The sequence below is a fragment of the Acetivibrio straminisolvens JCM 21531 genome, assembly GCF_000521465.1.
Lineage (GTDB): Bacteria > Bacillota > Clostridia > Acetivibrionales > Acetivibrionaceae > Hungateiclostridium > Hungateiclostridium straminisolvens.
The window spans coordinates 1-103310 of the sequence record NZ_BAVR01000006.1 but is presented as its reverse complement, the minus strand read 5'-3'; the positions used below and the strand labels follow the sequence as shown (position 1 = coordinate 103310).

The 103310-nt window shown below is 39.3% G+C and carries 72 protein-coding genes, 4 tRNA genes, 1 other RNA gene, 19 pseudogenes and 1 other annotated feature; of the genes and pseudogenes, 15 read left to right on the top strand and 81 right to left on the bottom strand.

From position 1 onward, the window contains the following. The 4 genes and pseudogenes from ssrA to JCM21531_RS02875 form a co-directional block, all read right to left on the bottom strand. Positions 1-365, bottom strand: a transfer-messenger RNA (tmRNA) gene (gene ssrA, locus JCM21531_RS17570); the annotation flags it as partial. A gap of 33 nt (positions 366-398) precedes the next feature. Continuing rightward, positions 399-863, bottom strand: a complete 465-nt coding sequence (gene smpB, locus JCM21531_RS02885) for an SsrA-binding protein SmpB (protein ID WP_038287214.1) — start codon at positions 861-863, stop codon at positions 399-401. 172 nt (positions 864-1035) lie between these two features. Beyond that, a pseudogene (locus tag JCM21531_RS02880) lies at positions 1036-1883 on the bottom strand (PHP domain-containing protein). A 36-nt stretch (positions 1884-1919) separates the two neighbouring features. Beyond that, a complete protein-coding gene (locus JCM21531_RS02875; RefSeq protein WP_038287229.1) occupies positions 1920-2390 on the bottom strand; it encodes a ribonuclease FAU-1 family protein in 471 nt (156 codons plus the stop codon). Positions 2391-2742: 352 nt separating this feature from the next. Between JCM21531_RS02875 and JCM21531_RS02870 the strand changes: the two genes are divergently transcribed. Both JCM21531_RS02870 and JCM21531_RS23480 read left to right on the top strand, forming a co-directional pair. Further along, positions 2743-3063: a hypothetical protein gene (locus JCM21531_RS02870; protein ID WP_038287212.1), complete on the top strand. Its 321-nt coding sequence runs from the start codon at positions 2743-2745 to the stop codon at positions 3061-3063. A gap of 220 nt (positions 3064-3283) precedes the next feature. After that, a pseudogene (locus tag JCM21531_RS23480) lies at positions 3284-3969 on the top strand (lytic transglycosylase domain-containing protein). 683 nt (positions 3970-4652) lie between these two features. Here JCM21531_RS23480 and tsaD read toward each other — a convergent pair. The 40 genes and pseudogenes from tsaD to JCM21531_RS02665 form a co-directional block, all read right to left on the bottom strand. Beyond that, the gene (gene tsaD / locus JCM21531_RS02855) at positions 4653-5672 is read right to left on the bottom strand and encodes a tRNA (adenosine(37)-N6)-threonylcarbamoyltransferase complex transferase subunit TsaD (protein ID WP_038287208.1); all 1020 of its coding nucleotides are present in this window, start codon (positions 5670-5672) and stop codon (positions 4653-4655) included. Between the two features lie 125 nt (positions 5673-5797). Beyond that, a pseudogene (lonB, locus tag JCM21531_RS02850) lies at positions 5798-7473 on the bottom strand (ATP-dependent protease LonB). A gap of 242 nt (positions 7474-7715) precedes the next feature. Further along, positions 7716-9011, bottom strand: coding sequence for an ATP-dependent Clp protease ATP-binding subunit ClpX (gene clpX / locus JCM21531_RS02845; RefSeq protein WP_038287206.1), 1296 nt, complete (start codon positions 9009-9011; stop codon positions 7716-7718). Positions 9012-9024: 13 nt separating this feature from the next. After that, positions 9025-9609, bottom strand: coding sequence for an ATP-dependent Clp endopeptidase proteolytic subunit ClpP (gene clpP, locus JCM21531_RS02840; RefSeq protein ID WP_038287204.1), 585 nt, complete (start codon positions 9607-9609; stop codon positions 9025-9027). Between the two features lie 70 nt (positions 9610-9679). Next, positions 9680-10965 (bottom strand): annotated as a pseudogene (gene tig, locus JCM21531_RS02835) (trigger factor). A gap of 180 nt (positions 10966-11145) precedes the next feature. Beyond that, positions 11146-11861: pseudogene (locus tag JCM21531_RS02830) on the bottom strand (metallophosphoesterase). A 12-nt stretch (positions 11862-11873) separates the two neighbouring features. After that, a pseudogene (gene uvrC, locus JCM21531_RS02825) lies at positions 11874-13743 on the bottom strand (excinuclease ABC subunit UvrC). 5 nt (positions 13744-13748) lie between these two features. After that, positions 13749-15502 (bottom strand): annotated as a pseudogene (gene ptsP, locus JCM21531_RS02820) (phosphoenolpyruvate--protein phosphotransferase). Positions 15503-15504: 2 nt separating this feature from the next. Continuing rightward, on the bottom strand, positions 15505-15768 hold the full coding sequence (locus JCM21531_RS02815) for an HPr family phosphocarrier protein (RefSeq protein WP_038287202.1): 264 nt from the start codon (positions 15766-15768) through the stop codon (positions 15505-15507). Between the two features lie 165 nt (positions 15769-15933). Continuing rightward, positions 15934-16773, bottom strand: coding sequence for a VanW family protein (locus tag JCM21531_RS02810; RefSeq protein WP_038287200.1), 840 nt, complete (start codon positions 16771-16773; stop codon positions 15934-15936). A gap of 155 nt (positions 16774-16928) precedes the next feature. Continuing rightward, positions 16929-17300, bottom strand: coding sequence for a hypothetical protein (locus tag JCM21531_RS02805; protein WP_038287198.1), 372 nt, complete (start codon positions 17298-17300; stop codon positions 16929-16931). Between the two features lie 131 nt (positions 17301-17431). Continuing rightward, positions 17432-18013 (bottom strand): zf-HC2 domain-containing protein, encoded by a 582-nt coding sequence (locus JCM21531_RS02800; RefSeq protein ID WP_038287197.1) that lies wholly within the window; start codon positions 18011-18013, stop codon positions 17432-17434. After that, positions 18010-18564 (bottom strand): RNA polymerase sigma factor, encoded by a 555-nt coding sequence (locus JCM21531_RS02795; RefSeq protein WP_038287227.1) that lies wholly within the window; start codon positions 18562-18564, stop codon positions 18010-18012. The genes JCM21531_RS02800 and JCM21531_RS02795 overlap by 4 nt, the downstream gene beginning before the upstream one ends. Positions 18565-18932: 368 nt before the next feature. After that, on the bottom strand, positions 18933-20135 hold the full coding sequence (gene tuf, locus JCM21531_RS02790; RefSeq protein ID WP_038287196.1) for an elongation factor Tu: 1203 nt from the start codon (positions 20133-20135) through the stop codon (positions 18933-18935). A 150-nt stretch (positions 20136-20285) separates the two neighbouring features. After that, a pseudogene (gene fusA, locus JCM21531_RS02785) lies at positions 20286-22369 on the bottom strand (elongation factor G). A 71-nt stretch (positions 22370-22440) separates the two neighbouring features. Then, complete coding sequence (rpsG, locus tag JCM21531_RS02780; protein WP_038287194.1) at positions 22441-22911, bottom strand: 30S ribosomal protein S7; 471 nt, start codon at positions 22909-22911, stop codon at positions 22441-22443. Positions 22912-23110: 199 nt separating this feature from the next. Next, positions 23111-23539: a 30S ribosomal protein S12 gene (gene rpsL, locus JCM21531_RS02775; RefSeq protein WP_038287192.1), complete on the bottom strand. Its 429-nt coding sequence runs from the start codon at positions 23537-23539 to the stop codon at positions 23111-23113. 89 nt (positions 23540-23628) lie between these two features. Beyond that, complete coding sequence (locus JCM21531_RS02770) at positions 23629-23868, bottom strand: ribosomal L7Ae/L30e/S12e/Gadd45 family protein (protein ID WP_038287190.1); 240 nt, start codon at positions 23866-23868, stop codon at positions 23629-23631. A gap of 141 nt (positions 23869-24009) precedes the next feature. Further along, positions 24010-27501 (bottom strand): annotated as a pseudogene (gene rpoC, locus JCM21531_RS02765) (DNA-directed RNA polymerase subunit beta'). 125 nt (positions 27502-27626) lie between these two features. After that, a pseudogene (gene rpoB, locus JCM21531_RS02760) lies at positions 27627-31270 on the bottom strand (DNA-directed RNA polymerase subunit beta); the annotation flags it as partial. A gap of 497 nt (positions 31271-31767) precedes the next feature. Then, the gene (rplL, locus tag JCM21531_RS02755; protein WP_038287188.1) at positions 31768-32157 is read right to left on the bottom strand and encodes a 50S ribosomal protein L7/L12; all 390 of its coding nucleotides are present in this window, start codon (positions 32155-32157) and stop codon (positions 31768-31770) included. A 55-nt stretch (positions 32158-32212) separates the two neighbouring features. Beyond that, positions 32213-32745, bottom strand: a pseudogene (gene rplJ / locus JCM21531_RS02750) (50S ribosomal protein L10). 72 nt (positions 32746-32817) lie between these two features. Next, positions 32818-32978 (bottom strand) — a sequence feature (ribosomal protein L10 leader region). Between the two features lie 48 nt (positions 32979-33026). Continuing rightward, on the bottom strand, positions 33027-33722 hold the full coding sequence (gene rplA, locus JCM21531_RS02745; protein WP_038287187.1) for a 50S ribosomal protein L1: 696 nt from the start codon (positions 33720-33722) through the stop codon (positions 33027-33029). Positions 33723-33807: 85 nt separating this feature from the next. Continuing rightward, entirely contained in the window at positions 33808-34233 is a 426-nt protein-coding gene (gene rplK, locus JCM21531_RS02740) for a 50S ribosomal protein L11 (RefSeq protein WP_038287184.1), read from the bottom strand. A gap of 117 nt (positions 34234-34350) precedes the next feature. Then, positions 34351-34884 (bottom strand): transcription termination/antitermination protein NusG, encoded by a 534-nt coding sequence (gene nusG / locus JCM21531_RS02735; RefSeq protein ID WP_038287182.1) that lies wholly within the window; start codon positions 34882-34884, stop codon positions 34351-34353. 56 nt (positions 34885-34940) lie between these two features. After that, a complete protein-coding gene (secE, locus tag JCM21531_RS02730; RefSeq protein WP_038287180.1) occupies positions 34941-35159 on the bottom strand; it encodes a preprotein translocase subunit SecE in 219 nt (72 codons plus the stop codon). A gap of 73 nt (positions 35160-35232) precedes the next feature. Continuing rightward, positions 35233-35382 (bottom strand): 50S ribosomal protein L33, encoded by a 150-nt coding sequence (gene rpmG, locus JCM21531_RS02725; protein WP_038287178.1) that lies wholly within the window; start codon positions 35380-35382, stop codon positions 35233-35235. 245 nt (positions 35383-35627) lie between these two features. After that, positions 35628-37294, bottom strand: a pseudogene (gene ilvB / locus JCM21531_RS02720) (biosynthetic-type acetolactate synthase large subunit). A 57-nt stretch (positions 37295-37351) separates the two neighbouring features. Then, a pseudogene (ilvD, locus tag JCM21531_RS02715) lies at positions 37352-39015 on the bottom strand (dihydroxy-acid dehydratase). A 245-nt stretch (positions 39016-39260) separates the two neighbouring features. Then, complete coding sequence (locus JCM21531_RS02710; protein ID WP_038287224.1) at positions 39261-39980, bottom strand: CvpA family protein; 720 nt, start codon at positions 39978-39980, stop codon at positions 39261-39263. Between the two features lie 17 nt (positions 39981-39997). Continuing rightward, positions 39998-41179: a DUF5711 family protein gene (locus JCM21531_RS02705; protein ID WP_038287222.1), complete on the bottom strand. Its 1182-nt coding sequence runs from the start codon at positions 41177-41179 to the stop codon at positions 39998-40000. A 78-nt stretch (positions 41180-41257) separates the two neighbouring features. Then, complete coding sequence (locus JCM21531_RS02700) at positions 41258-42367, bottom strand: YkvI family membrane protein (RefSeq protein WP_038287177.1); 1110 nt, start codon at positions 42365-42367, stop codon at positions 41258-41260. Positions 42368-42445: 78 nt separating this feature from the next. Then, positions 42446-43246 carry a DUF4340 domain-containing protein gene (locus JCM21531_RS20250; protein ID WP_243467123.1) on the bottom strand — a complete coding sequence of 267 codons (801 nt, stop codon included), beginning with the start codon at positions 43244-43246 and terminating at the stop codon, positions 42446-42448. After that, positions 43233-43859, bottom strand: a complete 627-nt coding sequence (locus JCM21531_RS20245; RefSeq protein ID WP_243467122.1) for a DUF4340 domain-containing protein — start codon at positions 43857-43859, stop codon at positions 43233-43235. Before JCM21531_RS20245 ends, JCM21531_RS20250 begins: the two co-directional genes overlap by 14 nt. Positions 43860-43977: 118 nt before the next feature. After that, complete coding sequence (locus JCM21531_RS02690; RefSeq protein WP_243467121.1) at positions 43978-45258, bottom strand: GldG family protein; 1281 nt, start codon at positions 45256-45258, stop codon at positions 43978-43980. A 6-nt stretch (positions 45259-45264) separates the two neighbouring features. After that, positions 45265-45987: an ABC transporter permease subunit gene (locus JCM21531_RS02685; RefSeq protein ID WP_038287175.1), complete on the bottom strand. Its 723-nt coding sequence runs from the start codon at positions 45985-45987 to the stop codon at positions 45265-45267. A gap of 1 nt (position 45988) precedes the next feature. Then, positions 45989-47052, bottom strand: a pseudogene (locus JCM21531_RS02680) (ABC transporter ATP-binding protein). 366 nt (positions 47053-47418) lie between these two features. Continuing rightward, positions 47419-48353 (bottom strand): annotated as a pseudogene (locus tag JCM21531_RS02675) (transketolase family protein). 2 nt (positions 48354-48355) lie between these two features. Further along, the gene (locus tag JCM21531_RS02670; RefSeq protein WP_038287174.1) at positions 48356-49201 is read right to left on the bottom strand and encodes a transketolase; all 846 of its coding nucleotides are present in this window, start codon (positions 49199-49201) and stop codon (positions 48356-48358) included. Positions 49202-49300: 99 nt separating this feature from the next. After that, positions 49301-50205, bottom strand: a pseudogene (locus JCM21531_RS02665) (YitT family protein). 278 nt (positions 50206-50483) lie between these two features. Here JCM21531_RS02665 and csaB point away from each other — a divergent pair. Both csaB and JCM21531_RS02655 read left to right on the top strand, forming a co-directional pair. Next, entirely contained in the window at positions 50484-52721 is a 2238-nt protein-coding gene (gene csaB / locus JCM21531_RS02660) for a polysaccharide pyruvyl transferase CsaB (RefSeq protein WP_038287173.1), read from the top strand. A gap of 34 nt (positions 52722-52755) precedes the next feature. Further along, the gene (locus JCM21531_RS02655; RefSeq protein WP_038287171.1) at positions 52756-53496 is read left to right on the top strand and encodes a WecB/TagA/CpsF family glycosyltransferase; all 741 of its coding nucleotides are present in this window, start codon (positions 52756-52758) and stop codon (positions 53494-53496) included. A 99-nt stretch (positions 53497-53595) separates the two neighbouring features. Here the strand turns inward: JCM21531_RS02655 and JCM21531_RS20240 are convergent, their stop codons facing one another. The 16 genes and pseudogenes from JCM21531_RS20240 to JCM21531_RS02600 form a co-directional block, all read right to left on the bottom strand. Then, on the bottom strand, positions 53596-53781 hold the full coding sequence (locus JCM21531_RS20240; RefSeq protein ID WP_243467120.1) for a hypothetical protein: 186 nt from the start codon (positions 53779-53781) through the stop codon (positions 53596-53598). After that, positions 53772-54092, bottom strand: a complete 321-nt coding sequence (locus tag JCM21531_RS20235; protein WP_243467119.1) for a hypothetical protein — start codon at positions 54090-54092, stop codon at positions 53772-53774. Before JCM21531_RS20235 ends, JCM21531_RS20240 begins: the two co-directional genes overlap by 10 nt. Positions 54093-54113: 21 nt before the next feature. Continuing rightward, complete coding sequence (locus JCM21531_RS02645; RefSeq protein ID WP_038287169.1) at positions 54114-54464, bottom strand: type II toxin-antitoxin system PemK/MazF family toxin; 351 nt, start codon at positions 54462-54464, stop codon at positions 54114-54116. Then, positions 54454-54741, bottom strand: a complete 288-nt coding sequence (locus JCM21531_RS02640; RefSeq protein WP_038287167.1) for a CopG family ribbon-helix-helix protein — start codon at positions 54739-54741, stop codon at positions 54454-54456. The genes JCM21531_RS02645 and JCM21531_RS02640 overlap by 11 nt, the downstream gene beginning before the upstream one ends. Before the next feature lie 503 nt (positions 54742-55244). Continuing rightward, positions 55245-56413 (bottom strand): annotated as a pseudogene (gene alr, locus JCM21531_RS02635) (alanine racemase). Between the two features lie 57 nt (positions 56414-56470). Next, positions 56471-56812 (bottom strand): ADP-dependent NAD(P)H-hydrate dehydratase, encoded by a 342-nt coding sequence (locus tag JCM21531_RS23475; RefSeq protein WP_279378965.1) that lies wholly within the window; start codon positions 56810-56812, stop codon positions 56471-56473. Positions 56813-56823: 11 nt separating this feature from the next. Next, the gene (locus JCM21531_RS23470; protein ID WP_279378967.1) at positions 56824-56940 is read right to left on the bottom strand and encodes an NAD(P)H-hydrate dehydratase; all 117 of its coding nucleotides are present in this window, start codon (positions 56938-56940) and stop codon (positions 56824-56826) included. After that, on the bottom strand, positions 56934-58016 hold the full coding sequence (locus JCM21531_RS02630; protein WP_279378964.1) for an NAD(P)H-hydrate epimerase: 1083 nt from the start codon (positions 58014-58016) through the stop codon (positions 56934-56936). Before JCM21531_RS02630 ends, JCM21531_RS23470 begins: the two co-directional genes overlap by 7 nt. Before the next feature lie 2 nt (positions 58017-58018). Next, positions 58019-58729 carry a hypothetical protein gene (locus tag JCM21531_RS02625; protein WP_243467118.1) on the bottom strand — a complete coding sequence of 237 codons (711 nt, stop codon included), beginning with the start codon at positions 58727-58729 and terminating at the stop codon, positions 58019-58021. Positions 58730-58784: 55 nt separating this feature from the next. Then, positions 58785-60017 (bottom strand): O-antigen ligase family protein, encoded by a 1233-nt coding sequence (locus JCM21531_RS02620; RefSeq protein ID WP_243467117.1) that lies wholly within the window; start codon positions 60015-60017, stop codon positions 58785-58787. A gap of 64 nt (positions 60018-60081) precedes the next feature. Then, entirely contained in the window at positions 60082-60342 is a 261-nt protein-coding gene (locus JCM21531_RS20230; protein ID WP_243467116.1) for a hypothetical protein, read from the bottom strand. A 44-nt stretch (positions 60343-60386) separates the two neighbouring features. After that, positions 60387-60884: a DUF4330 domain-containing protein gene (locus JCM21531_RS02615; RefSeq protein ID WP_038287165.1), complete on the bottom strand. Its 498-nt coding sequence runs from the start codon at positions 60882-60884 to the stop codon at positions 60387-60389. A 37-nt stretch (positions 60885-60921) separates the two neighbouring features. Continuing rightward, on the bottom strand, positions 60922-61968 hold the full coding sequence (locus tag JCM21531_RS02610) for a glycosyltransferase (RefSeq protein WP_243467115.1): 1047 nt from the start codon (positions 61966-61968) through the stop codon (positions 60922-60924). A 125-nt stretch (positions 61969-62093) separates the two neighbouring features. After that, positions 62094-62237: pseudogene (locus tag JCM21531_RS24750) on the bottom strand (DapH/DapD/GlmU-related protein); the annotation flags it as partial. Between the two features lie 173 nt (positions 62238-62410). Then, positions 62411-62602, bottom strand: coding sequence for a hypothetical protein (locus JCM21531_RS20220; RefSeq protein WP_243467113.1), 192 nt, complete (start codon positions 62600-62602; stop codon positions 62411-62413). A gap of 13 nt (positions 62603-62615) precedes the next feature. Next, the gene (locus JCM21531_RS02600) at positions 62616-63521 is read right to left on the bottom strand and encodes a decaprenyl-phosphate phosphoribosyltransferase (protein ID WP_038287163.1); all 906 of its coding nucleotides are present in this window, start codon (positions 63519-63521) and stop codon (positions 62616-62618) included. Positions 63522-63771: 250 nt separating this feature from the next. Here JCM21531_RS02600 and JCM21531_RS23465 point away from each other — a divergent pair, with 250 nt between their 5' ends. Both JCM21531_RS23465 and JCM21531_RS23460 read left to right on the top strand, forming a co-directional pair. Beyond that, positions 63772-64554, top strand: coding sequence for an aminotransferase-like domain-containing protein (locus tag JCM21531_RS23465; RefSeq protein ID WP_279378963.1), 783 nt, complete (start codon positions 63772-63774; stop codon positions 64552-64554). Continuing rightward, positions 64545-65267 (top strand): aminotransferase-like domain-containing protein, encoded by a 723-nt coding sequence (locus tag JCM21531_RS23460; protein ID WP_369347558.1) that lies wholly within the window; start codon positions 64545-64547, stop codon positions 65265-65267. Before JCM21531_RS23465 ends, JCM21531_RS23460 begins: the two co-directional genes overlap by 10 nt. Before the next feature lie 98 nt (positions 65268-65365). Here JCM21531_RS23460 and JCM21531_RS19260 read toward each other — a convergent pair whose 3' ends face one another. After that, complete coding sequence (locus JCM21531_RS19260) at positions 65366-65536, bottom strand: hypothetical protein (protein WP_173400167.1); 171 nt, start codon at positions 65534-65536, stop codon at positions 65366-65368. 672 nt (positions 65537-66208) lie between these two features. On the opposite strand from JCM21531_RS19260, the gene JCM21531_RS20215 reads away from it, so the two are divergent. Further along, positions 66209-66400 (top strand): hypothetical protein, encoded by a 192-nt coding sequence (locus JCM21531_RS20215; RefSeq protein ID WP_038287162.1) that lies wholly within the window; start codon positions 66209-66211, stop codon positions 66398-66400. Further along, a complete protein-coding gene (locus tag JCM21531_RS02585) occupies positions 66400-67659 on the top strand; it encodes a methyl-accepting chemotaxis protein (protein WP_243467112.1) in 1260 nt (419 codons plus the stop codon). Before JCM21531_RS20215 ends, JCM21531_RS02585 begins: the two co-directional genes overlap by 1 nt. 15 nt (positions 67660-67674) lie before the next feature. Here the strand turns inward: JCM21531_RS02585 and spoVB are convergent, their stop codons facing one another. The 12 genes and pseudogenes from spoVB to JCM21531_RS02525 all read right to left on the bottom strand — a co-directional run bounded on the left by spoVB (position 67675) and on the right by JCM21531_RS02525 (position 77448). Further along, positions 67675-69228 (bottom strand): stage V sporulation protein B, encoded by a 1554-nt coding sequence (gene spoVB, locus JCM21531_RS02580; protein ID WP_038287158.1) that lies wholly within the window; start codon positions 69226-69228, stop codon positions 67675-67677. Positions 69229-69315: 87 nt separating this feature from the next. Further along, positions 69316-69819: an acyl-CoA thioesterase gene (locus JCM21531_RS02575; RefSeq protein ID WP_038287156.1), complete on the bottom strand. Its 504-nt coding sequence runs from the start codon at positions 69817-69819 to the stop codon at positions 69316-69318. A 111-nt stretch (positions 69820-69930) separates the two neighbouring features. Beyond that, positions 69931-71034: a pilus assembly protein PilM gene (gene pilM, locus JCM21531_RS02570; RefSeq protein WP_038287154.1), complete on the bottom strand. Its 1104-nt coding sequence runs from the start codon at positions 71032-71034 to the stop codon at positions 69931-69933. 140 nt (positions 71035-71174) lie between these two features. Further along, a complete protein-coding gene (dusB, locus tag JCM21531_RS02565) occupies positions 71175-72140 on the bottom strand; it encodes a tRNA dihydrouridine synthase DusB (protein ID WP_038287152.1) in 966 nt (321 codons plus the stop codon). Between the two features lie 260 nt (positions 72141-72400). After that, on the bottom strand, positions 72401-72835 hold the full coding sequence (locus JCM21531_RS02560; RefSeq protein ID WP_038287150.1) for a PilZ domain-containing protein: 435 nt from the start codon (positions 72833-72835) through the stop codon (positions 72401-72403). Positions 72836-73068: 233 nt separating this feature from the next. Next, positions 73069-73143 (bottom strand) — tRNA-Arg (locus JCM21531_RS02555). 104 nt (positions 73144-73247) lie between these two features. After that, entirely contained in the window at positions 73248-73865 is a 618-nt protein-coding gene (locus JCM21531_RS02550) for a hypothetical protein (RefSeq protein ID WP_038287148.1), read from the bottom strand. Positions 73866-74033: 168 nt separating this feature from the next. After that, complete coding sequence (locus tag JCM21531_RS02545) at positions 74034-74375, bottom strand: hypothetical protein (RefSeq protein ID WP_038287146.1); 342 nt, start codon at positions 74373-74375, stop codon at positions 74034-74036. Between the two features lie 87 nt (positions 74376-74462). Then, positions 74463-76810 (bottom strand): annotated as a pseudogene (gene spoIIE, locus JCM21531_RS02540) (stage II sporulation protein E). A 378-nt stretch (positions 76811-77188) separates the two neighbouring features. After that, a tRNA-Val gene (locus tag JCM21531_RS02535) sits at positions 77189-77264 on the bottom strand. Positions 77265-77270: 6 nt separating this feature from the next. Beyond that, positions 77271-77345, bottom strand: a tRNA-Glu gene (locus JCM21531_RS02530). A 26-nt stretch (positions 77346-77371) separates the two neighbouring features. Beyond that, positions 77372-77448: transfer RNA gene (locus JCM21531_RS02525), tRNA-Met, on the bottom strand. Positions 77449-77776: 328 nt separating this feature from the next. Here JCM21531_RS02525 and JCM21531_RS02520 point away from each other — a divergent pair. The 6 genes from JCM21531_RS02520 (at position 77777) to JCM21531_RS02500 (ending at position 86150) form a co-directional block, all read left to right on the top strand. After that, positions 77777-80014: a tetratricopeptide repeat protein gene (locus tag JCM21531_RS02520; RefSeq protein ID WP_038287144.1), complete on the top strand. Its 2238-nt coding sequence runs from the start codon at positions 77777-77779 to the stop codon at positions 80012-80014. A gap of 343 nt (positions 80015-80357) precedes the next feature. Beyond that, positions 80358-81260 carry a tetratricopeptide repeat protein gene (locus JCM21531_RS02515; RefSeq protein ID WP_243467111.1) on the top strand — a complete coding sequence of 301 codons (903 nt, stop codon included), beginning with the start codon at positions 80358-80360 and terminating at the stop codon, positions 81258-81260. Positions 81261-81282: 22 nt separating this feature from the next. Then, positions 81283-81471: a hypothetical protein gene (locus JCM21531_RS20210; protein ID WP_243467110.1), complete on the top strand. Its 189-nt coding sequence runs from the start codon at positions 81283-81285 to the stop codon at positions 81469-81471. A 98-nt stretch (positions 81472-81569) separates the two neighbouring features. Continuing rightward, complete coding sequence (locus JCM21531_RS20205; protein ID WP_369347557.1) at positions 81570-81812, top strand: hypothetical protein; 243 nt, start codon at positions 81570-81572, stop codon at positions 81810-81812. Between the two features lie 332 nt (positions 81813-82144). Further along, positions 82145-84271, top strand: a complete 2127-nt coding sequence (locus tag JCM21531_RS02505) for an ABC transporter ATP-binding protein (RefSeq protein ID WP_038287143.1) — start codon at positions 82145-82147, stop codon at positions 84269-84271. Positions 84272-84332: 61 nt separating this feature from the next. Next, positions 84333-86150: an ABC transporter ATP-binding protein gene (locus JCM21531_RS02500; protein ID WP_038287142.1), complete on the top strand. Its 1818-nt coding sequence runs from the start codon at positions 84333-84335 to the stop codon at positions 86148-86150. 23 nt (positions 86151-86173) lie between these two features. Here JCM21531_RS02500 and JCM21531_RS02495 read toward each other — a convergent pair whose 3' ends face one another. The 4 genes from JCM21531_RS02495 to JCM21531_RS02485 form a co-directional block, all read right to left on the bottom strand. Then, complete coding sequence (locus JCM21531_RS02495) at positions 86174-86893, bottom strand: ATP-binding protein (protein WP_038287140.1); 720 nt, start codon at positions 86891-86893, stop codon at positions 86174-86176. 164 nt (positions 86894-87057) lie between these two features. After that, positions 87058-87822 (bottom strand): TraB/GumN family protein, encoded by a 765-nt coding sequence (locus JCM21531_RS20200; protein ID WP_243467125.1) that lies wholly within the window; start codon positions 87820-87822, stop codon positions 87058-87060. Positions 87823-88118: 296 nt separating this feature from the next. Then, positions 88119-88487 (bottom strand): hypothetical protein, encoded by a 369-nt coding sequence (locus tag JCM21531_RS20195; RefSeq protein WP_243467109.1) that lies wholly within the window; start codon positions 88485-88487, stop codon positions 88119-88121. A gap of 221 nt (positions 88488-88708) precedes the next feature. After that, a complete protein-coding gene (locus JCM21531_RS02485) occupies positions 88709-89209 on the bottom strand; it encodes a signal peptidase II (protein WP_038287138.1) in 501 nt (166 codons plus the stop codon). A 263-nt stretch (positions 89210-89472) separates the two neighbouring features. Here JCM21531_RS02485 and JCM21531_RS02480 point away from each other — a divergent pair, with 263 nt between their 5' ends. Next, on the top strand, positions 89473-89925 hold the full coding sequence (locus JCM21531_RS02480) for a hypothetical protein (RefSeq protein WP_038287136.1): 453 nt from the start codon (positions 89473-89475) through the stop codon (positions 89923-89925). A 281-nt stretch (positions 89926-90206) separates the two neighbouring features. Here JCM21531_RS02480 and JCM21531_RS17565 read toward each other — a convergent pair whose 3' ends face one another. From JCM21531_RS17565 to JCM21531_RS02460, 4 genes are read right to left on the bottom strand one after another with little or no spacing between them, the layout of a single operon-like run. Further along, entirely contained in the window at positions 90207-94991 is a 4785-nt protein-coding gene (locus tag JCM21531_RS17565; RefSeq protein ID WP_054846971.1) for an S-layer homology domain-containing protein, read from the bottom strand. A 32-nt stretch (positions 94992-95023) separates the two neighbouring features. Then, complete coding sequence (locus JCM21531_RS17560) at positions 95024-98326, bottom strand: fibronectin type III domain-containing protein (RefSeq protein WP_054846970.1); 3303 nt, start codon at positions 98324-98326, stop codon at positions 95024-95026. Continuing rightward, on the bottom strand, positions 98323-99699 hold the full coding sequence (locus JCM21531_RS02465; protein ID WP_038287134.1) for a fibronectin type III domain-containing protein: 1377 nt from the start codon (positions 99697-99699) through the stop codon (positions 98323-98325). The genes JCM21531_RS17560 and JCM21531_RS02465 overlap by 4 nt, the downstream gene beginning before the upstream one ends. After that, positions 99696-103136 carry an RCC1 domain-containing protein gene (locus JCM21531_RS02460; RefSeq protein ID WP_054846969.1) on the bottom strand — a complete coding sequence of 1147 codons (3441 nt, stop codon included), beginning with the start codon at positions 103134-103136 and terminating at the stop codon, positions 99696-99698. Before JCM21531_RS02460 ends, JCM21531_RS02465 begins: the two co-directional genes overlap by 4 nt. Between the last annotated feature and the right edge of the window lie 174 nt (positions 103137-103310).

Genomic DNA, 103310 nt, shown 5'->3' with positions numbered 1-103310 from the left:
GAACCCCTGTCCGAAACCATATCCACAAGAGCTTCTCCGGGTGCAGCCCTTATTTTAAAATTCCCTCAACCAACGCCCAAGGGCAGGCTTTGGATATCGGTATCCTTTAAAAACCGTCACAGCTCAAGGCTACCACTGTGATAGTTCTAGAGTTTATCCTTCCCACTCAAAAGGCCTGACTTAATGACGCCAGCTACCCAAGGCGCAGGAACCTTGGACTGACGGGCCGCCTATATTAGGCAGCAGCTAAAGCGTAATTATCTTCGTTAGCGTTTATTTTATTTTCTCGTTTTTTAAAGAGGCCAACGAGAATCCTCTACCCGCTACTCAAGTTTCAACAATCCCGTCGAAACCAATACGCCCCCATGTTAAATTTTCAATTATAACCTTAAACTTCACTATCTAAAGCTTTCTTTAATCCTTTTGTCAATTTCTCTCTGGGCATCTCTCTTGGCAATGTCTTCTCTCTTGTCGTAGAGCTTCTTACCTTTTCCTATACCCAGCTCAATCTTCACTTTACCATTCTTAAAGTAAACTTCCAGCGGCACTAAAGTCATTCCCTTCTGCTGAATATAACCTATAAGCTTATTTATTTCAGCTCTGTGCAAAAGAAGCTTCCTGTCCCTTAGAGGGTCCTTATTGAATATGTTGCCCTGCTCATAGGGACTAATATGCATACCGTATATAAACACTTCACCGTTTTTGACATTGGCATAACTGTCCTTGAGGCTAACTTTGCCTGCCCTGATTGACTTAACTTCAGTACCTGACAAAACTATCCCCGCCTCAATAGTCTGTTCAATAAAATAGTCATGCCTCGCTTTTCTATTTTGTGCTACAACTCTCTTTTCTTCCTTTGCCATTATACTACCGCCTGTCACTTTAATGTTACCAATTGACCGGATAAAAATAACCCTTCGCAGTGAAAGGGCATTTATAAAAATATATTCATCATTCGTAAATATTATACCACTTTTAATTTATCTGTCAACACCCTTGAATTGGAATTCAATCCGAACATTATCTTCCAAAATACTATACACCGTCACTGATACTTTTTAACCTCTCAAGAACCTCATAGGGCACTTTCAGATTCCCCCTGCCCTTTCCCATGCTGATATCGGGCTTAAAGCTGCCATGAAAATCGCTTCCTCCTGTAGGCACAATATTATGCTTTATTGCAAGCCTCAAAAGGTTTCCGGTATCGTCGGCAGTATTATCCACATAGTACGCTCAATTCCTTTCAGGCCGACGGCAACCAACCTTGCAATAAGTTCATCGAGCTTTTCAAGGCTAAGCCCCAGGTAAATAGGGTGGGCCAAGACAGGAATTCCTCCCGCATCCCTTATTGCCTTTATACCCTCTTCCGGGGTCAGTGTGTCTCTTTTTACATAAGCAGGCTTACCATTGGCAAGGTACTTCTCAAAAGCTTCAGCAACGCTTTTTACATAACCCTTCTTCACCATTACATTCGCTATATGGGGCCTTGCCACTACCCTTCCCTTCGCCTCGGTTACAACCTCATCAATGGTAATATCAAATCCCATGCGGTTAAGCTTTTCAACTATTTTAGGATTTCTTTTTTCCCTGTTTTCCCTCAATCCCTTAAGCAAAGGTTCTATATTCAGATAGCTTTGACCGAAAAAGTAGCCCAGCATGTGCATTTCAGTGTCAAAATCCAGACTTATCTCCACACCGGGAACAACTTCAAATCCTATTCTTTCCCCTTCTTCAAGGGCCTCCTTTATACCGTCCACAGTATCATGATCCGTAAGAGCCACTGCTGACAAACCACTTTCCTTTGCATGCCTTACAAGCTCTGACGGAAGCATGCTGCCGTCGGATGCAACAGAGTGGGTGTGCATGTCAACAAATCTATCCATCATTAAATGCTCCTTACATAGTTTAATGTATTGCAATCAATAATCCTTCAAGCAAATCTCCGGCGGAAATTTGCCGCTATAGGCCATCTTAAGTATTTTATCCAATATGCCCAGCGACATGCAGGCTTCCTCCAGACTTATTATATTATTCTTCAATGCTTCGGCAAGTTCATCGGCATCAAGAACTTCTACCCTGCCGTCGGGCATTATTTTCACATCAAGAAGCAAATCCACCAATGTATACTTATCCTGCTTCTCATCATATAAAACTTTTATTATGTCGCAATACCAATATTTAAACTCGCCGGATGGTCCAAGAAATTTACTGACCTTGTAGCCTTCCTTCAGGAATGTAAACGAAATACCTCCGGAAATATCCGCCCTTTGTCTTATCGGTTTCCACTTCGTTACCAAAAGTTCTTCACTTCTGAAAACCAGCTCATCTCCAGTTATATCAATAACTTCAGCGGGTATGTACCTTTGTCTTAACACAATCGGTTTCTTCATAACTGTCTCCTTTATAATATGATTGCGATTTATTTTGATAATTACTGTATTAAAGGGTTTTACATTATTATACCTTAATGAATCCTTTTTTGAAATAAAAATGATGAATATTATTTCCCACATCCTTCCACAAGCTGTATTGTAGTGTTATAATATTGTGTACCGAGATAACTTATAATATTAACCGAAAGTAACATTAGTGATAGTATTTCACTAATTCTTATATAAAAGTTAAAAAGGTAATATGTCGTTTAATATCTCCAAAGTCTAAATTGCCAAAGCTATTGGATTTAGGGCAGGCTTTACGAAAATGACAGTGAATTCCAGTAATATTGTTTGGGAGGAGTAAACTTTGAACAAAGTAAAAAGAACTTGCAGCAATTGTCTTAAAGGAACCGCAATAAACATAAATAACGATATATTATGCATTGAAAAAGGTATAGTGTCATCGGATTATGTTTGTTCCAAACATAGATTTATGCCCGCATTCAGCTCAATAAAGAGAAAAATACATACTTGCATGGACTGTGAGCACTTTATTATCTTTGATACCTCCAACTTAGAAGATAAAGCTGTCGGTATATGCCAACTGTTTACCGTACGCAAATATGACGGCAGAACAAAAAAGGTCTGCTCCAAATTTGCAAAAAGAGTAAAATCGGCAGTTTGCTAGAATTGTTATTTTTCATGTTCTTTTTTGCTGCTTTTTCTCTAGGCAGAGATATAACTTATAGTTGTTTCTGTTTTAAATTCCCTCCCCTTTTATTTGCATTTGGTGTTATGCTCAAAGTCATTGATGCCGATATTATTTTTAAAGTTTTATGCTTTATCGTAAATTGCAAAGAATATTATAGTTTGCTTCAAAATATACAAAGCAGAACGGGTGATAAAACTTGAGAGTCAGTGATATATTTGAGCAAAAATTAAATGAAATTCAGAGCAGAGTTCCGCTTAAACTCACCAAGTCTTCCAAAGACTTTAATGAGGTGCTAAACACGCTCATAGACAGCAGCAATGCTGTTAATGCAAATACGGGTACCTTCAGCTTGGAAACTTACGGTGCGTCAAATTCAACTTCAACAGTAAAAGCAGTGGATAAAGAGGGCAATGACAGAAGTCTCGACGTTCAAAGAGCCAAGCTTTCCCGGGCACGAAGCACCGCATATATTCCAGAGGATAAAAATGCACGCATGGAATTGATAAACCAGTGCATTGAAAATGCCTCTGCAAAATACGGTGTCAACAAAAACCTAATAAGGGCGATAATCAAACAGGAATCCAATTTTGACCCTTATGCCCTCTCCCATTCGGTGCCCAAGGTCTGATGCAGCTGATGCCCGGAACCGCAGATGCCCTAAAAGTCAGTGACCCTTGGGATATTGCCCAGAACATTGACGGAGGAACAAGGTACATTAAGGACCAGCTTGCAAGATTTGACGGCGATATGGTTCTTGCCCTTGCGGCATACAATGCAGGTCCGTACAATGTTATCAAGTACGGCGGTATTCCACCTTTTGAAGAAACACAAAATTACGTCAAAAAAGTTATGCAGTACTACACTTTGTATTCGGGCGGATAAGAGGTATCTGCCCGAATACTTTTTTAGAGCTTTTTAAAAATTGATTCACATCTTTATTTTACTCATATCAATAAAAATTCAGCAAAGTTTACATAAATTAATATCCCTTAATTTAGACAACTGTATTTATAATTCAGTAATATACCTTATATAATTCCAGAAAACAAAAAATCAAAATATATTTTTCTATTGTCAAAGTTTCTATTTTATATTCCAATCATTTTTCATTTTTTATCCCCATGTATTAATACTAATCCACAATATCCACAGGGTTATCCACACCTATGACCTTTTGGGACAACTGGGTTTAAGTAATATTTCCACAATATTCACACGACATATTTCAACAACCTTCGTCAAGTTTCTGTCTTTTTTAAATAGGACTTTTAACCCAAAATGTGATATTATTCTCCAAAAAAATTTATGTAAACATTTACTTTTGCAATTGGCTTTAAATCAAAACATTTGTCTGAAAGCCTTGAATTTACTACATTCTAATATTCTCCATTTTTTCTTTGGAGATTTGATTGGAATTGTCAGCAAAAATTAGAGAAAAAAATAGTACTATATTACTATTTTTATTCTAATACCTTCTCCCACATTCATCCCATTTTATGCCAAAATTTGCTCTTTGAAAAAAATAAATCTACTGTGGATTAAGTAAAAAGTTATCCACAGCTTTTTTACCTTTCACCTAACTTTAATCCGGGTACAGCATTTAAGTATACATCGGATGTATGACCTTTTAAAAATTCATAATATGCTGCACAAGCTATCATTGCAGCATTATCGGTACAAAGTACCGGCTTTGGATAAAAGACATCCAATCCGAGCTTCTTAGCCTTTTCCGCAAGTTCGCTGCGCAAAAGGGAATTTGCAGCCACTCCGCCGGCTAATGCCACTTTTTTCACACCTTTTATCTTTGAAGCTGAAACAAGGTTATCTGTAAGAACATCCACAACCGCTGCCTGAAAGCTGGCACATACGTCTTCCACGCTGTACTTTTCGCCTTTTTGCTCCATGGTATTAATATAATTGAGTACCGCAGTTTTAAGCCCGCTAAAGCTAAAATCCAGACTGCCGCCTCCAAAATGCACCCTCGGAAAATCAATTGCCTTGCTGTTTCCAAGCTTAGCAGTTTTATCAATTACAGGTCCTCCGGGATATCCCAAACCGACAGCCCTTGCGACTTTGTCAAACGCCTCTCCTGCGGCATCATCTCTGGTTTTCCCCATTATCTCAAATCTGTCATAATCCTGTACATATACAATATGACTGTGTCCTCCCGAGGCAACCAGACAAACAAAAGGGGGCTCCAGATTGCTGTGTTCTATATAATTGGCAGCTATATGTCCTTCAATATGATGTACTCCAATTAGAGGCTTGTCCAAAGCAAATGCCAAAGCTTTAGCTGCCGAAAGTCCGACCAAAAGCGCTCCCACCAAGCCGGGTCCATATGTCACCCCTATGGCATCCACCTGCCCTATTTTAATTCCGGCTTCTTCAAGACTTTGGTGTATAACCGGCATTATGAGCTCTACATGCTTTCTTGAAGCAATTTCGGGTACAACTCCTCCATATTTTTGGTGAAGACTAACCTGGGATGATATCACATTTGAAAGCACCTGCCGTCCATTTTTCACAACCGATGCGGAAGTCTCATCGCAGCTCGTCTCTATTCCCAGTATAAAAATGTCCTTCATTCAAACACCCGCTTTATAAATTTTAACAATAATGTTTAGAAGTAATATTGAGTTCAGATTTTGAACAAATATATTACCACTAACTATATTATTATTAAAATTTAATTTTGTAAATGCCCTCCTTTTTATGCACCCGACGCACTCAATACATTGACAGCTTTGCTCTCAATCTGAATATTATCCGCTTCTTCCTGACCTTTGCCAAATACCAGTTCTATAACGTCAAATATATCTTCAACCGGTATCACTTCAATATTCATATCATTAAATATATCCTGCCAATTCTCCTTTGCAATAAGTACTTTTTTATTCCGGCATTTTTTGCTGCTTCTATCTTTGCCACAACACCTCCAACAGGCTTTACTTTTCCCCTTATCGAAATCTCACCGGTCATTGCTATTTCACTATTTATAGGCAGGTTTTTGACGGCAGAATAAACCGCTGTAGCTATGGCAATACCTGCCGATGGTCCGTCTATGGGTATGCCTCCCGGAAAATTCAAGTGAATGTCATAATCCTCGTAGTTAATGCCAAGAACTCTTTTTAAAACTGTCATGACATTGTCAACCGAAGACCTTGCTGAGCTTGTTCTTTTTAGCTTGTGGCCTCGTCCGTCCATCTCTTCTTCTTCAACTATTCCGGATATTTTAATTGTGCCCTTTCCGCTGACTGCTTTCATGGCACTAACCTCTATCTCAATTATTGTGCCGGTGGAGTTGCCGAATACCGCAAGGCCGTTTATGCAGCCAACATGTTCGCCTTTTGTCACCTTTTTGTCAATCCGCGGACTGTAATGTCCGAATTCTATCACCCATTCAACATCTTTTCTTTCTATGCGCCTCCTGCCGTCTACAATTGCCACACCTCCTGCAATCTGCACTATGTTTACGGCGTCCCTTCCATTTTGAGCGTATTTGGCTACCAGCTCGGCGCATCCTTCCGCAATGGTAAAGCCGCCCTTTTGTGCTGCATTTTTGGCAATCTCCGCTATCTCTGCAGGAGTTAACGGTCTAAAATATATCTCAACGCAACGGGATCTTATTGCTGCGGGAATTTCATCTGCAGTTCTGGTTGTGGCGCCTACGAGCCTGAAATCCGCAGGTAGCCCTTTTTGAAATATCTCATGTATGTGGGGTGGAATATTTTTGTCCTCGGAACTGTAATATGCGCTTTCCAGAAATACAGTGCGGTCCTCCAGAACCTTTAATAGCTTGTTCATCTGTATCGGATGGAGCTCACCAATTTCGTCCAAAAAGAGTATTCCTCCATGGGCTTTAGTTACAGCACCAGGCTTGGGCTGGGGAATCCCCGCCACTCCATATGCTCCTGCTCCCTGATATATCGGGTCGTGAACCGAACCAATCAATGGGTCGGCTATACCCCTTTCATCAAACCGTATTGTGGTCGCATCAACTTCTACGAATTTTGCCTCTTTTTTAAAGGGAGATATTTCACTTTTCTTTGCCTCTTCAAGTATTACCCTTGCTGCCGCTGTCTTACCTACACCCGGCGGACCATAAATAATCACATGCTGAGGGTTTGGGCCGCATAGAGCTGCCCTTAGTGCCTTAATTCCCTGACTTTGCCCTACAATTTCTTTTAATGAAGAAGGTCTTGTTTTTTCCGATAAAGGTTCCGAAAGCTTGATTTCTTTTAGCTTTCTTAGCTTTTCCAGCTCCTTCTTTGACTCTTTATCAATGGCACTTCTATTAGTCTGCTGTGATTTTAAGAGATTTAAAAAATATAGCCCTATTATAACCGAGAAAAAAAACTGTATAATGAATAGAGTAGTTGTAAGCATTTTTTGTCCTCCCCGAATTATTCTAAATTTGTGAATATAGGCAAAGCAAATATTCCATCTGTGCTGCATTTATATTATTTACCTTGTTAGATATTTTATCCTGATATTTGCATAAAGTAATTTTTATCCATAATATAAACTTCGGGAATAAAAGAGGCCAAATTAAAAAAAGAGCCATTTAGGATAATTTCTATCCCTTTTGGCTCTTTCGGATTTGTCAGTATTTATAATTTATTAGATTCCTAGGAGGCTGACTCTTTCTTTACACAAGACTTTTTATTCAAGGGCTTTTTTACTGATTTCTTGTTCTCATTTATTATTATAGTCGGTGGTACCAATTTCTCAACAGTATCCCGTGTAACTATACATTTTTCCACATTCTCCTGTGATGGTACATCATACATCACATCCAACATAATCTCTTCGATTATTGCCCTCAATCCTCTGGCACCGGTATTTCTCTCAATTGCCTTGTCAGCTATCGCCTCAATAGCTTCTTTTTCAAACTCCAAAATCACGTCATCCATCTCAAAAAGCTTTTGATATTGCTTTACAAGAGCATTTTTCGGTTCCGTCAATATATTTACCAGAGCATCTCTGTCAAGAGAATGCAGAGTAACTATAACAGGCAACCTTCCCACAAACTCAGGAATAAGTCCGAATTTCAGCAAGTCCTGTGGAAGGATATTTTTTAGTGTTTCTCCCAGATTTACCTTTTTGGGACTTTCTATTTTGGCACCAAAGCCCATCGACTTCTTGCCTATCCTGTTTTCAATAATTTTTTCTATTCCGTCAAAGGCACCGCCGCATATAAAGAGAATATTAGTCGTATCAATCTGTATAAATTCCTGATGAGGATGCTTTCTACCTCCTTGGGGAGGCACCGAAGCAATTGTTCCTTCAAGAATCTTCAAAAGTGCTTGCTGTACACCCTCTCCGCTAACATCTCTCGTTATGGAAGGATTCTCTGATTTTCTGGCAATTTTGTCGATTTCGTCAATATATATTATACCTTTTTCCGCCCTCTCAATATCATAGTCAGCTGCCTGAATAAGCTTTAAGAGGATGTTTTCAACGTCTTCCCCCACATATCCTGCTTCAGTAAGAGATGTGGCATCTGCTATCGCAAAAGGCACATTCAATATTCTCGCCAGGGTCTGTGCCAAAAGCGTCTTACCCGAACCTGTCGGTCCCAGCATAACTATATTACTTTTTTGCAGCTCAACATCCGAGCCTTTAACATCCGAATTAATCCTTTTATAATGATTATAAACTGCTACAGACAGTGACTTTTTAGCAGAATCCTGACCAATTACATACTGGTCCAGTATTGCCTTAATTTCACTGGGCTTCGGTATATCGTTGAGTTCCGTATCGGCTTTTGTATCTTCGTATTCTTCCTCAATTATCTCCGAGCAAAGCTCAATACACTCATCGCATATATATACTCCAGGTCCAGCTACCAGTCTTTTTACCTGCTCTTGTGTCTTGCCACAGAAGGAGCATTTCAATTGCTTCTTTTCATCATACCTGGACATCCTACCACCTCATTTATTTTCTTCTTTCCATTACTTCATCTACTATTCCATAGGCTTTGGCTTCTTCTGCAGACATAAAGTAATCCCTTTCCGTATCCCTTTCAACCTTTTCAAATGGCTGACCTGTTCTTTCACTTAAAATTCTATTCAATTTATTCTTTATCTTGATTATTTGTTCTGCGTGAATTTTTATATCAGTCGCCTGACCTCTTGCACCGCCTAAAGGTTGGTGTATCATGATTTCACTGTTTGGTAATGCAAATCTTTTTCCTTTTGCTCCGGCTGCAAGAAGAAATGCTCCCATACTTGCCGCCATGCCTATACAGATGGTAGAAACATCCGGTTTTACATACTGCATAGTATCATATATGGCAAATCCTGATGTTACAGAACCTCCAGGGCTATTTATATACAACTGTATATCCTTATCGGGATCTTCCGCTTCCAAAAACAACATCTGAGCAACAACAAGACTTGCAGTTACATCGTTTATTTCATCGCTTAAAACAATAATCCTGTCTTTTAACAGCCTTGAGTAAATATCATATGAACGTTCACCACGGTTTGTCTGCTCTACTACTATCGGTACCAAACTCATAATATCGCCTCCCTGTCTAATTTGAAGTCTTATATATGTTTTCCCACATTAGCAGCAAAATAAACTATCTTTATAATATTTTTGCATTTTGAACCAAAAAGTCAACTGCCTTTTTGAATAATATTGTTGCCTTTATATATTCTATATCGTCATCTCTCAAATGTTTCTTAAAATCTTCTTGTTCCATGTTATAACTCTTGGCAATTTTTTCAGCCTCTTCATTAAACTCTTCATCGGACACCTGAATATCCTCAACCTTGCTTACCTTCTCCAATACAAGCTGTCTCTTTATATCGTCGTGTGCCCTGTCTTTAAGCTGGCTTCTGAAAGTTTCGTAATCAGTACCCATAATCATGAGATACTTCTCAAGGTCCAGTCCTTGATAGCTAAGTCTCATGTTATAGTCACGAACAATACTGTCTATTTGTCTTTCAATCATTACCTGAGGAATATCCACTTGGGCATTTTCCACTACTTTTGCAACAACTTTATCCTCAAGCTCATGCTTAGCCTTATGCTCGGCAGCTTCAGTAAGCTTTTTCCTTATACTTTCCTTATACTCTTCCAAAGTATCAAATTCACTGACATCTTTTGCAAACTCATCATCAATTACAGGCAGTTCCTTAACCTTCACATCGTTAACGATTACTTTGAACAATGCCGGTTTGCCTGCCAATTCTTTCTTACCGTAGTCTTCAGGGAAAGTAACATTAACTTCTATATCGTCTCCGGGTCTTCCTCCTATTAGCTGATCCTCAAATCCGTCAATAAATGTTCCCGAACCGATTTCCAAAGTATATCCGCTGGCTTTTCCTCCTTCAAAAGCTCGCCATCTATAAAACCTTCAAAGTCAATGTCAGCTATATCGCCTTTTTGTATACCTCTGTCCTCAACAGACATAATTCTGGCATTCTTTTCTGCAACTGCCTTGAGTTCTTTTTCCACATCTTCATCGGTGATATTAACCTCGACTTTATCAACTTCAATACCCTTGTATTCTCCCAATTCCACTTCGGGCTTGACAGTCACGCTGGCAGTAAACACCAGATTTTCTCCCTCGCCCATTTTCTTAATACTTATACTTGGTCTGTCAACAGGATAAATATCATTTTCTTCGATTGCTTTATCATATGCATCAGCACATACAATATTTATAGCATCTTCATAAAAAACTTCTTTGCCGTAATATCTCTCGATGATATTTCTAGGAGCTTTTCCCTTCCTGAATCCCGGAACAGCAAACTTTTTGCAATTCTTCTCATAAGATTTCTGTACCGCCTCTTCGAATTTCGCCGCTTCTACTTCAATCTCAAGTTCAACAATGTTTTTATCTTTCTTTTCTACCTTAACAACCATTTAAAACATATCCTCCTATTAAGTTTTTATTCTATATTTTTGTATATTAGATTTTTGTTTTGTCTAAAATCGCATTATCAATTTCTAACCCTCAAAATGTACTTGTTTTATCTGTCTAATGCTTAGTAAGACAGCCATTACATTATAACATAATATGTTTTGAAAATCCAATATATAGACTTAAAAATTTTGCAAACTAAGCAAAAGAGGCTCAAAATTTAAATAATCTGCCGAAACCAGCTTAAATTCAATGCCTTGTACAATCCCGGTGACAGCACCTTTAAAACTGTTGCCATGCAAATGACCGTATATACACATTTTTGTATTATATTTCCTCATTATTTCCACGAAATCCGAGGGTTCCCCCGCCGGATTAAAGGGTGGATAATGCATAGCTACAATGATGCTTTTATCTTCGGAAAAAACCGATGCACTCTTTAAGGAAAGCTCCAGGCGATTTAGCTCCCTGTCATATATTTTCCTGTCCTCTGCTCCAAATTCGTCATCTCCGGGGCACTTCCAGCCTCTTGTACCACATATTATGTATTCATCAACTTTAAGGCTGTTATTATGCATAAAACTTATGGTTTTAAAATCGTTCTCCACAAGAAATTTCTGAAGCTTGCTCATGGTTGTCCACCAGTAATCGTGATTGCCCTTTGAAATTATTTTCCTTCCGGGAAGGGATTCAATAAACTTAAAATCCTCCAAGGCCTGTTCAAGATAAGTGGCCCAAGAAATATCTCCGGGCACAATTACAAAGTCATCATTTCCCACTGTCTTCTGCCAGTTATCCTTTATTTTTTGCATATAATTAGTCCATCTGTCTCCAAAAATGTCCATAGGCTTGTCAATGCCGTAGGCAGATGCAGGTCGGAAATTGCAAATACCGCCATTTACCTTTACTCCTATTGTCTAAAATAGTCATATATTTTTTGTGCCAATTCCTTGCTGATTCCTTTAACTTTCGCAATCTCGTCCGGTTCAGCCTCTTTAATGGCTCTAACCGAGCCAAAATGCTTAATCAATGCCTTTTTACGTTTTAGTCCGACTCCTTCTATACTATCCAGCACGGAGCCGCTGTATCTTTTAGCTCTGAGCTTTTTATTGTACTCCAGAGCAAATCTGTGGGCTTCATCCTGAATGGCTGTCACAAACCTCAGCAAAATAATGTCCTTTGAAAGGTCAAATTCATTTTTTCCCGATACCAACCCTCTTGTTCTATGGTTATCGTCCTTTACCATTCCATATACGGGAATGTTAAAATCAAATTCCCCCAGTACACTGCGCACCGCATTCACATGTCCTATACCTCCGTCCACAAGCAAAACATCCGGAAGCGTACCAAAACCTGTGCCTCCTTCGCCAATCTCCTTTTTGTCATCGGCATCGTTTCCTATCATCTCTCTTTGGGCTCGTTTAAATCTTCTGAAAATAACCTCCTGCATGCTCTGATAATCATTCTGTATATTGGTTGACTTTATCTTAAACCTTCTGTAATCACTCTTCTTGGGAGCCCCATTTTCAAAAACCACCATCGAACCCACAATTTCCGTGCTTCCGGTGTTGGATATGTCATATGCTTCTATTCTTTGCGGCAGCCGCTCAAGATTTAAAAGTTCTTTAAGCTTTTTCATACCTTCGTTGGCTAGAGCAGTCTCTTTTTTGATTCTCTCCTTGAACTGATTAAGCTCAATCAGCGCATTTTTGGACACCATCTCCACAAGCTTTAGCTTTTCTCCCTTCTCGGGACCTTTATGTGGGTCTTTGCGGTTCTTTTGCTGCTTAGCCATTTTTCAATAATATCTATTTCATCAATATCCTCTTGGAGAATTACTTGACTTGGCACATAGGCAGCGCTGCTGTAGAACTGCTTGACAAAAGCAGTCATCAACTCGCTGTCACTCACATCAGAGGTACCTTCCAAAATGAAATGCTCCCGTCCAATCAGCTTGCCTCCCCTGATGAAAAACACCTGTATGCACGAGTCGGTCTCACTCTTTGCAAAAGCTATGACATCCTGGTCTTCCATTGCTGTGGATATAATCTTTTGCTTCTCTGCTATATGCCTCAGGCTGTTGATTTTATCTCTTATTTTTGCAGCCTTTTCAAACTCAAGTTTGTCCGCTGCTTCTTTCATATCCTTCTCAAGTCTTTTAATTATATCTTCTTGCCTTCCTCCAAGGAAACTGCAGATATCCTGCATCAGGCTCTGTACTCATCCTTGCTTACATTTCCCTGACAGGGTCCTAAGCACTGGTATATATGATAGTTAAGACATGGCCGCCCTTTTCCGATATCTCTTGGAAGCACCTTGCTGCAAGTTTTTATCGGAAACAGCTTTTTCACAAGATCTATAGTTTCCCGAACGGCAAATACACTGGTATACGGTCCGAAATATTTCGCTCCGTCCTTTTCAATCCGGCGTGTCATTAAAATACGGGGGAAGTCTTCATTCATGGTAACTTTTATATACGGATAGCTCTTGTCATCCTTCAATAATATGTTGAACTTCGGCCGATGCTTTTTGATAAGGTTGCATTCAAGTATCAAGGCCTCAAGCTCCGTATCCGTCACTATATATTCAAATTCCTTGATATGAGAAACCATTGCCCTGACTTTTGGAGTCTGGTTTGACAAGGATTGAAAATACTGTCTCACCCTGTTTTTTAAAACGACTGCTTTTCCGATATAAATTATATCTCCATTTATATCTTTCATAATATAAACGCCCGGTTTGTTCGGCAGTTTCTTCAATTCCTCTTGAATGTCAAACACTTTTTTCACATCCTGCTTTTTATCCATTCTGAAAGCATGTCTTTTACCTCTTGAAGGTTTTTACACTCCATTGCGCTTTTTGCTACTTCTTTGGCTTCATCAAGTTTTATTCTTCCGATGAAGCGGCATATGTCTTCAATATAGGCAGGAGCCATGCTCAAATACTTTACCCCTATTCCCAACAGTACTGCAACCGCCATAGGGTCTGTTGCCATTTCTCCGCAAACGCACGCAGGCTTGTCCTTATGAATGGCCCTGCTCATGCAGTATTGTAAAGTTTGCAAAAAAACAGGCTCAAGGTATGATCTCATTTCCAAAGTTGAGCACTTTCTGTTCTCTTCGCATATTTGATGCAGCATATCATTTGTGCCTATACTTATAAAATCAACCTCATCCAAAATTTCATCTATTATTTTGACAGACTCTGCGGTCTCTATCATGGTTCCTATTCTGATGCTTTTTAGAGACTCTCCCTCTTTTTCTGTCAGCTCTTTTTTATATCTTTTATTATGCTCTTTACTTCTATTATCTGCTCTATCGAATCCACCATGGGAAAGGAAATGCTTACATCGCCGAATTCCGCCGCCCGCATTATTGCCCGAATCTGCGAAACAAGCTCTTTCTTATGCTCTAAGGACCTTTTAATTCCTCTTGAGCTTCGGCTCAGGGACTGGTCATTAATCCCCAATGCTCCCGGGACTTTATCTCCTCCTATATCCGCCGTCCTTATAACTACAGGTTTTCCGGCTATATCCTTGGCTATTTTAGAGTAAATCAAATACTGTCTTTTCTCATCCGGTATTCTTTTGTAGTTAATAAAAAGGGACTCGGTTCTGACAAGGCCAATTCCGTCAATCCCAAGAGCTTTGGCAGCAAGAAATTCCTTAACGCTGCTGATGTTTGCAAATATCCCCATCCTGTGTCCGTCAGCAGTTTGAACAGGCTTTCTTTCATAGGACACACGGCCGTTTTTGACATTCTTTTTATCTTCAGCCTTTTTTGATGAACCAAGCTTTAAGTCTTGTATTTCACCATCCGTAGGGTTTACAACCAATATGCCTTTGTTGCCGTCAATTATGGCCGGGTTGCCGTCAAACCTTTCAATCTCATCGATGCAAATACCGTTTATTGCAGCTATTCCCGTGCTTCTGAGAATTATGGATGCATGGGTAAAATAACCGGCACCCTCCTCTGCAGCCACCCCTTTTACTTCCTTTTTTGCAAGGGATGCGGCAATTATTGGTGTAAGCTCCTTAACCGCCACAATCTGTTCACTGTCTATTTCTCTGATTTTCATAATATTATCGTCGGATATGCCTCCGGAAACGTTTTTAATTAGTCTCTTGGCAACATCATTCAGGTCAAAAACCCGCTGTTTTATATACTCATTATTGCTAGCGGATATTTCATCTATATACTTCTTTATACAAGTAGATATTGCCTTTTCGGCGCTATATCTTTCATTCTTTATTAAATTTTTAATCTCTTCAAAGAATGTTCGGTCATCAAGTATTTCTTTATAAAATTCAAAAATCCGGTTTTCCTCTTCACTCAGTATTCCTTTAAAACCGTCATTTAAATCATAAATTTCTATAAAGGTTCTGCATATCGCTACCTCAAGGTTTGTAATCTGATCCTCCACTTCGGATTCGTCTATTAAATCCTCATTTATTTGAACTTCAGATTCCTTTATTATAAATACTTTACCCACTCCCGTTCCGCTTGAAACAGGTTCACCTTCAAAGCTTTTTCTTTCCATATTCAAACACTTTCCTCAAGACCCGATATCAGGTAATTCTCCAACTCATTCAAGGCCTCAGCTTCATCCTCACCTTCGGCAATAAGCATAATTTTGCTTCCTTTTCCTATACCTAACGATAAAAGTCCTAAAAGACTTTTTGCATTTGCCTTTCTTTCGCCTTTTTCGATCCACACATTCGATTTATAATTTGATGCTTTCTGAATAAACATTGCTGCCGGCTTTGATTCCAATCCCGAAATATTAATTATAATTTCTTTTTTAATTTTTTACAGCCTCCCAAAAATATCGCGTTCTATGCATTTATTATATTTATATCATTATTTTCGGAATAGTTCCATAGTTTTTGGCGAATTTCAGAGCTTCTTTGCCCACAACTATTTTATCATAATTACTCGGCAAAGCAATATTATATTAGGACCCCCTTTACATTATTTCCTGATTTCATACAATCTCACCGTTACCTTTTCGTCGGATATTTCCGTTTTGATGACTACCGGATTTTGTCGATTATTTCTAAACTTAAAGTCAGAGGAACCGTAGGATACCATTGCATCTTTTCCTTGTCGCACATAGGGTACTTTTTTGGAGTGGGAATGTCTTTCGGTTATTTCCAGCCCGGCTTTTTCCACAGCATTATAAAGCGTAGAAGAAAGCTGGCAAATTCCCCCTCCTATTCCATATCCCTTAGTGGGCCCGCTCTCTGTTCTTTTTATTATCGGTGCCTTCTTATAGCCTTTTTCCGCTGTTCTTCTTCCTAAGGTTCCGTTAAATGAAAACTCCTCTCCGGGCAATACCTTCTCATTATCAAGATAGTCCGATGCAGTATCGATATTATCCACCCTGTTTTCGCTGTCATCTATTAAAGGTGTTGAGTAACTTCCTATTTCCACTATTCTCTTTTCCACATCTTCCCGGGTTATTTTTGGCATTACCTCTTCAACTACGGGTTCTACTCTCTCCCCTTCCTTCGCATTTAGAACAGCCTTCAGGGTACTGTCTATGTTGACCTTCTTGCCCAATACTTCCGGTATAATCTCCAAATTCTCTTCATTTAACGATGCATCCTTTGGTTCCACATCAATATTTTTCGAAATCTCTTTAACAATCTGCTCAACCTCGGCTTTGCTTTTGCCTCCAACATTTATATCTTTAATATATACATTGTTCTCCACTTTTCTCTCATTTGACTTGCAGCCGACATTCGAAATGAGAAGAAAAGCCGTCATTAAAATTGCAAATATCTTTTCCAGCCTGATTTTATTTCCCATATCAAATGCCTTCCTTCCGTACGGATTTTGCCATGATAAATTTTATGTTATACATGCTTTATGCTAACAATTCTATGAGAGTACTTAAGCTTAAAAACCCATTAAGCACTCTCATAAATAAAAAATTTAAGCAAATCAAATCTATCATAGTTTAGTTAATATACGCCCAACATATTAGCAGTCATAATTAAAAGAATAGCATTGAATATTAAATTAACCAGGGCAAGCACAATATTTGCTATTATCACCACGTTCCCGCTTCCTTGTTTCTGCCTGTTTAGACTTACTCCAAAAATTATACCTGCAATAGCAGCGAAGGGTGTTGTAAATAACGCCATAATTGCACTTATCCATCCTAAAACTATATATAGCCGGTTTACTCTTTCAAGTGCTATTGCACCTTTATCTACATCATTTATTTCTTCATTATTGATAAAGAATTGTTTACTATCTATTTCTTCACTCTTATTGCGGTCATCTCTCTCTTCTACTATCATTTCACTTTTTTTGTTTAAATCGTCGGTCATCGAAACCACCTCCGCGTGTTTATTATTAGTGTAATGAAAACATATAATTCAAGTATTATTTTCATAAATAAAAAAAACAAAGCCTTTATAGAAAAGCTTCGTTTGCTTGTTAATTTATTTATTTACTTTTTCTATTTTTTTCTTGTTTGAAGTGACAATTCGCTCTTTTGAGTTGCCTTGACAGGCTTAATTTCATACATTTTTGATATTAAAGCGATAACATTTAGACCAATTAAAAGATAATAAAAATCTGAAAATGCCGTCTTTCCGTTTTTAATAACGTAAGCAGCATAAACGATCATCAAATGTATTCGAGTAAGAAAACCATAAACAGCATAAGACAACGGTTCCGACATACCCATACCAAGCAGCAATCCAAGAACGCTCTCTCTGTAGAGAACTGCAAACATTAATACCGTAGCCGTAAAACCGGAAAACAGCACAGAGTATGACAGTAGAGCTCTCTTTTTATCCTGTTTTTTATGATAAATCTTAAGCATATTTATCTTTTTCATAACCATATTTTCAAAATCACGAGGTGGCTCAACAACGCTTTCTTCTTCAAGCACAGTCACAATGCTTTTTAATTGGTTAAATTCCATGCTGCATGCGTTGCACTGTTCCAAGTGTTTATCCAATTCAATCTGTTCAGCTTCTGTTATTACTTTGTCCATATACTTCATAATATACTCTTTATAAAGCTCACAATTCATAAAATTCCTTCCTTTCTTTCGGAAGATAATACTTCTTTCAACATAAGCCTGGCTCGATAGAGTCTGTTTTTAATGATCGACATTGGTTCGTTTAAAACCTGTGAAATCTCCTCATATGAAAGACCGTTTTTGTGAAACAGTATTAACGGTATACGATATTTATCCGGAAGTTTTGACAATTCATAATTGATTCTTTCTCTTTTTTCCTTTTTCAGATAGTCTTCTTCAGGAGTGCCCAAGTTACTGGAAACACCAATTGCCTCATCTATGGGAATGGCTTCTATTTTCTTTTTTCTTAAGATATCGAGGCAATAGTTTGTGGCAATTTTGACCGACCAAGTCGAAAACTTATATTCAGGATTATATTTGTCCAATGACTTGTATATCCTGATAAAAACCTCCTGAGCTATGTCATTAATTTCTTCCCGGTTATTTATCATATTATATATTATATTATATATCAATCTTTTATATCTTGCTATCAATTCGGCGAAAGCGTCACTTTCACCGCCAAGGCATCTCTTTACCAGGTCAGCATCCGGTGTTTCCAAGTATTTTTCACCTCCCAATACGCGGCCGGAATTGTCAGCACTTTTATGCTGCAGCACATAGTTTTATTTACATGCTGCCGTTTTCCTTTGTCAAAATTAAAGCTTATCAGAATTTTTCAGAAATATTATATACTTATATTACTATTATACGTTATTCTGCTGCTCTTGTCTGATTAATAATACATTATGCAATTTTTTCTTCTCTTATCGCTAGACTAATCTGCTATGCCAATAATGCAGTTAACCTTTTACTTTAGCTTTATCAGGTGTTTTCCGGCGTTGGGAGATAAATCCTTTTTGATACCGAGCACATTAAAAATAAGCCAGAGTATTATACTCTGGCTTATTTGATGTATCTAATTCAAGAATTATTCAATTATCTTAGATACGTTTCCTGCTCCTACAGTTCTACCACCTTCACGGATAGCGAACTTCAAACCTTCTTCCATAGCTATAGGAGTTATCAATTTGATTTTCATAGTTATATGGTCACCAGGCATAACCATTTCTGTTCCCTGAGGAAGCTCAACTACACCTGTAACGTCAGTAGTTCTGAAATAGAACTGAGGTCTGTAGTTGTTGAAGAATGGAGTATGTCTTCCACCTTCTTCTTTAGTCAAAACGTAAACCTGTGCTTCAAAATAAGTATGAGGTTTGATTGAACCCGGTTTTGCAAGAACTTGACCTCTTTCTACTTCATTTCTCTGAACACCTCTCAAAAGTGCTCCTATGTTGTCACCTGCAACAGCCTGGTCAAGAAGCTTTCTAAACATTTCTATACCAGTGATAACTGTTTTCTTTGGAGCGTCGGACAAACCAACGATTTCAACTTCGTCACCCATCTTAAGAGTTCCTCTTTCAACTCTACCTGTAGCAACAGTACCACGACCAGTGATTGTGAATACGTCCTCAACTGGCATGATAAATGGCTTGTCAGTTGCTCTTTCAGGTGTTGGGATGTATTTGTCAACTTCTGCCATAAGCTTCATAATTGGCTCATATTCCGGAGCATCAGTAGTAGTAGCTGATGATTCAAGAGCAGCAAGTGCTGAACCTCTTACTATCGGAATTTCATCTCCAGGGAATTCATATGTGCTCAAGAGCTCTCTAACTTCCATTTCAACCAACTCGATAAGTTCCTCGTCATCAACCATATCACACTTGTTCAAGAAAACAACTATGTATGGCACACCAACCTGACGAGCCAACAGAATGTGTTCTCTTGTCTGAGGCATTGGGCCATCTGCTGCTGATACAACGAGAATAGCACCGTCCATCTGAGCAGCACCAGTGATCATGTTCTTAACATAGTCGGCATGACCAGGGCAGTCAACGTGAGCATAGTGTCTGTTATCAGTTTCATACTCAACGTGAGCAGTTGAAATTGTGATACCTCTTTCTCTTTCTTCCGGAGCCTTGTCAATCTGGTCATATGCAGAATAATTTGCCCTTCCGAGATAGCTTAATACTTTTGTTATAGCTGCAGTTAATGAAGTCTTACCATGGTCAACGTGACCTATAGTTCCAATATTAACGTGGGGTTTAGTTCTTTCAAATTTAGCTTTTGCCATTATTAATTCTCCTCCTTTTTCAGTTTACCAACTGATTTATTATAATATATAATTTTAATTTAATTTTTTCTTCAGGAAATATACAGAAATCCTGTATATTTCCTAAATATCATAATTGTTTTTAATTATTCGGATTAGCATTAAAGCTGATTAGTCATTACTTTTAGCTCTGCCGTTTACTATCTGCTCCTGAATATTCTTCGGTACTTCTTCGAAGTGGCTTATCTCCATTGCGAATACGCCTCTACCTTGCGTTCTTGAACGCAAAGCTGTAGCATATCCAAACATTTCAGCCAAAGGAACATTGGCGTGTATAACCTGTGTTCCCATTCTTGCTTCCATTCCCTCAATTCTTCCTCTTCTTGAGTTCAGGTCACCCATAACGTCACCCATGTATTCTTCAGGAACAGTAACAACTACTTTCATAATAGGCTCGAGAAGTACGGGATCAGCCTTCTTCATACCATCTTTGAAGGCCATAGAACCGGCAACTTTAAACGCCATTTCCGATGAGTCAACTTCATGGTATGAACCATCGTACAAGGTTACTTTAACGTCAACAACAGGATATCCTGCCAGAACTCCGTTATTCATAGCACTCTGAATACCTGCATCAATCGGTGCAATATATTCTTTTGGAATAACACCACCGACGATCTTGTTGACAAATTCATAACCTGTTCCGCGTTCTTTAGGTTCTATTTCTATCCAGCAGTGACCGTACTGTCCTTTACCTCCGGATTGTCTTATATACTTACCTTCTGATTTAACAGATTTTCTAATTGTTTCCTTATAAGCAACCTGTGGATTACCAACATTCGCTTCAACCTTGAACTCTCTTAAGAGACGGTCAACAATTATATCAAGATGAAGCTCTCCCATACCTGCTATTATTGTCTGTCCGGTTTCCTGGTCAGTGTAGGTTTTGAATGTTGGGTCCTCTTCTGCTAATTTTTGAAGCGCTATAGCCATCTTTTCCTGTCCGGCTTTTGTCTTAGGCTCAATAGCAACGTGGATAACCGGTTCAGGGAAGTTCATGGATTCAAGAATAACAGGATTTGCCTCATCACAGAGAGTATCTCCTGTTGTAGTATCTTTTAATCCAACTGCTGCAGCTATATCGCCGGAATAAACCATTTCGATTTCTTCTCTATGGTTGGCATGCATTTGCAGTATACGGCCTATTCTCTCTCTCTTGCCTTTAGTTGCATTGAGAACATAGGAGCCGGAACTGAGCTTTCCCGAATAAACTCTAAAAAAGCAAAGCTTTCCTACATAAGGGTCGGTCATAATCTTAAATGCCAACGCTGCGAATGGTTCATCATCACTGGCATGTCTTTCGATTTCTGTCTCTCCATCAACGGACACACCTTTTATAGCTTCAATGTCCAAAGGAGAAGGCATATAATCCACAACTGCATCAAGAAGACGCTGAACTCCTTTATTCTTGTATGAAGAACCACAGAGAACAGGTATCATTTTTACAGCAATAGTAGCCTTTCTGATAACTACCTTTATTTCCTCTTCTGTGATTTCTTCACCTTCAAGATACTTCATCATGAGCTCTTCGTCTTGTTCTGCCACATTCTCCAAAAGATTTTGACGGTACTCTTCTGCCAGCTCTTTCATATCGTCAGGGATATCTTTTTCCTGAATGTCCTTACCCAAATCATCCATATAGAAGTAGGCTTTCATTTTTACAAGGTCAATGATTCCCTTAAACTGATCTTCTTTACCTATCGGAAGCTGAATGGGAACCGGATTTGCCTGAAGTCTGTCCCTCATCATTTTTATACAGTTAAAAAAGTCCGCTCCCATTATATCCATCTTGTTGACATATGCCATACGAGGTACTTTATATTTATCAGCCTGTCTCCATACAGTCTCAGACTGCGGCTCAACTCCTCCTTTGGCACAGAAAACCGTAACTGCACCGTCAAGAACGCGAAGAGATCTTTCAACTTCAACTGTAAAATCAACGTGCCCTGGCGTATCAATTATGTTTATCCTCGTACCCTTCCATTGGGCAGTAGTCGCAGCTGAAGTTATGGTTATACCTCTTTCCTGTTCCTGCTCCATCCAGTCCATAGTTGCCGAACCTTCATGAGTTTCTCCTATTTTATGAACCTACCGGTATAAAACAGGATACGTTCAGTTGTTGTGGTTTTACCCGCATCTATGTGAGCCATTATTCCTATATTTCTTGTATTCTCTAAACTAAATTGCCTGGGCATTTTAACCTTCCTTTCAAAAATCGACACATCTAACAAGCATTATTATTCTGTAGCTTCTTAGTATGCTAAATTTACCATCTGTAATGTGCAAAAGCCTTGTTTGCCTCTGCCATTTTATGGGTGTCTTCTTTCTTCTTATATGCTCCACCTAAGCTATTTGTTGCATCGAGTATTTCTGCTGCAAGTCTCTCTCTCATTGTCCTTTCGCCTCTTTGTCTTGCGTAGGTAACCAACCACCTGAGACCAAGAGCCTGTCTTCTCTCGGGTCTAACTTCAACAGGAACCTGATATGTTGCTCCACCAACTCTTCTGGCTTTTACTTCCAGCACAGGCATAATATTATTTAAAGCCTGTTCAAATACTTCCAACGGATCTTTACCTGTCTTTTCTTTAATGATGTCAAAAGCACCATAGCAGATTTTTTGCGCAACACTCTTTTTTCCGTCAAGCATAATATTATTGATAAGTTTTGTAACTACCTTGTCATTATACAACGGATCAGGTAATACATCTCTCTTTGGTACATGTCCTTTTCTTGGCACTTTTCTTCCCTCCTTTTCATGATATACACAATATCATCGGTACTCGCCGGCCGTAAAGAATAATTCCCTCAGGCCGTCGTCAGTGCGCCGTACTTGCTAATATATTTATTGATATTTATATATATAAACAACGTACTTGGCACTATTATTTTGTTACATTGCAATTTTTTCATACATCGTACATGCACGTTGCACGAATTTACTTTCCTGCTGCACCAGCCTTCGGCCTCTTAGCACCATATTTCGAACGGCCTTGCATTCTCTTAGCAACACCAGCAGTATCAAGAGTTCCACGAATGATATGATACCTAACTCCAGGGAGGTCCTTAACCCTTCCACCCCTTATCAACACAACACTGTGTTCCTGAAGGTTGTGACCAATACCGGGGATGTAAGCTGTCACTTCAATACCATTAGTTAAACGTACCCTTGCAACTTTTCTCAGAGCTGAGTTCGGCTTCTTTGGTGTTGTTGTCTTAACAACTGTGCATACTCCTCTCTTCTGAGGACTGCTTATATTTGTTTGCAACTTTTTCAAAGAGTTAAATCCCTTTTGAAGTGCTGGAGCCGTTGACTTTTTCTGCACGTCTTTTCTGCCTTTTCTAACTAACTGGTTAAACGTTGGCATCTTTCCACCTCCTTTCAGTCTTCGAGTAAATCTATTCCTAAACAAATGTTATAGAATAAGCGAAGTCAAAACACTTATAAATAATAAAATTAAAGCAAACATGCAACTGCCGCGCCCACATCTATATTACAGGCCTTTCCCAGTTGCTTCATCGTGTCGACATATACTATCGGTATATTGTTTTCAATGCAGAGCTCTTTAATTCTCCCAACAACACGCTCATCTGCATCTTTTGCGATAAACACCTGTTTTGCCTTCAATGCTTCAACAGCCTTCATAGATTGCTTCAATCCCACAGTTTTATTACCATTTTTGAGAACTTCAAGCACTGTTTTCCCTCCCTGTCAGCACAGGTTGTAGTTCAATTCCAATACTAACAGATAGCACAAATTTACACACTGAATCATTTTATCACTAACAAACAGCATTTGTCAAGATTTTTGATTCAGTGTGTTTTTATGCCAATTTCCTTATTCTGTTACTGTACTGATACTAATATCTTTATATCTACTCATTCCCGTTCCGGCCGGTATCAGCTTTCCAATAATTACATTTTCCTTAAGTCCTACAAGCGGGTCAATCTTTCCTTTTATCGCTGCCTCAGTCAGAACTCTTGTTGTCTCCTGGAAGGATGCCGCTGACAGGAACGATTCGGTAGCCAATGCCGCCTTGGTAATACCAAGAAGGGTTCTCTTTGCAACTGCAGGTCTCTTTCCTTCAGCTGACGCTTTGGCATTTTCCTCTTCAAAGTCAAACACGTCTACAAGGCCTCCAGGGAGAAGCGATGTGTCTCCGGGGTCTTCAACTTTTACTTTTCTAAGCATCTGTCTTACAATAACTTCAATATGCTTGTCGTTTATATCAACACCTTGAAGCCTGTAAACCCTCTGAACTTCATGAACCAGATACGCCTGTACTCCAGCCACACCTTTAATCTTCAATATATCATGAGGATTTACCGAACCTTCTGTAAGCTCGTCACCGGCCTCAACAATGTCGCCTTCGGAAACTTTTATTCTTGAACCGTATGGAATCAGGTAGTTTCTAGTCTCACCATCTTCCGAAGTTACTATCACTTCTCTCTTTTTCTTGGTTTCAGCAAACTTAACCGTACCTCTTATTTCCGAAATTATTGCAAGTCCCTTCGGTTTTCTTGCTTCAAACAACTCCTCTACACGGGGAAGACCTTGGGTTATATCATCACCGGCAACTCCACCGGTATGGAACGTTCTCATGGTGAGCTGCGTTCCCGGTTCTCCTATGGATTGGGCAGCTATTATACCTACCGCCTCACCGACATTGCACTCTTCTCCGGTTGCAAGGTTTGCTCCATAACATTTTGCGCAAACTCCATATTCAGAGTGGCAAGTTAATACCGACCTTATTTTTACTTTCTTAATTCCTGCCTTAACGATATTCTCTGCATCCTGGTCAGTTATCATTCTTCCGGCTTCAACAATTACTTCTCCTGTTTCCGGATGCACTATGTTTCCTACAGGATATCTTCCGACAATCCTTTCAGACAGTTCTTCAATTACTTCATTTCCGTCTTTTATATCCGATACTTCTATTCCTTTTCTTGTTCCGCAATCGGTTTCTCTTACAATAACGTCCTGACTTACGTCAACAAGACGCCTTGTCAGATAACCCGAGTCGCAGTTCTCAGCGCCGTATCTGCAAGACCCTTTCTGGCACCGTGGGTGGATATAAAGAACTCCATAACGTTGAGGCCTTCACGGAAGTTAGCCTTTATCGGAACCTCAATGGTTTTACCGGATGTGTCCGCCATAAGTCCTCTCATACCGGCCAACTGTTTTATCTGATTGATGTTACCTCTCGCTCCGGACTGGGACATCATATATACCGGATTAAATCTGTCAAGGTTGCTTATAAGAGCCTGGGTAATATTTTCCGATGCTTCTGTCCATGCAGCTATAACGGAATTATATCTTTCTTCATCGGATATAAGTCCTCTCTTATACTGCTTTGTTATTTTCTCAATCTTTTCCTCAGTTTCTTTTATATATCTAGCTTTTACTTCCGGTATAACCATATCCGATACGCTTATGGTTATAGCTCCCTTTGTGGAAAATCTAAAGCCCAATGCCTTTATTCTGTCGAGCAATATTGCCGTCTCTGTGGTTCCATGTACCTTTATGCTTTTATCGATTATTTTTCTAAGCTCGTTTTTTCCAACCAAGAAATCAACTTCAAGGTCAAAAATATTGTCGGGGTTGCTTCTGTCAACAAATCCCAAATCTTGAGGAATAGCTTCATTAAATATAAGCCTTCCTAAAGTAGTCTCTATTATTTTTGACTTTTCAATACCATCTATAACCTTCTTCATTCTTACTTTTATCTTTGAATGAAGCTCTATTTCTCCATTGTCATAAGCCATCACGCTTCGTCCATCGAGATGAATACCCTGCCTTCACCCTTTGCACCTTCTTTTAGAATTGTCATATAGTAACTGCCCAAAACCATGTCCTGGGTAGGAACCGCAACCGGCTTACCATCCTGGGGTTTTAGCAGGTTGTTGGCTGAGAGCATTAAAAATCTTGCTTCTGCCTGTGCTTCCGCGGAAAGAGGAACGTGAACGGCCATCTGGTCTCCGTCAAAGTCTGCGTTGTACGCCGTACATACCAACGGATGAAGCTTTAGGCTCTACCTTCAACAAGCACAGGTTCAAATGCCTGAATTCCCAATCTGTGCAGTGTCGGCGCACGGTTCAAAAGTACCGGGTGCTCCTTGATAACTTCCTCTAAAACATCCCATACTTCATTTCTTACTCTCTCAACCATTCTTTTTGCACTTTTTATATTATGAGCAAGACCGTCATTAACCAGCTTCTTCATAACAAAAGGCTTAAACAGCTCTAGTGCCATCTCTTTCGGAAGTCCGCATTGGTATATTTTAAGTTCCGGTCCGACAACGATAACCGAACGTCCGGAGTAGTCAACACGTTTTCCCAACAGGTTCTGACGGAATCTTCCTGTTTACCTTTCAGCATATCGGAAAGGGATTTTAACGGCCTGTTTCCGGGGCCTGTTACCGGCCTACCTCTTCTTCCGTTGTCTATCAATGCGTCCACTGCCTCTTGGAGCATTCTCTTTTCATTACGCACAATTATGTCCGGAGCTCCAAGATCCAAGAGTCTTTTCAATCTGTTGTTTCTGTTTATAACCCTTCTGTACAAGTCATTTAAATCCGATGTGGCAAACCTACCGCCATCAAGCTGAACCATAGGTCTTAATTCAGGCGGTATAACAGGAATTACATCCAATATCATCCATTCAGGCTTGTTTTGCGACTGTCTAAAGGCTTCAACCACTTCAAGCCTCTTAATTGCCCTTATTCTTTTCTGTCCTGCCGATTCTTTGAGCTCCGCTCTGAGCTCAGCAGAAAGCTCATCAAGGTTAATCTCTTGAAGAAGCTCCCTAACAGCTTCTGCCCCCATTCCTGCACGGAACTTCGGTCCAAACTTTTCCAAACTGTCCCTATATTCTTTTTCCGACAATATTTGCTTTTTGGAAAGAGGAGTCTGGCCCGGGTCAATAACAACATAAGATGCAAAATACAATATCTTTTCCAGCGCTCTTGGAGACATGTCCAAAAGCAATCCCATTCTGCTAGGTATTCCTTTAAAGTACCATATGTGAGATACCGGAGCTGCCAGCTCAATATGACCCATTCTCTCTCTTCTTACCTTGGACCTGGTAACTTCAACTCCACACCGGTCACACACTATACCTTTATATCTGATTCTCTTGTATTTTCCGCAATGACATTCCCAGTCTTTTTGCGGTCCGAATATTCTCTCACAAAACAGACCGTCTCTTTCGGGCTTTAACGTCCTGTAGTTAATCGTCTCAGGTTTTTTACTTCACCCCTTGACCATTCCCTAATCTTCTCCGGAGAAGCTAAACCAATTTCAATGAATCGAAATTATTAAGTTCAAACACGGCCTTCTCACCTTCCTTTATAAATCATCATCAAAGCTATCGTCAAAATCGTCATCAAACAGATTGTCATCGAGTTCAGCGTCAATTGTATCATCAGGATTAATTTCCTCATCATTCAAATCCGTCAAGTCAAAATCTTCGGATTCAAGGTCTTCATCCGTTATTTCGTCACTAATATCTCCAAACTCATTGAAACTAACCTCATCTTCTCTCTGCCTTCAATGTTGACATTCAGTTCTTCAAGGTCATCTTCAACCGATTCTTTAATAGCGATTTCTTCCTGTTCTTCCGAGTAAACCTTTACATCAAGGCACAAGCTTTGAAGCTCTTTGATAAGAACCTTAAAGGATTCGGGGATGCCCGGTTCGGGAACGTTTTCGCCTTTTACTATTGCCTCATATGTCTTAACCCTACCCACTACATCGTCAGACTTGACCGTCAATATTTCCTGAAGTGTATAGGCAGCACCGTAAGCTTCAAGGGCCCAAACTTCCATCTCTCCAAACCTCTGTCCTCCAAATTGAGCCTTACCTCCAAGAGGCTGCTGCGTTACCAGAGAGTAAGGACCGGTTGAACGTGCGTGTATCTTGTCATCTACAAGGTGAGCCAATTTCAGCATATACATATAACCTACAGTTACTCTGTTTTCAAATGGCTCTCCCGTTCTTCCGTCATATAGTATTGTCTTTCCGTCTTCAGACAGACCTGCTTTTCTCAGCGTCTCCACTATATCTTCCTCGGTAGCGCCGTCAAAAACAGGTGTGGCAATCTTCCAGCCAAGGGCTTTTGCCGCATAGCCAAGATGCACTTCAAGCACCTGACCGATATTCATACGGGATGGAACACCCAGCGGATTTAAAACTATTTGCAAAGGCGTACCGTCAGGAAGGAAAGGCATATCCTCTTCCGGAAGAATTCTCGAAATAACACCTTTGTTTCCGTGTCTTCCCGCCATTTTATCTCCCACGGATATTTTTCTCTTCTGCGCAATATATACCCTTACGAGCTTGTTTACTCCGGGAGACAACTCGTCACCGTTTTCTCTTGTAAATATTTTAACGTCAACAACGATACCCGATTCACCATGGGGTACGCGAAGGGACGTATCCCTAACTTCTCTTGCCTTTTCACCAAAGATTGCACGAAGAAGCCTTTCTTCTGCTGTAAGCTCTGTTTCTCCCTTTGGTGTAACCTTACCCACCAGAATATCTCCGGATCTAACCTCAGCACCAATTCTGATAATACCTTCGCTGTTCAAGTCTTTGAGAGCATCTTCGCTGACATTGGGTATTTCTCTGGTTATATCCTCAGGGCCTAGCTTTGTATCTCTGGCCTCAGCTTCATATTCCTCTATATGAATGGATGTAAACACATCATCTTTAACAAGTCTTTCACTTATTAGGATAGCATCTTCGTAGTTGTATCCTTCCCAGGTCATAAATCCTACCAGGATATTCCTACCCAATGCAATTTCACCGTTGTGGGTGGAAGGACCGTCAGCTATTACATCTCCCGCTTCAACCTCTTCGCCTTTTCTAACTATCGGCCTCTGATTGATACATGTACCCTGGTTGGAGCGCATGTATTTAAGGAGTTTGTAATTATCCCTTTTACCTTCTTTTGTTCGTATAACAATTTCGTTGGCACTTACCTTTTCAACAACTCCGGAATTTTTAGCCAACACCACAACTCCGGAATCCTTTGCAGCTTTGTACTCTATTCCCGTTCCTATGATTGGGGAATCGGTTCTTATAAGAGGCACTGCCTGACGCTGCATGTTTGCTCCCATCAATGCACGGTTGGCGTCGTCATTTTCAAGGAATGGTATCATCGAAGTTGCAACTGAAACTATCTGCTTTGGAGATACGTCCATAAAGTCAATTTTGGACGGCTCAACCTCAATAAATTCTTCCTTGTATCTACATACAACTTTACTGGAAATAAATCTTCCTTCTTCATCCAAAGGCTCATTTGCCTGCGCAATAATATATTCGTCTTCCTCATCCGCAGTCAGGTACACTATATCATTGGTTACTTTGCCGGCATCCTCTTTGCTTACCTTTCTATACGGAGCCTCTATAAATCCGTATTCATTTACCCTTGCATAAGTACTGAGAGAACCGATAAGTCCTATGTTCGGTCCTTCCGGTGTCTCTATAGGACACATACGGCCATAGTGGGAGTGGTGAACGTCACGAACCTCGAAGCCCGCTCTTTCTCTGCTCAAACCTCCGGGACCCAATGCACTAAGCCTTCTTTTATGTGTCAGTTCAGCCAACGGATTTGTTTGGTCCATAAACTGAGACAGTTGGCTGCTTCCAAAGAACTCTTTTATTGCCGCCGCAACCGGTCTTATATTAATAAGCGCCTGCGGTGTAACAACATCCAAGTCCTGGATAGTCATCCTTTCTCTTACTACCCTTTCCATTCTGGAAAGACCTATTCTAAACTGATTCTGCAGAAGCTCTCCTACAGAACGCAGTCTTCTGTTGCCCAAGTGGTCAATATCATCCGTATTTCCGATTCCATAGCTTAATCCTATAATATAACTGATAGACGATATTATATCCTCTACTGTAATATGCTTCGGAATTAGTTCGTCAATCTTTTCCTTTAATGCCTTTTTCAGTGCATCAGCGCTCTTTCCCTGATATTCTTCAAGGATCTGCATTAAAACATCTCTTTTGACTTTTTCGTTAATACCGATTTCTTTTGGGTCAAAGTCCACATATCCTTTGATATCGACCATATCATTGCCTATAACTTTGACATTTTTACCTTCTATATTAAGAAATACTGTATTAACGCCTGCATTTTGTATTGATTCGGCCTTTTCTCTGGTGATAATTTCTCCTTCTGCTGCAATTATTTCGCCGGTATTCGGATCAACAACATTCTCACCTGCGATAAAGCCGCTTATTCTAGAGGCAATGGAAAGCTTCTTGTTAAACTTAAATCTTCCCGGCTTTGCCAGATCATATCTTTTGGGATCGAAGAACAAGCTGTGAAGAAGTGCCCTTGCGCTTTCAACTGTCGGAGGTTCCCCCGGTCTCAGCCTTTTATATATCTCAAGAAGTCCTTCATCTTCTGTCTTTGCATTATCCTTCTGTATTGTCGCAAGTATTCTTTCATCCTCACCAAAAAGCTCTGTAATTTCAATATCCGTTCCGTATCCCAAAGCCCTTATCAGTACTGTCAGAGGAAGCTTTCTGGTCCTGTCTATACGCACCGATAATACATCGTTTGAATCGGTTTCATATTCAAGCCATGCTCCTCTGTTTGGAATAACTGTATTTGAAAACAGCTGTTTTCCTGTTTTGTCGAACTTCATTGCATAGTAAATCCCGGGTGACCTTACCAACTGACTAACTATAACCCTCTCAGCGCCATTAATAATAAAGGTTCCCGTTTCAGTCATTAGAGGAAAATCACCCATAAAAATTTCCTGTTCCTTGACTTCGCCCGTTTCCTTGTTAATAAGGCGCACCTTTACCTTTAACGGTGCAGAATAAGTTGCGTCCCTTTCTTTGCATTCATCGACACTGTATTTTGGGGGTTCATCTAACGAATAGTCAACAAATTCCAGAATCAGGTTTCCAGTATAATCAGTTATGGGATTAACGTCTCTGAAAACCTCCTTAAAGCCTTCTTTAAGAAATTGCTCGTACGAATTCTTCTGAATTTCGATAAGGTTTGGCATGTCGATAACTTCGTCAATTTTAGAGTAACTCATTCTAACGTTTCTTCCCAATTTCACGGGATGTACCATTAAATATCACCTCATATTTCAGACTTTTGTCTTAATGCACAAATAAATAAAAAAATTCGATTCTTTATGTATAATGTTTCGTTGCCAATCAGCTAACCTCTATTACCTGTAAGCCTTTAATTATTTAATAATAAAACTCCAGTATATTTTTCTGTTATATACATATACTAAAAATACTAAATTCCACAGACATTAAAATATTATTAACAAATATTGTCTAACTTATTCCAATATGCTATAATTAAATAGTAAGAAAGTTTATGTTTAATCAGAAAATATTGGAATAACCCATTGAAATTATAACGCAGTTTATAATTCTAACATAGGTGAATCAACTTGTCAACTATTTCATGAACTTTATTTCATAACCATATTTCCATTTATTTTTTTATACTTTTTTTTGAAAAACAATTCATATTTTCATAACATATAGCAAAAAGGCTCCTTCCAAAAAGGAACCTTTTTGCTATATGTCAACCGATGTCGCGTAAAGCACATTATTTAATTTCTATAGTTGCTCCAACTTCCTTAAACTTAGCTTCAATCTGAGCTGCTTCATCTTTAGATACATTTTCTTTTAATGTCTTTGGAGCTCCTTCAACCAAGTCTTTTGCTTCTTTCAATCCAAGACCGGTTACTTCTCTAACAACTTTTATAACTTTGATCTTGTCTGCTCCTGCTGATTTCAAAACTACTTCAAACTCAGTCTTTTCTTCAGCTGCCGGTGCTGCTGCGCCTGGAGCTGCTGCACCTACTGCTGCAACTGCTACTGGAGCTGCTGCCGATACTCCAAACTCTTCTTCAAGAGCTTTTACCAATTCAGATAATTCCAATACTGATAATGATTTAACATCCTCAATTAATTTTGTAACTTTTTCACTAGCCATTTTTATATACCTCCATAAATATTATTATTTTTTAATTTAAAACTCTAAGCGGCAATTAAGCACTTGCCTTCTTTTCTGCAATTGCATTGAGAGCAATGACCAATCCTCTGATATTGCCGTTCAATACATTTACAAGACCTGCTATCGGAGACTTCAAGCTGCCGAGAGCCTTTGCAAGGAGCTCTTCCTTTGGAGGAAGTGCTGCAATAGCTTCGAGAGCCTTTACATCACAGACTTTACCTTCAACTACACCTACTTTAAGCTCCAAGTTTTCAAACTTTTTAGCATACTCAACCAAAACCTTTGCCGGAGCTACAACATCACTATCACTAAATGCCATGGATGTCGGACCGTTAAAGTAAGGATCCAACTCATCCAAGCCATTCTCTTTTGCTGCAAGTTTTGTCAAAGTATTTTTTACTACCTTATACTCTACTCCAGCTTTTCTAAGCTCATTTCTAAGCTCGGTATCCTGCTCAACAGTAAGACCTCTATAATCGCAAAAACTATAGATTTAGCCGATTTAATGTTTTCAGTAAGTTGCTGTACTACTTCTTTTTTATGCTGAAGAATTTTCTCACTTGGCACTACTAATCCACCTCCTTTTATAGCTGAGTGCTCTATATAATGCTTCACTCTTAATGACCTATAAGTTCAACCACCCAAATAACAAAACCCCTTAATGCACATAGACATAAAGGGGTAATTGGCTTTAATCAACCGTTCATTTATACTTACCTCGGCAGGGTGGTTTATAAATACTTTTACACTTTCCTCAAAAGAAAGCAACCTGCTGTCTATGGCATATCTATATTAATATTTGTCAATGGATATATTACAACATTATTTTAAATTTGTAAAGGCTTTTTTTACTCATTTACTTTTAAAGGATTTACTTTAATGCCAGGTCCCATAGTAGAAGTAACAACCACACTCTTAAGATACTGGCCTTTTGCTGCTGCAGGCTTTGCCTTAATTATTGCAGCCATTAACGTGCGGAAGTTGTCAACAAGCTTCTCAGTTCCAAAAGAAGCTTTGCCTATAGGGCAGTGTATAATGTTGGTCTTATCCAACCTGTACTCGATTTTACCTGCCTTGATATCGGCAATTGCCTTAGCTACATCCATTGTTACAGTACCGGCTTTAGGGTTTGGCATCAATCCTTTCGGACCAAGCACTTTACCAAGTCTACCCACAACGCCCATCATATCCGGCGTAGCAACTACAACATCAAAGTCAATCCAGTTTTCATTCTGAATCTTTGTAACCAATTCTTCAGCTCCAACATGATCAGCACCGGCTTGTTCAGCTTCTTTTGCTTTTTCTCCCTTAGCAAAAACAAGTACTCTTACTTTCTTACCGGTACCGTGAGGCAAAACAACAGCTCCTCTTACCTGCTGATCGGCATGTCTTGAGTCAACACCCAGTCTAACATGAGCCTCAACAGTTTCATCGAACTTTGCCTTAGCTGTCTTTTGCACAAGTTCCATTGCCTCTATTGGATCATACAACTTTAATCTATCAACAATTTTTGCACTTTCCTGATACTTCTTACCTCTTTTCATCTGCTTCACTCTCCTTACGTGGTAATTATTCTCGGAAACTTTGTTTCCTCCCACCTTACTTTAGAACAACACGAAAACTTTGCTTTTAGTCTTCAACAACAACGCCCATGCTTCTTGCAGTACCTGCAATCATGCTTATGGCAGCATCCAAACTTGCCGCATTAAGGTCGGGCATTTTCATTTCAGCTATTTTTCTTACTTCCTCTTTGGAAATTTTAGCAACCTTATCCCTATTCGGTTTACCGGATCCTTTTTCTATTTTGCACGCTCTTTTAATAAGCACTGCAGCTGGCGGAGTCTTTGTAATAAAAGAGAAGGATCTGTCAGCATATACGGTAATAACTACAGGTATTATAAGACCTGCATCCTTTGCTGTCTTCTCATTGAATTCCTTACAAAAACCCATTATGTTTACGCCATGTTGTCCTAAAGCTGGTCCAACCGGTGGAGCCGGAGTTGCTTTCCCCGCAGGAATTTGAAGTTTTACATAGCCAACGACTTTCTTAGCCATATTTTCCACCTCCCAATTCTATTCATAATAAATCACTCTTTATATTCCAATAAAGGGATTTATTATCAACTCTTGCAATATTTATAGTAAAAATTATAGTGTCCTCTTTTAAAAATGCTACATCTTTTGAATCTGGAAAAGCTCAAGCTCAACGGGAGTTTCCCTTCCGAACATTGAAACGGAAACACGTACTTTTCTCTTTTCCATGTTTATCTCTTCGACTATTCCAATAAAGTTTTCCAAAGGACCCGAAACTACCTTTACGCTATCTCCGACTTCATAGTCCAGTACGGGAGCAAATTCTTCAACTCCCATGGCCCTTATTTCCTCATCGGATAAAGGTACAGCTTTAGAGCCCGGTCCGACAAACCCCGTTACCCCTCTTGTGTTCCTAACTACATACCAAGACTCGTCATTCATAATCATCTTGACGAGGACATACCCGGGAAACACCTTTTTGAGGGAGGCTTTCTTCTTGCCGTCTTTGATTTCAATCTGTTCCTCCATAGGCACAACTATATCGAGAATATAATCTTGCATATTCCTGTTCTCAACAATTTTTTCAAGGTTTGCCTTAACTTTGTTTTCATATCCGGAATAAGTATGAACTACATACCATTTTGCTCCCTCGGATACTTCATTATTCGGCATAAAGCTCCAAGTCCTCCTTTATAACTTTATTAGTGCACGCTGCTTTATGCATAAGCTTAATAAATAAGTTGGTACAACTTACCAAAGCCTAAGTCAAGCAACCAAATTATCACACCAACAATAAAACACATAACCAAAACTGTAATAGTATTGTTGATAAGCTGTGACTTTGTAGGCCAAATAACCCTTTTCAGTTCGTTTTTAATGTCCTTGAAATACTTTACAAATTTCCCTTTTGTTTTTTCAACCTTAGAGACTTTCACTTCCTCAGCCATACGAACACATCTCCATTTTTAAATATTTTTTGTTCTGTCACTGCAATAGATGTCGTATAAATCCACGACTATATTATTTTGTCTCTTTATGAACAGTATGCTTATGGCAGAACCTACAATATTTTCTCATTTCAAGTCTGTCGGGATTGTTCTTTTTGTTTTTCATTGAATTATAGTTTCTCTGCTTGCATTCTCCACAAGCCAATGTAATTTTTACTCTCACCTTTCACACCTCCAAGGCCTGTCTTAAAAAATATAATAGTTCAGATATATTTAAAATATAATTTTAGCATCTTATTTTTCCATAAAAAAAAAGACGTACAGCGAAACAATCAATAATTTAACATATATTTTACCTAAAGTCAAGGTTTTTTATATGTTTATCCACATTTTTTTTGACGAAACCGCTTTCTATTTAAAATGAACTATTTTTTTATGTAAAAAATCCCAGCTTACGCTCTACGTCTATTATTCCTCAATAAGCTCGCTGATTGGGGCACCCGGCGGAACAATGGGGAATACCTTTTCGTCCCTGTCAATCTCAAAATTAATCACCACTGGAGTATCCTTGGACGCCAGCGCTCTCTTTAGAGCTTCATCAACTTCCTCCTTGGCCGTAACGTTTATACCGATTGCACCGTAAGCCTCTGCCAGAGCTTTAAAATCCGTACATCTGTCCAATGTAGTTGAGGAGTATCTTCCTCCGTAAAACAATTGCTGCCACTGTCTCACCATTCCCAAAACATGGTTGTTGAATATCGCTATTATTACCGGAAGCTTATACTCAACAGCTGTAGCCAACTCGTTGCAGTTCATCCTGAAACTTCCGTCGCCGGCGACATTTATTACCTTTTTGCCGGGCTTTCCAATCTGTGCACCAATACAAGCTCCAAGACCGTATCCCATAGTTCCCAAACCGCCTGAAGACAAGAACTGTCTTGGGGATGTATACTTATAAAACTGGGCAGCCCACATCTGATGCTGACCAACCTCGGTAGTTATTATTGCCTCTCCTTTGGTGAGCTCATATATTCTTTCAATAATGTACTGCGGATGCAGCTTGTTGTCCTGCGGATATTTGAGGGGATAGAGCTCTTTCCACTCATTAATTTTCTTAACCCAGTCAGTGCACTCTTTCTTTTCCACCTTTTGATTTAATAGCTTCAATATCTTTTTAATATCCCTTCAAGGGCATATTGTACATTGATATTCTTACCAATTTCAGCAGGGTCTATATCTATATGCATTATATTTGCATTAGGCGCAAATCTCCGAACATCACTTATAACCCTGTCACTAAACCTTGCACCAATGGCAATAAAAAGATCCGATTCCGAAACTGCCATATTTGTAGTTCTTGTACCGTGCATTCCAATCATTCCCATGAAGAGCTCATGGTTCCCCGGAAATGCTCCCATACCCATTAGAGTTGTAGTAACAGGTATTTGGGCATTGGTTGCAAGTTCAAAAAGCTCTTTACTCGCACCGGCAATCGACACGCCTCCGCCTGCCAAAATAACCGGCCTTTCGGCTTTATTTATTGCCTCTGCAGCTCTATCAATATCTTTCTCCTCCGCAGCTACAGGAACCGAAGGCAATTTCTTCGGTGACTTTGGCTCATATTCGGCATATGCCGCAGTCACATCCTTGCATATGTCAATCAAAACGGGACCGGGTCTTCCTTCCTTTGCTATGAAGAATGCTCTACGAACCACATCAGCCAATTTGTCAACATCTTTGACTATAAAATTGTGCTTGGTTATGGGCATAGTTATCCCGGTTATATCGACTTCCTGGAAGGAATCCTTACCCAAAAGCGACGTTGCCACCTGCCCGGTGATTGCAACCATCGGGACAGAGTCCATGTAAGCAGTTGCAATTCCCGTAACCAGATTTGTAGCCCCAGGGCCGGATGTGGCAATACATACTCCGACCTTTCCTGTGGCCCTTGCATAACCGTCCGCCGCATGAGCCGCTCCCTGCTCATGGGAAGTCAGTATATGGCGTATTTCATTCTGAGCCCTGTACAGTTCATCATATATATTCAATACAGCTCCGCCCGGAAATCCAAATATCGTATCAACACCCTGTTCCTTAAGACACTCAATCAATATTTGTGAGCCGGTCAATCTCATTGCTATTACCTCCATATTCTTGCAAAAATATCAGCAAATCAAACAATCTCAATCAACTTATTTGTTTTCCAAAACTGCACCCTTGTTCGCAGAAGAAACAAGTTTTGCATATCTTCCAAGATAACCCTTAGTTATTCTTGGTGCCGGAGCCTTCCACTCCTTCATCCTTTCTTGGATTTCGTCTTCAGATATTTCTACGTCAAGCTTTCCGCTAGGTATATCTATACTGATAATGTCACCGTCTCTGACAATTGCTATCGGTCCGCCCGCCATAGCCTCCGGAGATACGTGACCTATTGAAGCCCCCCTTGTAGCACCGGAGAAGCGTCCGTCAGTAATCAACGCCACATCCTTGTCAAGCCCCATTCCTGCGATTGCAGAAGTCGGGGACAGCATTTCCCTCATGCCGGGACCGCCTTTAGGACCTTCATAGCGTATTATTACTACATCGCCTTTGTTTATTTTGCCATTGTAAATTGCATCTATAGCAGCATCTTCCGAGTCAAACACCTTGCCGGTCCTTTATGAACCAACATTTCGGGAGCAACAGCCGAGCGCTTGACAACTGCTCCGTCCGGAGCAAGATTACCCTTAAGAACCGCTATGCCGCCTGTGGGGCTGTAGGGATTGTCAATGCTCCTTATAACATCGCTGTCTTTAATTACTGCATTTTCAATATTTTCTCCCACAGTCTTGCCGGTAACGGTCATCAAATCCAGATGTAAAAGATTCTTTTTGGAAAGCTCTTTCATTACAGCTTGTACTCCTCCTGCCGCGTACAAATCCTGAACATGATGGTGTCCGGCTGGAGCCAGCTTACAAAGGTTGGGCACTTTGCTGCTTATTTCGTTTATAATTTCAAGGTTTATTTCAATTCCCACTTCATTGGCAATAGCAGGAAGATGAAGTACCGAGTTTGTGGAGCAGCCTAAAGCCATGTCCACAGCCAAAGCATTCTCAAAAGCCTTTGGCGTAAGAATATCCGAAGGCTTTATATCTTTTTCAACCAATTCCATTATCTTCATTCCGCCCTTCTTTGCAAGGCGTATCCTCTCGGCATAAACCGCAGGAATTGTTCCGTTGCCCGGAAGTCCCATTCCCAAAACTTCTGTGAGGCAGTTCATGGAGTTGGCGGTAAACATACCCGAACAAGAACCGCAGCCGGGACATGCTTTTTCTTCATACTCACACACTTCCTCTTTTGTCATTTTGCCTGCTTTGTAGGACCCAACAGCCTCAAATACGCTGTTTAAATCCAGATTTTTGCCGTTGTGCTTCAGAGACAGCATAGGACCTCCGCTTATCACAATAGAAGGAACATTTATCCTTGCAGCCGCCATCAGCATTCCGGGAACTATCTTGTCACAGTTAGGTATAAAAACCATACCGTCAAAGCTATGTGCCAGTCCCATCGCTTCGCAGGAGTCTGCTATAAGCTCTCTTGTAGCAAGAGAATACTTCATACCCGTATGCCCCATTGCTATTCCGTCACATACTCCAATTGCGCCAAACTCGATAGGAGTACCTCCTGCCATTCTGATTCCTGCCTTTACAGCTTCAGCAATCGTATCCAAATGTATATGTCCGGGAACTATCTCGTTTTTAGAATTAACAACTCCTATAAGCGGTCTCTCTATTTCTTCATCAGTGTAACCCATTGCTTTGAATAAAGCTCTGTGGGGTGCTCTCTCTATACCCTTTTTTACTACATCACTCTTCATGATACATTCCTCTCTTTCCAAATATATGTTAATCTCAATATTGAATTCAATAATTAAATCTTGCTATTCACTATGATTTCCAATTTATTATAATAATAGCCGGGTTTGCCCGGCTATTGATTTGTTTATTATTTATTTTACTACTACAAAGCTTTGATTGTCCAGTGTTTTAAAAAAAAAGCATTATTCGTTAAATATTTCGAAGTCCTTAATAACATTCATTAATTGTACCGTTGCAGTCAAATTCACACTATGGTATCTTTCGGGAACATCCACTCCACAATAAAATTATTCTGATACATCACTTTCGCAACAGCTGAATTTTCAACGGCATCAAACAAGCCCTGAAATTTCGGTGATGCACTGAACATCATTAGTATCGCAAAAATAATATAAATTGTCAACAATCCTTCCAATGCGCCTAAAATAAAACCTCCTATTTTGTCTACCTGCTTTATGATCGGAAGAGAAGTAACACCTTTTATCACGCCCTCGAGTACAAACAATCCTATTCTTATCGCAACAAACATGGCTATCAAACTTATAATATCAATTATCATATGGGCAAGGACGTTGCTGAGCGAATCCATAATAGTTGAAACATCAATCAGCTCTGTCAGATTGGGCAAAGTCTTAACAATGCTGTTTTGTACCATGCTCTTTATAAATCCGGGAAGACTGAGTCCGTCAATAACCGACTGGGCTGTAGCCTTTGCCCCGGCATTAATCGAAGGACTCATGGCCTCATGCCGAAGCATGAGATTAGTGAAAATTCCGGACTTTATACTGTCGAATACTTTTGAATTCGATAAAACGTTTGCAAATATCGGATAAAGCTTTACCGACAAAACCGCGGATATGAAAAAAGAAGCCAACTTAAATACCGAATAAACAATGCCCTTTTTTAGCCCAATCAATGCCAATCCCAAAATAATCCCGATGACCACCAAATCAATCCAGTTCATATTTTCCCCCTCGTCCATCAATTCATTTTTAATACAATTACGCCTTCCTTTGTAATTGCCAAAGCCTCATTGCTGCCGAGAAACTTTACCTCATTTATCAAATAATCAGAAGTGTAGCTTCCCCTGAGCCGTCCTGCCACATCTATAAAATAAACACATTTTGATGTGTTTACAGCTATAAAATCATCATTTGCGGCTATGTTCACAATATCCTGACCAATTTTATAATCTGCTACCTCTCTGCCTTTAGCGTCAACTATGAGCACATGACCGGCTGTCCCTATCATACCTTTATCGCTGTATGCAAACACGGCATATTTACCTTTCATGATATCCAGACTAAATACTTTACCGCTTATCTCTTTTTTCCATTTTTCTTCAAGATTTCGTCCAAACAAGTAAATCGCCGAATCCGATGCTGCCACAATAGTGTCGTCATTCAAATAGCGGATTGAAGGGAAAATAACATCCTCAAAGGTCTTGCCGGAAACGATCCCCCCTGAAATTGTATACAAATGAAGTCCCGTATTTATGCTTATACCCGAAGTATCGACACAATTTATAAGAACTTCCTTGCCGGATGGGGACACCTCCGATGAAATAGCATAAGTTTCTCCCAGTACCTTGGTGAAAAGAAACACTCCCTGCTTGTTGAATACCGATACGGCAGATTTATCCCTGTCCCCCTTGTGAAGAACCGTAACATAACCCGCACTATTTATATTGGCGTTTATTATATTATAATCCAGCCTTTTTTCCCACTTTCTCTCCTTGCCGCTCAAAACATAAATGTCTTTTGATTCCAAGCCCGAAGCCAAAAGATATTCTCCCGAAGTCTTAACAGAGGGAGTGTTCAAAGAAACAGGATATATCCACTGTTCTTCGCCGTTTCTATCAAGGTATTCAATACCGTTTTTCGTACACCTTACAATGTAGCTCTTATGGACCTCAAACTCAGAGTTCAGGCTGTCCTCATGTCTTAACAAGGTGCCGGTTACTTCGTATACATCTTTATCTCCAATGAAAAATCCATTTGCTATTACATCCCTTACACTGATGCTTTTAATATCTATACCCTTGCTGTTAAGATAAGCAACAGCAGCAGTACATACAACTACGATTATAAGAATGAAAAATAGAAGAATGCTCATTCTGCTTGAAGGCTGCCGCGTCTTTGATATGTTTTCAGGGCTGTTCACCTTGTCCTCACCCCATACTTTTCTTTTGTATAAAACAGTATAAAAATATTGTATCATATATATTGTTTTTACTTCAATCTATTGATTTCTATTTTTATACCTCCTCTTGCAGGAAATAGGAGCAAAACTTACCGCAAGCTTTGAAAAAAGCATGTTTAAGCCTTGGAAGAGTATCATAAACAGCATAAACATTCCCATGTACCCAAATATTGGATATATGGACGATATTAGTTCGGAAAAACCCACATTTGAAATGGGTACAACGAAACCGCATATTACCGGAATCAATATTTTTCTGCTGATTTTCACTTTATTTGCTATTCTCTCAATAAAACCGTATCCCGAAGTAATAGCTGAAATAAACATTGCAAGAAGCAGCAGTACTTTATAAAGTTCACCCAGAACCGAATTATACCCGCCGATTATAGTTAAGACCGGAATCTCGTCGGAAACAATGTCGGGATAAAACAGATAAAGGAGAATATTTAAAACTATTGCTATAATGCTTAGCATCAGCCCGCCAACAATTCCTCCTGCCGCAGCAATTCTCCTGCTTTTTAAGTAAGGTAAAAGGCTGCACATCACCACAACCCCGCTTATACTGTTGTAGCTTACATAAAGCAGCGAGGAGAAAAGCCAGTTATCGGTTATTAAATCGAATCCTGACGCCGGATTGAACACCCATCTATTCATGTTTGCTATAACATAGAAACCAGCTCCAAGAATCCCCAATACCAAAACGGGAGTCACGAAGGAACTTAGTGCCACTATTCCCTTTATATCCGTAAGGAAAGCAATCATGCATAAAATGGCAGCTATCATTGTGCCATAGTGATAAGGTATATTTATTGCATCGGATATTATATTTCCTGCTCCTGCAACCATTATACACAATACCGCCCCCATAAACAGCGTTACCATAATTTCCATTATCCAGCCAATAACCCAGCCGACAGTCGGAAAAAGGAACTCCTCATAATTTCTTATTCTCTCACTATAGACTTTTACCAATACAATATATCCTATTAATGCGAACAGAATACCTGCCAAAACAATACCGTAAAATCCTCCCTCGTAATAATACGAAAAAAACTGCATAATTTCCTGTCCCGAGGCAAATCCCGCGCCAATTACCGTTGCCATGTATATGCTGGCAACCTTTAATATATTTTTTAGCTCTCCAGACAAAAAAACAACTCCTTACAATAGAATCAATTCTCTAGAATAATTCTATGTAGGAGTTGTTTGACAAATTACCGATTAATTTTATTGTCCGCCATTAAGAAAAGTCATAAACTTTTCATATGTTTTTCTTGGTCCGTCTTCAGCATCGAAGGCATCTTTTCTAACAACAATTCCCGTATACTTACCATTCTTCATTGCATAATAGGTCTTTTCGTCTCGAGGAACAAATTCCACCGTTACTTTGCCAGGTTCAGTATCGAGGTTGAAAATTATACTGATTTCGGCATCTCCCGCAGGCGACGCTTCAGGCTCAATCGCACTGGCCATTATGCCTATAACTGAAGCATAAAAGTCCCTGAATTTGGATATGCCTTCTTCTCCCTTTCTATCCTCTACATCGATGCCGTCAATATAATGCTTGTACTTCTTGTCGACTTCATCATCCTTTTCCTCAGTTTCATCGGTTTTCGTTTCGTCCTTAACTTCCTCGATCTTAATTTTTATTGTTTTTCCGTCTATATTGAAGTCTATATCCTTTACAGTATAAATATATGGTGCATAAATAATACCATCCATAATTTCCAGGGCGGGAGTATCCAGAAAACCGAGAGCACCGGGATTTATTACAAATACCTCATTGGTTCCTTCAAACATTCCGTAGGACTCCGAATTATTTTCTTTCACATCGCCGATAAGCAAAGTCACTCTCTGGCTTCCGGCAGCCGCTTCAACAACATAGGACGGACTGTCAAGACCGTATTTTGCAAGGTCTTTTGCATCTTTTTCAATATACTCCACGACTTCTGCTCTTACGAGGCATCCAAAGCGGTATTCACCCTGACCATGTTGATGCCTGCTTCTATAGGCTCTACCATTTGCCATCCTTGTTGTTCGACTTTACGATCTTAAAGGAACGCTTTCCGTCTTTTGTCACAGCCAACTCAGTTACATCTTGTGTTGTAACATCCAAGACGAACCTATTTCTGATGCTGACCTCATTTGCTTTGAGTATATTGCCCAAGTAATAAGCAATCGTATATACTGTGTTTTTATCCTTTTTCTTTGCATAGTATCCGCTTTTTGTAGGTGTTTCATCGCCAACTTCTATTTCTGCAGTTGTTCCGTCCGAGAATTTGATTGTCACTGACGCCGGATTGTCAAGCCCATACTGTGCAAGGTCTTTGGGATTACTCTCCACCTCTTTGGTTGCATAAAGGTCGCAGACATTTGAAATAATGCTTTGAATCTGAACTTGGTTTATTTCAAAATCTCCTCCGGAAACCAGCTCCCATTCGTCATCCTTCTTTTTTAAGACAAAAGTATCTTCGCCGTTTACTACCGTAAGCTCCTCTGCCTTCTCTGTGTCCAGCTTATATATTTCAATCCGCTGGTAGTCGTCCTCCACCTTAGAAGCCTTGTTCCTAGCAATGAAGAATGCACCTATTAGGGCCAAAAATACAACTACAAGAATAAATATATTCCTGTATAATTTCATAGATGCCTCCTCCTTAACCATATAATAATTCCTAATGATGTAATTATAATCGGAAATGCCAAAACAGCCACAGCAACTATTAAAGCTGCATTAAATCCGCTGAGGTTTATTGTATCGGTTACTGAATCTTCGCCACAATAAATACATCATTTGACTTGTCCTGCATCCAATCGGACGCAAGACCGATAAGGTACAGATTGTTTGACGAATACGGGTAATATTCCTGAAATACTTCGTCTGTTAGGAAAGAACCGCTTCCAATTACAACAATTTTTGAAGTCACTGCACTGACATACTCTGCTACAAGAGCAACATCAACAGGTCCTCGGGTTTCCTCTGTTTCTCCGCCTCCAAAAGGCTCTCCTACCGCATAACTGCTGGTAGTCAGAAGAGGAGTGATTGTCAGAGGATCTTTATCGTTAATAAGTCTTTTAATACTTCTGGAATCGGTCATTATTACGGAAAATTGACCCGCGTTCTGCTCACTGGTAATGTCAGTCTCACCGAGTTCGGGTATAAGATGGTAAGGTCTGTTTGCCACATGGTACATTTCGCTGTTTTCCCTTACTCTGTCATAGTTTAGCGCCATGCAGTATTCATTTAATACTTTGTCAAAGTTATCCAATCTTTCATCGGCATTCAACGGATCAAACAAGAATATTGCATTTCCGCCGCCTTTCAGGTAATCAATTACTTTATCTCTTTCATCGGCAGATAGATCCTGCGTAGGTGGCGCAAAAAACAAAATTGTAGTATCTTCCGGAACCTTCTCCTGTCTGGTCAAATCCAATTTCTTAACGTCATATCCATTGTTTTCAAGTGCTTTTGCGAGGTAGTTGTATTGTGCCTCAAGCTTTATCCTGCTGTGGGCATCAATAAAGTATACCGTAGGTGTAGTCTCACTGGTAACATATTTGATTGCACCGGTTACTGCCTGCTCTCCCATAAACATCACAGGTCCGTAATAGTCCTGCTGGAAAATATCGGCTAAGGTAACTTTCTTTACCTTATCTCCGCTTCTTACAATAATTTCATTCTGCTGAGGATTCAATGTACCGGACTTGTTCAGATCTTTTACTATATGAGGATTTTTATCCGGGTCAACAAATTTTACATTCACCTTGTCAAACTTGCTGTATTTGTCCAAAAACTCTACAATAATAAATCCTGCGTCATATTTCTTTATTTCTTCCCTGTCAGACAACATCACTACGTCAACTTCCTGTTTTAAACCCTCAAGTATTACTTTTGTCTGTTCTCCAATAGAATACATTTTGTTTTGAGATACGTCCCATCTTATATCAAGAGTTGCTGCAAAAACATTTAACACTATAGTTATCCCAATAACAAGAGCGGCCGTAACAATAAAAACCAAGTTATATTTTAAATTCTTTTTCATTATTTATCACCCCTGACTCCATCGCCTTTTTTCTATAACTATAATCACCAGTATAAGGAACATTCCTGTTAAACTTACAAAGAACACAATATCCTTCAAACTGATTACACTCTGAACAAACTGCTTGTAATGCTCATACAACGACAACTGATTTATTATTTCCAGTAAAATCCCGGAAACGAAACTTTTCAGTTGGTCAATAAGCAGTATGAAGAACAATGTTACGGTTCCCAAGACTGCAGCTATTATCTGGCTCTCAGTTATGGAGGAAGTAAAGAGTCCGAAAGCGACAAAGGAAGCCCCCAAAAGTATAAAGCCAAGATAGCTGGATAATGCATTGGAAATAATCAATTCGCCGTTTATGGATATTATGATAGGGAAAATTGCCGTAAGCGCCGTCATGGTTAAAAATACCGTAAATGCTGCAAGAAACTTTCCTATTACAATTTGCGGAACGCTCACCGGCGATGTCATCAATAAAACTTCCGTACCGTTTTTTCTTTCTTCCGCAAATACTCTCATCGTTAATATGGGAATCAACATAACAAGCCAGAAGCTTGCGAAGAAAAGATGTCCTCCGAAAACAATCTGAGCGATCCCATGTCCAACCTTAGGCATCGTTTGAGATAAAAAGTATATACCGAAAACCAATACGAATATTCCCGAAAGAACATATGCCAGCGGGGAATAAAAGTATGTTTTAAGTTCTTTTTTATAAATCGACAACATCTTATTCAACCTCCTTATCGTCGGTCTGAGCTTGCTCTTCGGCCCCGTCATTCTCTTTGGCCTCTTCATCCTCTTTTGGCACTTCTTGTGAAGTGTCCTCTTGGGAATTGTCAGACTCCGCATTTACAGCAATATCCCTTGTTGTAAGTTCGCGGAATATTTCCTCAAGACCCAGTTCCTCTTCTTTAGTCTCGAGAATAGGATAACCCAGCTTTGCCATTGCAAAGAATACAGGTTTTCTTACATCTACGTCTTTGTCCGCATCAACTATATACTCATATACATCATCTTCTATTTTTTCATTCACTTCAACATTCTTAACGCCGTCAACAGCTTGCAACGCTCCAACAACAGAAGACTTTTCCCCTGAAATTTTAAATATAAACCTTGAATTCTTGGAAATAGCCTTTGATAGATTTTCCGGCGTGTCTACCGCCACAATCTTGCCTTTGTTTATTATGACAATGCGCTCGCATACTGCGCTTACTTCCTGCATTATATGAGTACTGAGAATTATGGTGTGCTCCTTTCCCAAATCCTTTATAACGCTTCTTACCTCAAGTATCTGGTTCGGGTCAAGGCCGACCGTAGGCTCGTCCAAAATAAGGACCTCTGGATTGCCTATCAGAGCCTGGGCAAATCCCACTCTTTGTTTGTAACCTTTGGAAAGATTTCTTATAAGCCTTTTTCTGACATCGGTAATTCTCAACATTTCCATAATGTCGGATATCTGTTGATTTCTCTTACTCTTCTCCACCTTTTTAAGTTCACTGACAAAGTTTAAGTACTCATCGACAGTCATATCGGTATAAAGCGGCGGATTCTCCGGCAAATAACCGATACGCTTTTTGACTTCATTCGGCTCCTCAGATATGTCGTATCCGGCTACTTTTACAGTCCCCTCGGTTGAAGCAGATAGCCGGTTATCATATTCATAGTTGTAGACTTACCCGCTCCGTTCGGCCCAAGGAAACCAAGAATTTCTCCTTTTTCAACCGTAAAATTCAGGTTGTCAACAGCTAATATTTGACCATATCTTTTGGTCAAATTCTGTATTTCAATCATCTGGTTTCTTCCCTCCTATTTATATTTGTCCTGAAAATAGCAGCACACTATTCTATTATCATAAATTAATTTTAATAAATTGTGAACAATTTGTAACTATTAGTTATGCGACATGTAAATCTAAAGGAAATCCTCGTGACTGCTAATTCAAGGCCGATTCATTTTAATTTACACAAAATTCACTATGCAAAAATTAATTGTACCGACGTCCGTATTATATAGCTTTTTATCATCCTTTTCAAGTAATATTTAAATTTTATACATTATTATCCACTAAATCAATTTTTTAAGATAAAAATACCCGGGTATAATAAATTACACCCGAGCAGTATGTCTTAATCAACAGGTATTGTTGCTTTTTGCCTGCTATTTATTTTTCAAAACATCTTTTACCTTTTCCACTATATTATCAGGCGTTAATCCATACTTTTTGAGAAGTTCATCCGGTTTTCCGGACTTCCCGAATCTGTCCATAACTCCAACCATCCTCATCGGAACAGGGCAGGTTTCCACCAAAACCTCAGCCACAGCACTACCCAGCCGCCGATAATATTGTGTTCTTCACAAGTGACAATTGCACCGGTTTCAGTTGCAGCCTTGATAATGATATCCCTGTCAATAGGCTTTATTGTATGAATGTTGATAAGTCTGGCATTAATTCCCTCACGTTTTAAAATGTCCGCTGCCTCAATAGCCTTCGATACCATAAGTCCCGTCGCAATTATTGCAACATCATTGCCTTCCCTTAACGTAACTCCCTTGCCCAACTCAAATTTGTAGCTCTCATCAAAAATAACCGGTACTGCAAGCCTGGTAAGCCTTAAATAGAAAGGTCCCGGCGTCTTGTAGGCCGCTATTGTAGCATGCCTAGCTTCAACGGCATCGGCAGGACTGACAACCGTCATGTTGGGTATAACCCTCATGAGCGCTATATCCTCAATAGTCTGGTGGGATGCTCCGTCTTCTCCTACAGTAAGTCCGGAGTGAGATGCTCCGATTTTTACATTCAGCTGCGGATAGCATATGGAATTTCGAACCTGTTCAAAAGCTCTTCCCGATGCAAACATTGCAAAGGTACTTGCAAACACTACTTTCCCGCAGGAAGCAATTCCTGCCGCAGCTGCCATCATATTCGCCTCTGCAATACCCATATTGAAGAACCTTTCGGGATATTTCTTTTTGAAAATATCGGTTTTTGTTGATTTTGACAGGTCAGCATCCATAACGACAATTCTCGGATCGGAACCAATTTCCGCCAAAGTTTTTCCATAAGCTTCTCTTGTTGCAATCTTTTCCTGCATAATTATTCCCCCTCCAATCCTGCAAGTATCGCATCCAGCTCTGCTATTGCCTGGTCTCGTTGTTCTTTGTTTGGAGGTGAGCCGTGCCAGTCTGCTTTATTTTCCATAAAGGAAACACCTTTACCCTTTATAGTCTCGGCAATTATCATAGTTGGCTTGTCTTTAGACTTTTTAGCCTCACAGACAGCATTGGATATCTGCATAAAGTCATGTCCGTCAATTGTAATGACATTCCACCCAAATGCACGAATCTTGTCTATAACCGGCTCAGGAGACATTACCTCCGTAATATTGCCATCTATTTGCAAATGATTGTAATCCAGAAAAGCTATAAGATTATTGAGCTTGTAGTGGGAAGCCGCCATAAGCGCCTCCCAAACTTGACCTTCCTGTATTTCACCATCTCCGAGCATAGCATAAACATAATAGTCTTTTTTATCGAGTTTTCCTGCAATCGCCATTCCCACTGCTGCCGATATCCCCTGCCCCAAAGAACCGGTAGACATATCCACTCCCGGAACATATCTCATGCTGGGGTGTCCTTCAAGAAAACTGTCTATATGTCTGAATTTCGAAAGCTCTTCTACAGGAAAAAAACCTTTTTCCGCAAGAGCTGCGTATAGTGCAGGAGAGCAGTGACCTTTAGACAAAACAAACCTGTCCCTGTCTTCCCATGCCGGATTTTTAGGATCTACACGCATTTCGTTAAAATATAGGACTGTCATTATATCTGCACTTGAAAGCGATCCTCCGGGATGCCCCGATTTGGCATTATAAACCGCTTCAATAATATGTCTTCTGATTATAGTAGAATACTTTCTAAGCTCGTTTAATCTCTTCTCGTCCATCAGAACAACTCCTACAAATTTTTTTATATTAGTATACTACAGCAAAAGGTTTTAGTCTATAGTTTTATACAATAATTGGGTATATTTTTTGAGGCGAGCTCACTCATAGGTTTTAAACCCTTCTCCCAAAACCTCTCTTATATCTGTCAGTACAATGAAGGCCTTTTTGTCAATTTCTCGAACAATTTTTTTTACCATGGGAATTTGTCTTCTTTGCACCACGCAAAAAAGAACTTCTTTGTCGCTCCCCGTAAACATACCTTTACCTTTAAGCGCCGTCACCCCCCTGTCCAAATCCTTCATTATGCTTGAAGCTATCTTTTCAGGAAAATCCGAAATGATTAAGAGAGCCTTGGCAAAATTTACTCCTTCCAAAATAGCATCAATGATTTTGGAACTAATGTAAAGTGTAACTATGGAGTACAAACCAAGCTGAACGCTTTTAAATACAAAAGCGGCAAATACTATTATGCCGGTATCAATAAACAGTAATGTCTCTCCCATTGTAAATGCCGGTACAATATGATTTACTATTCTTGCCGCAAGGTCAGTTCCCCCGGTTGTCGCTCCTGATCTAAACACAAGACCCAATCCTATTCCCAGTAATAGCCCTCCAAATATAGAATACAGCAAAATATCCGGTGAATACAGATAATCCTCGGCGCTTGTAAGATAGTTGGCGACAAAATAATCCGTCAGCGGCTGCGTTGTATCTATCAACAATGATAGAAGAATGGTCCCGTACAGCGTTTTAATAATAAACCTTTTTCCGATAAGTTTAATCCCCATCAAAACAGAGGTATATTCAGAACCAGCATTGCAATACCTACGGGTATTTTTGCATCTGTAAGGTAATATATTATAGTGGCTACTCCGCTTATACCTCCGGGTGCAATTTTGTATGGCACCATAAAAACGTTGATTGAAATTGCCGTAATAAGCGAGCCTATAGTTATTAATAAATAATCTTTCAATTCTGTTAGGAGCTTTTTTATATCTTTCATTTTCTACCTCAACTCACAAAGATTCAAAAAATGTCTTTTTATCATTTCTTATGCTTGCTACTTTTATCATACCCACAAAAATCAAGTTCAACCCATTTTTTAGCCCAAAGTAATTTTTGTTGCCGCCTCCAATGTTTAAAAGTATGAGCAAGTATGCAAAATTATATTGGGATACACACTTTTATTTTCCGTAAATTATATGCTATAATGTGTTGGACATATTAACAGGGTAAAAGAATATCTTTTAAATTCATAATAAGACTTTAAGGAGAGTATTCATGAAAGTTCTTCATTTAATAGGCGGAGGAGATGTGGGTGGAGCTAAAAGCCATGTTCTCTCCCTGGTCAGAGAACTTAGCAAAAATATAAATGTCAAACTTATCAGTTTCAGGACAGGTGCTTTTGCGGACGACGCCCGCGCAATGGGTATAAATGTGGAGATAGTAAAGACAGGCACCATTTTTTCCGATGTACGCAAGGTTCTAAGCATCGTAAGGGAGGAAGGATATGAACTTATCCATTCCCACGGTGCAAAAGCCAATATGGTCGCGGTTTTCGTAAAAAAGCTTACCGGACTTCCCGTAGTTACAACTGTCCACAGCGACTACAGACTTGACTATTTGCAGAATATTCTGAAAATGTTTTCCTTTGGACTTATAAATACGCTGTCATTGAGATTCCTTGACTTTTATATAGCTGTATCCAAAAACTTTAAAACAATGCTTATAGAGAGAAAGTTCAGTCCCCAAAATATTTTTACCGTTTATAACGGCATCAATTTCAACCAGGAAATTAATCCTTTGCCAAAAGAGGAATTTCTAAAAAAATATAATCTAAAATTTGACAAAAACGATGTTATCATCGGAATATTGGCGCGGCTCGACCCTGTAAAGGGCTTGGATATATTCCTAAAGGCAGCAAGCGTTGTAATTAAAAACAACCCGTCTGCAAGGTTTTTGATAGCGGGCGACGGACCCGAGAGGAAATCTCTCGAAAAAAAGGCTGCTTCTTACGGCCTTCAAAACAATGTCTTCTTTTTAGGTTTCGTAAACAAGCCTTATGATTTTCTAAACTGCATAGATATTAACACCCTTACTTCACTAAGCGAAAGTTTTCCCTACGCAATCCTTGAAGGTTCGCTGTCAAAAAAAGCCACCATTAGCAGCAACGTTGGCGGTATTTCAGACCTTATCGAAAGCGGGATAAACGGTTTTCTATTTGAACCGGGGGATTACAAGACCTTGGCAGGTCACATATTGACCCTCATAAATGATCCCTCTCTAAGAAGAAAAATGGGGGAAAAGATTCATGAAAAGGCGAGCACCTATTTTTCTTTGGACAATATGTGCAAAACGCAGCTTGAAATATATGAAACAATACTTCTTAGAAATTTTCGAAACAGCAGATCCAAATACCGTTATGATGCCATTATCTCCGGCTATTACGGCTTTAAAAATATCGGAGATGACGCCATGCTTATGGCAATAATTGACAACCTCCGCATGTACCGAAAGGATTTAAGGATTCTGGTCCTTTCCAGAAACCCCTTAGAAACAGGACTTGTATACAATGTTGACTCAATAAACAGGTTCAACCTCCTTAAAATCCTTCAAATCATGAGAAATTCAAAACTCTTTATAAACGGCGGAGGAAGCCTGATTCAGGACAATACCAGTACCCGTTCTTTGGTGTATTACCTTGGAATGATATGGCTTGCTAAAAAGATGGGTATGAAGGTAATGATTTACGCCAACGGAATAGGACCTTTGAATAAAGACAAAAACCGAAAGCTTACAAAGAAAATCGTAAACCAGGTGGATGTCATTACTTTAAGAGAAGAGCTGTCCTTTGAGGAATTGAATAACCTTAAGATCATTAGACCCAATATTAAAATAACTGCCGACCCTGCATTCACCATAATGCCCGAAAAAGATGAGCGCATAAATCAGCTTCTCTTAGATGAGGGAATTGATCCGAAAGAGCAGTTTGTCGGCATCTCCGTCAGAAAATGGGGCGAACACGAAAAATATGAAGCTGTAATTGCCGAGCTTGCTGACTATATAGTCGAAAAATACGGCGTAAAACCCCTTTTTATTGCAATGCATTACCCGGGTGACCTTGCAATAATTCAAAACATAATGTCGAAAATGAAAAACAAGAGCTTTGTAATAACCCGTAAACCCACTGTTTCAGAGATGCTTGGAATAATCGGGAAAACTCAAATGCTCATTGGAATGCGTCTTCATGCTCTGATTTTTGCCGCAAGCCTTGGAATTCCTGTGGTGGGAATGGTATATGAGCCAAAGGTTGAGGGCTTTATGCAGTACGTCAAACAGGTATCGGCAGGCCATGTAAACTCCCTTGAACTCTCGCATTTGAAAAGAATAGTGGATGAAACCTGGGAAAACAGGGAGTCCATCAAAAAAGAATTGGAGAAAACCACTGCTCTTCTCAAAAGCAAGGCTCTTGAGAATGCCAAAATTGCAATTGAGATGCTTGATGAAAAACCTCTATAAAAGAAAAATATTTTAAAGCAAGAAGGAGATTTTTATGCGTAACACAGTCAATATACTCGGCATACCCGTTGATAACGTATCCATGGCCGAGGCTTTAAATATTGTAAAGGGTTTTTTGAACGAGGACAGGGTTCACACAGTTTACACCCCAAACTCGGAAATAATGATGGCAGCCCAAAGAGACCCGGAACTAAAGGAAATACTTTGTCAAGCCGACCTTTTGGTGCCTGACGGTGCCGGAGTTGTACTGGCATCCAAAATTAACGGCTGTCCTTTAAAAGAACGGGTTGCAGGTTTTGACCTGACAAATATGCTGTTTTCGGATGATACGTCAAAAAATATCAACTACTTTTTCTTCGGAGGTAAACCGGGAGTAGCAGAGGAAGCATACAAAAACCTTTTAGACCGAAGAATAAACATTAATGTTGTTGGGATACGAAACGGATATTTCACAAAAGATGAAGAGGATGAAATAATCCGCCAAATAAACAACTCCAATACCGATGTTTTATTGGTTGCTCTGGGTGCCCCCAAACAAGAGAAATGGATTCATGAAAACAAGAAAAAGCTCAAAGTCAAGCTATGTATCGGTGTAGGCGGTACCTTAGATGTGCTTTCCGGCAGGGCAAAGCGTGCTCCGGTTTTCTTTCAAAAGCACGGCTTAGAATGGCTTTACAGGCTCTACAAAGAGCCATGGCGTTTTGTAAGGATGATGGATTTGCCCCGTTTTATACTCCGAGTCATTGCCAACAGAATAAAGCCTAAAAGGGCATAATTCTGTTTTGTCCAAATTATGCAATAAAGCGGTGTAATTAAAAAATCGGTACAAAAAATAAAGGAAGCTAATGCCCCTTTATTTTATCCACGGTAAAAACTATTCTATTGTGTACGGCCCTTTTACAAGAACCCATGCCTTCTCACTGGTAACTCTCAGGCCCCTTCCGTCATCCCTCGATACCAACAACAGATGATTTAAAGGTACCTCATCATCGGTATTTATATCCGCACCTGTACCTGAGGTGATATCCGAAAGACCTCCGCCTTCCCCTCCTATTGCCAAGCTTTCCCGCCCCTTAATATCAATTCGGCGCTGGCACCCGCAATAAGTACTTGGTCCTTGTTCAATTCCAATGCTTCAAATTTGCCGTACTTTTCAATCTCTTCAAGTCTTTTCTCCGCTTCTTCCAGCTTCTTTGCCATCTCTTCAAACTTTGAATCCACATAGCTTTGAGAAACCAAAGGCTCCTCTTCGGAACCGGGCTCCGCCGTAACCGAAGCATGGACCACCTGAGCAATATGTATGACTACTACGCTTAATATAGCTATCAAAATAACTTTTCTGGAATTTTTATCAAAAATTAATTCTTTCATCTTTTGTAACCCCCTCAATCTCTACATATCTATCAATCCAAAACTTATCGTCAGTGCCTCGTTAACCTTTTCCATCAGTTCGTCATCCAAATGTCCTATTTTCTCTCTCAGCCTTTTTTTGTCAATGGTTCGTATCTGCTCTAAAAGCACCACCGAATCCTTTGGAAGTCCATACTCCTTTGCACTCAGTTCGATGTGTGTCGGCAGCTTTGCTTTGTTTATTTGTGATGTAATTGCTGATGCTATAACAGTAGGACTATATTTATTTCCAATATCGTTCTGAACAATAAGTACAGGTCTTATTCCTCCCTGTTCCGAACCGATAACCGGACTCAAATCTGCATAAAATATATCTCCGCGTTTAATTACCACTCTCTTCCAACTCCCTGAGGCCTTCCTCATATTTTTGCTGCTGATCATTATCTGCTTCAAAGCAGATCTCTGCAAGTTTGACATTAATTTCAGCCATCTGCTGATAACCTTTTTTCAATTTATCCCTCATTTCAATTCTTCTTTTCTCACGTATATAAAGCTTCATTGCCTCCCGGACAAATTCACTTCTGTTAATTTTCTCCATTGCAACAATGGAATCAACCTCTTTAAGTAAATTGTCGGGAAGACTAATTAATATTTTCTTTAATTGTGCCAAAAGTAAAACCCCCACTTCTTTTTTTTGGGTTAAGACATAAAGAAAAATTCAAATGATGCACTTTTATGCCGCAAACAAAGAAATATATCATGTACTGTATACATTTTCTTTGTCAAAGGTTATTTACGGTAATCGCGAAGGCAGTAATTCTATAATTATATATATTAATTATAATATCTAACATATGCACGGGTCAAATTAAAATTTAATTACTTACCTTCAAACACCTATGTAATTCTTTCTAAAATATTTTAGTCTTAACAAAAGTGAATACCCCCACACATATTCAAAGCACCACAGGAATACTGTTTCTAAAGTTTAGTTTTTTGTTATTTGCTCCAACTTATACATAAAACTTTGATATTTGTTATCTATTAAAAAACAAAAGTGTATGTTTGTTAACCGAATCCGTATATTTTATTATATTATCAACTACATTATTATGACAATATTCCAAACACATTTTATTTATATTTTTTCTACATTTTTAAATTATATAACCACTATATTAAATAATTTAATACATTGTATATCTTTCCTTCTTTTAGGTAAACTCTGGGGATTCTCTTTCCTATTATACTTACAAGTTCATAATTAATTGTTCCGACACTTTTAGCCAAGTCTTCGACTTTTATCTCTTTATCTTTCTGCTTCCCTATAAGCACAGCCTCATCTCCGACATTTACATCTCCTTCAATATCCGTAATGTCCACCATGCACTGATCCATACAAATTTTCCCTACAATAGGAGCCAACTGACCGTTTAGAAGCACCTTTCCCTTGTTGGTAAGAAGCCTCGTATATCCGTCGGCATATCCTATAGGTATGGTTGCTATCCTGCTGCTCCGGCTTGTTCTAAATATTCTTCCGTAGCTAATGCAGGTGTCCTTTTCCACGTCCTTTACAAGTATGACATTGGCTTTCATAGCATAGCAGGCCTTAAGTCAATTTTTGATTTATCCACTTCATCCGAAGGATACAATCCATACAATGCTATCCCCGGCCTTACCATGTTTAGGTGCATTTCGGGAAACTCAATCAGTCCGGCACTGTTGCATACGTGCTTGACCGGAATGTACACTCCTATCCTGTTAAGTTCGCTAACTATACTCATAAATCTTTCAAACTGCATATAGGTGTAAGATTTATCGGTTTCATCCGCCGATGCAAAGTGGGTGAACAAACCTTCAATAATGATACCCGGCAGCTTGCTTATTTGCACCACATTCTTAACTGCGCTGTAGCCCGGCATAAATCCAACCCTGGTCATACCGGTATCAATCTTTATATGAATCTTAACATTTCTATTGTGCTTCACAGCCGCATCCGACAGAGCTTCTGCCAGATCGTGACTGAAAACCGTCTGGGTAACATCGTTTAAAATAATCTCTTCTGCCCGTATGGGATCGGTATAGCTGAGTATCAGTATCGGAACATCGATACCGTGTTGACGAAGCTGTATGGCTTCGTCCAGCATAGATACTGCAAAACGGGTAACACCATTTTCCAAAAGCGTCCTGGCAACCTCCATTACACCATGCCCGTATGCATCAGCTTTAACCACTCCCATTATCTCAACCTTTTTGTCAACAATTCGTCTGATTTCTTTTACATTATGGGCAATATTATCCAGATTAACCTCAGCCCATGCCCTGTTGAATTTATAGTCCATTTCCATTCCCTCTTTGATGTCTATATATGCTTTTATATATATAAATATGAATTATTTTTATATAAGTGATTTTATTGCATAGGGAATTTCTCCTGCCAAATCCCCTGCAACAAGACCATGCTCCCCTTTTACACTTGCAACACGGTCACCGCAAATTCCATGCAAATATACGCCGGCTACTGCTGCATCAACCGGCTCCAGTCCTTGCCCGATAAAACTTGCAATCATCCCGGTAAGAACATCTCCCGTTCCTCCGGTTGCCATTCCCGAATTGCCCGTAGGGTTTATAAATAATCTTCCGTCGGGAGTTGCCACAATGGTTTTAGCTCCCTTCAGTACGGTTATGACGCCCCACTTTTGGGAAAATACCTTTGCTGTCTTTACCCTATTTCCTTGCACCTCGCCGATACTTATGCCATAAGCCTTGCCATTTCACCGGGATGGGGAGTGAAAACCATTGGTGCCTTACTTCTATTTAACACCGACAAATCCTTGGATATCAAATTTAATCCGTCGGCATCTACCACCAAGGCACATTGCAGTTTTCAACAACGCTTAGTACCACATCCCTTACACCTTCTTTGGATGACAAACCGGGACCTATAGCAACCGCGTCCATCTTTTCCATATGTCCCAGAAGCTCGGGCACACACGCTCTAGTAAGAAAGCCTTTGTTTTCATCTTCCAAAGGAATCGTTACAGCTTCTGTCAATTTACATTCATATATAAAGGACAGCGTCTTAGGAACACCAAGGTACAAAAGTCCCGTCCCGGAGCGCAAAGACGCAGTTCCGGCAAGGCATCCGGCTCCCGTCATTCCCGTGGAGCCTGTTATAACAAGTACTCTTCCATAATCGCCTTTATTGCTGTTTCCGGTCCTTTTGGGTATTAATTTTGAAACCGTTTCTCCGTCTATGACATAACTCTTTATATCAAAATTTTGAGCTGCACTGTCAGGAATACTTATATCCGCCACTACCAATTCTCCCGCAAATTCACATCCGGGATGCAGGTAGTGTCCGAATTTCGGGAAGCCAAAGGTAACAGTCTTGTACGCCTTTATGCATTCCCCTTCTATTGCTCCAGTTTCGCCGTCTACTCCCGACGGTATGTCAACGGCAATAACAGGTACGTTTTTTTGATTTATAAGTCTTATAATATCTGCCTTAAAGCCTTTGATACCGCCTTTAAGACCGGTACCGAAAATGCCGTCCACCACAAGTTCTGCCTTTTCAAGTCTTGCCTCTACATCATTCAACTTGCCGCTTTCTAAGACCTCCACCGTTTCTATCCCCATACTTTCCAGTATGTCAAGATTTATCCGGGCATCACCGGCAATATCCTTCTTTTCTGCCAGCAAAAAAACAACAGTATTTGCCCCTTTATTGCAAAGATGCCTTGCAACTGCAAAGGCATCCCCACCATTATTCCCTTTCCCGGCAAATAATACTATATTCTTATTTATTACACTTCCATAATCCTTTAGGATTTCATCAGTCATTCTAATGGCCGCATTCTCCATTAGCACAATCCCCGGAATCCCAATGCTTTCTATAGTATATGAGTCAATTTTTCTCATTTGCACAGGCGTAACAACCTTCATGTCTATACCTCCGTCGCATTGAGTTTTTCGGCATCTCTTTTATTACCGTAAGTTTTGTTAAAATACTCATTATCCAGTTTTTGCAACTCTTCTCCTCCAAGAAGGTCATGAAAATACGTGTAGATTTCGTTGTCATACTCCGTAAGACCTTCTTTCTCGTCAATATAGCTTGCCAACTGCTTTCTGGTTTTTTCAATTAGTTCTTCCAATTCCTTTACCCTAAGTTGATTTTCCCGCATCTTAAAGTACACCGAATTTATCGTGCACTTTAAAAGTTCCATGTTTGCTTCCCGAATTCTTTCGGGCATATTATGAATTTCAGCCTCTATACTTTCAATTCTTACGTTTATCTGATTTATTTCCTTCTCGCATTTTTCCATTTCTTCTTTCGATTGCTGATCGTTTTTGTCAAATACTTCAGGAGTAAGCTTTATTATCTTGTCCAGATAGCTTTTTTTTCGGGACAGAATCTCCTTTTTCTCAAAAACAAGGCGGGATTCTTCCTTCAACAACTCTTTAAGTTTTTCCTCTTTCTCAATAATTTCTTTTGCTTTTTCCGTGTTCTTGAAAATGGTATGCCATCTTTCATCCAGTATAAGTATAGGTATATTGTATTTCCTTAGTGCCGACCAGTCAAATTCTCCCTTTTTGCTTTGCCTGCGCTTAAAAAAATCAAACATACAATCACAACCAACCTCTCCTAAGCCTTTCATACCATTATTAAAAAATTTGTCCATATAACTGTATCGGCATAATTGCATGTTTTTATTAATCCATTTCCGAAAGCTTTCTGCTCTTTAATTCGGCCAAGTACGTTGCAGAGGCTAATATACCCAAAAGCACCCAAAACATAACCATGACTCTAGGATAATACCAACTATATTCCACCAGGGAAGTCACCAAAATTCCGCATAAAGCTGCCGTTCCTGCCGCAAGTATGGTTTTAAGACACTGGCTTGAATTATATATACCGATAACAGAATTCTTTATTGTTCTGTAAATATACCACACAAAAGTAATAATTCCGACAAGCCCTATTTCAATCCAGATTTGCAAGTACAGAATATGGGTATGAGGCGGAACTGCTTTGGTATACAGTTTGTAATTCTGAATCAGTTGCCTGAATATGTCCGAACCCAAACCAACTCCCGATACCATATACTCTTTTAACATTGGTTCCACAGTCTGGAGAATCTTGATTCTGGTCTGGGCTGAAGTATCCTGCGAAGCCCTGAAAATGGTAAGAATTCGTTTGTAAACATATTGGGGAAGAAAAGGTATCATCATTACCCCTCCCAACAATATAAAGGGCAAAAGTCTTTTATTAAGCAAAAACGTTATCACTACTACCGAAACCGCAAACCCTATCCATGAAGATCTGGAGCCGGTAAGAAAAAGTGCAAGCGCCGGCGGCAACGCCATAGCTATAAATACCATTTTTTTGAAGAAAGTTTTCGAATTCAAAATCACGCTTACATAAAACGGAAGCGCCATTATTAGTATTTCTCCGAAATTATTCGGGTTGCTCATAGTGGCATAAATCCTTCCCGGCATACCCTGATTCATCTCAACATCAGTAAGGGACGGGTCAAAAACAACTGCTCCGCTAATCGACTGCCACAATCCGAAAAGCCCTATAACCGTAATACCAAAAAGCATCATCTCAATAATTGTTTGAAGGGAATTTTCATTTTTGACAGTACTGACAATTACCAAAACAAACAAAAAACAAGCTATATAAAACAACAAATACTTAATACTGCTTGAGATATTCATGGAAGTAGCAAAGGAAACAGCTACAGCCGTCATAAACAATATGAGAGTGTAATCCAATGCCTTGAAATTAAACATCCAGTGTCTTTGAATTACGGTATTTATAAAAATCAGGAAAACAAGAAACAATGCTATTGCCACATTGTAAATATTATTCCACTTCTCATGAGGTACTACCAGAATGGCTATTAAAAACAGGCCTACTATGCATTCTATTCTTTGCAGCAAAATTTTAATGTTCTTATTGCAATGCTACCTAAAAAGATTTCTTCATACTTCTGATAAAAACTCTTTAAAATTTTGAAGGTACTTCAAAACAGCCGTTTATTATACGGAAAACCCAAGAATGTTCCCACCACCGGGCCATTTTACCTTTCCTTATAAAAAAACCGATTATCGCACTGTTATGCAAAATCTCCGTTATCGATTTTGCAATATACGCAGTCAGACTGTTCTCATAAAAACTGTTCAGCTTCCTAAAAAAATTAATGACAGAGGTGACAACCTTTTTTAAGATACTGCTTTCATATGAGGTGTTTATCACCTGTATCACAAAAAAACCGGCTTTAAAAGCACACTATCATGAAGCAAAGCTCATTACCCCTTTTTCTCTAATCTATCAATCCTGCCCATAAAAATAGCATTTCCCACTTTCACGGTCATTGACTTTCCTATCTGATAGTCCATTCCATCAAAAATAACCCCTCCGAGGTCACTTGGAACTCCTGTAGCTTCAAGGGTAATATGGTAGGACACATATCCCGGCATCGAGCCCGCAACAACTCTGCCGTCGTCCGTCTTTACAAAAGATATTGAATCGGCTATTTTAATATCCGTTACCTTTCCCAAAATCGCTCCACGGTCAAAATCTCTTGCTATATCGCCAATCTTAACGGCTTTTACCGCAAACTCGGGAGATTCTTCCCAATAAAGCCCGACTATATAACTCTCGCTCTTTGCTGCAATAGGCGTTACGGAACCTGACCTGAAAAATTTGGCCCATACTCCCGCAATTCCTGCAACCAATACCACCAAAACCAAAATATCGATTATGCTTACTTTACCAAACAGCTTTCCTTTACTGTCAATAATCATACTCTCAACTCTCCTTGTAAAGATTTAAAAAATCAAGCTATTTTTTGTTCAAGCTTTCCTCGTATAAATTATATGTTTCCTGGGCAACTTTATCAAGATTAAATTTCTCCCTGACAGTTTTTAGTGCATTTTGACTTAAAGCACCTCTAAGCTCACTGTCTCCCATAACTTTGATTATGGCATCTGCAAGACCATTATGGTCATTGTACTGTACAAGTATGCCGCAGCCCGTTTCCTCATTTATAATATCACGGTTTCCCCCCATGTCGGTGGCAATAAGCGGCACTCCACAAGCCAACACTTCTATAATAAGAAAGCTTAGCGCCTCATGTTCGGAAGAATTTATATAAAGGTCGCATCCATATATAAGGTTTTTTATATCCTTCCGAAATCCTGCAAATATTACAACGTCAGAAAGTCCCATATCCTCAACCTGCTTTTTGCACTCCTCAAGCAAAGGTCCGTCATTTGACAGGATGCACTTAAACTTTCTATCGGTCATCTTTTTGAGCTCATAAAGAGCATTGATTAAAAACTTATGACCCTTGTCATGGGCAAATCTTGAAGCACACAGCATTACAAAAGCATCGTCATCTATTTTAAACTCTTTCCTTACCGTTGATTCCACCGGTTCACTCCAGTATTTTACATCTACTCCGTTGAATATTACTTTAATCTTTTTCGGACTTATGCCGTTGGAAATCATCATTTCCCGTCCCCGGTTGCATACGGCAATAATGTTGGATTCCAAAGGAGTAATAATTCTGTTGGCCAGCCGGATGGGCAAATTATTTTCCAAGATAAAGTGATTTGTATACATTACCTTAACCTTCGGATTGATGATGCGGGACAGCATGGCTATGTAATTCTCCCTTAAAAACTGTGTATGAATAAGATCTATGTCAAGCTTTTTGCAAAGCTTTACAAGACTCAAAACCGCTTTTATATCAAAAGGATTCCTCATCTCAATCCTGTATGTCTCAACCCCCAAAGCCTCAAGCCTTTCCACCAAAAGCCCGTACTCATTATAGGCAAAATAAGCTTTTATTTTACTGTTATTAAGTTTTTCAATGAGGGTTTGCACATATCTTTCCGTTCCACCTTTCCGGCATGGTTTAGCAAATATAGCACCTTTATCATTGTATCATCTCCGCCATCCATATTGTATCATATTTCCCCATGCTAGACCTTTCTTCCGTCCCTATATTTTATAACCTTCGCAGGATTTCCACCCACTATGGCATATTCGGGCACATCTTTTGTGACAACAGCTCCCGCGCCGACAATAGCTCCCTTGTGAATCGTGACTCCCGGAAGAACAATCACTCTTGCCCCAATCCAAACATCATCCTCTATAACCACAGGCCTTTTGGGGTCTGTCTGAAGCCTCATGGGAATATCCAGCCTGTCGTGTTTGTGGTTTTGTGTAAATATCATAACATCGGGTCCAATCATAACGTCATTTCCTATTTTTAAAGGACCGTTCACCCTGCAGTTAAGTCCCAACCCAGAGTTGTCCCCAATTTCTATATCCCTGCCGGAGGAAAATAAACCCCATGCTCAATATTTACGTTATTTCCCGTCCGCTTAAAAATCCTTCTGCATAAAAAACCCCTTATCTTTTTTGAGCCAAGGCTGTATGGCGTATCCGACCCCGGCAAGTGCCGCGCAATCAAATAGTATAGGCCAAGGCAAATATAATAGCGTAACTTTTTCATAAATCCCCTTCCCCTATTCAATATATAAAATTATTATACTTGTAAGCGCCCAGAGAATTATGTTTATCATAAGAGGTATGTCCGACAAAACAGTCTCTTCGGGACTTCCACCCTCTTTTTTCCTGTATATGATATACTGATACCTGAAAATACCGTACAATACATAGGGTATTGTCAACATCATGTAGTAGTTGTCACTGCTGCTCATAAAAGTATAGAGGGAGTATGCCATTACAGTACAGGCTGTAACAATGGAAAGCATATTGTCTATAAACTCCAACGAATACTCATCCAGTATCTTTCGGTGGGAATTTGCACCGCTTTCCAATACCACAAGCTCGTTTCTTCTCTTGCTGAATCCCAAAAACAGTGACAAAAGCAGAGTACACAACAAAATCCATGGAGAAATATACACCTTTATGACCAGAGCTCCTCCAATTACCCTAAGGAGAAATCCCAAGGCTATCGACATTACATCGAGGATAACCATGTGCTTAACCTTTATGGAATAGAGTATGTTGTTGCCAAAATACAAAAGCAAAACAACCGCAAAAGTTATATCCAGCATGAAGGCCGCAATTACAGCCACCGGCAACAGTCCTCCAAGAAATACCAATGCCTCCGTTTTACTTATCTTACCCGATGCTATGGGTCTTAACTTCTTTTTTGGATGGAGTTTGTCCTTTTCTGCATCTATTACGTCATTTATGATATAAACGCAGGCCGAAATCATACAAAAGCATAAGAAAGCCAATAGAACTTTTGCAAAATAGTCCGGCTCAAAAACGTGTTTTGCAAATATCAAAGCCGCAAACACAAACAAATTCTTTATCCACTGCTTTGGCCTTGCAAGCTTGATATATCCTTTGATTTTGTCAAAAACGCCAATATTTCCGGCCTTATCCAAAGATTGGCTCAATCATTATCACTCCCAGAAAGCTTTGAGTATACTTCATTACATATTATTGTACAATAATATATTTAAAAAACATTTTACATTTTTATTTCATTGCTTCTTTGCATTTTAAGTAGCTTGACACTAGTCTCATATTATATCATTTGACGAAAGGTAAATCCAGTGTCTTTTATTACGGTAAGTTGACGGCTCTTTACACGTACTTGTTATTCTGCTACAATAGCTGCGTGTAAAATAGCTGGTGGTGATTAAAATGCTGGAATTGTTTAAGTCCATAAAACTCGATAAGGATTCAAGCACTCCTTTGTATATGCAGCTTAGCGATAAAATTGCCGAAATGATAGAGAGCGGCGTACTTCTGGCTGATTTGAAGCTCCCTTCCATACGCCGGATGTCATCTTTGCTGAATGTCAATTCGGTGACTATTGTGTCCTGTTACAAGCAATTGGAAGCAAACGGCTATGTCCACTCCCGGCCGGGTAGCGGGACATATGTTTCCGCCGTTGTGCCCAGCCACAGGATAAATTATTCAGACCGCAATATTATACTGGACGAACTCTATCAAATCGATGACTTGGATTTAATTAATAATGGACATATCAAAATCAATGAAAACACCATCAACTTTGCCAGCGCCACCCCCGAATCGAATCTGTTTCCGGTGGAAAACTTCAAGCTTGTTTTAAATGAGGTCCTCGACCGTGATTTAGGAAACGCTTTCGATTACCAGGACAGCCAGGGCTTTTATCCCTTGCGTTCATCCGTTTGCTGCCTCTTGGAAAAGAGAGATATTACCTGTTCGGAAGAAAATGTTCAAATAATTTCAGGAGCTCAGCAGGGAATAGATATAATTGCCAAAGCTCTCTTAAGGCAGGGCGATTATGTAATTACCGAAAGTCCAACCTACACGGGAGCAATAGCAGTATTTAAATCAAGGGGCGCTGAGATTGCCGGTGTTCCCTTGACCGGTGACGGTCCGGATCTCAATATTCTTGAGTACAACCTTAAAAGTATAAACCGAAGCTCATTTATATAATTCCGTCCTTTCAGAATCCTACGGGAATATCATATTCGAATGAAAAAAGAAAGGAAATTTTGGCACTCGCAGAAAAGTATAATGCTTATATTATCGAAGATGATTACGTGAGCGGATTGGACTTTGAAAATATGGATTTTAAACCTATTAAATCCCTTGATAAATCCGACAGAGTTATTTTTCTCAAAAGCTTTTCCAAGATTTTTATGCCGGGGTTAAGACTTGGCTTTATGGTTGTGCCGTCAGGTCTTAAAGGATATATTATAGAGGCAAAACACGCAACGGATATATCCACCTCCGGACTTATACAACGGGCTTTTGACCTTTATATAAGAAAAGGGATGTGGGACGAGCACTTTAAATTAATGTTTGATATCTATAAAGAAAGGTATTACAAAACCATAAAAGCTTTAGAAAGTTTCCTTCCGCAAAATGTTCAATTTCACAAGCCCGGAGGAGGCTTAAATATATGGCTTGACCTTCCTTCAAGCTGCCTGGTCAGCAGCCTGTTAAAGGCTGCGTCTGCCGAGAATATTGTTTTTGCTCCCGGTAGAATTTTCTACAGCAGCACGCCAACCAAGCTAAATAACATTAGATTAAGTTTTGCTGCAGTTCATACTGGTGAAATTGAAAGGGGCATTAAAAAACTTTCCGAATTGATTTCATATTTTGACAGAAGCAAGTCTTTGACAGGTAACGTTCCAATACTGTAAGCATATCAAAAACTATGTATTCGCCGGCAAGGTATATTGCTGCCTACCCATATACCGGTCTTTAGTTTCTTAAATATGCTTGCCTTTGGACATAACCTCTAATAATCCCTATTCTTAAGTGTCTTGTAATACTTATACAAAAGACTGTCAAGTTCAACTTCGATATTTTGAATCTTTGACTTATCCAAGTCATATTTGCGATTAAAACAATTAATCAGCTTGTTTTTTTCCATTATTTCATTTTTCAGCCGTTGTGCATTGTCATTCATTCTATACACCTCCTTACACAACTTGTGGCAAATCCTTCTAAATCCCGGATTCCATTATATAATAAAATTGCTATAAATATCAATATTTTAACACAAACTTCATGTATTATTAATATAAATTTAATATTCCATTAATTATACGAACCAAGTTAAAGCATACTCTGTATTGTATGTCGCAGAGCATGGCATTTATGACATATTAGAAAATAGAGCCGGTTTTACTTTTCTTAGCCCCGATTATAACATATTTCCCTATATGGTTCCAATATTAGCAAATTCCTTCCTGCAGCTTTTATATTATCGGCAAAAAAAATATTACTTTAGTCGAAATTTTTCCTTTTCCATTATTTAATATAGAATATGTAAATCTCCAAAGATATGTGCAAACATTTTCATGTCATAAATTACAAATAAGCTCTATGAAACCTTTTAGGAAAAAAGGGATTTTCAAGCATTGCATATCATCCTCCATAGTGATATAATGATGTGAGGACATAATCCCTGCATACTTCTAAATTATAGAATTTCAAAGCTTTATAGAAAATTTGCAAAACCGGATATTCTGTTTTTACTCATTTCGCAAGTTACTTTTTTTCATTAGCTTTTGACAAGCTGTTTGGAAAATCTACAATTCAAAATTTGTACATTGTGTATAAACAGGAGGCGTCACTCTTGGATAAAGAATTGTTAGAACTACATAAAAGGAATAAATTAATGACTGCAATTTTTTGCATATGCGTTATGCTGGGATCTTTATCTGCTTACAAATACCCCATTACAATGATGGCTGTATTGAAATATGCTTCACCCGTTGCACTATTGATAGTTTTCCTTGTATGGAAAAAATTACAATTCCATATATAATGTATATTATAGCATTAGGTTTTAACTTTATCTCCTTTTTCATCATTAAAAGCACAACCAACTTCCCAAATTCTCTTGTTTTGTATTTGTCTATAGCAATTTTATCCATATATCATAATTACCGTCCGTTACTGCTAAACGGAATCATCGGTATATTCATACTAAATTATGCACTTCTTACAAAGCCGGGATATGCAGCTATAGACCGTTTTTCACCTAATGTATATTTTATCTTTTGCTTAATTGCATTGGTTTCTCAAAGCCGTATCGGCACTCAAATGTTTGCAAGAATCAGACAAGGGGCCATGGAAGCAGAGAATTCAAGAAAAAAAGCAGATGAGCTTTTGGAGAAGGTTTATCATACGGTGGAAATACTCAGAAAGTCAACTATAAACCTTCAGGGAAATGCAACATCTACAGGCACCATATCCAAAGAACTGGTATCATCCTTTAAAGAAATATCTTTGGGGATTGAAACACAAACAGCCAGTTTCAATGACGTTTTGGAAGCAATGCAGGATGTAGCAGCCACTGCCCGGGAAACAGCGGACGCTTCTTCCAATATGAGCCGGATGTCCAGAGATACAACTGAAGTAACTGGGGAAGGCCAGGTCAAAATGAAGATAATGTCCGATCAAATGCAAGAGATAGACCGGTTTGTTGAAAGTACATCCGCTGCAATCGGAAAAGTAAATGAAGAAAGTGTTAAAATCAACAATATTGTCTCTATGATAAAAGAAATTGCCAACCAAACCAATTTACTCTCCTTAAACGCTTCCATAGAGGCAGCAAGAGCCGGAGAACACGGCAAAGGTTTCTCTGTTGTTGCATCCGAAATTCGCAAACTGGCAATAAATTCACATAATGCTTCCGAACAAGTCAATGTTAGTATCAAACTTATCCAGGAAAAAATCCGCCAAGTAAATGAATTGGTTCAAAGCGGACTTGAAATAGTTGTTTCCGGCAAACAATCAGTAGGTACAGTGGAACAGCTGTTTAATCAAATCAAGACCAATTCTGAAGAAGTACTCAAACAAGCGGAGTCACTAAACTCTATAAATGAGCGGCTGCTGCAATCGGCCCATAAAGTTGCCGGAGAAATGGAGACAGTAGCCGCCATATCGGAAAAATCATCCGCTTCGGTCCAAGAAGTACTTGCCAATGCAGATATTCAGCAAAGCCAGATTGGCAGCATGATAGAAAGTATCGAAGAACTAACTGAATTAATGAAAACTTTAGACCGGGACATCAATCAATAATATATTTCACTATTTTTATCTATGGGCCCTTTTAAAGCCCATCATTGCCAACATTTCATCTTTATCGAGAGCACCCAGGACGAACATTAGTAAAAAGCCTATTACAATATTTCCGATAATGGTCAACGCAACTGTCCACGAGGGGCCGAGATTAAATATTGTGAAAAAGCTCTGAACGTATTTCCCAATTAAAAACATTATTATCCCCACCAAACCCGGCTTTAGTATCCAATTTCTAAAGTCAAGGGCCATTCCTGTTGTTTTGACTACCGTTGAAATATCCAGAATGCAAACGCATATGGAGCTTACTATCATACCCGCAATATATCCCTCTATTCCATATGCAGGAATGCAGTAAATCACAAAAACTATTCTTATTACATATCCCACGATGGAGTTCCTAAGAAGGATTCCCTGCTTCCCAAGGCCGTTCAATATCCCCAGTAGTGTCTGCTGAAGATAAATAAATATTCCGGTAAATGAGAGAAGATATAATATATGTCCGATATTTTCCTTTCTGTAAATCAAGTCCCCTATTGTGTCGGGAAAAAGCATGAATATCGCTGAAAATATAAATCCCATTATACATGTGAGCTGTATTGACTTTGACATCCTGTAGTTAACGGTTCTGTAGCTTCTTACGGACATTGCCTCCGAAATTGCAGGTACAAGGGTTGTTGCCAGGGCAGATGTCACAAGAGACGGAAAGAAAACGAGCGGCATAGCCATTCCCGTAAGCCTCCCGTATTCCTGTATACTGTTCTGGTAGGTCATTCCTCCTAAAACAAGCATTCTCGGGATTAAAATAAACTCAACGGTGGACATGATGGAAGTAATAAACCTGTTGAAGGACACCGGAATTGATATCTTCACGATTTCCCTGACAATAACTCGCTTCCTCATAAAGCCCTTCTTCGAGCTACTCATAGAAGCCCTTTTTTTCTTGAACTTGTATACAGCAACCAAAACCAACAGGTTTGAAATTTCACCCAGTGCCATTCCGATAGTGGCAAGGGCGCAGGCGTATTCCAGTCCTACATTTACAAAGTACCCCGCCATAGCCATAACCAAAGCTGTCTTCACAATCTGTTCCACAACTTGCGAACAAGCAGTGGGTACTACTTCCTGTATCCCGTAGAAATAACCCTTTAATGCGGATGCTGCTGCAATCACCGGTATGCACGGTATCAAAAGAAGCATTGAGTAATAAGTCCTTGAATCCTTCAATATTACATTGACAATAGGATTTATAAAAACAAGTATCAGCAGGGAAACCCCAAGCCCTGCCAATAGAACAATAGCCAAGGCGCAGCCCGTAATCCTCCTTAAGTTGACCTGGTGGCCTTTCGCCATTTCTTCTGCCACCATCTTGGAGACCGCTATTGACACTCCTGATGTCAAGGTGAGGATTATGAGGGAATATACAGGAGAAATAAGCTGAAACAATCCCATTCCTTCCGCACCTATAAGATTCGAAAGATATATCCTGTAAATAAAACCGATTATTTTAACTATAAAACTGGCTATCATTAAAATGACAGCACTGCCTATGAATGATTTTTTGGCCATTTTAGTCCTGAATTACAATAAATTGTCCTGATTATTATTATTTTATAATTCAGAAACTTATGACCAATATTACACCGAATTCAAAACTTATCCCTTTGCTCTTCTCTTAAGGCGCTCTGCTCTTCTCTCCTCAGCCTCTTCAAATTCCCTCTTTTCCTCTTCCGTTTCAAGTATCAGCGGCGGAACAGGAGCCGGTTTTCCTTCGCTGTCCAATGCCACAAAGGTAATATATGCCTGATTGGTCAGAATAACATTTCCAGTCTTTAAATTTTCAGCATATGCGCTTACTTTAACCTCCATAGAGGTCCTACCCACCCAAGTCAATTTAGCTTTAAGCATAACCAGCTCGCCCATACGTGCCGGATGTCTGAAATCCAGGCTATCTAGAGCAACTGTGGCTACAATCCTGTTTGAATGCCTTGATGCAGCCATTGCTCCTGCAATATCTATCCAGTGCATGAGCCTTCCTCCGAGAAGGTTTCCCAAAAGATTGGTGTCATTGGGCAGTACAAGCTCGGTCATTTCCACTTGTGACAGTCTGGGAGGCTTGCCCTCAAAATTTTCCTTATACTCTGTTGATATATCATGCATTATGCATATCTCCTTTCCAAGTCAAATATTATCTTCTATTTCCGAAGCATATCAAAAAACGGCATATAAAATGCCGCCTTGCAAACCACATAATTTATTTTTTGAAGACTATTACAAAGTTATTCCTACAGAGTTGATAAGGTAGTTCAATCTCTCCCCATCAAGCCCTTTGTTTATCTGTATTCCTTCAATGCTGAGGAGTCCGACGGGATATACCGGAACTTGGAAAACATCCTCCAAGTATTCCCGAAGTCCTTTTAACAACGAGCCTCCGCCAATCATATAAATCTTTCCTATTTTTTCTCCGTAACATCTCTTTTCATAGAAATCAAAACATTGGAACATCTGCCTTGCAATCTCGTCAATAACAGATTTGATGCTGTTGTGAATTTTCTCCTGCTCTTCATCGGCATTTATATCGGGAAGATCAATCCCTTGAATTTTTTTAAGCCTCTCGGCCTCTTCAAGCTTCTTACCCGTACTGGCTGCAATAGCCTCATCAATATTACTGCTTCCTCTCAAAATAACCTTGTTAAACTCCAAAACCTTATCCCTCAATATGTTTACTATTGTAGTCTCAGAACCGAAATCAACAACAGCAAAGGTACTCTGGCTAAGCTTGCTGTATCTTTGCTTTTTAAACCATGTTTCGCTCTCGGAAGCAATAATCTCCCTCCTAAAAAACTTTGCAGCACTGTTAGCAGGAATATCCACCGATATGGGCTTTAACCCCAATTCAATCAAAATGTCAATATAGCTCTGAATAATACTTTTTAAAACAGCGGTAACAAAAACCTTTATTTTATCAATTCCATCCTCCCTAAATTCCTGCAATACCTTATAATCTATCTGATGCGCATCGAGGTCTATCGGCATGCTTTGGGATATGGTCGTCCTGACAAGCTGGTTCATATCTTCCCCGGGAATCTTCTCAACAACAAAGACACGGGAAATAATATTCGTACCGGACATAACAATCTTCGCGCTCTTGGCTTTGACATTTATATTTTCCATTACCTTCTTTATTTCGTTGGTAACACTCTTGACATCTTTAATTGCCCCGTTTTTAATAGACCCTTTTGGAGTAGAAGCTATACCGAAATTTTTAATAAAAATTTCATTATTCCTGCTTAACTCCACTTCAACAATTTTTATATTCCTAAATCCGATGTCAATACTCAGAAGGTTGGTTTTAATGAAAGGAATTGTTACCATTTTATCTACTCCTTAAGTATTATTAAGATGACCTATATGATTATATTATCATCCATGTATTTTAAAATCAATATATTGAAATAATTAAGTTTTAAAATTGTAAATATAGTATATTTTATATGCTATGTTTTATTGCAATATTACATATTGCATTCGAAAAGTTCATCAAGCAAACCATAAACTTCATCCTGGGTTTCTGCTTTGAAGACTCTTTCCTTAATACGTGCAGCGTTGCGCATACCCTTTATATACCACGCTATATGCTTTCTCATTTCCCGCACACCGCACTTTTCTCCTTTAAGCTCCACAAGCATTCGCATATGTCTTTTCATTATGTTTACTTTTGTTTCCGGTGATATATTCGAATTAAATGTATATCCTTCAAGATGTTTTATTATTCCTTTGAAAATCCATGGATTTCCCTGTGCACCCCTACCAATCATTACCGCATCGCAATTGGTCTCGTCAAACATCCTCTTGGCATCTTCAGGAGAAAAAATATCTCCATTTCCTATTACAGGTATGCTGACAGATTCTTTAACCTGTCTTATGATGCTCCAGTCTGCCTTGCCGCTGTAGAACTGCTCCCTTGTTCTTCCGTGAACCGCAACTGCCGCAGCTCCGTTTTCCTCCGCAATCTTGGCTATTTCCACTGCGTTGACCCTGTTTTCGTCCCACCCTTTGCGTATCTTTACCGTGACAGGTTTAACCGAAGCCTTTGAAACCTCCCGGACTATTTTCCCGACCAAATCCGGTTCAAGCATTAATGCACAGCCATCGCCGTTCTTCGTTATCTTGGGTGTAGGACAACCCATGTTTATATCAATGATACAAGCATCGGAATCATTCAAACGTTCTGTTACATTTGCCATAATACTGGGGTCTGAACCGAAAATCTGAAGCGCAACCTTTCCCTCTGAGCCGTCAACTGCAGTAAGCATTTTCGTCTTCTCGTCATTATAGTAAATCCCTTTTGCACTTACCATCTCTGTATATGTCAACCCGCATCCCTGTTCTTTGCATAAAAGTCTGAAGGGAATATCGGTTATACCGGCCATGGGAGCAAGAAAAATATTGTTGTCTAGGGTTACATTCCCTATTTTCATATCCTTCCTCCTTTTATCTTAACATTCTAGTACAAATTTGTGAATAACATATAAATAAATTGCTGAAAATATAGCAATAAATTGCTAAAAATAGCTCCGTAAATATGCCCAATAAAACTGCAAAAAAAAGACTAAAGCTTTAATCTTCAATTACTCTTATTATAAATTAATCTTGTTACAAATCTCTATAATAATATTTCGAATTATTATATATCCTTTTTATATACCCTTGATTAAACCTTATTTCAAATTATTTTTTCCTAATATTTGCGGAAATAATGCCTGCTTGAGTTGCTCCTCGGATTTAAAACAAAGGAATGTATCCCATCACTTGCAGAAAAATGTTTATTCTCAACAGCAATATTTGCATTAAAAATTTCATCCAACTGAATTTTTACATGTTTATCCAGATTGGAAAATTCAACGCTGTAGCTAAAACCATCGGATAAAGTTTCCTTCTCTGTAATGCATCCCTCTACTCCAAATTGAAAAGCTGTCAACATACTGTAGACATGCAGGTCGTAGTTTAAAATCTCACCTACATTAAAATTTCTCGTTGAGTAAAATTTGAGTCCCCGGGTTGAGATATCGCTTACTTCCACTTCATGCCAGCGTATCCTGTCACGACTCACTGAAGCCATGCAGGTTGTGGCATTACCATAATGGCTATTCATCCAATTTTGAATACTAATCATCAGAAATCCCCCTTGAATTCTGGTTTGGACTCTTCTAGATATGAACTCCTATATACATTATCCGTATATACTATTCAAATGCATTTTATCCCCTAGGTTATTAAGATATTCCAATAGTATTAAAATATAATCAGAAGCGGGTACCCTTTCTAATACTATTTTACCACATTTTAAGGAGTGTGTCGAGGGTAAGCTTTTCACAAAGCTCTAAATTTTAAAGGCTGTAGAGAATTTGGCGTCCCGGGCAGGAATCGAACCCGCATCAGTGGAACCGGAATCCACCGTCTTATCCATTAGACTACCGGGACATTGATGGGTTTCTGTCATTAAAGTATTATAGTATATTTCTGAATTATTTACAACTGTCATTTACAAGTAATTTGCAATTAAATTTGCTCTACAGCAATTAAAATCACTTAAAAAGCGTAAAAAACCAATTGTTTATCATAAATCCAAGAGCATACCCCAATAAGGTTGTCCACAAGTACGCAATAAAGAAAACCAAAGTCTTGAGCCTGTCATCAAAGTCATAAATAGCATTTATCCCTCTTGACAAAATCGCAGAATGCCACAGCGGTGTAATCACGGACGTAACGAAATACGCCAACAAACTCAAGGCCTCCGTACCATAAGGCCCAAGTACCAACCAATAGAAAAAAGCATTCACCGGCACCACCGGAAAATGCGAGACCACATAAACTTTCATTAGTTTTATAAGCTGTCCGTTTAAATTCTTTATTTTTTCCTTGACCCTGAAGAATTTAAAAATATCAAACAACGGAAGTGCAAAAAATACCACATCTATAAGGCCTATCAAAAGAACAAAACAAATAGTAAGGGAAATATTGAATATCAGTGCCGATTGAGACTTTCCAAAGAAATAACTAAATAATTTGGTGCCGAGGGCAAAACCTATATCAATAAATCCCACCAGTATAATACCCGGGTGCAAAGTATTCATTTTATCCGATAGCTTTTTATAAAATGACCTTGGCAACAGCAGTATATCTAATAAAGTATTATTTGACACAATAAAACTACCCCTTAAACTGTTTTTCTTTATTTAATAAAATAATACAACTCAGTAACTATAAAAGCAATCCTGAAATTGGAAGTCTATAACTTAAACCCGGGTGAATTATACTGTTATAATACTCTAAGTCCAAAGAAAATTTTTCATTGGTAGAAAAACTTTCTTTCACAAAAACCTTGAGACCAGAAAAATCAGCAAGGCAATGCTGCCAAGTAAAGCCATGTTTATCAAGACATTTGGAAGCCTAAAACCCATACGGTATGGCTTCAATTTCACCTCAGTGGTATAATCTTCTTGCGAGCCGTACCTTTTTATATAATTGTTTATTATTTCTTCCGCTTCTTTCAAAAGACGCTCATTCATTTTTTCCCTGTCTTTAGATAAAATCTTTTTGATTTTCCTTCCGCTTTCTTCAGGATTGCCTTTTAAAATCAGTATGGCCTCTTCAATAAGGTTCGAGGTTATATTTCTAATTACCACTACTCTTTTTGTGTCATCACACACCATAATACTCCTCCGAAAATATGTATTCAGAGATAGTCTTTCTCAATTCAGTGCAAATTATACTAAAAATATTATTGACTCAAATATTATTTACCTCTTCCATACCTTTGCAACCAGCACCGTCATATCATCCACAGGCTTGTCTTTACACTTTGAATACGCCTCTGCCAATATCAGATCGGCAATTCCCTGGGGATTTATGGTATCAATGTCTTCAATAAACTTTATCAAATTCTGCTCGCCACCCTCTTCAAGCTTAAAGGAATCGATAATTCCATCCGTGACCATGATTATAAAATCACCATTATCTGCATTTTTGCAAACCAGCTCCGTATCTATATTACTGAGTATCCCTGCCGGAAGAGATACGGTTTTTACAACTTCCACCTTGTTCTGTCTTTTTATAAAGGTTGGTGCAGCCCTATCTTCACAAATTCAATTTTTCCGTTATATAAATCTATTGCCGAAAGGTCAATAGTGGCAAAGGAGTCATCGTCGGACTTCAATACAAGTATAGAATTTATAAACTTTATTGCAGTATCCTGGTCAAATCCCGTTTCCATAAAGTGCTCCAGCAGACTTATGACAGCCTTACTCTGGCTGGATGCTGCCTGACCTGTGCCCATACCGTCGCTCAGAGCCAAAATATACTTCCCGGCGCCGGTATTCATAAACGAGTAATTATCTCCCGAAACCTGATTTTCATACTTCGAGCTCCTTGCCATACCCGTTGTTATATTGAAAATCTCTTCCTCTACCAGTTTGAGATTGCATATCCCCGTTCTGTGATTATGTATACACTCATTTCTGTCCCGTATCATTTGCCTTCCTAAGACAGTGGATGCCACCTCTTCAATATGATCGAGGCATTTGTTTGCTCCCGCACATCCTCTATGAAAAATGCTTACTTCATATTTTCCCCATTTGTTTTCAAAAACCACCACATCATAAGCTTTTATTCCTTTGTTCCTAAGCTCGGACAGCAATGCATCCTCCATATCGGCTTTAAATTTGATTTCGCTCTCAATTTCCACGGCCAAGCTTGATATAACCTTTGACAATCCATCGAGTTGCTGCGATATAAGTCCTCTGCTTTCTCCTATCCTGTTCTTCCACACCATGTCCACTTTAAACAGTTCATATACATTATTCACCTGCCTCACAAACTCTCCTATTCTTTCACACCTTTCCATGAAATACTCCGGTATATCGCTTTCGTCAATCCAGCCCTTTTTCTCGAGGTTCTCAACTATTTTAAACATAACCTGATATGTATTGTAAAAATTCCTGTCCCAGCAGTGAAGGCACAAGCTGCAATCCTTGCACACCTTGTCCGCAACTCTGTCAAACAAGGATGAAATGTCCTGCTTGTTGGTAACCATTTTTGTTTGAGATATCTCGCTGAAAGTCTTTGAAAGTTCCTGAAAAGCTCTTGCAAAATTACTCAGCCTTTCCACTGTGAGTTCCTTTATACGCTCACTGTATGATACCTTGTCGTTAGAAACCTCTGCCCCTATGGCAAATGTTCCAAACACATCTTCAATGATCTTTTTAGGAATAACAACAAACATAATTGCAGCGGGAATTATATCTTTAATGTGAACAATCACTTCTGTTGAACCGTTTATATACAGAGTCAGCACTGCATTTGCGAGAATAAAACCCACAGCAGTCCCCGTCTTTCCAAGATTTCTAAACAAACCCGCCATTAGACCGCAGAAGGCATAGGAGCCGATAACCATAGGTGTTACGGGATTGCTCAAATTAACTACCAGGCCAACAATCACTCCAACAGCAGCCCCCACTCCCGGGCCTGCCTTAAATGTAAGAAGCAGCACCGCCAGAATACTCAACACATTAAGAAGGGATGCACCAAAAACATCTATACCCCCCAACCCGGAGAGGGAAATAGCCGCTATCATTGCAGCACTTATCATTTCTTCGTTGGTTAAAACACTTTTATTCTTTATTCCTTCTATCAGCGGCACACCACGCCTAAATATGTATGTCATTGAAAATACCAATACACTTTGGAACAAAGCGATTAAAACATCATACATTAAAAACCCTTGAAATCCCGCCATTATAATTTGCGGAACAGCAGCACTTACGAGTCCTATGGCAGAATATTTGAGATCTTCTTTCTCATTTATGTTCTTTAATAATTTGGTAAATAGAGTGAAAAGAGCTATAAATGTAAAGGCAGTATAAAGCTCTGCGCGGGCACCGCCCGTTGCCATTCCAATTACCACTGCTGCCGCGGTGATGAGTCTGTTTACATTAGATGTGATTGACGCTGCATAAAAAGCAAGTCCGAAAGGCATAAGGCCTCCGAATAAAGATACTCTGCCGAGGAGGATGCTTATCAAGAAAAATATAATATTATTTTTTGAAATCGTAAGCCCGGATAAAATTCCTCCTCTCGTTTTGCCATACATCCTTTCCAAAACACCGGTTTTTTGATACGGAATAATCTGTGTCTTCATCTTTTGTAACCCCCATATAAAATATTTTTTGTGAAAAACTTTTTTCGTTTTCTCGCAGAACTGATTATAAAACAGTGCCCCGAAAATCAATGTCGATTTTAGCAGGGAAGTTTAAAAATTAATTTGACATCTATTCTCAAAACACAACCGGGGATTACATTAGATAAACTTTCACGTAAATAAATGAAACTTTTCATCAAAGTATGAATTTCTATATTTTCTCGATAATAATGTAATATTTCGTCAAAAACTTTTTATCTTCAAAACTAAATTTTGCCGATTCGATACATGAGCACGCAAAAAACGGTTGTACAATAATGTACAACGTTATGGTGGGCACTATAGGGCTCGAACCTATGACCCCCTGCTTGTAAGGCAGATGCTCTCCCAGCTGAGCTAAGCGCCCTTAAAGTGGTGACCCATAGGGGACTCGAACCCCTGTTACCGCCGTGAAAGGGCGGTGTCTTAACCGCTTGACCAATGGGCCATCTTTAAACAATTTAATATTTTTAGTGGTAGCGGCGGTCGGATTCGAACCAACGACACTACGGGTATGAACCGTATGCTCTTGCCAACTGAGCTACGCCGCCATATAATACACTTTACATCGTACTGAAACTTAAAAAACCATGTCCAGCACGCTTTACTATTTTAGCAATAGACTAATAAAATGTCAAGCATATTTTTAATAAAAGTTTGTGTATTTTTATGGAATACGGTTTTAGTTTGGTATGCTTACAATAGTATAGAGTTTAAGTATATAATATGGTATAATGTAGTAATAAGGTATATTATGTCCACACTAACGTGTTACCAAATTCCCTTCGGATACGTCAAACCCGCGAGTTTCGAAGGTTTATCCCGAGGGGTTTGTATTTTTGCATCGGTTATTTGATTTATTGGAAATGGGGGATTATAGTGAAAAAACATCTTTTGCTTTTCATATTAGTGATTGGAATCGGACTTTTTACTTCATGCGCCAACTCTATTTACTCAGTATTTTATCTTTCAACTGCCGATTCGGAATTTGATTTAGGAGAGTACGAAAAGGCAATAGAGTATTATGACAAAGCTTTAGAACTAAATCCCGACAGTGATAAAGCCTATATCGGTAAAGCCCGTGCCTTTGATGCTTTGGGAAAATACGAAAAAGCCTTGGAGTTTTTCGATAAAGCCATCGAAATCAACGGAAATTCGGCTGAAGCTTATAATGCCAAAGGTATTACTCTAGCCAATCTCGAAAGGTATGAGGAGTCCTTTGAAAACTTAAAAAAAGCAATGGAACTGGAGCCATCAAACAGTGTTTACCAAAACGACATGGCATATGGCTTGAACAACCTCAGAAGATTTGAAGAAGCAATTCAATATGCCGAAAAGGCACTCGAACTTAACCCTCGAAATAGTTCTGCTTATACAAACAAGGGTTATGCCCTTGAAGCTCTCGGGAAAACAGACGAAGCTATAAAATGCTACGATAAAGCAATCCAACTTTGTCCAACCGATTTTTACGTTTACTACAACAAAGCTCTCACCGTTTTCGAAACCGGTAAAACAGAAGAAGCCATAGAGCTTTTAGACAAAGCACTGGAAATTGAGCCCGATTATCTGGATGCCATAACTTCAAAAGGTTATTGCCTCAATGAACTTGGAGAGTACGAAAAAGCAATTGCTTGCTTTGATACTGCAATCAAAAAATATCCTAAAGAACCGTATGCATACGTTTGCAAAGCCACTTCCCTTTATTATTTAGGAAAATATGATGAGGCTCTCAAAGAATGTGACAAAGCCATTCAGTTAAAATACACCTATCCCGATTCATATATATGTAAGGCTAAAATCCTCAGTGAAAAGGGAGATTTCGAAGAGGCCAGGAAATTATGCGATGAATTTCTGGCTCTTGCCGAAGATGCCTCCATTCACGACATGAAAGGTAAAACATATTTGTATGAATATAACTATTCGGAAGCATTAAAGCATTTTGATAAAGCAATAGAAGTTGACCCTCTCTACGAAGACTCTTATATTAACAAAATTTATTGCCTGTACCAGCAGAAAAATTATAAAAAGTGTATAGAATTTGCCGCAAATACTCAATCCATTTTCCCGAATTCCGAGGATATTCCCTGGTATATCGGAGACTGCTATAGCGTGCAGCAGGAATCGGAAAAAGCTATCGAATACTATAAAAAGGCACATGAAATAAATCCAGAAAATATTGGCATCATAACTTCTATTGCCTGGGAGTACTACACCCTTCAAGATTATGAAAAAGCATCCGAATATGCCGAAAAAGCGGCAAAAATCTCTGCCGACGATGAAGGTGTCAAATACCTTAAGTCTGAGCTGGACAAGCAAAAACTTCCCGAATCGGAGCGAATAGTTAACTTTGTCAAAGACAATTACTTATACTACGACAAAATAGCAAACTTTGATGCCATTGCAGAAGAATTCAAAGCTAAAGGCGAAGTCAGTATAGACGATATATGCAAATTTATAGAAAGCATTAGGCAAAAAGACGATGTGTTTACTTTCGTGATTCACGGGAATGAATACGATTTGTTAAAATATGAGGAAAGTATTTCGCAAGTGACTTCACAACAACTTGAACCAAACATACACTACATAAAGATTAATTCTTTTACTGCAAGTGTCAGCTGGGAATTCAAAGAAATAATCGATTCCATAGAAAATCCTGAGGATAAAGTTTTAGTTATTGACCTGAGGGATAACTTAGGAGGACTTACAACTTCATCAACAGACATCTTAGACTATCTTTTGCCGTCATGTACTACAAGCTATATAGTCTACAGAGACGGATATATGTATTCATACTATTCCGATGCCGCCCAGATTAAGTTTAAAAAGATTCTTGTTCTGGTAAATGAATATTCTGCAAGCAGCTCGGAAATTCTTGCTTTAGGTCTTAAAAAGTACCTCAATAACGTTGTCATAATCGGTCATCCGACTGTGGGTAAAGGCGTCGGGCAATTGGTATATGAAGACAAGGCCAAAAAATATGTAGTTTATCTGGTAAGCTTCTATTGGAATGTCATGGAAGAAAACATTATGGGTAAAAGAATTGTGCCTGACGTATATGTAAGAGGCTCCGGCGATACTGCATATATGAACGAAGTTAAGCGCCAAGCATCGAAATAAGTATGGTTATTGAAATTACAGCTGTTTTATGCTATATTCATTATATTAGATAGTAATAGTAACATATTCACAGTATTGTCTTTTGCAATAATCACAATTGTTTAAGTAAATGCCGCACTTATTCTTCCTCTCAAAGCCATATCGTATTGTTACCTATTACAACTTGTTTTAGGGGGAATTATATGGAAAATAATTATGAAAACCAGGATTACATCTCAAGTACACAAGCGCCTGAGACAATAAAAGCGTGTCAATATTGTTCAAGCCCTGATATAGAGGAAGGTTACAATGTTGATTTGTGCGTAGATTGCAGAGATAAACTCTCAAAACGCCCCTTTCCTTTATGGATAAAAATTTTTTCATTAATTATACTTGCCGCAACCATTTTTCTCTTGTCAGGCTTCCTTCTGTTGTAAGCGGTGCAGTTGCTTTTAGCAGAGGTGAAAAAGCTGCAAAAGAAAAAAATTATATTACAGCAGCTAAGGAGTATAAGAAGGCAGCAGAGAAGTACTCCGATTCCACTCTGGTACTTGCGAAACTGTTTCTTGCCCAGTATTATAACTTGCAAATTGACGAAGCTTACGACACTTTTGCCCTTATTTCAGGCAGAGAATCGGATTCAGAATTGGTAGAAACTGCAAATTTAATATACTCAAAAATTAATACTTATTATTATCCTCAAAGCAACAGTTTTTACACCACGCTGCTAGAGTATTATGATAATACCGAAATACTTGTAGAAGCAATTACCGAATATTTAGACTATTATCCTGATGATGTTTGCGCAACCTATTATCTTGCAGACAAAAAATTTGAACTTAAAAAGTATGATGAAGCAGAGCAGCTTATAAGTAAAGTTGTTGCCCAATATGATGATTTTTACTTCGGTCATCTTCTTCTCGCGGAAATATACTGCGAAAAAGGAGACTATAACAAATCTGTGCAACACTGCTTGAAGGTTTTGGCGGACAACCAGCAAAACACTACTGCTTTAGGAAACTATGTAAGAGCCGAACTCAAACTTGGAGATGTCAAGAAAGGGTTAGAACTTGCTACCAAAACATATAATCTCGATAAAACCAATCCCCTTTCAATGGCCAATATGGCTTTGGCATACCATTATAATAATATGCCTAAAGAGAGAGACGAAATGTTTGAAGCATTTAAAAACGGCATATACAAAGATGCCTACACAATTAATTTGCTCACTTCCATATTCAACGGAGAATTGGAGTGGAGAAAATAAATTTTGGAGGAGAATTGATTTTATGCTGATACCAGGTTTCGTTATTTCGACTCTGACTTTTCCCGGGGTGATAGTACATGAAATGGCACATCAATTGTTCTGCCGCCTCTCAAAGGTTGCAGTGCTGGATGTTTGTTACTTTAGAGTAGGCAACCCCAGCGGATATGTTGTGCATGAGCCACCCAAAAAGCTTGGCAAAATATTCTTATAGGCATAGGACCGTTTATAATAAATACATTAGTTGGTGCAATCATAGCTTCAGCAGCTTCTATCCCTTATTTCCGGTTTGACAGTCCGGATATTTTCGACATGGTATTGATGTGGCTGGGAATATCCATAGCAATGCACTCTTTCCCGAGCACAGGAGATGCCGCCAACATATGGAGCGCAGTAAAACATCCGGATACGCCAATGCTTGTAAAAATTCTCACCGCTCCTTTAGTAGGGTTAATTTACCTGTGCGCCATAGGCTCAGTGATATGGCTGGATTTGATATATGGTATTGCTGTTGCTATGCTCATTCCAAATATTTTGATATCGCTTATTGCCTAAGACAATGCAAAAATAATTTTTTACATAGAAAGAGGCTCAATAATGAGCCTCTCTTCTACTTTCATACCTTTTTCATACCTTCATACCAAACTATTGCTACTTCTTAATCAAACGCTTATCTTTTTGCCAATATATTATTTCGGTACCAATTAAAATTATTATGGGGTTTAATCAAAAAATCTTATATTATTTTTGATTACTTCTTCATTTTTATCTTCTTTCTTTTCTATAATGCAAACTGAATGTGACTTATATTGACAGGGGTAAAATAACAATAGTAAAATACTTTGTATGCCAAAGTTTTTAGTTGAGAAATAGGGGAGGATACCGTTGTGTTCAAATTAGTCAAATATCTAAAACCATTTATCTTTTATATAATTGCCGCAATTGCGTTATTGTTTATACAAGCTCTTACTGACCTTTCCCTGCCAAATTACATGTCCGACATTGTAAATATCGGCATACAGCAGGCAGGCATTGAAAGTTCTGTGCCTGATGCAATAAGGAAAAGTAAAATGGATGAGATTGCACAATTTATGTCTCCGCAGGAAAGAGAGCAAGTTCTGGAATGTTATGATTTGATCGACAAATCCGGTATGAATTTTGATAAATACATAAAGAAATACCCTGCCCTAAGCAATGAACCTGTTTTTGTGATAAAAAATGTAGATAAATCCCGGTTAGAATTGTTGAATCCGATATTTAGCAAAGCTCTCCTTGCTGCAAGTATGTCCGAAAAAAGCAAAAATGAGTTATCAATAAACGAAAATAAAAAATATGAAAACTTGGATGAAAGCATGAAAAATCAAGCCTCAGTCTCATTAGTCAGTGCAGAGTATGAGGCCTTGGGCATGGACATCTCGAAAATACAAAGAAACTATATCTTAAATACCGGGTTTATAATGCTATTAATAACTTTAGTAGGTATGACAGCCACTATTATTGTAGGTCTTCTCTCCTCAAAAGTTGCTGCAGGAGTTGCAAAAAATATAAGAAAAGATGTATTTACAAAGGTTGAATCCTTTTCCAATTTAGAGTTTGATAAATTCTCCACAGCTTCACTTATAACAAGGACAACTAATGATATTACCCAGATTCAGACGCTGGTTTTCATGACTATAAGAATGGTTTTATTCGCTCCTATCACAGGAATAGGCGGAGTCATTCTGGCAATAAACAAAAGCCCGTCAATGTCATGGATGATTGCCCTTGCAGTGATTGTTGTTTTGGGGCTTATTCTCATAGTTTTCTCTATAGCCGTTCCAAAGTTTAAAGCTATTCAAAAACTGGTTGACCGGCTTAATCTCGTTATCCGGGAAAACCTCTCCGGAATGATGGTAATAAGAGCCTTTAATACCCAAAAGTTTGAAGAAAAGCGCTTTGACAGGATAAATCAGGAGCTTACGGACACACATCTGTTTGTAAATCGTGTCATGGCAACTATGTTTCCTTCCATGACCTTAATAATAAACGGTGGTTCAGTGCTTTTAATGTGGATAGGAGCGCACCAAATTGCCAATGCAAACATGCCGGTAGGAGATTTGATGGCATTTATGCAGTATACGGCACAGGTAATTTTCTCATTCCTCATGCTGTCAATGATGTTTATCATGCTGCCAAGAGCATCCGTATCGGCACAGCGTGTTGCTGAGGTCTTGGATGTAAACCCCGAAATTACCGATCCCGTATCACCAAAACACTATGAAAAGAAAATAAACGGAATTGTTGAGTTTAGAAATGTATCCTTCAGGTATCCCGGAGCAAACGAGGATATGCTAAAAGGCATTAGTTTTACGGCACTACCCGGTCAAACCACTGCAATTATCGGTTCTACAGGTGCCGGCAAAACGACTCTGGTCAACTTAATCCCTCGATTTTATGATGTGACGGCCGGTCAAATTCTAATTGACGGTATAGATATAAGAGACGTACCGCAGCATGAACTTCGAGAGCATATAGGCTATGTACCTCAGAAGAGTATGCTGTTTAGCGGAACCATTGAATCCAACTTAAAGTATGCGGACGAAAATGCCATCGAGGATGAAATACGCACAGCTTGTGAAATTGCTCAGGCTATAGAATTTATTTCTCAAAAGCCCGACAGCTTCAGAAGTGAGATTTCCCAAGGCGGTTCAAATGTATCCGGCGGCCAGAGACAGAGATTGTCAATCGCCCGTGCTATTGTTAAGAAACCTGAAATCTATATTTTTGATGACAGCTTTTCAGCTTTAGACTTTAAAACAGATGCCTCTTTAAGAAAAGCCTTGAAAAAACATACCGCATCAAGCACTGTTATTATTGTAGCTCAACGGGTTTCAACCATCAAGAATGCAGAACAGATAATCGTTCTCGATGAGGGAAGAATAGTGGGAATAGGTACTCACAATGAGCTGATTAAAAACTGTAATACCTATCGCGAAATCGTTTCATCACAGCTCTCTAAGGAGGAATTGGCATGAGCAGGGAAAATAGAAAACCGGTTAATTCTCCGTTGCAAGGCAGATACCAAGCAGGGGCGGTATGCACCGTCCCGGCGCCGTAATGCTTCGTGGGGAAAAAGCCAAAAATTTCAAAGATACTATCAAAAAGCTATTAAAATATCTCGGCAACCACAAGCCCAGTATAATAGCTGCATTCATCATGGCTGCCGTCAGCACTACTTTTAATACTATTGGGCCTAATATTACGGGCCAGGTTACCACTGCTCTGTTTGACGGCTTTATCAACAAACTAAGCGGTACCGGAAACGGAATAGACTTTAATTATATCGGAAAAAAGCTTATTTTTCTTCTTTCACTGTTTGTTACAAGTACACTGTTTTCCTACATCCAGGGCTGGATTATGTCAGGAATCTCAATGAAAATAAGCTATCGTTTCCGAAAAGATATATCCGAAAAAATAAATCGTATGCCTCTAAAATATTTTGACAAAACAACCCACGGAGAAGTCCTGTCCCGTGTCACCAACGACGTAGATACCGTCAGCCAAACATTGAACCAAAGTTTGACTCAAATTATAACATCGGCCACCACCGTTATAGGAACATTGATTATGATGCTTCTTATTAGTTGGCAAATGACTCTTGTAGCCTTGCTGATAATTCCTGTATCCTTTTTGTTAATTGCCTTTGTTGTAAATTTTTCCCAGAAATACTTTAAGCAGCAGCAGGACTACTTGGGACGTGTAAATGGCCATGTTGAAGAGATGTACGGCGGACATCTGGTAATGAAAGCTTTTAATAGAGAAGCAAAAAGCATTGAGGAGTTTGAGAAATCCAACAACCTACTTTATGGGTCAGCATGGAAATCTCAGTTCCTTTCCAGTATTATGATGCCTATTATGGTCTTTATCGGAAATCTCGGCTATGTATTTATATGTATTTTGGGAGGATACCTCGCAGTAAAAAAAGCTATTACCGTGGGTGATATTCAGGCATTTATTATTTATGTGCGAAATTTCACCCAGCCTATTTCTCAGCTTGCAAATATCTCAAACATACTTCAGCAAACTGCTGCCTCCGCAGAACGTGTATTTGAATTTCTTGATGAGGAAGAAGAAATCGCAGATACGGGTAAACCGATAAATCTTGATAATATTCAAGGAAATGTTGATTTTGAAAATGTCCACTTCGGATACGATCCCGATAAAATCGTCATCAATAATTTTTCAGCTTCTGTGAAGAAAGGGCAGAAAGTTGCCATAGTGGGCCCTACCGGAGCCGGAAAAACCACCATGGTAAAACTCCTGATGCGCTTCTATGACGTAAATGAAGGTGCAATCCTTATTGACGGTCATAACATCAAGGAATTTACCCGAAACGATTTGCGTTCGATGTTTGGAATGGTTCTTCAAGACACCTGGCTGTATAATGGCAGTATAATGGAAAATATACGCTACGGCCGCCTTGATGCAACCGATGAAGAAGTTATTGCCGCTGCCAAGGCAGCCCATGTGGACAGCTTTGTTCACACCCTGCCCGACGGTTACAATATGATACTTAATGAAGAAACCTCCAACATATCACAGGGCCAAAAACAGCTTATTACCATTGCGCGGGCAATACTGGCAAACCCAAAAATTCTGATATTTGATGAGGCTACAAGCTCTGTTGATACCCGTACGGAATTGCAGATAAAAAAAGCCATGGATAACCTTATGAAAGACCGCACAAGCTTTATAATTGCCCACCGTCTTTCCACCATCCGCGATGCCGATTTGATTCTTGTAATGAATCACGGTGATATCGTAGAACAGGGCAACCACAAGGAGCTCCTTGCCAAGGGCGGATTTTATGCCAATTTGTACAACAGTCAGTTTGAAGATACAAAGACAGGCTAAAACCTGTCTTTGTTTTGTACTATTTAATCTTTGGGCAACGAGATATAAAATGTTGTTCCCTTACCCAATTCACTTTCAAACCAAATCTTTCCCCCATGGACCTCGGCAATTGCATGCTGAACCATAAACAATCCCAGACCGGTCCCATCCTTCCGTTGATAGACAAACGGCTGAAATACCGACTCTTTCATATCATCCGGAATACCCGGTCCATTATCTTTAATTGACATAAGAAAGTAATTGTCATTTTCACCGGTGTATATTTCAATTTTGCCACCATTGGTCAATACCAAAACAGCATTTCTGACCAAATTTTCTACAGCTCTCTTAAACACCTTGATATGAAGATTTATCTCTCCTTTATATTCTGCTCTGAAGACCAATTTAATATTGTTTATGTCACAGGTTGCCCGCAACCCGTCTAATACTTCTTTTACTATCAACGATGGATTCGCTCTGACACTCTTCTCCGGCTTAAAAACACTTAACAAATCAATTACTGAGGTGTTTAATGAATCAACCTGTTTTATTATCCTTTCAAAATAACTCCGCTCCTTTTTCGATGAAGACGTAAGCATACCCAGTTGCCCCAATCCTCTTATACTTGCAAGCGGATTTTTAAGGTCATGGATAGCTGCAGCCATAAGCTCTGCCGTAGCAATCATTTTGTGGGACGGTTCAACATTTTTGCACTTAATAATGTCTCTGGTTCCAAATCCCATGGCGTTTTCCGATGCTTGCATTCATATACACCCCTTCTTATTCATCCTAAGCAGCAGTAATTTTTATTCGACAGAGAAAATTTATCTCCTTTATTTTATCATTTTGCCCACCATTTCCCGCAGAAAGATGCAAAAAAAGCAGCAAGTCTCTCTGGAATCCTGCTGCTTTCGGTTATTATTGTTTATTATTTAATTTGCTCTACTTTATATTCATCTTCCAATTGTGCAACAATTCCGCTGCTTCCCACCATATGTCCTGCTCCAACTACTACAAAATAAGTTTTGTTTTCAGGATCGGCAAGGTACTCTCTCACTTTTTCTGCCATATTATTGTCCCTTAATGTCCACATTTTTTCATTAAACTCTCTAAGGTCTCCTTCAACTTCGCCCTCAGGTTTAACCATTTTTTCAAGCTCTGCTGTGTTTCCTTCTTTCCAGCACTTTAACATATAGGCAATCAACTCTATGTTTGTTGTCTCCGTATCTTCATTTCCTTCGCTTGAACCCAAAGTTGAAGCTAAGAATTGACATTGAAGCTCATTTGAGAAAGAGTCAAACATATCTACCTGAAACTTAACGCCCTCTATTTCCAAAATGTCTTTTTGACCTGCTGCTTTTGAAAGAAAATACATGTCTACTCCCAAACTTCCGCTATATGAGTTATCCATAAGCTGCAGGTTTTGAACCAGCAATGCCGCATACCAAGGCTTTAACTTGTTGTATACTTCCTCTTGAATTCCATAAGGAGCAATAAACTCTACGAATTTTTGATAAAGTTCTTCAGGTATGTTTTTATCAAGAGTGTTTTCGTCTTCATACATGGCCCTTTGCTGCATATATCTTGCTGCTTCTTCTTGATTTGATACATCTGCCTCAACAACTAAAACATCAGATTTGTCATAGGCACCCAGTATGTCTTTTGATAACGGATACAATGTTGAATCTGCAATATGTATTGAACCTAAGAGGTAAACGGTGCTGTCCTCATCACTTACTTTCCAGAAGGCACCTTTTGAATCTCTTCCCGACTCATATATGGCAAACTCATAAGCATTTTTTATAAATACCAGAAGTTCCTGCCTTGTGCATTGGCTTTCAATGTCGAGAATTTCTTTATTCCTTCCGTGTAATATTCCCTTTGCAACGGAATACTTTACAATGTTCAGTGATTCTTCAGATAATGATCCAATATCCTTGAAGGTGAGATTTATATTGGAGCTAAAATCAAATTCCGGCTGTGCGGCCTTTAAGACATTGTATACTCCGTGACCATTTCCAGCCTTGTTGCTTCTTTTTGCGCTGCAAGTTCGCCGGTACCGGCAAAAAGTTTTTCTTCTTCCGAGTTAACTGCACTACCCATTAATTTTTCATAAAGATTTTCGCAAACCTTATGCAACTCTTCCAGGGTCACTTTGGATGAGTACTTTGCATACATTTCATCGGATGCCAGGCCATATAATGCCGACCATTGTACAGCTTCTACCGCCCATGCAGCCGGCTGCTCAACGGGTGCCGATATAAGCTGCGGCTGTTCTTCCGCGAATACAAATACTTGCAGTGAAAGAACAAGAATTAATGTTGCTGCAATCGCTTTTAACATTGCTGTTTTTTTCATTTGAATGACTCTCCTTTCGACATATGTCTTTTAGTTTATTGTAAAGCCATGATACGTTTTTTTTAACTAATCATGGTTTGGAAACTAATTTCATTAGTCTATTAAATCATTTTTTCCAATAATAAATACAAGCCCTTTAATATTCCTTTATCAAAGTATCTGCAATTATATGTTTTCATATAGCATAACAAAAGCAAATTACATCGATGAATATAAACCAACTATTTTAATCCCAATATTTTTTTCAAAAGCATTATATCATCTTTTAAACTCCGTGAAGAAGAAGAGTTTTTAATTGCATATACAATCATATATACACACGCAATTGAAAGATAAACATCTTTTAAATCAAATACTGTTCCATTTACCAAAATATAATCCAAGCTTCCTCCCAGCATTATTTTATCTACAAGTGAACAAATACTTGCCGATATAAACATTATGTATATTGATTTTGAATGAAAATTTAAAAATCCCAATTTATAAAAACGATAATGCAAAAAAATCAAAATAATCAGTGCTGAAAAATTAATAATTATTAAAACAGATTTACTCAATCCCATACCTAATTCTTTATTAAATATCGACATATCTTCTCTATTAATCAATGGAAGAAAGCCTATGAATCCATTAAAGAGTTGTATTCTAACATCCATAAAATGAATATATATTATGTATTTTATTATTTGGTCAAATGCTACAAGCAAAAATATAATTAACATTTAACCTTCTTCTCAATTTTCAATTACTTTCTAAAACGTTCTTCTATTGAGATTTTCTGTGTTTTTACATTTATAATAATAACAGAAAACCCATATACAGTCCAGTTTTTATATACTTTTTAATATGGTATAATTTTATATAGATCAATTATTCAACATCAATAACATAAATACTCAATAGACATAAACTGGCAATATCAGACTTAATATAATATAAAAACTCATGTCAAAAATAAATAATTGCTCTGCAAAAGGAGGAGAACATGAATATTTTTTTTGGTGTAACATCCACCATAATATTTGGCATCTTTTTTATTTGTTATGCACTTGATATTGATTTGACTAAGCCTCTTCGCAAGTTTATTATGAAATTTGATTTTTATAAATTTTTTAATTTACACAGCGGAGTAATCAGTAATATTGATGAAAACTCACAAATAATCACCGTTGATTATTATGTAAAAGGAAAGAAACGCCAAGGAAAAATTCCTATAAATGCTTTTTCCTATCCGACAATAAATATGGATTTTAATATCTATGAAGGAATGGAAGTTGATATCACTTTAAATGAAAACAATAACATTGAAACTGTATTTTTTAAAGATAAAAAAACAGAAGAAAAAAAAGTAAAAAGGAAAACCGATTGGTTCTCTTTGTTCATCGGAGTGGTATTTTTGATAGTCGGTTTATATAGTATTGTTTATTTGATTTTATGAAAAAGCAATATTACCAATGCTGTCATTTTGTCCATTGTCAAACCAAAATTATATTCCTTACTTTTTATTTAAAGTAAGTAATTATAATTAATGCTACTGTGTGGATTTGTCTTCAAACCTTATGTTGCTTCCCGTTAAAGAAGAAAAAAGGGCTGTACTCACAGCCCATTATAACTTGTGCAACTCATCTTACCACTTACTTTTCTCTTTCTTATGAAGTCACGTTAACCCGTTTTTACTCCCCTTACCTCATTAAATATTCCACTTCGTCTTTTTATCTCTTAGTCAGCGCCCTTTGCTGTCTCAGCTATATCTAGATACTTTTTAGCAATTGCGGATGCTTCCGCCCTTGTTATATTACCGTTACCCCTGAAAGTATTGTCAGGATAACCCGAGATAAGCGAAAGCTCAACTGCTTTTGCCACATAGCCTTTTGCCCAAGACCCTATCTCACTGTCATCCGCAAAGCCGGTAGCTTTAGCTTCCAAATTATCATAGCCCATTGCTTTTACAAACATAGCCGCAAACTCTTGTCTTGTAATATAGTTCGACGGTTTAAACGTATTGTCGGTATATCCTTTAATCCAACCGTGTTCGACTGCCGCGGCTATATACGGATATGCCCATTCCGGAATCTGCTCTTCATCACTGAACATGAGCTTTTTATCTTCCTTAGGCTTAATTTCAAAAAGTTTTACCAGCAGGACAGCCGCCTCAGCCCTTGTTATCTTATTATCCGGTCTGAAAGTATTATCTGTGTATCCGGCCAATATACCTCTCCGGATTAGTGCAACAATACTTTCTTTCGCCCAATGTCCGTCAATGTCCGTAACATGCGCACCCGGTATTTCAGGTTCAGTTTCAGTGACATAACGAACCAACTTTACAGTATATGTCTTATTGGTACCGTCTTCGGCAGTTACTTTAATTACTATACTTTCTTGCTTGTCAGATAACTTCAATGTATGCTCCTTAACATCTCCGTCTACTTTTACATTTTGAATTGTCATGCTTGCTTTTTCGTCTTCCAAATCCACAGTTATACGTATTTCTTTTAAGCCTTCGTCTATCAACAACTCATAATCCATTTTACTCTTATCAAAGTCAGGAGTAATTTTACCTTCACTAAATGCAAGCTTTGAAATATTCGCATTATTGCTTTTTGATGCGGATTCCGGCGGCAAAACGGGTACATTTCCACTTCCGCTACCACCATTATTTTGTGAAGGTTCTGACGGGCCATTAGGCTGTGTTGAGCCACCGGGTTCTGTCGTTCCACCGGGTTCCGTCTGTCCGCCAGGTTCTGTTGAACCGCCCGGTTCCTTATTATCGGGGACAAACTTGGCAATAAGTGTTTCGTCCTTTGTTACACAAAAACGATAATCCTTGTCGGTAGATACACATTCATCGCCGATATACCATCCCTCAAACTTATACCCGTCATATGCAAGCGCCGTTACCTTTGCGTAGTATCCCAAATAACGAATTCCCTGGCCTGCAACCATACCGTAACCGACATTATTGGGCAGAACATTAACCATGTACCAAGCATCGGATGCATCTTTTCCTTTAAGTTCCACATCAGATGCAATTGCCTTGTCATCTGCTCCCTTTAATGTGTAATTGGCAGAAGAACCGTTTACCGCATTTGTTTCATAGTCGTTTTCACTGTATGCAGGAAGCACTGCTTTTAATACGTCTCCCTTTTTAACACCAATATTGTAATAATTGATTATTCTTGTAATATCTCCAATAAGTCCGCTAAATTCATTTATCGAATAAGTAACTGTGCCTTTGTCGGACGCAATAATTTCTATGCTGTAATCGGCATCTGCGGGAATATAAACAATCTTTTCTCCATCTTCGTTCACGGCCGAAACAATAGTACTTCCGTTAATGCTCTGCGGTTCGTCAGATTTTATGGATGCTACCAATACCCCTGAATTGTTGTATACATTAACATCCACCGGACAGTTAACTTTTACGATTCTGTAAAGCATACCGTTTTTCAAGCTTACTTCGGCATTCTGAGTATAATTTTTATCCATTGACTGCAGCCACGCAAGACACAGCTCAGGGAAATGCCCTGCCATAATCCTGTCTTTGTTTTTACCAAACGTATTGATAATTCCTATACCAACTTCCCTATTTTCTTTGTCTAAAGGAATAGCAGTCAATAGCTCAAGCAAATTACCTTTGCCGTCTTTAGCCAAAGAATTCATAATAGATTCTTGGTATTTTTCTACATAATCGCTGCGATTTATTAAGACTTTAGAGATTGTCGAAATTGCATAATCCAAGAATATTTCTTGAACTCCAGGCCAAGCAAAGCCGTCAATGTCATATTTGTCATCGTTTTTAATATTATTAATACTTTCAATGTCCTCATATTTTTCTTTCATCTTGGCTTTTGCATTTTCATACCCGTAACTCATATTCAGAGCCGAAGGTATATACAGGTCCGTACCATAGCGGCCAAATCCCCAGGCAGAAGGTGCAAGTTTGGTAACTATATCGTTCGAATTAACAATATTAAATATGTTTTTGTAGCCCGAACCATCATTTGTCTGTGCCAATAACACGCCGGCAGGAGGTTCAAAGCAATATGCGTATATGTTGGAAGGATGTAGAGTCACAGCTTCTCCAAGGGAATGCAACCCTTTATCCAGTTCACCGGCAACCAAGTTTGCTACAGCGGCACCTCGGCTATATCCTGTTATCCAAAGTTTTATATCTCCCGTGATATTTTTTTCTTCAATATAATCTTTCAAAAACTCTAAAACTTTGGTTTTTGCTTTGCCGAATCCTTCATGCTCCCCTTCAGAGCCTATTTCAAAATTGCTTGCCCATTCTTTTGTATAGCTTCTGCTCCTAATGGCGACAGCTATAAGTGTATACTCGTCATTGCCGAAAGTTACTTTTTTATTGGCTGCCAAAACTCCAATAGTATTTACACTCGGTGCCGGATAATCTGCTTCAAATCCTTTAAAGCCCAAATCAGTCAGCAGAGCTTTGGCATTGCAAGTTTTGTCGTCACTGGCATTGCTCGGGAAAGCAGCCATTGCCAAATTCAATGACATTGTTGCAAGGCTTGGATTGTAGTTTTCCTTCCACGACTTCGTATTGGAAGGCTTCGAGAAATAATCATCGTCATAATAGCATATTGCCGTATAATCTTTCATATTGCCTTCCTCGCCATAACCCGAAGCATATTTGAACCCAACACCGCCGTTTTCCTGATTTTTCTTAACTGATATTGAGCCGTTCGCAGTCGCGTATAACTTAATATCATTTGCCACATTAACCGTTAAATTAATATTGGCAGTTTCTAAAACGGGTTTAAATCTTAAATTCCATTCAACTTGCTTTTCCGAAACGGATGTCAGATTTCCCATATCATGTACTTCCGTTCCCAAAATCTCTATATCATCCGCGCCATAAACTCCCGTCAACTCAAGTTTTGCCTTGACATTTTCCGCAGAGCCTCTTGAAGTTTTTACATTGGCTATAACCTTATAGATATAATAGCCTTCTTTTGATATTTCCACAAAGCTTGTTTGGGTCTCCACCCTGATTACTTCCTTTCGAACAGGAATATAAGTAATTGTTGTTTTTATATTTGCATTCCCGCCCGTTTTTACTATGAATGACTCACTTAAATCAAGCTTTCCTGTAAAATTGGGAATCACCCATATATCAAATGTCTTTTTCTCTCCGGGCTTGATTACCTCAAACAATTGTGATGTCGGATGTTCGTCGGAAAGTCTGTAATTTACTCCCTCTTTAAATTCAAAACTTACATTATAGAGCTCCGTATCGGATACATTTTCAAGTTCAACTTCTACTAAGTATAACTCATCTTTATATGCATACTCTTCAGCTTTTACACGCATAACAAGAGCATCATCTCCCCATACCTTAACGGGTTCTTCCGTCGTATAAACCGCATTGATAAGTTCTCCAAAAGGCTGTAATATTCCGTTAAATTCAGCCTGAAGGGTGTACTCCCCTTTTATATCTCCCCTTAATACCCATTTAGCCTCTTTTGTTTCCCCGGGAGAAATGGTATCCATCTCTACTTTAGTGCTTGAAGAGTAGACTGACGGCATAAATGTCAAGCCTTCGGGCACTTTCAACTCCGCCGTAGAATTTGTAATTTCAAATGGCGTTCCTTCCTCAGCAGTATTTTGCATAACCAGGCTAACCTCAAAGAATTCCTTGAGCCAACTTGCTTTTGCAGGGATTATTAGATAGTAAACAGTTGGCGGTACCTCAGGGTGATTAGGGCATGGTACTACCTTTGGATATATTACATAATCCCCGTAAGAATGACCCCAGGATGAGTCCTCGCCTCCGAACAATATACGGCCACTTCCGTTTACTACGTATTTTACTTTTCTAAAGCCCAGAACAATATTGCATTCATAAACCCATTGATTTTCAGGATCGTGCACATCAATTCCCGCATTAACGATCTCATCCAATGTCATTCTTTCAACTTTTAATTCTCCGGTAACAATTTCAGCCTTCTTGATTGGAATCTCAAGCTGTACCAGCTTTCCTTTTTCAAGTAAAACTTCATTGTAAGCTGCACTATAACCGTTTTTATAAACGAATATCTTATATTCTCCTTCTCCCCCGGCCATTTTAACAATTCCCTTACTGTTTGAAGTAAATTCTTTAGTCGAATTGTCCGCCAATCGAACCAGAACCTGTGCTCCCTCTACAGGATTGCCTCCCGCTTCGTCAACAATCTTCACCTCGAGTCCGCATGACTCATCATTTGATGCCACATACACTGTCGTTGTACTACTTGCTTTATTTCCTGTCGGGTCATAAACAGTAAGAGTTACAATATACTTTCCTTTCTCTTTATAAGTATGTGCAGCTCTTGCCGTATTTGCAGTATTTCCGTTTCCAAAATCCCATTCATATCTTTCAATGCGGTCATTGTCATATGAACGGCTTGCGTCAAATTCAACTTCCATGCCTAAAATGACAATCTGTTCATCGCCTGCAACAGCCACCGGCGCAATTGTGTCAACCCCCGTCGGTGCAGCTTCCACTTCATTGCTCCAGCTGTAGTTACCTCTGATATCTACGCTTTAACCATATAGTAATAGGTTTTGCCGTATTCAACTTTATCATCAACATACGACTTTTCTTTTGATTGATTTATGCATACATAGTCATCCATACTGCCCGGCACTAAACTGCGGTATATCACAAATCCTGCAATGTCGCTTTCTAAGCCGCAAGTCCATGACAAATCCACTTTGAAATCCCCGGGAGTTGCAACAAGCACCGGAGCTTGCGGAGGAAGTACATTTAGCTCATATGTAACCTCAAAAGCGTCACTTACATTACCTGCTTCGTCTATAGCCACAGCTTGCAAAATATACTTTCCGTCGGACAAACTGAAGGTATCCCAATCAAAACGCACTATTTCTCTGTATTTTCCAATATTTTTCTCATCAATGACAGTCCATACACTGTCTCCTTCTTTTTTGTACTTTAGGGTAACCTTTGCCACCTTATAATTATCCTCTGCCAGTACGCTAATATACGGATTTGCCGGAAGCATGGTTCCTTCTGCAGGTGACATGGCAAGAATTTTGGGGTTCTCCGTATCTTTTTCATAGTTCAGGAGGTTACAAGTCACTACTTCTGACGGCAAACCCTCATTTCCTGCCATATCGACTGCCGTTACTTTATAGTAGTACGAAATATTCTGCATTACATCATGGTCAGTGTATTTTACACCCCTGTCATTATAGTTAGCCTGGTAAACTTCTTTGATAGCTGTATACGGTCCGGCTTCACTAGTGCTTTTATATACTCTGCAATATGCAAAGTCGTCATCTAAAGGTATATCCCAAGAAAGCGTTATGTATGAATAACCTGCTTCAACTTTCATATTTTCAGGCTTTTTTGGAGCAGTACGGTCCACAATGTATTCTACGATTGTAGTATTCTGAGTCGTATTTCCCGCCTTGTCTGTTGCAATGGCTCTAACGTAGTAATTTCCTTCTTCAAGCTCTGAAACATCCATGTCATAATTAACAGTGACATCTTTCGATTTACCGTCCAGTTCAATTACCGTAACATCGCTCCACTCATTCATATCGGGAGATATCTGGAAAATAATTGCCTTTATGCCGCCATTGTCATTTGCCCGTGCATAAAGATGAATTACATCATTGTAACATCCCGGATTCGGTCCTATTTTTGATATGTATGGAGGTACTTTATCCGATGAAATGTTCACTTCTATTTCATCGGAGTAAGTTCCCCTGTTTCCGTAAATATCATAAGCCACTACTCTAAACCAGTATGTAGAATCATAATCAAGTCCTGTAACTTGCATACCAAGTTTGTTTTCTACTTTGCCTGCACTTTTAAACTCTCCGTTTTGAGTATTCTTACGCTCCACCTCAAAATATGCAAAATCCTTGTCAGGCACCATATTCCACCGCAGCACAACACTGTTTGCATATTCTTCGGCACTGACTCCTTCAACCTTTGCAGGCCCCTGTCTATCTATAGTGTATGTGCGAGTCAGGCTTCCATCGCTTTCATTGCCTGCCCTGTCAATTGCAATAGCTCTGACTAAAATTTCCCCGTTTATATTTGGTGTATCCCATGTAAATTCTGCTCTTCCCGTGCCATAGGTAAGCTTTGTTGCCACATCAATCCAATTATTGCCCTCGTCCAAAGAATACTGCAGCTTTATAGCTGAAACCATAACATTATCTTCAGCTTCGACTGTCACATTAGCATTAGCTCCAAAGGCCTTGCCGCTTTCCGGCTTTATTGAATATACAACAGGACTTACACTGTCCCCTCCTAAAGCCTTTACAGAAACAATATTGGACGATTGACTTTCCTGCTTGAATCTGTCAAAAGCTGTGACTCTATAGTAATATACTTCTTCGTTTTTGACCGAAATATCCGTATAGGCACTTACAGTACGCCCTATAACCTCTTCTATCGGTAAAAACTTTTCCGAATCACCGGCAGAGCGGTATATCCTGTAACCTTCAACATCAGCTTCTTTCGGACACTCCCAGGTCAATTCCACCTGTCCGTTTACCGACTCAGCCTTAAGGTTTTGAGGTGCCGAAGGTACATCTCTGTCAATATCATAAGTTACTGTCACACTGCTGGCTACTCCTGCAGCATCATATACCGAATAACGAACATTGTATTTACCCGTTTTCAACGGTCTTATATCCCACAAGACGGAATAATACCATGTTGAGGAATCCGCCTCAAAAGGACCGGCTATGTTTCCGGTAATTGTTACCCAATTGATTCCGTCTGCTGAATACTCAAATTTTGCTTTTTCAACCCATCTCTTACCGCTCGTGGTAAAGTACACCCTTAGCTCCTTACTCTCGGCTCCTCCCAATATATCCATATCCTGAGGACTTACCCTGACAATCTCGGGATTTAAAGGAGCCGCACTAAAGGAAGCGCTCTCTTCCGAAATATTATTTGAAGCATCGAAAGCTCTTACCGTATAAGTGTAATTTTTGCCGGCTGTAAGTTCGGTATCGGTGTAGGACGCTGTTGGCGACGTACCAACCTTTTGTCCGTCTCTAAATATCTCATATCCTGCCACTCCGGTGTTATCTGATGAAGCAGTCCATACAATCGTTATGCTCGAACCCGTTCTCGCTTCCATTCTTAATCCTGATGGAGCAGAAGGCAGAATATTGTCAGTGGTGGTAGTAACTTCTATGCTTTCACTGACATCCGATACATTCTTTGACGAATCCCGGGCCAAAACCTTGTAAGAATAAGTCACATTAAGCTCAAGCCCTGTATCCGTAAAGCGCGGCTCGACGGTTGTTCCCACTTCTTTTCCGTCCCTGTATACAATATATTCCGTCACTCCGACATTGTCCGTTGAAGCATCCCATGCAATGCTGATTACATTTGTTCCCCGTGCCACCAAAATTAAATTTTGCGGTTTTGAAGGTGCAATTCTATCCAGCACTACAGCCTTGCTGTCCTCCGAAACATTTCCCGTTTCATCAAAAGCTCTGACCGTATAAACATGATTTTCGGTTTCTGTCAAAGTAGTGTCGGTATAGTTAGTATAAATGGTTGTGCCAATCAGCTTTCCGTCACGATATATATAATATCCTGCCACCAAAACATCGTCAGTTGAAGCAGTCCAAGCCAGAGTAACACTGGTTGGAGAATTGGATACCAATCCCAAGTTAAGAGGTACGGAAGGTGGCAATGTGTCAGCTTCTGTCGTTACCCTACACTCTGCTTCTCCTGGTTCCGAAACATTTCCAAATATATCAACAGCCCTTATTTTATAAGTATATTCCCTTTCAGGCTTCAATGAAGTATCCGTAAAGCTTGAAGCAGGTGAAGTTCCTATCATTTTGCCGTCTCTGTAAATATGATATTGCTTACGCCGGCATTGTCCTGAGGTACATCCCATATCAAGTCAATTGTCGAAGCAGTCTTTGATACGGCTTTTATATTTTTTACTGTCTGTGGAGGAGTATTATCACACAATACAGTCTCGCTTTCATCCGATTTATTGCCGGATACGTCATAAGCCCTTACCGTATAATAGTAGCTTGTTGTTGAAGCTTTAAAACTGTCGGTATAGGTATTTTTATCCGTAGTATCAATCAATTTACCGTCTTTATAGATTTCATATCCGGTCACCCATGCATTATCGGTAGACTCTTCCCAGCTAAAAGTAATGGAAGTGGCTGTTTTATTAGTTATGCGCAAGCCTTTCGGTACGGATGGAGGCTCTGTATCTGCTTTAGTTGTTACAGTCACTTCATTGCTTGCCTCTGAAACGTTTTGTGACGAATCATATGCTTTAACGACATACTTATACGTCTGTCCCGGCATCAAACCGGTATCGGTATATTTCATCTCACCGTCCGAATTTTTAATATCTCTTATCTCTTCACCGTCCCTATATATTCTGTACCCTGCAACTCCGACATTATCCGTAGAACCTGACCATCCAAGGGTAACGGTAGTTTCTGTCGCGGAAACCACCTTCAATTCGGAAGCCGTCGGGCTTTCAGTGTCAGATGGCAAAACAACTTTCAAAGAATACGAACCCGTTGAACCAAAATAAACTTCTATATAATAGGTTTTATTTGCCGAAAGCCTTTGTTCAATTTTTAAATCATTGTTATATATTGTGCTGTGATAACCAATCGTTTTTTTATTTTCATCATACAAATACAAATACTTGTAACTGGTGTTAAAACTGCCTTTGCATATTATGGTATACAAACCGTCAGCGGGTGCGGTAAAACTGAAATAATCACGATCGTAAGTGTAAATTGATGTTCCGGAAACCTCACTTCCGGCTTGTATAACTGCAGCTGTATTAAAAGTATTTCCATAATCATCTGCCACTTTAAGAGGTTCACTTTCCAAGGATACATTACCCGATGAGTCAAACGCTCTTACGGTATAAACGTATGTAACACCTGTCTCTATAGTTTTGTCTTCATAATATGTATAGTTGCCCTTTACCTCTCCCAGCTTAACTCCGTCACGGTATATTTCGTATCCTTCCACCCATGCATCATCTGTGGATGCGTTCCATCTGAGGGCAAAGAACGTATCGCTTCCATCATAAAGTCTTAAGTTCTGCGGCACTGTCGGTGCTGTTTCGTCCTTATAAGTGGCTTCGCTTAATTTTTCGGATTGAAGCGAGTAATTGTATCCTGTGTCAAATGCTCTAATTGTATATTCGTAAACGGTGCCGGGATTCAATCCTGCGTCCGTATAGCTTGTGGTATCACTGTTGCCAAAAGCTCACCGTCTCTATATATTTCATAACCCTTAACCTCAACATTGTCTGTTGAAGCCTCCCAACTAAGAGTAATGCTTGTTACGGTTTTTGAAACTGCAGTAATGTTTGTCGGTGCTGTCGGCAGTTCGGTATCGTTAACAACCTCATTGCTGGGCTCCGATATGTTGCCGAATGCATCAACTGCCCTTACGCAATAAACATATATTTCCCCCGGTATTATGTCGGTATCTTTATATTCTGTTTCCGAAACAGTTGCCAATATACTGCCGTTTCGATATACAATGTATTCAATTTCCGTGCCGTCCTCCGAAGCTGTCCATGTCAAAGACACCTCCGTATCGGTTGACCTTGCAACCAAGTTTGCCGGAACTGTAGGAGCGTTCGTATCTTGTGAAAGTACAGGTGTATTCCTCTGAACTTTTGTCCCGTCCCCAAGTTGTCCATAACTATTCATTCCCCACGCCCACAGCGAATTGTCGGTTTTTATCGCTAAACTATGGTAATCTCCTGCACTTACAGCAATGACATCATTCAAATTCTTTACCTTTACCGGTTTATTGCTGTCTGTCGTGCTTCCGTCTCCCAACTGTCCATAATAATTATCTCCCCACGCAAATACTGTTCCGTCACTTCTTAATGCCAGACTATGGTATGCTCCCGCCGCTATAGCTATTACATCACTTAATTCCTTTACCTGTACCGGTTTGTTTCTATCCGTTCTGCTTCCGTCTCCCAATTGTCCATCCCCGTTATGACCCCAAGCGAATACCGTTCCATCGCTTCTTAATGCCAGACTATGGTATGCTCCTGCCGCTATAGCTATCACATCACTCAATTCCTTTACCTGTACCGGTTTGCTACTATCCGTTCTGCTTCCGTCTCCCAACTGTCCGTAATAATTATACCCCCATGCAAATACCGTCCCGTCGCTTCTTAACGCCAGGCTATGGGATTTTCCTGCCGCTATAGCTATTACATTGGTTAGCTCCTCTACCTGTACCGGTTTGATACTATCCCTTGTGCTTCCGTCCCCCAACTGTCCACGATGATTATATCCCCATGCAAATACCGTTCCGTCGCTTCTTAATGCCAAGCCATGGTTGCCTCCTGCTGCTATGGCAATTATGTCATTTAATTCCTTTGCCTGTACCGGTATATTCTTGTGAGTTGTGCTTCCGTCTCCTAACTCTCCACGCCAATTATAGCCCCAGCCCCACACAGTTCCATCGTTTCTTAATGCCAGACTATAAGCTCCTGCTGATGCAACCGCCACTGCATTTTGCATGTCTTTTACCTGGACAGCCACAGTCCTATCGGTATTTGTCCCATCACCCAGCTGTCCGTAGTTATTGCGCCCCCATGCATATATTGTTCCGTCTTTGAAAATTTGCAAGCTATGGTCCTGGCCTGCTGCCAACGGTACTGATTTTAATGTACCGGTAGTTACACTTATCGAATCACTCTCATTTGAATAGTTTTTGGACTTATCATATGCCTTTACGGTATATGTATGTGTTGAATTGTGGGGCACTGTCAAATCATCAAAGCTTGTTTGGTTTGCCTCACCGACTTTTTCTCCATTTCTATATATCTCATAACCTTCTACCCATACATTATCGGTAGAAGCATCCCATTTTAGAGAAACTGTTGTAACGGTTTGGGAAACCACTTTTAAATTCCGCGGTATAGACGGTGGTTCATTATCATTTATTATAACGCTCTCTTCTTCCGATTTATTCCCTGAAGAGTCATATGCCATTACTTTATAAACATGAGTCTTATCCGGCTCTACATCGTTGTCTTTATAAACAGTATCCTTTACCGTTGCAATCATTTTTCCGTCCCGGTATATCTCATATCCTGCCACAACATCTCCATCCGTCGATGCTTTCCAACTGAGTACAATACCGTCTTCTTCCACGGCAGCTGAAAGATTTTCCGGCTTTGTCGGCTTGTGTATATCTTTTGAGAGTACCGGAGTTTTTCTTGTCTCCTTTGTTCCGTCTCCCAACTGGCCATAGTTGTTTCTGCCCCACACCCACACTGTTTCATCACTTTTTAATGCTAGATTGTGGTATCCTCCTGCCGCCATGCCTATTACATCGGCCAATCCCTCTACCTGTACCGGCTTGCTGCTCCTCGTTGTGCTTCCGTCTCCCAACTGGCCATAGTCGTTATTTCCCCACGCGAATACCGTTCCGTCGCTTATTAACGCCAGACTATGAAATTCTCCTGCTGCTATGCCTGTTACATCGGTTAATCCTTTAACCTGTACCGGCTTGTTGCTTCTCGTTGTGCTTCCGTCTCCCAACTGGCCATAACTATTATGACCCCACGCGAATACCGTTCCGTCACTTCTTAGCGCCAGGCTATGGTATTCTCCCGCCGCAATACCTATTACATCAGTCAACCCTTCTACCTGTACCGGCTTGCTACTGTCTGTCGTGCTTCCGTCTCCCAACTGGCCATAATTATTATAGCCCCATGCAAATACCGTTCCGTCACTTCTTAATGCAAGACTATGGTATCCCCCTGCCGCTATGCCTATTACATCGGTTAGTTCATCTATCTGTACCGGTTTGCTGCTATTTTTTGTGCTTCCGTCTCCCAACTGTCCATAGGTGTTATCACCCCAAACAAATACCGTCCCGTCACTTCTTAGCGCCAGGCTGTGATTGCTTCCTGCGGCTATGGCTGTCACGTCACTCAATTCCTCTACTTGTACCGGCTTATTCTTTCTGGTTGTGCTTCCGTCTCCCAATTCTCCATACCAATTATAGCCCCAGCCAAATACCTTTCCATCGTTTCTTAATGCCAGACTATGGCTTTCTCCTGCTGCAACTGCCACTACATCTTGAATGTCTTTTACCTGAACAGCCACAGTCCTGTCGGTATTTGTTCCGTCACCCAACTGACCATAGTTATTGCGCCCCCATGCATATATTGCTCCGTCACTACGTACCTGCAGACTATGATATCCTCTTGTTGATATGGATGTAAACGCTTTACTGCTTTGGTCTTCAAACATATAACTCTCATCGTCTGCCAAACTAAAAATCACTATATTACCAGTCCCGTAATCTTCTTCATAGGTTTTTTCCGTTACTGAAACTCCCCCCTTTCCTTCATCGAATTCATTGATTAACTCACCATCCTGTGGCGACAACGTACTATTAGTTGCAGTATTATCCTCACCTACCTTGTCCTTTTTTTCTGTTGCCCCATCATTATCATTTTTTATTTGTGTTTCCATTGGATTTTCAATAGATACAGGGCTTAAAATGCCATTTCCCGCATCAGATGCTTCATCAATTGCGAGTACCTGCACAACTTGCCCAAATACCATAACAAAAACCAATAGAATTGCTAAGTTTGACCTCAAGCTTTTGTTTAGCATTTTTGTACCCCCAAACTTAAAATTATTTATATTTTTAAAATTAATACTTACTAAACACAGTAAAAAATCTTTAGAAGTTTACGTCTTAAAAAATAATGAAAATATATTATATTCCGCTATATTTTAACTTATAGGATTTGACTTGTGCAGTAAAATGTAAAACTTTATGCAGCG

Excerpts from the sequence above, each read along its gene's own strand:
- smpB (WP_038287214.1), bottom strand. The coding sequence starts at position 863 with ATGGCAAAGGAAGAAAAGAGAGTTGTAGCACAAAATAGAAAAGCGAGG.
- JCM21531_RS02875 (WP_038287229.1), bottom strand. The coding sequence starts at position 2,390 with ATGAAGAAACCGATTGTGTTAAGACAAAGGTACATACCCGCTGAAGTT.
- tsaD (WP_038287208.1), bottom strand. The coding sequence starts at position 5,672 with ATGAAGGACATTTTTATACTGGGAATAGAGACGAGCTGCGATGAGACT.
- clpX (WP_038287206.1), bottom strand. The coding sequence starts at position 9,011 with ATGTCCAGGTATGATGAAAAGAAGCAATTGAAATGCTCCTTCTGTGGC.
- clpP (WP_038287204.1), bottom strand. The coding sequence starts at position 9,609 with ATGAGTTTGGTACCGATAGTAGTAGAGCAGACAAACCGTGGTGAACGT.
- JCM21531_RS02810 (WP_038287200.1), bottom strand. The coding sequence starts at position 16,773 with ATGGGAAATAAAATCAGGCTGGAAAAGATATTTGCAATTTTAATGACG.
- JCM21531_RS02805 (WP_038287198.1), bottom strand. The coding sequence starts at position 17,300 with ATGACCGACGATTTAAACAAAAAAAGTGAAATGATAGTAGAAGAGAGA.
- JCM21531_RS02800 (WP_038287197.1), bottom strand. The coding sequence starts at position 18,013 with ATGAATTGTGAGCTTTATAAAGAGTATATTATGAAGTATATGGACAAA.
- tuf (WP_038287196.1), bottom strand. The coding sequence starts at position 20,135 with ATGGCAAAAGCTAAATTTGAAAGAACTAAACCCCACGTTAATATTGGA.
- rpsL (WP_038287192.1), bottom strand. The coding sequence starts at position 23,539 with ATGCCAACGTTTAACCAGTTAGTTAGAAAAGGCAGAAAAGACGTGCAG.
- rplL (WP_038287188.1), bottom strand. The coding sequence starts at position 32,157 with ATGGCTAGTGAAAAAGTTACAAAATTAATTGAGGATGTTAAATCATTA.
- rplA (WP_038287187.1), bottom strand. The coding sequence starts at position 33,722 with ATGAAAAGAGGTAAGAAGTATCAGGAAAGTGCAAAAATTGTTGATAGA.
- rplK (WP_038287184.1), bottom strand. The coding sequence starts at position 34,233 with ATGGCTAAGAAAGTCGTTGGCTATGTAAAACTTCAAATTCCTGCGGGG.
- nusG (WP_038287182.1), bottom strand. The coding sequence starts at position 34,884 with ATGCCGAATAATGAAGTATCCGAGGGAGCAAAATGGTATGTAGTTCAT.
- secE (WP_038287180.1), bottom strand. The coding sequence starts at position 35,159 with ATGGCTGAGGAAGTGAAAGTCTCTAAGGTTGAAAAAACAAAAGGGAAA.
- JCM21531_RS02710 (WP_038287224.1), bottom strand. The coding sequence starts at position 39,980 with ATGAACTGGATTGATTTGGTGGTCATCGGGATTATTTTGGGATTGGCA.
- JCM21531_RS20250 (WP_243467123.1), bottom strand. The coding sequence starts at position 43,246 with ATGGCAAATGGTAGAGCCTATAGAAGCAGGCATCAACATGGTCAGGGT.
- JCM21531_RS20245 (WP_243467122.1), bottom strand. The coding sequence starts at position 43,859 with ATGAAATTATACAGGAATATATTTATTCTTGTAGTTGTATTTTTGGCC.
- JCM21531_RS02690 (WP_243467121.1), bottom strand. The coding sequence starts at position 45,258 with ATGAAAAAGAATTTAAAATATAACTTGGTTTTTATTGTTACGGCCGCT.
- JCM21531_RS02685 (WP_038287175.1), bottom strand. The coding sequence starts at position 45,987 with ATGTTGTCGATTTATAAAAAAGAACTTAAAACATACTTTTATTCCCCG.
- JCM21531_RS02670 (WP_038287174.1), bottom strand. The coding sequence starts at position 49,201 with ATGGACGAGAAGAGATTAAACGAGCTTAGAAAGTATTCTACTATAATC.
- csaB (WP_038287173.1), top strand. The coding sequence starts at position 50,484 with ATGAAAGTTCTTCATTTAATAGGCGGAGGAGATGTGGGTGGAGCTAAA.
- JCM21531_RS02655 (WP_038287171.1), top strand. The coding sequence starts at position 52,756 with ATGCGTAACACAGTCAATATACTCGGCATACCCGTTGATAACGTATCC.
- JCM21531_RS20235 (WP_243467119.1), bottom strand. The coding sequence starts at position 54,092 with ATGAAAGAATTAATTTTTGATAAAAATTCCAGAAAAGTTATTTTGATA.
- JCM21531_RS02630 (WP_279378964.1), bottom strand. The coding sequence starts at position 58,016 with ATGAAGGTTGTTACGCCTGTGCAAATGAGAAAAATTGACTCATATACT.
- JCM21531_RS02625 (WP_243467118.1), bottom strand. The coding sequence starts at position 58,729 with ATGAAAGGCTTAGGAGAGGTTGGTTGTGATTGTATGTTTGATTTTTTT.
- JCM21531_RS02615 (WP_038287165.1), bottom strand. The coding sequence starts at position 60,884 with ATGATTATTGACAGTAAAGGAAAGCTGTTTGGTAAAGTAAGCATAATC.
- JCM21531_RS20220 (WP_243467113.1), bottom strand. The coding sequence starts at position 62,602 with ATGAAAAAGTTACGCTATTATATTTGCCTTGGCCTATACTATTTGATT.
- JCM21531_RS23465 (WP_279378963.1), top strand. The coding sequence starts at position 63,772 with ATGCTGGAATTGTTTAAGTCCATAAAACTCGATAAGGATTCAAGCACT.
- JCM21531_RS19260 (WP_173400167.1), bottom strand. The coding sequence starts at position 65,536 with ATGAATGACAATGCACAACGGCTGAAAAATGAAATAATGGAAAAAAAC.
- JCM21531_RS02585 (WP_243467112.1), top strand. The coding sequence starts at position 66,400 with ATGTATATTATAGCATTAGGTTTTAACTTTATCTCCTTTTTCATCATT.
- spoVB (WP_038287158.1), bottom strand. The coding sequence starts at position 69,228 with ATGGCCAAAAAATCATTCATAGGCAGTGCTGTCATTTTAATGATAGCC.
- JCM21531_RS02575 (WP_038287156.1), bottom strand. The coding sequence starts at position 69,819 with ATGCATGATATATCAACAGAGTATAAGGAAAATTTTGAGGGCAAGCCT.
- pilM (WP_038287154.1), bottom strand. The coding sequence starts at position 71,034 with ATGGTAACAATTCCTTTCATTAAAACCAACCTTCTGAGTATTGACATC.
- dusB (WP_038287152.1), bottom strand. The coding sequence starts at position 72,140 with ATGAAAATAGGGAATGTAACCCTAGACAACAATATTTTTCTTGCTCCC.
- JCM21531_RS02560 (WP_038287150.1), bottom strand. The coding sequence starts at position 72,835 with ATGATTAGTATTCAAAATTGGATGAATAGCCATTATGGTAATGCCACA.
- JCM21531_RS02545 (WP_038287146.1), bottom strand. The coding sequence starts at position 74,375 with ATGGTGTGTGATGACACAAAAAGAGTAGTGGTAATTAGAAATATAACC.
- JCM21531_RS02515 (WP_243467111.1), top strand. The coding sequence starts at position 80,358 with ATGGATAAAAATTTTTTCATTAATTATACTTGCCGCAACCATTTTTCT.
- JCM21531_RS20210 (WP_243467110.1), top strand. The coding sequence starts at position 81,283 with ATGCTGATACCAGGTTTCGTTATTTCGACTCTGACTTTTCCCGGGGTG.
- JCM21531_RS20205 (WP_369347557.1), top strand. The coding sequence starts at position 81,570 with ATGGTATTGATGTGGCTGGGAATATCCATAGCAATGCACTCTTTCCCG.
- JCM21531_RS02500 (WP_038287142.1), top strand. The coding sequence starts at position 84,333 with ATGCACCGTCCCGGCGCCGTAATGCTTCGTGGGGAAAAAGCCAAAAAT.
- JCM21531_RS02495 (WP_038287140.1), bottom strand. The coding sequence starts at position 86,893 with ATGCAAGCATCGGAAAACGCCATGGGATTTGGAACCAGAGACATTATT.
- JCM21531_RS20195 (WP_243467109.1), bottom strand. The coding sequence starts at position 88,487 with ATGAAAAAAACAGCAATGTTAAAAGCGATTGCAGCAACATTAATTCTT.
- JCM21531_RS02485 (WP_038287138.1), bottom strand. The coding sequence starts at position 89,209 with ATGTTAATTATATTTTTGCTTGTAGCATTTGACCAAATAATAAAATAC.
- JCM21531_RS02480 (WP_038287136.1), top strand. The coding sequence starts at position 89,473 with ATGAATATTTTTTTTGGTGTAACATCCACCATAATATTTGGCATCTTT.
- JCM21531_RS17560 (WP_054846970.1), bottom strand. The coding sequence starts at position 98,326 with ATGATAGGAACTTCACCTGCTTCAAGCTTTACGGATACTTCATTGAAG.
- JCM21531_RS02460 (WP_054846969.1), bottom strand. The coding sequence starts at position 103,136 with ATGCTAAACAAAAGCTTGAGGTCAAACTTAGCAATTCTATTGGTTTTT.